We start from the raw sequence: 111,424 nt of genomic DNA, 5'->3' as shown, positions 1-111,424 counted from the left end.
AGCGCCCACATTGCACAGACAACCACGCCTATTCCGATGATGCCGAGAACCACCGGCAGCACGTTGCCGACGGCCGGCAGTCCGCCGGTTTCGTCCAACCATTCATGCTGTCTTTCAGGATGCTTCACTGAAGGAAGGTCCTCATCGAGAAGCTGGCTCATGCTTCCGATATCGAAGGACCCGGCTAAACTCTCAATGCGGAAATCCAGCCCGCCGCATAAAGAACACATAAAGACGTCGCCGATGGCGGGCACGATCAAGGTAAGCGGCGTCTTGGCTGAAGGGCAGAAATTATCGCGTACCGATTTCGGCGATCCGGTAACCAATGCCCGGCTCGGTAATGATGATGCGGGGGTCGCCGGGGTCTTTTTCGATTTTTTGCCTGATCTGGCCGATGTAGACCCGCAGATACTGGGTATCGGTTGCGTGGGCGGGACCCCATATGGCCGCCAATATTTGCCGATGCGTTACCACCTTGCCGGCATGTTTGGCGAGAAATGAAAGCAGTTCGAATTCTTTCGGGGTCAGCCTGACCTCCGCGCCGGCCCGGGTAACGCAATGGCGGACGTTGTCGATTTCAACGTCCGCGGTTCGCAGCACCGGCGTTTCGGCGACACGCTCCATTCGGTGTCGAAGCGCCGTCCTTATTCTTGCGAGAAGTTCGCCGACTCCGAATGGCTTGTTGACGAAATCGTCCGCACCGAGATCCAGCGCTTCAATCTTCTCGGCCTCACGGTCGCGCGCCGACAATATGATGATCGGCACATCGGACCACTGCCGCACTTGCCGGATCACGTCCTTGCCGTCGCCATCGGGCAGCCCGAGATCGAGCACAACGATATCAGGACTTTCAGTTGCAATGCTCTTGATCGACTCAGCGACCGTCCCGGCGCTGATGAACTGGTAATTGTTGGCTTCCAGCACCGGCTTCAGCAATCGAAGGATGGCCGGCTCGTCATCGACAATAAGTGCGCGGATACGGCCGGTCATGGCGGCGACCCAACGGGAAATGTCAGCGTCATCCGGGTTCCCCTGCCATCCTGCACCGGACTCTCGGCTGCAACCGTGCCGCCATGCGCCTCGACGATACCTTTAGCGATGGCCAGTCCAAGACCGGTTCCGCCACGACGCCCGCCAGCGCCGCCTCCCTGCACAAATTTATCGAACACGTGGGGCAGAATGTCCGCGGCGATGCCCGGTCCGCTATCGGTGACGCGGACCGAAATCGATTGTCGACCGACGATCGCATCGACAACGAGCCGCGTTCCTTGTGGGGCGTGTGACACCACATTATTCACCACATTTCCCACGGCCTGCTCAATCAAGCTCGCATCGGCGCGGATCAACGGAAGCGCTCGCGGTAACTCCACCTCGACAGTCAAGGCAGCCCCGCGCCGTTTTGCGAGGTTTATCACTCGTTCGACGACTTCCCGCAAGTCGATCCAGTCCCGCCGTATCTCCAGCGCGCCGGCATCGATCCGAGTCATGGCAAGCAGATTTCGGACCATCTCGTCGAGTTCCTCAGCTTCGGCTTTGATTTCCCGGAGCAGCCCGGTTTTGGCCGCGGCATCCAGCTTGTCACCAAAATCGAGCAGGCTTGTTGCCGATCCCAGGATCGATGCAAGGGGAGTACGAAAATCGTGGGAGACCGATGCAAGCAAGATGTTTCGTACGCGCTCCGTCTCGGCAGCGCCGCGTGCCGCCATCATCTCCTCGGCCAAAAAGATGCGATCGAACGCCGCGGCCGTTTGTTCGGCGAGCGTCGCGAGCAGCGCGCGGCCCTCGGCATCGAACTGGTCGCTGCTCGCGCTTCTTGCGATCCCGACGACGCCGAACGATCCCCGCTGAGTACGAAGCGGAATGAAGTGCCAACGGTTGTCGGGCAAGCTTCCGGTGTCAAAGCCGGCAGCTTCGTTGCGCGAGAATGCCAGCCGCGCGGCATCCCAGGTCGCCGGATCCAAACTATCTTCCGGCGGCCAGGCCGCGGCCAGCGAAAGCTCACCCTTCTGATTGAGGAGAATGACCGCGGGACGCCGCAGACTCACATGAATTTCACCAGCAGCTCCGTCAGCGACGGCATCGATGCTGGTGAGTCCGGACAGCTTCCAGGTAAATTCATAGAGTCGTCGCGTTGCAATCATCCGTTCGTTTGTTGCCCGGGCCTGATCGCGAATCCGTCCGGCAAGCGTGGCCGATACGACTGCAACAATCAGGAATATGATTAAGGACAACAGCTCCGAAGGCTCGGTGATCTGGAATGTATAGAGCGGCTCGATAAAGAAGAAATCGTAGGCCAGGAAGGAAAGGAGGGATGTATAGATTGCAAGCCACTTTCCGAAACTGACCGCAGAAAACAGAACGGCCAGCAGAAAGACCATCGAGATATTCGGCAGCGGCACCATCGCCGTAAATAGGCGGCCGACAAGCGTTACCATTGCAACCGCAATCGTCGACGCGAGGATTGCCACGGCAATATGTGTCCTCGGCGACGATGGTCGCCGGTCTCGCTCGATCCTTGGAGGCCGCAACAAGGCACACTCGCTTTCGGTTCGACTTGGCTGTCGCCAGGGTCGATACTAGATTTAGCAAGATCTGCTGTGAAGAAAAGCTCCTCCATCGCAAACGGCGGCATCGCCGGTGTCGTACTGCCGTTGCAAGTCCAATTCCGATCCGAACGAGCAAACCACTTCGGATTTACAGAACTCGTGTCAAGCGAATAATTGCTGAAAATCAGAAATATTCCGCTTCCATTTGACCCAAATCGGCGGCATAACTGCGCCCGGTCTCACCGCGAGATGAGGGGCGTTGGCCATCGTCACTGACGCGCGGCGGGATGCGATGGACGCGGAGGCCATGACAGACGAGTATGGCTGACGCGTACGGTCAAGTCGTGTGGTTCTGGCGCCGTGGTGCTGGCGTTAAGCCCAAGGGGAGCGAAAGCTTCGCGAGGGCGACGGAGGCAAAAGAGCCGTTCTCCGAGAAGAGTACGAAGTAAGCCGTAAAGCCATTGCGCAGGGAAGGCCGGGATGCTTCCGCCGAACCTGTATGCTCGTGTGCACCTCTTGCCATGCGCATAATGGCACACGAGACCGCGGGTGCGGCGCGCACCCGGTCTTCCCTGCGCCCTCTGATGGAGAGGGCAGAAAGTATCGAGCAAACCTCGGGCAAAGCATGTCGCGAGATCGCCGCCTCATATTCAGTCGTCGTCCTCCGCGAAGGCGGGGGACCCAGTAATCCGAGACGCCAGTGATAGAACCGAGAAGCCGCGGGGTACTGGATCCCCGCCTGCGCGGTGATGACAGCGGAGTGTGCTGCGCCGCCTCCGCATCATTGCGAGGGTAGCGAAGCAATCCATTGTCACCTCAAACGCGGAAAGATGGATTGCTTCGCTGCGCTCGCAATGACGGCGAGGCCGCAGTGTCCGTGCCGTTCTCCCCCCGCCGACCTACTCATGCTTCGGCGGATTCTCCTTCAAGAACCGCTCGACATCTGGCAGCACCGAATATGGCAGCGGGATCGGATCGCCCTGATGATCGATCGCGCGGTCGAGGCAGAGCCGCACCATGCGCGCCAACTCGGCCTTGCGGTAGGGCTTTGCGAGCAACAGCACGCCCTCGCCGAGCCGCCCGCTTCCGCTGAACGCATCGAAGGTGTTGCCGGAGGTATAGAGCACGCGGAGCGGCCGACGCAGTGTTGCCACCTCCTCCGCCAGTTGCCTTCCGTTCATGACGCCGGGCATCACGATGTCGGTGAAGAGCATGTCGAACGCCGTGCCGGCATGGACCACCTCCAGCGCCTGTGCCGCATTGGAAGCCGCAATCACGTTGTAGCCGAGGCTTTCGAGCCGGCCGATGACATGTGCGCGCACCACGTCGTCATCCTCAACGCAAAGGATGGTTTCCGTTCCGCCGCGCAACTCGCCCTCCGCCTCGGGCGGCGCATCGTTTTCGGCGGGCGTGTCCGAAGTGGCAGCGTCGGCCTTGGGCAGAAGAATTCGGAAGCAGGCGCCCTTGCCCTCCTCGCTCTCGACCATGACGCTGCCGCCGGACTGCTTTGCAAATCCGAACACCATGCTGAGCCCGAGCCCGGTGCCGACGCCGAACTGCTTGGTGGAAAAGAACGGCTCGAAAATTCGCTCGCGAACGTCGGATGGAAGGCCCGCCCCGGTATCGATCACCTCGATCACGACATAGTCGCCGGCGCCGAGCCCGCCCATCTCAGGCTCGTGCGCGCCACGCATAAGATTTCCCGTCCGGAACAGCAGACTGCCGCCATCGGGCATCGCGTCCCTGGCGTTGATTGCGAGGTTGACGAGCGCGGAAGAAAGCTGGCTGCGATCGACCAGGGCTGGCCAGACCTGCTCGCCAAGGGCGGTTGCGATCTGAATATGCCGCCCGAGCGTCGGCGACAGCAGTTCGACCACCTCATCGACCAGCGCATTGACATCCGTCTCGCGCGGACGCAGCGGCTGCCTGCGGGCAAAGGCGAGCAAGTTTGCCGTGAGCTGCGAGGCACGATCGGCGGCATCGCCGATCATCCGCGCGATGGAGGCGAGGCCCGGGTCGTGCTTGACGCCCTCGGTCAGGATTTCGATCGTGCCCGTTATCACAGTGAGCACGTTGTTGAAGTCATGGGCGATGCCGCCGGTGAGTTGCCCGACCGATTCCATCTTCTGCGCCTGGAACAGCTGTTCCTCCGCCGCACGCTTGGCGGTGATATCTCGGACGAACGCGTTGACTACGAAGCCCGCCCCGCGGCGAACCGCGGTCAGCGACACCTCGGCGAAGAACTCGCTCCCGTCTCTGTGCAGCAGCAGCGTCTCGTACCGTCCGCCGACGGCATCAGCCGCCGCCGCGCCAAGGAAGCGGTCGACCCATTGACGGTGCAGCGCACGCTGCGTCTCGGGAAAGACCAGTTCGTCCACGCTCCGGCCGACGGCCTCAAGGCGCGTCCATCCCATCAAGGCTTCGGCTTGCGGGCTCCAGTTCAGGATGACGCAGCGTTCGTCGGTCTGCACGAAGGCATCGGGCGTGCCCTCGATGATGGCCTGCGCCATCTCGCCGTCGATCAGCGGCTGTCGAGCGCGGGCCCGGCCGGGGACCTTGCCGGCATCCGCGGGAGCGGCGACGCCGGGCAACGGCCTCGGCCAGAGCCTCGCCAACGCAGCCACGGCCACAACTCCAAGTACCCCGGCTCCGGCGGCAAACGGCCCGCGCGGGGCAACCGATGTCGCCAAATAATAGGTCACCACGCTCACGACGCAGGACGTCACGACGACGAGCAAAATCATCGCCAGCACGAGACGTCTTGGGTGCGTCATGGCTTTACCAGTCTGGAGATGCAAAATGACTTAGCCGACTTCGCGGAACCGATCCCATGTTTTCGGCCCCGTAAAATTACGGATATTGTCGGCCCGGGGGCGCTCGCGCCCGGCGTGTGTCCAGTCAGTTCGCCCGCTTATGCGCCTTGAGCGCCGCCCCGAACGCCTCGAACAAGGCGCGGTTGATCGGGTTGCGCTGCGGGTCGTACTCGGCGTGCCACTGAACGCCGAGCGCAAAGCTCGTGGCGTCCGCGATCCGGATCGCCTCGATGGTGCCGTCCTCCGCGATGCCTTCGATGACGATGCGCTTGCCGGGCTCGAGGATGCCCTGCCCGTGCAGCGAGTTCACCCGGATGGTCTCGCAGCCGAGCAGGTTAGCAAATGTGCCACCTGGCGTCAGGTGGACGTCGTGACGGTCGGCGAACACGACGGTCGGGTCGGGATGGATCTCGCCGTTCTCCAGCCGCGGCATGCGATGGTTCATGCGGCCGGGAATCTCGCGGATTTCCGGATGCAGCGAACCGCCGAACGCGACGTTCATTTCCTGCAGGCCGCGGCAGATGCCGAAGATCGGCACGCCGCGTTCGACGCAGGCTTCCGCCAGCGCCAGCGCAACGTCGTCGCGGTGGATGTCGTAGGGCTCGTGCTTTTCGTGCGGCTCGGTCTTGAAGCGGGTCGGATGAACATTGGCGCGCGCGCCGGTCAGCACGATGCCATCGACGACGTCGAGCAGCGCGCCGATGTCGGTAATGTCGGGCGAGCCGGCGAACATCAGCGGCAGAGCGCCGGCAACGTCGACGACCGCGCGCAAATTGCGCTCGCCGACCATCTGGGTCTGAAAACGGTTCTCGACACGATGGGCGTTCCCGATCACCCCGACCACGGGCCGCTTCATCGCAAATCTTCCGCTGTCATCGTCCTGTGCAAGGATATTCTGGGTTGGGCCATATCTGCAGAAGATAATGCCTCCAGCCGGGCGGCGGATCAATATCCGCAGGGAAGCAGCGGGGCTGCCTTGCTATTTTCGCGTGAAGGCCTCGCGGGCGTCGATGCCCTCGCCGTCGGGCAGGCCTGCGGCCCGGAGCGCTGTGGCGGCACCGCCCTTCTCCCTGAGCCACGGCAATCTGGCCTCGATCCCGCGCGTTACCGGCTCGCCCAGCGCCCCGCCGAAATCGAGCGGCCAATAGCCGTTCGGCACCACCTCCGCCAATATCCCCTGAATGCGGGAGCCCGGGCCGAGCTCGGCCTCGGCATTGCCGGGCGCGACAAGCCGCGCGGTGCCCGGTCGGTCCGGATCGGCAAAGCTGATGAGCAGCGGAATCAGTTCACCCTTGACCGGGACCGTGCCAGTCTGCCGGCTCATCTCGCTGAACGGCACGCGCTTGCCGGTAGCCGCGCCATAGGCACGCAAGGCGACGTAGTTCATGTCGTCGAGCACGAGCTTGTTGTTGTCGAGATGGGCGAGCAGCGCGACGAGATTCCTGCCCTGCCCGAGATCGACGAAGACGGCATCGCCAAGGGTGCGGGTCTGGCCGCGGCGGGTATAGCTGCGATCGGGATGGATGGCGACAACGCCGGACGCCGATTTGCGCCCTTCCGGCGTCTCGACCTCGACCGTCAGGCGATATTTGTGGGCGGGCCGGTTGATTCTGATCTGGTCGCCGATCACCAGCGCCGCCAGCAGCGCCAGCGGGCCGAACCATTTGAAATACATCCTAACACTCGCCGCAGCGCCATAGCCGATGACATACCGATTGGCACAGGGGATGCCGCAGCGTCAAACCGGCGCGTGCGCGCCCGCTTGATCCCGGCGGCATTTTGGCGAATGACTGGCCGGCCACTATTTTGCGAGAAGGAATCAACGTGACAGGTCCCGCTGACAATCGCCTTCAGGCCCGCACCGATCTGGCGTGGGCGATTTCGGTCGGCGGCATCGGCGTCGTGCTGTTCGCCGCCCTGCTCGCCTTCACCTGGCACTTTGCCGCGACGTTGTTTCTGCTGTTTTCCGGCGCGCTGCTCGGCGTGGCGCTCAATGCCATGAGCAACCTGCTCGGACGGGTGATGCGGCTGCCGCATGCGCTGCGGCTGATGACGGTATGCTTGGTGGTCGCGGGGCTGTTGTCGGGCATCGTCTTCCTCGGCGGCACCACCATCGCCCAGCAGACCACGGCGCTGAGCAAGACGCTCAAGTCGCAGCTCGTCAACGTCAAGGGGTTCCTCGACCAGAACGGCATCGACACCAGCTTCTTCGATTTCGGCACGCTGTCATCGACATCGGATGACGGCGCGCCGGCGCCCGCCGCGACGTCGCACGCGCTGCCGAGCGCCGGCACGATCGCGGCGAGCGGCGGCGCCATCTTCAGCCAGAGCCTGAAGCTGATCCTCGGCACCGCCAGCGCGGTCGGAAACTTCTTCATCGTGCTGTTTCTGGGGATCGCCTTCGCGACCCAGCCCGGCATCTACCGTGACGGGCTGTTGTTCATGGCGCCGGCCAGGCATCGCACGCGGGCCATCATGATCGTCGACCGGATCGGCGAGACGCTGGAGCGGTGGCTGATCGCGCAGATCATCACCATGGTCGCGGTGTTCCTGGTGACCTGGATCGGGCTTTCGATCATCGGCATCCAGAGTTCGTTCATCCTGGGCATCCAGGCTGGGCTGCTCGCTTTCATCCCGACCGTCGGCGCTATCCTCGGCGGGCTGATCGTGGTGCTGGCCAGCCTCGCCTCGGGATGGGTCGCGGGCTTCTCCGCCTTCATCCTGTTCCTCGGCGTGCACGCGCTGGAGAGCTACGTGCTGACGCCGATCATCCAGCGCCAGGCACTGGACATTCCGCCGGCCACGCTATTCGCGTTCCAGATCTTGCTCGGCGTCGTTTTCGGCATCTGGGGGCTGGCGCTCGCGCTGCCCCTGATGGCGATTGCCAAGGTGATGATCGATCACTTCAAGGCGGAGGACACGCCCATCGCGATCACGGCGCCCTGATGGTTTCAGTCGGCCGTGGTCAGCACCGTCTCGGTATGCTCGACCTCCGGCGGCGAGGCAAAATACGGCCCGACCAGCGCGCGCCAGGCGGTAAAGTCCTCGGAGCCGCGGAAGTCCACGGTGTGGTTCTCCAGCGTCTCCCATTTCGCCACCAGCCGGTAGCGCTGCGGCTTCTCGATCGATTTGTGCAGCTCAAAGCCCTTGCCGCCCTTGGCGCGCAGGAACAGCGGCCGCGCCTTGGCGACGGCGGCCTCAAAATCCTTCTCGGTGCCCGGCTTGACGTCGATTTGTGCGATTTCAGTGATCATTGCTTGCGCCTTCCCAATTGCTTGCGCCTTCGGATGTGAATGGCCGTGTCTAACCCAGCCGCTCGAAAAGCAAAAGGCAGACCCATACCTCCGTTGCTGCGACGCACGCTGAACCGTCCGTGTGCGTCACGCATGAGGAAATCGCGCGCGTGACATGCTCCCGCCTCAACCCTCGTTTGATGTACGCTGCAACCAAACGAAGAGCGACAAGCTCGCGGTGACGGGGAGAGAGACGATGAATCTCGGTCGGACCCTATTCGCATTCACTATGGCTGCAGCGGCGGGCATCCTCGGCATGTCAGCCGGGCCAACGCAAGCGCAGCAGCCGGCGGTCGCCATCGACAATGACGATATCGGCGGCGTGGTATCCGGACCGAACGGGCCGGAGGCCGGGGTTTGGGTCATCGCGGAGACCACGGAGCTGCCGACGAAATTCGCCAAGATCGTCGTCACCGACGATCAGGGCCGCTACGTGATCCCGGACCTGCCGCTGAACGTGAATTATTCGATCTGGGTCCGTGGCTACGGCCTCGTGGATTCGCCGAAGCTACGGGCCAAGCCCGGCCAGCAAATCAACCTCACGGCAGTGCCGGCGCCGAGCGAAGCGGCCGCGGCGCATTATTACTCGGCGATCTACTGGTACACGATGATGAAGATTCCACCGGCAAAGGATTTCGGCGGCTCCACCGACATCCCGAAGGAGATCACGCAGGACATCTGGCGGCAGCGGATGAACAATGTCGACTGCATCGGCTGCCACCAGATCGGCCAGGAATCCACGCGCACGATCCCGGGCGCGTTCGGCGAATTCAATTCGCACGAGCAAGCCTGGATGCGCCGTGTTTCCTCAGGGCAGACAGGCGAATGGATGGTGAACCGCCTCGCCGGCCAGCTCGGCGGCGTGCCGTTCAAATATTTCGGCGACTGGACCGAGCGCGTCGCCAAGGGCGAGCTGCCGAGATCCAAGCCACCGCGGCCGGCCGGGATCGAGCGCAACGTCGTCATCACCTCCTGGGAATGGGCGACCGAAAAACACTTCGTCCACGATCTGATCTCGTCGGATCGGCGCTATCCGACCGTCAACGCCTACGGCCCGCTATACGGCGCGAACGAATATTCGTCCGACGACATGCCGATCCTCGATCCGAAGACGCACAGAGTGACGTTCTCGAAAATTCCGGTCGCCGATCCTAACGCGCCGGAATCCTTTGGCCCGCCGCTGCACGGCACGGCCCTGCTCAATCCGGTCAGCCCGTCCGCCTATTGGGGCGACGAGAAGATCTGGAGCAACCACGTCAACAATCACAATAGCATGCTCGACAAGAAGGGCCGCGTTTGGCTGGCGGCGGCGGTGCGCGGCATCGAAAATCCGGCCTACTGCCGCAAAGGCTCCGAGCATCCGTCGGCCAAGGCCTTCCCGCTTGAGCGTTCTGGCAGGCAGGTGACGGTGTATGATCCGAAGACCCAGAAATACAGTTTTGTCGATACCTGCTTCGGCACCCATCACCCGCAGTTCGGCTACGATGCCGACGATACGCTCTGGATGTCGGGCACCGGCCCGGTTGCCGGCTGGATCAACACCAGGCTGTGGGACGAGACTGGCGACGCAGTCAAAGCGCAGGGTTGGGCGCCGTTCGTGCTCGACACCAGCGGCAACGGCAAGCTCGACGAATACACCGAGCCGGGCAAGCCGGCCGAGGCCGGGAAGGATATGCGGGTGGCGGGCTCGGGTCCCTATGCCGTGATGCCGCATCCGACCGACGGCTCGGTCTGGTACACCGTCAACGTGTTCGTCGGCCAGCCCGGCTTCATGCGCTTCGATCCTAAGACCAAGCTGTCGGAATTTTATGCCATCCCCAAGGAAGGCATCGGCGTTCGCGGCGGCGACATCGACAAGAACGGCGTGCTCTGGGGCTCCGGCTCGAACGGCAGCCTGATCCGCTTCGACCGCACCAAGTGCAAGGCGCCGCTGAACGGTCCGGAGGCCACCGGCAATCACTGCCCGGAAGGATTCTCCTATTTCAAATATCCGGGACCCGGCTTCGAAGGTTTTGAAAACTCCAGCGCGGAGGCGAGCTATTACACGTGGGTCGACCACCACAATACAGTGGGACTTGGCGAGAACATTCCGATCTCCACCGCCAATCTCAATGACGGCTTCGTTGCGTTCAAGGACGGGCAGATGGTGATGCTGCGCATCCCCTATCCGCTCGGCTTTTTCGCAAAAGGCCTCGACGGCCGCATCGACGATCCGAACGCGGGCTGGAAGGGGCGCGGGCTGTGGAGCTCTAGCGGCGATCGCACGCCGTGGCTGATGGAAGGTGGAAAGGGCTCAAAGCCGCGCGCGGTGCACATCCAGGTGCGCCCCGATCCGCTGGCGAAATGAGAAGGTGAGTTAGCGGAACAGCAGGACGGTGCCGGCCACCATCAGCGTACAGCCGATGAACAGGATGGCAGGCCAGCGCGTTCTGCGCTGATCATAACGCCCCTGCGCACGACGCTCGGTGATGAGCGCCATCTCGAATTCTTCCGAGGTCGAGAACTGACAGCCGAACCCGCCACGGGCGGAAGCCGCGGCCGCTTCGAGCGACGTCAGGGCAGCCTGCGGGTTTCGTCTGCGATGTGAGTCCATGCGCAGATGATGGAATGGAATGGTAAACGGGAGGTTACCGCAGAGCATCGCTCTGGGGACAAGTTCGCAAGTATCGAACCAATCTCCGGAGCTATCGTCCTGTTTGCGCGCGATAATTCGGAAAGGACGCGCACCGCGCCCTAGTCCATCTTGATATTGGCGGACTCAACGACCTTTTGCCAGCGCAGCTCATCTATCAGCCCGACAAGGATCTGCAGCCGATCATGCAGATTAGCGTCGTGCCCAATGTGCTGGTGGTCAACCCCGACAAGATCAAGGCGCGCACCGTGCCGGATCTGGTCGCTTATCTGAAGGCCAATCCAGACAAGGTCTCGTTCGGTTCGGCCGGCGTCGGCACCCCGCAGCATCTGGCGGCACCAGGATGGTGCATGTGCCCTACAAGGGCTCGAGCACGATGCTGACCGACCTGATCAGCGGCCAGATCGACCTTGCTTTCGACAATGTGCCGCTGCTGCTGCCGCAGGCCAAGTACGGCAAGCTGGCGCTGATCGCCTCTGCAACGCCCAAGCGCGCGTCGTTCGACCCTAATCTCCCGACGGTCGCCGAATATCTTGCCCGGCTTCGAGGCGGTCGCCTGGCACGGCTTCTTTGTTCCGGCGGCGACGCCGAAGCCGATCATCGAGAAGCTCTCGGCGGAAATCGGTGCGTTCATGCAGCAGCCGGAAACGCTGCAGAAGATGGCCGAACTCGGCGCCGACGCCCTTGCGTTTCAGCCGAACCGTTCGCGGCCTATATCGCATCGGCAAACGACACGTCACCGGTGCAGAGCACGGCGACCAGCTTGGCGAGGCCCATCGCACTGCCGCCGCCGAAACCCATGACGACATCGGGCGCGGCCTCGCGCGCCATCGCCACCGCCCTGTCCAGATTAGGCAGGCTCGGGCTTGACGTCACTGAATACCCTTGGCGGCTCCAGGCAGCCCGAGCAGATCGACGCGCTGTGCGTTGAAGGAATCCGAAATCACCAGCGGCCGCCGCGCTCCGATCCGCTCCGCGAAGCGTGCCGCCGCGGCGATCGTTCCGCATCCGAACTCGACCGCGGTGGGGCGCAGGATTTCGATCGGCGTGAATGAATTGGTCATGGGACGTCTGCTCTCGTCACTGCGGAGCCAGGGAGGTGCCGGCGGCCAGACGTTCTGCGTAGTCGATGGCCTCGATCAGGCTGTGCTCGTTGGCGATGCCCTTGCCGGCAATGTCGAACGCGGTGCCGTGATCGACCGACGTGCGAATGATCGGCAGACCCAGCGTGATGTTGACGCCGGAAAGCTCCTGCCAGCGGCCGGTCGCGGGATCGACGTGGAATCCAAGCAGCTTCACCGGAATGTGCCCCTGGTCGTGGTACATTGCGACTACAGCGTCGAACTGGCCGGCGCGCAGCTTGACGAAGATGGTGTCGCCCGGCACCGGGCCAACAATATTGAGGCCATCGGCGACTGCCTTGGCAATGGTCGGCGCCGAGACGTCGATATCCTGCCGCCCGAACAGTCCGCCCTCGCCGGCATGCGGATTGAGCGCGGCAATGGCGATCTTGGGTCGCGCGATGCCAAGCCGGCGCAGCGCATCGTCGGTGAGATCGATCACCTGACGAAGCCGCTCCGGCGTGAGCCGCTTCGGCACGTCCTCCAGCGCCACATGGGTCGAGACATGGCTGACGCGCATGTTGCCATGGGCCAGCAGCATCACCGAGCCGCGCACGCCGGTCAGATGCGCCAGCATCTCGGTGTGGCCGGGATAGTGATAGCCGGCCTTGTTGAGCGCCTCCTTGTTCAGCGGCGCCGTCACGATGGCCGCGGTCCGGCCGGCCTGTGTCAGCCGCACGCCTTGCTCGATCGCCTTGTATGCGAAGCGTCCGCCATCGGCGCTCAGTATGCCCGGGCGGATCGGCGCACCCTCGGCGTCGGCCTGCAGATAACAGAGATTGGGCCAGTCATGGTCTTCGGCGCTCACCTCGGGGATCGCAATGCCCGAGCCGAGCCCGGCCTTTGCGCCTTTCAATGCGGCGCCGCTGCCGACGATCAAAAGCCGCAGATCGCCTTTCGCAATCCTGTCCTGCAAGCCAATGCAGGCCTTGACGATGATCTCGGGGCCGATCCCGGCCGGATCGCCCATGGTGATCGCGAGATGGCGAGAGGTCATGTCGGTCTCCCTGTGCTGAGCAAATCGTTGTCCTGGAGCAGATCGCGCCAGAGCTCCCTGGTACCAAATGCCCCGGATTTGGAAATCACCTCGACGCCGGCCCAGCGGCCGCCCTGAAGCATGGAACGCGGCAGCCCCGGCACGAGGCGGCCGGCGACCTGCAACGCCTGTGCGCCGAGCGCGACGCAGACCGCCTTCAAAGTCTCGCCACCGGCGACGATCAGCGTGCCGGGAGGATCAATCGCCGAGATCAGCGCCGTCATTTCACGCGCGATCCGCCGCGCCGCCTCGGCGCGCGACAATTTCTCGGGCAACGAAAACTTCACCAGCGCCACGCCCTCGCCGGCCAGCTTGCGCTGCACCCGGGCGGCGCCTTCGCCCTCGACAAGCGCGATGGTGGCATCGCCGCAAGCCTCAAGCTGCGACGCGGTGACGGCCTGATCGGAGCCGAATAACCCCAGCACCGGCCTCTTCAACTGGCGCGACGCGCCAGCGCGGCTGCCGCGTGTCAGGGCACCTGCCAGGCCGCCGCTCCCGCACCACAGAACCGGCGCGGGCAGGCGCCGGCCGATTTCGATCACGCGATCCAGATCGCCGTCGCTCTCGGCATCGAAGACCTGAACACCGCCATGCGACCACGTGTCGGGTCCACCCTGCCGGGCGTCAACGCCCTCCGCCTTGAGCTGCGCCAGCAGATTCTTGCCGACCGGATACCAGTTGCCCTCCGGCGTGCGCGCGAATTGCTGCGCCTCGCGCGTCCGCCGTCCCTGATAGGCAAAAGCCGGTGCGACGACGCAGGAGGCCCAATGGCCGCCGCGCAAGCACGCGCCAAGTTCGGCGGCCCACGCGCCGCGGAGCAGGCTGTCGATCTTCTTGTAGGCGATCGTGCCCTCGTTCAGTAGCGGCGCCAGCCGTCCGACGATTTCGATGCTGCCGGCCCTTGCAAGCTCGCGTGTGCCGCTGTCGATCGCAAGGCTCGGCGAGGTGGTGGCCGAGAGCGCCGCCGGCCAGGTCACATCGAACGGTCCGCACAGCCCGACGAACTCGGCCGCGGTGTCGAGCGCACCGGTGAGATCGTCAGCGAGAAGGCGGACACTCGTCATCCTCATGCGCTCCCGGATTGCCGGCCGCGAAGATCTTGCCGGGGTTCATCAGTCCGTTCGGGTCGAGCAGTTGCTTGATGCCGCGCATCAGGTCGATATCGAGCGGATCGGCGACGCGTGCGAGCCGGCCGTGATTGGCGCTTCCGATGCCGTGCTCGGCGCTGATCGCGCGAATGTCGTTTCGCTTCGGAAATCGGAATGCGAACATGTGTTATCTGATGTTGCGCTTCCGTAGAACCGTGTCGGCTTCCCGTCAAGGGAGACCGGCCTCGTTCCTTCCGGCAGGTATTGAAATGATGGCCAAGGCTCCCGGGCTCGCGTCGGATGACGGACCGAAGACCGCCAAGAAAAGCCACCAGAGCAGCTCAGCGGGCAATCCGAAGAACTATGTGGCGTCGGTCGGCAAGGCGTTCGCCGTGCTGCGGAGCTTTACCAGCGAAGCCTTCGAGCCAACGCTGAGCGAGATTGCCGCGCGCGCCAATCTCGATCGCGGCACCGCGTTCCGGCTGATCCAGACCCTGGTCGAGCTCGGCTATATCAAGGCCTTTCCGCGGAGCCGCCGGTTTCGGCTCGGCGTGGCCTGTCTCGATCTCGGCTACACGGTGCTTTCAGGGGAACACTGCGCGCGCTTGCCGAGCCGCTGCTGCGCGAACTGGCGTCTTCAGTTTCCGATGCGGCGCGCATGGACATGGCCGCCTTCCGCGACCGCGCCCTTCCGCAACTGAAACGCGCGCCGGCGCTCGTGCAGGATCTGGCGATCAAATCCGGTTGTTAGATCGTCGCCGTCGCCTGACGCCGCGACGCCGCGCTGCCGACCCGGTTGCGCCGCCAGTTCGCCACCGAGAGCGGCAGCTCTTCGGCGACCTCGACCCGGTTTCGGCCGCTGCGCTTGGCCTGATAGAGCGCGGTATCGGCGGCCGCCAGCAACACTTCGAGCTCAGTGCCCGCCGGCCCGCCGGCGACGCCGATGCTGACGGTGGTGACAACCGGCCCTTCCTCGCAAACGATGTTCGACGCCTCGAACGCCTCGCGCACCCGCTCGGCCACGATCACGCCCTCCTCCAGCGGACACGCCAGCAGCGCGGCGAACTCCTCGCCGCCGATGCGTCCTGAAAGGTCGCTGATGCGCAGATTGCTGATCACGACGGTGGAGAACAGTTTGAGGATCTCGTCGCCCGCGGGATGACCGAAGCGGTCGTTGATACCCTTGAAATGATCGATGTCGAAAATCAACACCGTCGCCGGCCGCCCCGCGGCGGCTTCGCGCTCTATCAGTTGGTTACAGGCTTCCGTAAACCCGCGGCGGTTCAACATGCCACTCAGGGGATCGACAGACGCCGCAGTCTTGTGCACGGTGACGGCGCGATCCGACACCAGCATGAAGATCACAAATACGGTGCCGATCGCGTAGAGGATCAGTTCGATCGAGAATGCCGTCACCCAGATACTGCTGGTGAAGGTCTCGTCGTGCGGACGAAGAAGACTGCCGAGCAGAATCGGCAACGCCAGCACGCAACCATGCATCACCGGCACGGCAATCGTCGGCCAGCGCTTCTGCATCGTCCGCCGCCGCTCGCTCCACAATTCGGACGCCGTCAGGGCGGCATAGACGGCGACGATCACGGCGCCGACGATCAGCCGCATGGCCGGATTGAGACCAGGCACGGCCAGCACCGTGCCGACCCAGACGATCGCGCCCAGCAACAGCCCCGGCAGATTGGGCTTGCGGCCGTGAAAGACGCGCGATGCGTTCCAGACCATGCCGCAGGCCGCGAACCCGATGGCATGCAGCGCCAGCAGCAGCGGCTCGCCGAGCCTGGCGCCGCCGATGGTCCAGACCGCAACCGAGGCCGAGCCAAGCAGATACGCCGTTCCCCACCACTTCAAAGCCGGGATGCTTTCCTGCTTGCCGAACAGCAGCAGCATGGCCCCCAGCATGCCTGCAACCATCGTGGCAAACAAATATAACGTTGAAGTATCGAACGACATGGGCTCACCCGAACGCGTGTGATGCAACTTGTTCGGCGCACACTGAAAATGCAATTCGCGCCATTCCACGATCGACACTAGGCGTGCCGTGTTCGAAATCCGTTTGCGCGGGTAAGCAAGTTTTCAGGAAAACCCGTGGTAAGCGATCACTAAATGGTAAGCAAAAAAGGGCGCCGTTCGGCGCCCTTTTCCGTTCGATTGACACAGCGGTATCGCTGCAATTTTAGCGAAGCGGTTAGCGCTTCGAGAACTGGAACGACTTGCGCGCTTTCGCCCGGCCGTACTTCTTGCGCTCGACGGTGCGGGAGTCGCGGGTCAGGAAGCCGCCCTTCTTGAGCACGCCGCGCAGATCCGGCTCGAAATTGGTCAGCGCCTTCGAGATGCCGTGACGCACGGCACCCGCCTGCCCCGACAGACCGCCGCCGGCGACCGTGCAGATGACGTCATACTGGCCGGCGCGCGCGGCAGCGACCAGCGGCTGCTGGATCAGCATGCGCAGCACGGGACGGGCGAAATAGACCTCGACCTCGCGGGTGTTGACCGTGATCTTGCCGGCGCCCGGCTTGATCCAGACGCGGGCAACCGCGTCCTTGCGCTTGCCGGTGGCATAGGCGCGGCCGTACTTGTCGACCTTCTTGACGTATTTCGGCGCTTCCGGAGCGGCCGTCTTCAACGACGCCAACTGGTCGAGCGACTGCATGGTATCCGACATCTTATGCGGCCCTCATGTTCTTGCGGTTCATCGAAGCGATATCAACCTTCTCGGGCTGCTGGGCTTCATGCGGATGTTCGGCGCCGGGATAGACGCGCAGATTGCCCATCTGCACGCGGCCGAGCGGACCGCGCGGGATCATGCGCTCGATGGCCTTCTCGACCACGCGCTCGGGGAAACGCCCCTCGAGGATCTGCTTGGCGGTGCGCTCCTTGATGCCACCGATGAAGCCGGTGTGCTTGTAGTAGACCTTGTTGTCGCGCTTGCGGCCGGTCAGCACGACATGCGCCGCGTTGATGATGATGACGTTGTCGCCGCAATCGACATGCGGGGTGTAGGTGGGCAGGTGCTTGCCGCGCAGGCGCATGGCGACCAGGGTGGCGAGACGGCCGACGACCAGACCCTTGGCGTCGATCACGACCCACTTCTTGTTCACCTCGGCGGGCTTTGCCGAATAGGTTTTCATGTGAGGAAATCCGTGAAAATGGAAATCGGCGCCAGATGCGCCGAACTGGCGGGTTTCTAGAGAACGACGCGCGATCCGTCAACGCCGATATACGTAAATTATGCTTGAAAAAACAGCAACTTATAAATATGGTGCAATACTACCACCAAAAACCCTACATATTTGGAATGGAATAGGTCGCCGTCACATGGGCGATCGGGTCGGGCGACGACCCCGACAGCAGATTGACCTCGCCGACCGCCAGCCGCTTGCCGAGCTTTAGGAGTTTCGCCGCAGCCAGCACGTCCTGCCCCGGTAGCCCCTTGCGCAGAAAATTGATGTTGAGGTTGGTCGTTACCGCCAGCCCCACCGGGCCGATTGCCGAAAGCAGCACCACATACATCGCGAAATCGGCCATCGCCATCAGCGTCGGCCCCGACACCGTGCCGCCCGGGCGCAGCATGCGCTCGTCGTAGCGCCGCCGCAGCAGGCACGTCTCGCCATCGGCGCTTTCGATAGTGATATCGCCCTCGCTGAAGGCTTGCGGAAATTCCTCGCGGAGGAACTTCTCCAGCTCAGCCACGCTCATTTTCGCTTCTGCCATGCCACCCCTGCCCTCGATTAACAGTGCCCATTACATTAGGTTGTCGGCAAATGAAAACCCTGGAGTGAAACGTCGGAAAATGTCCGCCCAGACCGCCCGCGCAGCCACGCCGCAACCGCCGATCCTGCTCCAGGAGAATGTCGGCAGCATCCGCGTGCTCACCCTCAACCGGCCGGCCGCGCGCAACAGCCTTTCCGAAGGGCTGATCGCCGGGCTGCACGGCGCATTGAAGGAAATCCACCACGACAACAGCGTTCGCGCGGTGGTCATCGCGGCCAACGGCCCGGCGTTCTCCGCCGGCCACGACATGAAGGAGCTGACGGCACGCCGCAGCGATCCCGACCGCGGCCGCGCCTATTTCGGGCAGATCATGAACGCCTGCAGCGCGATGATGCAGGCGGTCGTGCATCTGCCAAAACCCGTCGTCGCCGCCGTGCAGGGCATCGCGACCGCCGCCGGCTGCCAGCTGGTGGCAAGCTGCGACCTCGCGGTTGCCTCCGAGGCCGCAGGCTTTGCCACCCCCGGCGTCGACATCGGCCTGTTCTGCTCAACCCCGATGGTGGCGCTGTCGCGCAACATCCCGCGCAAGCAGGCCATGGAAATGCTGCTGACCGGCGAACCGATCTCGGCGACGACGGCCAAGGATATTGGCCTCGTCAACCGCGTGGTGGCCGCCGGCACCGAATGCGATGCGGCCATCGCACTGGCGCAGAAAGTCGCGCTGAAATCCGCCTATACGGTCAAGCTCGGCAAGGAGGCGTTTTATCGCCAGGCCGAAATGAGCCTTGCCGATGCGTATCGCTACGCGGCGAAAGTGATGACCGAGAACATGATGGCGCGCGACGCCGAGGAAGGCATCGGCGCCTTCATCGAGAAGCGCGAGCCGAAATGGGAAGACAAATGAGCCGTCATTGCGAGGAGCGATGCGACGAAGCAATCCATATCGCGGCATAACGGAAAGATGGATTGCTTCGCGGAGCCTGTCATCGGGCGCGCATTCGCGCGACCCGTTGGCTCGCAATGACGCAAGAGGATAGAATGAACCACGACAATTACGACGACAACTATATCCGCGGCATCCTCAACTCCGTGAAGTCAATCGCAATGGTCGGCGCCTCGCCGGTCAACGTGCGGCCGAGCTACTTCGCCTTCAAATATCTGGCGCAGCGCGGCTACGACATGATTCCGGTCAATCCCGGCCATGTCGGCAAGAGCCTGCTCGACAAGCCGTTCGTCGCCTCGCTGTCGGAGATCGGCCGCCCCGTCGACATGATCGACATCTTCCGCAGCTCCGCGCACATCATGCCCGTCGTCGACGAAGCCCTGACATTGTCTCCGCTGCCCAAGGTGATCTGGATGCAGCTCGGCGCGCGTGACGACGCGGCCGCCGCCAAGGCCGAGGCCGCCGGAATCAAGGTCGTGATGAACCGCTGCCCGAAGATCGAATATGGCCGGCTGTCATCGGAAATTTCGTGGATGGGAGTCAATTCGCGCACGCTGAGCTCGAAGCGCGCGCCGATTCCGACGCAGGGCATGCGCCTGTCGCTGAACCGGATGAGCGTCGGCGGCGGCGCAACGGCAGCATCGGATCGGGCGGCAAAGAACAAAAACGAGCTGACCTGAAGTCATGCGACACAATTATTTCGAAGATATGAGCTGACGAGCAGTCCCGTTTCAATCCGCCATCTATGAACGCCTCGCCTTGACGGCGGACGCGGCTCCGATCAGCATGCCGCGCATTTAAAGCAGAGCCAAACAACAGGACGCCAGAATGACCGACCGTCTCCCGGGATTTTCGACCCTTGCCGTGCATGCCGGCGCACAGCCCGATCCCACCACCGGCGCGCGGGTGACGCCGATCTATCAAACTACGTCCTTCGTGTTCAACGATGCCGACCATGCCGCCTCGCTGTTCGGCCTGCAGGCGTTCGGCAACATCTATACCCGCATTGGCAATCCCACGACGGCCGTGCTGGAAGAGCGCATCGCAGCGCTGGAAGGCGGCACGGCGGCGCTGGCGGTTGCCTCGGGACACGCGGCGCAGGTTGTCGTCCTTCAACAGTTATTGATGCCGGGCGACGAATTTATTGCCGCGCGAAAACTCTATGGCGGCTCGATCAACCAGTTCACGCATGCGTTCAAGAGCTTTGGCTGGAACGTAGCCTGGGCCGACCCTGATGATATCGGAAGCTTCGAGCGCGCGGTGACGCCGCGCACCAAGGCGATCTTCATCGAATCGATCGCCAACCCCGCCGGCAGTATCACCGACATCGAGGCGATTGCGGAGGTCGCCCGCAAGGCCGGCGTGCCCTTGATCGTCGACAACACGCTGGCGACGCCCTACCTGATCAAGCCGATCGACCATGGCGCCGACATCGTCGTGCACTCGCTGACGAAGTTCTTGGGCGGTCACGGCAACTCGCTCGGCGGCATCATTGTCGATGCCGGCACCTTCGACTGGTCGAAGGACAACAAATACCCGATGCTCAACGAGCCGCGCCCCGAATATCACGGCATCAAGATCCAGGAGACGTTTGGCAATTTCGCCTTCGCGATCGCCTGCCGCGTGCTGGGACTGCGCGACCTTGGCCCCGCGCTGTCGCCGTTCAATGCCTTCATGATCCTGACCGGCATCGAGACGCTGCCGCTGCGCATGCAAAAGCACTGCGAGAACGCCAAGGCGGTCGCCGAATTTCTCGCCGGCCATCCCGGGGTGGCGTCGGTCAACTACGCAGGCCTTGCCAGCGACAAGTACAACAAGCTCGCGCGCAAATACGCGCCGAAGGGCGCCGGCGCGGTGTTCACCTTCAGCCTGCGCGGCGGCTATGACGCCGGCGTCAGCCTGGTCTCGAACTTAAAACTGTTCTCGCATCTGGCCAATGTCGGCGACACCCGCTCGCTCGTTATTCATCCGGCCTCGACCACACACAGCCAGCTCGACGACGCCGCCAAGGTGAAATCCGGAGCCGCGCCCGACGTCGTCCGCCTGTCGATCGGCATCGAGGACAAGGAAGATCTGATCGCGGACCTGGAGCAGGCGCTGAGCGCGTAGTATCTCCGCCGTCATTGCGAGGAGCGAAGCGACGAAGCAATCCATTCTATCCCCAAGCCGAGAGATGGGATTGCTTCGCTGCGCTCGCAATGACGGTCCCTTTCCAGAGCGGGCGGTCCTCGGACACCTGCCACTGCCCGCCATCACAAGCCTCTCGTTAACTCCCATTCCGGCATAGAGTGGCGCTGAGCTGCCCTCGATGATTCGGAGCCAATGATGCTGCGCTGGATGACGCCATTTCTGGTCGCGATGTTCGCGGCCGGAACCGCTGCGGCCCAGAGCCCCGACGGCCCCGCCGCGGCGATGCCTGCCGGACCTCCGGCCGCCACCAAGCCGGCCGATGCTCCGGCAGCCGCCAAGCCGACCGATAGCCCGGCTGCCGCCAAGCCCGCCGACAGCCCGGCTACAGCAAAGCGTGCCGAGAAAGCTGCCGCCGGCAAACGTGCCGCGGCCAGGGCCGCGGGCCAATTGCCGCCCGGCCTGCCCCGCGCGCACTACAATTATCGCACCACCGTTACGCCGGCGGCAGCTCCTCGCTACGTGCGGCGCGGCCGCGCACTTGTGGTGGTCGAGGAAGACAGCCCCGAGGTGCTGTTGTCACCTACCGGCATCATCAAGGCCTATGCGCCGCGCTTCAACACGCCCCTACTGCCGGGATCATCGACATTGCCCGGCTATTACGGGACCAGCCATTCCTACAGCTATGATGGGCCGTACTATGGCGGCCCCTATGAACCTTATTGGAACCGGCTGCCCTATGCTTGCGGCGTGTACGGATATTGCTAAACGCGCATTAGCGACAACGGAGACGGATAAGCGACGTGGCAGGGGCACCGCGGAAAGCCTTAAAGAAAAACGCAGCCAATGCGATCACGGCGGATCTGGTCGCTGTGCTCGTCGCCGTCACCGACGGCCAACCCAAGATCATGACCATCGCAAACGACGGGGCGCTGCCGAGCGGACCGTTCGAATTCACCCACCGTTCGCTGCAGACGGGATTGCGGGCCTGGGTCGAGGCGCAGACCGGCCATCCGCTCGGCTATGTCGAGCAGCTCTATACGTTCGCCGATCGCGGGCGAGGCGAAGCCAAATCGCCGCACTCGATCTCGATCAGTTATCTCGGCTTGACTCGCGAAGACAAGGTCGGCCAGGGTTTTGAGGCGCATTGGTCCGGCTGGTACGACTACTTCCCGTGGGAAGATCAGCGCGCCGGCCTGCCTGCCGCGCTCGCGAAGACACTGACGTCCCGTCTCAAGGCCTGGGCAAAATCGGCGGCGACGACCAGCCTGCAGCGCGAACGCTGGCAGCGCGCCGCCATCACCTTCGGTTTCGACGATCGCGAGTGGAACGAAGAGCTGGTGCTGCAGCGCTATGAGCTGCTCTACGAGGCCGGCCTGATCCCCGAAGCCGTGCGTGACGGCGCAGCGGCCACATCAGTCGTTCCCGGCAGGCCGATGAAGGGCGACCATCGCCGCATTCTCGCCACTGGCATCGCGCGGCTGCGTGCCAAGATCAAATACCGTCCCGTCGTGTTCGAACTGATGCCGGCGGAATTCACCCTGCTGCAACTGCAACGCAGTGTTGAGGCGCTTGCAGGCCGCCTGGTGCACAAGCAGAACTTTCGCCGTCTGATTGAGCAGCAGCAACTCGTTGAAGAGACAGGCGCAATAGCCACGGAGGCCGTCGGCCGTCCGGCCAAACTATTCCGGTTCCGCCATGGCGTGCTGGCGGAACGAGCCGTCGCCGGAACCAAGCTCCCGCTATCGCGCACTTGACTTCGATTATGCTCAGGATAAGTATAAGCCATCTTATGCTCACGGAGAGTATAAATGGCCAGTCTCAGCTCCGCCGCGATTGCGCGCACCGCCCCGCTCTACGACAAGGTCAAACGGCTCATTCCGCCGCCTGAATGGGCTGTTTTCGCCGAGGATGTCGATGCCATTCTAACGCTCAAACGAGAGCGCAACGCCGTCGTCCTCGCGCACAACTACCAGACACCCGAAATCTTCCACGGCGTGGCCGACATCGTCGGCGACAGCCTTTTACTGGCGCGCGAAGCCACCAAGGTCGATGCCGATATCATTGTGCTGGCAGGCGTGCACTTCATGGCCGAGACGGCCAAGCTCCTGAACCCGGAAAAAACCGTGCTGATCCCCGACCTGGAGGCAGGCTGTTCGCTCGCCGAGTCCATCACCGCAGGCGACGTGCGGCTGATGCGGCAGCGCTATCCCGGCGTCCCCGTCGTCACCTATGTCAATACGTCGGCGGCGGTGAAGGCGGAATCCGATATCTGCTGCACCTCGGGCAATGCGCTCAAGGTCGTGGAATCGCTCGGCGCCGAGCGCGTCATCATGCTGCCGGACGAATATCTGGCGCAGAACATTGCCGCGCAGACCAGCGTGAAGGTCATCGCGTGGAAGGGCCACTGCGAAGTCCACGAGCTGTTCACGGCGTCCGACGTCCGGCAACTGCGCGAGAATCATCCCGACGTGACCATCCTAGCGCATCCGGAATGCCCGCCCGACGTGGTCGCGGAAGCCGACTTCTCCGGCTCGACGGCCGCGATGTCGGATTTCGTTGGCGAGAAGCGCCCGCCCCGGGTCGTGCTACTGACGGAATGTTCGATGAGCGACAACGTCGCGGTGCTGCATCCCGATGTCGAGTTCATCCGGCCCTGCAATCTCTGCCCGCACATGAAGCGGATCACGCTGAAAAATATCCGCGATGCGCTGGCGACGGGCCGGCACGAGGTGACGATCGATCCCGCCATCGCAGCGCCCGCACGGCGCGCCGTCGAAAGGATGCTGGCGATATGAGCATGGAGATTTCAGCGCTGGCGGACCGTCCCGTCATTATCGGCGGCGGCGCGGCCGGTTTGATGACGGCGCTTCAGATGGCGCCCGAGCCGGTCGTGCTGCTGTCGAAGGCGCCGCTCGGTGCGGAAGCCTCCAGCCTGTGGGCGCAAGGTGGGCTGGCCGCGGCGATGGGCAGGGATGATGACCCCGCCCTGCACGTAGCAGACACGCTTTCCGCAGGCGCTGGCCTCTGCGACGAAGCCATCGTTCGCCGGATCGTCCATGCGGCACCGGCGGCCGTCGAGCACCTCGCCAGACTTGGCGTTGCCTTCGACCGCCGAGCCGATGGCGGCTGGCGGCTTGGCCTCGAAGCCGCCCACAGCCGCAACCGTATCGTGCACGCCACCGGTGACGGCACCGGGCGCGAAATCATGCGTGCCCTGATCGCGGCCGTGCGCCGCTGTCCGTCGATCACGCTGCTTGAAGGAGTCGAGGCGCGAAGCCTGATCGTTGAAGACAATTCGATTCAAGGCGTGATCGCGGTGAACAAGCAAGGCCAGTTTGTGATCGAAACCGCCCGCGCCGTGCTGGCGACGGGCGGCATTGGCGGCCTGTTCCTCGAGAGCACTAATCCCGGCGGCTGCTATGGCCAGGGGCTGGCACTGGCCGCCCGTGCGGGCGCAAGACTTTCCGATCTCGAATTCGTGCAGTTTCACCCGACTGCTTTCGACGGCCCATCGCGCCCGATGCCGCTGGTGACGGAGGCCGTGCGCGGCGACGGCGCGATCCTGATCGACGACAGCGGTGAGCGCTTCATGGCGGACCAGCCGGGCGCCGAGCTGGCGCCCCGCGACATCGTCGCGCGCGCGGTCTGGCGCCGTCGCGCCGAAGGACAGCGCGTCTTCCTCGATGCGCGCAAACATCCCGGCGCGGATTTTGCCAAGCGCTATCCGGTGATCTCCGCCTTCTGCAAGATGGCCGGGATCGATCCTGCCACCGATCCGATTCCGGTGCGGCCGGCCGTGCACTACCACATGGGCGGCATCGCGGTTGATATCGAGGGACGCAGCACTGTGGAGGGCCTCTGGGCCTGCGGCGAAGTCAGCCGCACCGGACTGCATGGCGCCAACCGGCTCGCCAGCAACTCGCTGATGGAAGCCATTGTCTGCGCCCAATGGGTCGCCGGGAGCGTCAAGAGCGCGAGCCGCGCTTCGGTGAAGGCGCGCGCGGCCGGCGCGCCGATGCCCGCATCCGATCCTTCGGCCGTTCGGCCGATCCTGTCGCAGGGCCTTGGCGTGCTGCGCGAGCGGCACGGCATCGAACACGCGATCCGCAGCCTCTACCCGATCGCCAATGGCCGCACCGCGGCGGCTGACCCCGCACTGGTCGGGGTGATGATCGCGGTCGCCGCCTGGCGGCGCGAGGAAAGCCGCGGCGGGCACTACCGCAGCGACTTCCCCGACATTCTGCCCGCGGCTGAGTCCTCGTCCATCTCGCTGGTGGAAGCGCTCGGCACTGCCTGTGAAATTCTTGAGACCGAACCTCTGTCTTTCGGGAGCGTCCAGCCGTGACACTGACCCCGCTTCTCCCCCTCATGTATGAGCCGCTGGTTCGAACCGCCCTGCTCGAAGATCTCGGACGGGCCGGCGACATCACGGCGGATGCGATCGTGCCGGCCGACCGGCACGCCTCGCTGGTGCTGCGCGCGCGCCAGGCTGGCGTCGTGGCCGGGCTCGACATCGCCCGCTCGGCTTTTCAGCTCGTTAGCCCTGCGATCCGGCTCACCGCCGAGCGGCCCGACGGCAGCGCCGTGACGCCGGGAGACGTGATCGCCGCCATCGAAGGCCCGGCGCGCGGGCTATTGACCGGCGAGCGGACGGCGCTGAACTTCCTCTGTCATCTCAGCGGCGTCGCCACAGCGACGGCCTCGCTGGTATCGGCGGCGCAAGGCACCAAGGCGCGCATCGTCTGCACCCGCAAGACCACGCCCGGATTGCGCACACTGGAAAAATACGCGGTGCGCGCCGGCGGCGGCAGCAATCATCGCTTCGGCCTCGACGATGCCGTGCTGATCAAGGATAATCACATCGCGCTGGCGGGCGGGGTAAAAACCGCGATCGAGCGCGCCAAGGCGCATGCTGGCCATCTCGTCAAGATCGAGGTCGAGGTCGATACGCTGTTACAGCTCGAACAGGCGCTTGCAATCGGCGTCGACGCCGTGCTGCTCGACAACATGACGGTCGAGGAACTGCGGCAGGCGGTGGCCATGACGGGTGGCCGGGCGATCACGGAGGCTTCCGGCCGGATCACGGTCGAGACCGCCAGGGCGATTGCATCGACGGGCGTGGACCTGATTTCCGCCGGCTGGTTGACCCACAGCTCCGCTGCGCTCGATATCGGGCTCGACTATCTCGACCTCAATCGGCAGGCGGCTTAGCGTTAGATCAGATTCAGTCGATCGCCGGCCAGCCGGCCACTTTGCATGGGGTTGTTTTCGATATTTTGTTTTGGACGGTCTACGCAGCATCGGACCGAACCGGATCTCATCATGCTCTGGCGGCAGCCACTACTCGGCCGCGCGCATCGCGGCCCGGTCCTCGCGCATCAGGCGGTTGTTGCGCTGGACCACCGAATAGCCCGCGAGCACGAACAGAATCACCAGGCCCTGGATCGACAGCGCTTCCATGGACGGATTGAGGCCGATCGCGGTCAGGAACGCCGAGCCCTTGACCTCGGTGACCGTGATGATGGCCTGCTCCTGGAATTCCTGCACGGCTTCGCCGACGAACTTGATCGCCATGATGAACAGGAAGGCTGAGGTGATGATGAACAGCGGCCGCAGCGGCAACTTTCGCGCAATCAGGTTGATGAAATAGAACAGCACGGCAAGGCCGGCCGACGCGGCCACGAGGCCTGCGAACAGGCCGGCGCTCCAGCCGCCTTCGGCCGATGCCAGCGCGTTGATGAACAGCACGGTCTCGGCACCCTCGCGGAACACCGCAAGGAAGGCCAGCGCACCGACCGCCCACACCGTATCCTGCGTCAGCGCCTGATCCGCCTTCTGGGAGAGATATTCCTGCCAGCCGCGCGGATCCTGCTTCACCATCAGCCAGCCGCTGACATAGAGCATCAAGGCGGCGGCGAACAGGATGATGAAGCCCTCGAGGATATCGCTATGTTCGCCCGAGTTCAGCACCGCGAACAGCCAGGCGGCGACGATGCTGGCGCCGACGGCCGCGAGCGCGCCGCCATACAGCGCCTGAACGCGATGCGCTGCGCCGGCCTTGGTCAGATAGCCGGCCAAGGCGGCGATCACGAGCATGGCTTCGAGCCCCTCGCGGAGCAGGATCACGGCGGCCTGGACGAAAGCAGAGGACATGGGACGGGACCTGTTTCCGCCCGTTTTATCCGCCAACCGGTTCAAGTAAAGCGGCGCGAGACCACACAAGCGCGTCAATGCGATCGCGCAGTAGGAAAGCCCTGCAAACAAGGGGTTTTCGGCAAGCGCGCCAGATTAGAATTGCTCAATTTCAGCCGGGCTGCCCGAGCGGGGCACCCAACTTTTGCGGGTCGTGCTGCGTGCGCCGCGCAACCAGACGTTCGGTCTGCAGCACGGCCAGCGTCAGGACAACGATCGCGACGGCCTGATGCGCCAGCGCGAGCTCGATCGGCACCTGATATAGCAGCGTGAGGATGCCGAGCACGGCCTGCAGCACGATGGCCGCCACCAGCCACCATGCGCCTGATACGACCGCACCGGCGCGCGACCTCAGCGCGTCAATTGCGTGCAGGATCGCCAGCACCAAAAGGGCATAGGCGGTCATGCGGTGCTCAAACTGCACGGTCAGCGTATTGTCGAACAGGTTGCGCCACCACGGCGTCTCGAACCACAGCCGCGCCGCCGACGGAATCAGGGCGCCGTCGATCGCGGGCCAGGTGTTGTACACCCTGCCCGCCCGCAGGCCCGCGACCAGCGCGCCAAAGTAGATCTGGAGGAACGTCAAGGCCAGCAATGCCACCCCTGAGACCTTCAACCCGACAGGAACGAGCGGCTGCGGATGCGCGCGCATCCGCCGCAGCGTCCAAACGATCGAGGCAAAGATGACCAGAGCCAGCACCAGATGCGTCGCCAGCCGATACTGCGACACTTCGGTGCGCTGGGTGAGGCCTGACGCAACCATCCACCAGCCGACGGCGCCCTGCAGCGCGCCAAGGGCAAAGATCAGCCACAGCCGCTTCTTCAGCTCGGCCCCGAACGCGCCGCGCCACAGGAAATAGAGGAACGGCAGCAGGTAGGCGACGCCGATCACGCGTCCGAGCAGGCGGTGGCTCCATTCCCACCAGAAAATGGTCTTGAACTCCGAAAGGCTCATGCCGGAATTGAGCTCGCGGTATTGCGGGATGGCCTTGTAGCCCTCGAAGGCCTGCACCCATTGCGCCTCGCTGAGCGGCGGCAGCGTGCCGGTCACCGGCTTCCATTCCACGATCGACAGTCCGGACTCGGTCAACCGCGTAGCGCCCCCGACCAGCACCATGACCGCAATCAGCACGGCAACCGCGATCAGCCACCACCTGACCGCGGCGGCATGCGAGGTCTGTTGTGCGGAACTGGCGGTCATGAACCTGTCTGGGTCGCCCCAAGGCGTGCTTGATTGAAACGGCGCGCCCCTTATAGTCCGCCCCTTCCCGCGCGCAACCCGCCACGAGGCTGACATATCCGCCATGACGATCCGCACCCGCAAATTCTTCGGAACCCTCGCGCTGCTGGCGCTGGTCGCGGTTTGGTCGCTGCTCGGAATGACCATCGCCCAGACGCCATGGCTGGCCAATTCGGGGCTGCTGCAGGCGATCTTCTATGTCGTGGCCGGGCTTGGATGGGTGCTGCCGGCGATGCCGATCGTGAGCTGGATGTCGCGGCCGGACCGCGCGGCCTGATGCAATCCCCTAGACCCAATTGTCCCTGCTCGGCCTGACCGCCGGAAACATGATGCCGGACAGCAGCACACGCATCAGGCGCAGCGAGGTCTCGCGGCCGTCCCAGGCAATGCGCGGCAGTGTGTGCAGATTGGTGTAGCCCCTGGCCTGGACGACGCCCGGGATCGTCGATGCCGCGCTGGCGAATCCTGCCTCCTGCCCCATCATGACGTGCTCCCGGCGCCAGGACTGCCGGTCGCCGAACGGATAGGCGAAATGCGTGACCGCGCGGCGCAGCGCGGTCTCGGCGACCGCCTTGCCCATGGTCATTTCGCGCTGCGCGTCGGCCTCTTTCAGGTTGGACAGCGCATGATAGTTCACCGTCGCGCTGCCGATCGTGACCAGGGGATCGGCGGTGAGCCTGGCCAGATCGTCCCAATTCATCGATGCTTCGCGCGACAGCGCCGCGATATCGACGGAATAGCGTGTGCAGAGGTCATGGATCGCGAACGACAGATCCTGTGGCGGCAATGTCCGCATCCACTTCGCGAGAAATTCGAACGTGTCGTATTTGTCCGGCGCGTTGCCGGTGGCGAAACGCCGCTCCTTGCGGTCGATCACCAGGCTGATGCGTTCCTCCCGCGCGATGATCTCTTCCAGCGCCAGCCACCAGGCTTCACCGATCCCGTCCGGGAACGCCGTCGGCAGATAGACGGTGAAGGGCACACCGTGCTTCGACAGCACGGGATAGGCCTCCTTGATGACATCCTTGCAGCCACCGTCGAAGGTCAGGCAGGCAAAGCGAGTTTTCTTCGGCAGCGTGACCGCACGCCGGCACACTTCATCCATCGTGACCAGATCGAAGTTCCAGCGCTTCAGCGCAGGGATCAGCTGATCGAGAAATTGCGGCGTGACCTCGCGCCACCGGTTGGGCTGAAAGGCGCGGGAATCGCGCGGACGCACGCGCTCGAACCGCAGAATGGCGCCGGCGCCGGCGGTCTTGTGCTGCCTCAGCGCGAAGTAGCCGCTGAAATAGGCGAGCTCCATCCGAACTCGCCGCAAAATCCCGATATCCGACGCCAACGTCCGCCCTCACCCTGCGGTCGCGCTGCTGCGCGGCCGCATCGTATTACCCTTTGTTGACATTTCCCTGCGAAGGTCGCGCCAACGCCAAAATTGTAAACAATTTCATATAGCACGGGCTTTGCGATGACCATGGCTGCCGCGATTGAAGACCGCACCGCGGATCAAGATGCGCGGCCTGAGGCAGGCCGGATCGCCGGCGTCGATATCGTTCGTGATCTCGCCGCGGCCGAAGGCATCTGGCGCGGCCTGGAAGGAGCGCAAACCTCCTTCACGCCCTACCAGCGGTTCGACTTCCTCAGTTCCTGGCAGCGCCAGGTCGGAACGCGCGAAGGCCTCATCCCCTTCATCGTCATCGGCTATGACGCCGAGCGCCGTCCGCTATTGCTGCTTCCGTTCACGCTTCGCCACGCCTATGGCGCGCGCTGCGCCAGTTTCATGGGCGGCAAGCATTCAACCTTCAACATGGCGCTGTTCGACCGCGATTTCGCCGCAAGCGCGACCGAGGCCGACCTCGAAGCTTTGACATCGGCGATCTCGCAGCGAGGTGAAGCCGACGTGCTTGCGCTACATCAGCAGCCGCTGCGCTGGCGCGATTTACCCAATCCGCTCGCGTTGCTGCCGCACCAGCCGGCCGCCAATGATTGCCCAGTCCTCGTCATCGAGCCTGGCGCCGCACCCCCGGCTCTGATCAGCAACTCGTTCCGCCGCCGTCTCAAGGGCAAGGAACGCAAACTGGCCTCCCTGCCCGGCTATCGCAGCTACGTCGCCGCATCAGAGGCCGACATCGCGCGGCTGCTCGACTGGTTTTTCCGCATCAAGCCGCTACGGATGGCCGAACAGAAGCTGCCGAATGTGTTCGCCGATCCCGGCATCGAGGAATTCGTCCGCAGCGCGTGCACCGCAGAACTCGCCGGCGGCAGGCATGCCATCGACATCCACGCGCTGGAATGCGACGAGGAAGTGATCGCGATCTTTGCCGGCGTCGCCGACGGTCATCGGTTCTCGATGATGTTCAATACCTACACCATGTCGGCGAATTCGAAATACAGTCCCGGCCTGATCCTGATGCGCGACATCATCGATCACTATGCCGGACTGGGTTATCGCGCTCTCGATCTCGGGATCGGGTCCGACGACTACAAACGGTTGTTCTGCAAGGACGATGAGCCGATCTTCGACAGCTTCATTCCGCTCAACGCGCGCGGCAGGCTCACCGCCGGCGTGATGTCGGGCGTCAACCGCACGAAGCGGCTGGTGAAGCACAATCCGGCGCTGCTCGAGATGGCGCAGAAGCTGCGGAACGCGTTCGGTTAAAGCACACGATATCGATTCCGCGAAAACACGATTGCCCATTGCCGCCCGCAGAGCTCACGATTTACGAGCACGCGCCTTGCCCGTGACGGACCTCGATACCTCACGAATGCATTCGATGAATTTCTCGGCGACCGGGCTCAGCGTCCGATTCTTCAGCGTTACGACGGCCACCGACAGAACGGGTACTCGCGGGAGCTTCACCGGAAGTACCTTCAGACCCAGATCGCTACCGCTGAACTGCATAATCGAGCTTGGAAGGAAAGTGACGTAGTTCCCCGTCGCGGCCAGCCTGCAGCAGAGGTGAATTGAAAGCGTCGTAAGAGAGGCGGCAGGCACACCTAATCCGCTTTCGCGAAACAGATCCGCAGTCGTCGAGCCCAGAAAAGTATCCGGAGGAGGCAGGATCCAAGCCTCATCCGCAAGATCGGCCAGCCTCAGATTCGACGACCGCCCCCATTTGCTTTGTCTTCCCACGACCACGACCCGCGGATCACTCAAGATAGGCTCCGCTACCAAATCGTCCTCGGCAAATGGAGCCGGAATCCATCCCAGCAACAGATCTATCCTCCGTTCGCGAAGTTCGCTGTAGTGCGTGGTGCCGAGCACGGTTTGCGTTACGTTCAGGCGGATGCGCGGATGTCGTCGGGCGAATCGAGAGATCACAGCCGGCAGCAGGCCGGCCGCAACGCCCTCGGCGCTGCCGATACGCAGTTGTCCCGCAGACGGGTCCGCGAGAAATTCGAGCTCCTGCAGGCCCTGTGCCAATTCGTCGAAAATTACCAGGCCGCGCCTTACGAGCGCACGGCCGTAGGGCGTAGGCTCTATGCCGTTTCGGCTGCGGTCGAGAAGCCGAAGTCCGAGCTCATGTTCCAGGTCGGCTATGGCCCTGGATACCGCGGGCTGCGAGATCGCTAGCTCGGCGGCGGCCTTGGCCATGCTGCCCCGGAGCGCGACGGCAAGCAGGATATGCAGATCGCGCAATTTGATACGGCGTCGGGCTTGGTCGGTGTACTGCATATCCGATCCTTATCAAAACGGTTATGGAACCTTCAGATAGTAGCACTGGACCGATATCCCTGCCTCCATCATCCTGCTGCGGAACGACCAGGGAGGCACGTCATGATGACACGTCGTGATTTGTTGACTGCGTCAGCGGCCAGCGTCGCGCTCTCGGCTGCTTCCGTCGCACGGCCAGGCATCGCACATTCGCGGCTGAAAACCGCGCACATCCTAACGGGCTTCACGCCCGGCCTCCCCGACGCGGTGGCAAGGCTCATCACCAGCCAGATGAAAGATTACGCAGATTCGATCGTCGTCGAGACCCGGCCCGGTGCCACCGGTCGTGTTGCGGTGGAAGCCGTGAAAGGAGCTGCTGCCGACGGCTCCGTCATTCTGTTCGCACCGCTTGGCTTCATAGTGCTCTTTCCGCACGTCTACAAAACGCTCAGATACGAGCCGCAGGATTTCACGCCGGTGTCGACAGCCGCCTCATTCCCGACGCTGCTGACCGTGGGTCCGAAGGTGCCGGGTGAGGTAAGAACCCTCGCCGACTTCATCGCGTGGTGTCGTGCCAATCCAAAGGATGCGACCTACGGTACAGCGGGCGTTGGAAGCACGCTGCATTTTATCGGCGCGACGTTGGGACGCACCGCACGCTTCGAGTTTCTCCACGTGCCCTATCAAGGCGCGATCGCCATTCAGGACGTCCTGAAAGGTCAGATCGCATCGGCCATTTTGCCGCTCGGAAGCTCCTTGGGTCTTGTCCGGTCAGGCGAGCTCCGCGCGCTGGCAACCACCGGTCCCCGCCGGAGCTTGTATCTTCCCGACGTACCGACGATCGCGGAAGCCGGTTATCCCACGCTCGAGGATCTCACATGGTTCGGGTTTTTCGTTCCGGCGAAAACACCGACGAACGCAGTCAACAGGCTGAACAGTGCCATCCAGGAGGCCCTGCGTACCGATGAGGTAAGATCGGGCATGGCAAAATTATCGGTTGAGATCGACGCGATTCCCACGGACAACTTTGCGCAGCTGATTGCATCGGAATCCGAGCGGTGGAAAGCAATCGTGCGAGCATCGGGCTTCACTCCGATTGATTAAAGGTCCCGGCTCTCGCCGCTGTACCGTCACATGCCTGGCGGCGCCTGGCAGTCAAATATCCGCACGTTTTTACGCCGCCACCACCCGCGGGCCGGCCTCGACCGCATCCTCCGCGCCATACGGCTTGCTCAACATCGTGACATCAGAGAAGCCGACCGCGGTGAGTTGATCGCACATCAGCTTGCGCGCATTCGGTGCCATCGACGCTTCGGGCACGACGATCGCCCGCGCCTCCGACGTCAATAGTTCGGCCGGAAGCTCGGAAGCCGTCCCGGCATCCAGCAGCACGTGATCGTAGACGCGCAGCAGCGCATCGACTGCCAGCGTCAACCGCGGCGACTGGAGCTGGGCGCGGTCGAAACCCGGGCGTCCGGCGCTGACCAGATGAACCCGCGACAGCCGGTCCTTGGTGATGATTTGCGCAAACGACGCCTCGCCCTGCATCAGTTCGGCCAGTCCGGGCGCCGTCGGGTCGGCAGACGCCGCCGATAGTGTCAGCGAGGACGCCACGAGATCAACGACCACGACCTTGGCCTGCCGCGCCATCAGCCGGGCCAACGCCAGCGCGGTCAACGTAACGCCGTCGCCGGCGGCGTTGCCAAGCACGGTCACCTTGCGGGCCGCGGCGCCTGCATCGACCAGCGTGTCAGCCAGTTGCGCGACTTCACCGATCTCCGCTGTCGTATCCATGCGAGAGCCATCCACGCGCGGCTCGGGCAACACCGGCTCTGGTGCGTGATCCGCAACGACGAAGTCCGCCACAGGAAGTTCGGGCGCAATCGCCGGCGCGCGCATCCGTTCCGGCGCGGGAGCCATGACGATCTCGGGCTCAACCTCGCGCATGACATGCGGCGACACTGCCGCGCTGACCCGCGGCGCGGTCATGCGCAAGAGCTCGCCGGTCACGATCGCACCCGAGGTGAGCAGCAGGGTCGCCAGCGTCGCGATCAGCACGATCGGCAGCTTCTTCGGATAGGCCGGCGTATTGGAAACGCTGGCGCGCGAGATGATGCGGCCGTCGGTCGGCGTCGCCTCGAGGTTTTCGCGCGCGGTCGCATCGCGGTATTTGGCCAGGAAGGATTCCAGCTGATCGCGCTTCGCCTTGGCATCGCGCTCGAGCGCGCGGAGCTGGACGTCCTGGCTGTTGGTCGAGGACGCCTGCTTCTTCGATTGTTCGAGGCTTGCCATGGCGCTTTCGACCCGGCCGCCGGCAATGCGCGCGTCGTTCTCCAGCGAGCGCGACACCTTGCCCGCCTCCTCACGCAACTGCCGATCGAGATCGGCGAGCTGCGCCTTCAATTCCTTGATCCGTGGGTGGCCGCCGAGCAGCGTGGAAGACTGTTCGGCGAGCTGGGCGCGCAGCGTCACGCGCTGCTCAGATAGCCGGCGGATCAGCTCCGAATTGAGAACTTCGGACGCTTCGATCGGCTTGCCGCTATCCAGCATTTCCCTGATCAGCCGCGCCTTCGTTTCTGCATCCGACTTCAGCGCCCGCGCATTATTGAGCTGGGTGTTGAGCTCGCCCATCTGCTGGTTGGAGAGCGTTGTGTTGTTGGTGCCGACGAACAGGCTCGACTTGGACCGAAACTCCTCGACCCGCGATTCGGCGAGCGAAACCTCCTTGCGCAGTTCGTCGATCCTGCCGGAAAGCCACTGGCCCGCGGCCTTGGCCTGGTCCTGACGGGCATCCTGCTGCAGAACCAGATAGCCCTCGGCGATCGAGTTGGCGACGCGCGCGGCAAGCTCCGGATCGCGCGACTGGAATTCGACGACGATGACGCGGGACTTGTCGACCGCATAGGCCGTGAAGCGCTCGTAATAGGCTTCCAGCACGCGCTCTTCCGGCGTCTGCGAAAACGGGTCGCGCCCGATGCCGATCAGGGAGACCAGCGACTTGATCGGCGAAAAGCCGCGCAGCACCGGATCGAACTCGGGCAGCTCGGAAAGCTTGTTCTTCTTGACGATCTCGCGGGCCAGATCGCGCGACTGCACCAGCTGCACCTGGCTGGTGACGGCCTCAGGGTCGAGTGCGGTGCGCTCCTCGTTGCGGTCGCCGCTCGGCCGCAGGAAAACGTTCTCACGCCCGTCGATCAGGATGCGCGCTTCCGATTTGTAGCGCGGCGTGATCATGTTCACGACCGCGAGCGAGCCTATCAGCACCAGCACCGTCGGAACGATGATCAAGCTCCGCTTGTTCATCAACGCCTGGCCGAGCGTACGCAAATCGAGATCACCGGATTCGGATGCCGCGACGGGCTTCGGCGCCGCTGGCGCGGGCCTTGCCTTCGCCCGCTGCTCCACCGGCTTGTCATTGCCTGCACGCCAGAACGCCAAACGCATCGCACACTCCCGTGGACGCAACTACTGGTCCACTCGACATGGCCGATTACACTTCATTATGGTTGCCGCAGGGTTAATTCGCCTGGTTTGCGCCGGGGGACCAGCGGGGCGTGCGCGCTCGGTCATTTTTTGTTAACCATCAAAGCCCTTAATCGCGGCATAGTTTTTCAGGACTCCCGTCATGCGCGGCGTATTTTTCCGAACTCCATGTCTGGTTGCCGCGCCGGCGCTGGCTAGCTACCCGATGCCGGTGGCGCTTGCTTATGAAGGCGGTTGCGATGCCGCTCATTGACGGTCAGCCGCTTCGAATCCTGCATGCGACGCGCGCCCCGGTCGGCGGCATATTTCGTCACATCCTCGATCTCGCCAACGGCCAGGCCGAACGCGGCCACCACGTTGGCATCATTGCCGACAGCCTCACCGGCGGCGAACGCGCCGAGCAGGCGTTGGCGGAAATCGCGCCGCGGCTCAAGCTCGGCGTTCACCGCACGGCGATCCGCCGCGAGCCGCTGCCGAGCGACCTCCTGGTATGGGGACGGTTTCAGCGCATGATCGGCGAGCTGAAGCCGGACGTGCTGCACGGTCACGGTGCCAAGGCCGGCACGTTCATGCGCCTGCGGACCGCCTCCCGCGACCGTATCCGGGTCTACACGCCGCACGGCGGATCGCTGCATTACCCGCTGTCGACGCTGAAGGGCAACATCTACGCCCGCGTCGAACGCGCGTTGATGAACGACACCGACCTGTTCCTGTTCGAAAGCGCATTTGCGCGCGATACCTATCAACGCACCATCGGCACGCCGAAGGGGCTGGTGCGCTGCGTGTTCAACGGCGTCACCGCCGGCGAATTCGATCCCGTCGTGAAGGGCGACGACGCGACCGACCTGATCTATGTCGGCGAGTTCCGTCACATCAAGGGCGCCGACCTCCTGATCGACGCGGTGGCGCGGCTGCGCGCAAGCGGCCACCCGGTGACGCTGACGCTGGCCGGTGACGGCGAGGAAAGCGCCAGCCTGAAGGCGCTGGTGGAGCGTTTCGAGCTCGGCGAGGCCGTCCGCTTCATCGGTCACGTCAAGGCGCGCTTCGGTTTCTCCAAGGGTTCGCTGCTGGTGGTTCCCTCGCGCGGCGACTCCATGCCCTATGTCGTGATCGAGGCGGCAGCCGCCGGCATTCCAATGGTCGCCGCTAATGTCGGCGGCATCCCCGAGATTTTCGGCCCGCATGGCGATGCCCTGTTCAAGCCGAGCAACGCCGCTGCCATGGCCGATGCGATCGAAGCCGCACTGAAGGACCCCGCCGCGGCGCAGGAACGGGCCAGATCGCTGCGCGAACGGATCTTCATGCATTTTTCGCAGAAGGCGATGGTCGAGGGCGTCTTTGCCGGCTACCGCGAGGCATTTGCCAATCGTTAACCGTTCTTTACCAACGTAACTGTTTCTTCCGATTTGTCCCGTAAGCCGGTGGTGTGGGGAATTCCGCACCGGCGGGCGCATGCCTATGTGCCTGCCATAAGAACGGACGTGGACAGTGGAACAGATTAACGCACGCTCGATGCTCGAGGCCGCGGCGACTGCGACCGCCGCCCGCCCGCCCGTCGAACGGCGCCGAAGGCTTACGCCTGCCGCGCTCGCCGTTGCCAATGAGAAAGTCGGCCGCGCCCACTCCCCGATCGTGATCGCGGGCGTGGTTCGCCTGATCGATTTCGTGCTGCTGAGCGCGATCGGCAGCGCGCTCTATTTCGGATACATGGTCCCGCTTAGGGGATTTCATTGGGAATTCATCGCGGCGATCTTCGGCGTCGCCGTCATGGCGGTAATCTGCTTCCAGGCCGCCGATATCTACCAGGTGCAGCTCTTTCGCGGCCATCTCCGCCAGATGACGCGGATGGTTTCATCCTGGGCGTTCGTGTTCCTGCTGTTCATCGGCGCATCCTTCATCGTCAAGCTCGGCAGCGAAATCTCGCGGGTATGGCTGACCGAGTTTTTCGTGGGCGGGCTCGCGGCGCTGGTCATTAGTCGCCTTATCCTGCGCTCGCTGGTGCGCGGCTGGGCCCGCCAGGGCCGTCTCGACCGCCGCACCATCATCGTCGGCGCCGATCAGAGCGGCGAGCAGCTCGTCCAGGCGCTCAATGCGCAAGAGGATTCCGACATCAAGGTGCTCGGCGTGTTCGACGACCGCAACGACGACCGCGCGATGGACACATGCGCCGGCAGCCCAAAACTCGGCAAGGTCGACGACATTGTCGAGTTCGCCCGCCGCACCCGCATCGACCTCGTGCTGTTTGCACTACCGATCTCGGCCGAGACGCGGATCCTGGAAATGCTCAGGAAGCTCTGGGTGCTGCCGGTCGATATCCGCCTGTCGGCCCACACCAACAAGCTGCGCTTCCGCCCCCGCTCCTATTCCTATGTCGGCGAAGTACCTACTCTCGACGTGTTCGAGGCGCCGATCACCGACTGGGACCTGGTGATAAAGTGGCTGTTCGACCACGTCGTCGGCTTCGTGATCCTGGTTCTGGCGTTGCCGGTGATGGGTCTCGTCGCGCTGGCGGTGAAGCTCGACAGCCCCGGGCCGGTGCTGTTCCGGCAAAAGCGCTTCGGCTTCAACAATGAGCGAATCGACGTGTTCAAGTTCCGCTCGATGTACCACCACCAGGCCGATCCGACCGCCTCCAAGGTCGTGACCAAAAACGATCCCCGCGTCACCCGCGTCGGGCGCTTCATCCGCAAAACCAGCCTCGACGAATTGCCGCAGCTCTTCAACGTCGTGTTCAAGAGCAACCTCTCGCTGGTCGGCCCCCGCCCGCATGCGGTGCAGGGCAAATTGCAGAGCCGGCTGTTCGACGAAGCCGTCGATGGTTATTTCGCGCGCCACCGCGTCAAGCCCGGGATCACCGGCTGGGCGCAGATCAACGGCTGGCGCGGTGAGGTCGATACCGACGAGAAGATCCAGAAACGCGTCGAGTTCGATCTCTATTACATCGAGAACTGGTCGGTGCTATTCGATTTCTACATTCTGCTCAAGACGCCGATCGCGCTGATGACCAAGAGCGAGAACGCGTATTGATGTAAGGAGATATCCTCCGTCATTGCGAGGAGCACAGCGACGAAGCAGTCCATCTGTCCGCTTGCGGCGACATGGATTGCTTCGCGGAGCCTGTCATCCGGCGGCGCTTCGCGCCGACCGGTTGGCTCGCAATGACGGAGTGTGTTGTGCAAGTGTTCAGTAGCGTTTGCGTGAGTAGTCGATGAGCTATGCGGCGACAGCCGGGAATTCTCTCTCGCCGGTGACGGCTGCGCCTGGCGTGCTCGCCTTGCAGCGCGCGCTGGTGTGGCTCGCCGGCGCATCGGTTGCCATCGTCTTCATCGAGCCTTCGCCCTATGAAATCGCCACGCTGGCGGCCACGGTGGTGTTTTTCGCCACGGGCTTGCGGATGCGGCTGGTGTTCATGCCGCTGCTGCTGCTGCTGTTCCTGGTCAATGTCGGCTACACCATCAGCGCGATCGCCGTGTTCGACCGGCCCAACGTGCCGAACTGGATCTTGACCTCCTGGTACATGGCGGTCACCGTCGTGCTGTTCGCGATGGTGATCTCGGAGGATACCACCGCCCGGCTCGACATGCTCCGCCGCGGCCTCGTTGTCGGCGCACTGATTGCCTCGCTCGCCGGGATCGCCGGCTATTTCAACCTCATTCCGGGCGGGCGCGACCTCTTGACGCTCTACGACCGCGCCCGCGGCACCTTCAAGGATCCGAACGTGCTCGGCGCGTTTCTGATCCTTCCCGCGCTGTTCGCGCTGCAAAGCGTGGTCTCCGACAAATTCGGCAAAGCGCTGCGCAGCGCCATCGCGTTCGCCGTGATATCGCTGGCGATCCTGCTGTCATTCTCTCGCGCCGCATGGGGGCAACTGATCGTTACAGCCGGCTTCATGCTCATCATGATGGTGCTGACCGGCCGCTCGCAGGCGCAGCGTTCGCGCATCATCGTGATGGCGCTGGTTGCCGCCGTCATAGCGGCGGCGCTGGTTGCGGTGCTGCTGTCGCTCGACTCGGTAGCGGAGTTGTTCAAGCAGCGCGCCAGCTTCGACCAGAGTTACGACACCGGCCGCTTCGGGCGTTTCGGCCGGCATGTCCTCGGCGCCGAAATGGCGCTCGGCCTCCCGTTCGGCATCGGGCCGTTGCAGTTCCACCGTTTCTTTCCGGAAGACACCCACAATTCCTATCTGAACGCCTTCATGTCAGGCGGCTGGCTCTCCGGCGTCTGCTATCCGGCGCTGGTTTTCGTCACGGTGTGGACCGGCTTCCGCTACATCTTCGTCCGCGTGCCCTGGCAGCCGACCTATCTCGCGGTCTTCGCGGCCTTGCTCGGCACGGTCGGCGAGAGCTTCATCATCGACACCGACCACTGGCGGCACTTCTGGCTGATGCTGGGCGTGATGTGGGGTATGTTCGTCGCCGCCGAACGCTGGAAGGCGGACAGCCATTCCGCAGCCATCGTCCCCGCGAAGCCGTTCTAGGACCGCTTCTTCGCGGGTTTCGGCTTCGGCGCTTCCACCATCGACTTCAATTCCTCGGTCGCGGCCAGCATCGTCTCGTAGCCTTTCGTCGCGAACTCCAGCAGCAATCGCAGTTCGGCGTCCGAATAGGACTCCCAGAGTTTGACCATGGCGCGCTGCATGTGCTCGTAGTAGCGTCCGATCCTGGCGACGTTCTCCGGAACGATCGCGATGAACACCTTGCGACGATCTGCCGGATCGCGCTCGCGGCGAACCAGGCCTGCTTTCTCGAGCCGATCGATGACGCCGGTGATGGCGCCGGTGGTCAGCCCGGTCACTTCCGCCAGCCGCCCTGCAGTCACGCGGCCTTCCAGGTTGAGGAAATCGAGACATTCGAGGTCGGAGCCCGAAATGCCGACCGTGTTCGCTACCGTCTGCCCAAAAATCACGCCCTGCGCCGACGACCGCCGCAGCGCGTTCTCGAGTTCCTGCATCAGCGCAGCCCGCGCCTTCGCTCTTGACAAAGTCGGCCTCGTCTCTTACTCGATATACATCTTAGCTGCTAAGATATTTAGCAACTGTACATTATTATCACCCGACACAGGCATGGAGCAAGGCATGAGCAAACGACCCCGCGCGCTTGTCATCGGTGGCGGCATCGCAGGTCCGGTAACGGCAATCTTCCTGAAGAAAGCCGGCATCGACGTCGAGATGTTCGAGGCATGGCCCTACTCCACCGGGATAGGCGGCGGCCTGCAGATCGCGCCGAACGGCATGCATGTGCTGGCCGAAATCGGATTGGCGGAAGAGATGATCCGGCGCGGATCGGTCGCGGAGTCCTTCGATTTCCATTCGCAATCCGGCGCCCGTCTCGGTTCGATGAACCGGAACATGCAGCAGCGTTTCGGCCAGCCGGCGGTGAACATGTGCCGCGCCACGCTGAACGAAGCGCTGATCAACAAGGCGTGGTGCGAGAGCGTCGAACTGAAGTTCGAGAAGCGGCTTGTCGCTATCGAGGATCGCGCCGACAGGCCCGTCGTCGCGCATTTCGCCGACGGTTCCATGGCCGAAGGCGATTTCATCATCGGGGCCGACGGCGTTCACTCCGCGGTGCGCACGCATGTGGTTCCCGGTGGGCCCAAGCCGTTCGACACCGGGCTGATCGGCTTTGGCGGTTTCGTTCCGCGATCGGTGCTTTCAGATGCGCCGGTCGGCCAGCGCGTCGTCACCACCTTCGGACAAAGCGGTTTCTTCGGGTACGGGCTTTGCAGCACCGACGAAAACGACGGCGTGATGTGGTGGAGCACGCAGCCAGCGCATGGCGTCGATGCCGCGACCTATCGCGCCATGAGCCAGGCCGCGATCAGGCGGCATTTGCTCGACTTCCATAGCGGTTGGCACGATCCGATCCCGCGCATTCTTGAGGCGGCCGAGAATATCGTGGTGACGGCGACGCTCGATGTGGCGACGCTGCCGACCTGGTCGCGGCAACGTACGCTTCTGATCGGCGATGCCGCGCACGCCACCAGCCCGCATGCCGGCCAGGGCGCCTCGCTGGCGCTCGAAGATGCCTTGCGGCTCGGTCGCCTGATACAGGAACGCCAGGAGCTTGGCGTGACGTTCCAGAAGTTCGAGGCCGAACGGCGTCCCCGCACTGAGCGCATCGTTGCGCTGGCCCGCCGCAACGGCAACAGCAAGCGCGAATTCAGCGCCACTGGCGCTTGGATCCGTGACCGCATGCTGAAGCTGGTGCTGCCGCTGTCGGCCAAGGGGATGGACTGGATGTACGCGTATGATCCGCGGGCGGCGTGACGCGGTGCCGTAGGGTGAGCAAAGGAGCGCGAGCGACCTGCCCAACCCGATGACGACGGAATGGTGGGCACGCTGCGCTTTGCCCACGATCTGTGGCTACTTCTCTACCTCAAACCTCAATCCGGCATGATCGACCAGCCGCTTGATCAGCTTGTGCTGCATCGCTGCGCCCGGCGTCCAGAAGCCGGGCGGCACATCAGGCGTATCGTGGAGCAGGCAGATCGCGCATTCGGAAATCATCTTCGAGGTCGAGCCGTAGCCGGGATCGCGATCGCCTTTCACGGCGGCGCGGACCTGACGGCCGTCGGGCGCGATCGCGACGTAGAGCAGATCATAGAGCCCGTTCTCGCGCTCTTCCTTTGACGGGCCCTCGCCCGGCTTCGGCGCGCTCGGTCCGGTCTTTTCGGCGTTTGCGGCCATCACCAGCTTGGCGTTGGCCTCGCCCTTCTCACCGGCGCCGGTCAGCACCATCTCGTCGTAGATGAATTCGCGGCCATAGGGGAATCCCATCAGCATGTTGGAGCGGTGGACGTTGCGCGTGTTGATCAAGGCCATCATGAACGGTGCGGCCCAGGACTGCATGTCCTCCTCATAGGTGGGTTTGTTGCCGCGCGGCTGCTTCGGCCCCTTGAACTCCGGTGTCAGCGCAAAGGGGTCGTTGAGAATGGCGACAAGGCTGAGGTCTTTTGCGACCGCATCAAAGGTTGCCTTGGCACTCGCCGCCGTGCCGCCGGAGAGCGTGCCGCGCATGTCGCGCACGCGGCCCTTGACGCGGGATGCCGGCGCGCCGAACACGCGCCTGGCTTCCTCCTGCACGAAGAATGCGCCGAGCTCGAACGGCACGGAATCGAAGCCGCAGGAGAACACGATGCGCGCCCCGCTCGCCTTTGCAGCGGCTTCGTGCTTGTCGATCATCTGCCGCATCCAGATCGGCTCACCGCAGAGATCGACATAGTCGGTGCCGGCCTCTACGCAGGCCGCGATCAGCTCATTGCCGTAGAGCTGGTACGGGCCGACGGTGCTAATCACGCATTTCGCTTGCCCAACCATCGCCTCCAGCGACGCCACGTCACTTGAATCGGCGACGATCAGCAGCGTATCCGCCGGTGCTCCCACCGCATCACGCACGGAAGCGAGCTTGTCCTTGTTGCGGCCGGCCATCGCCCATTTCAGATTGGCGTCGTCCTTGTAATGCTCGGCGAGATACTCGGCGACGAGCTGGCCGGTGAAACCGGTGGCGCCGTAGACGATGATGTCGAATTTCGACGATGACATAAGCGAGGTTTCCTGGAGAAACGAACTTGGCCTCTTTTGTCATTGCGAGCGAGGCGAAGCAATCCACAATCTCTGCGCAGAAAATGGATTGCTTCGCTTCGCTCGCAATGACGGCTGCGGCTATTTCTTCGGATAGGACACGCCCATCCCGGCGCGAACGTCGGCCTGGATGCCATAGGGCGCGATCGGATAGCGCAGGCCGTTCTTGGCGAGCTGCTTCATGCCGACGATGGCCTTGGCGAGGTGCTCGGGCCTCAGCGCCATCAGCATCTCCTCATCCGGCACGCCGCCATAGCGCCGCTCGGCAAAGCACGGCAGCGAGAGCGACGGCTCGCCGGTCTTGATCGCCCTGCCCCAGGAATCCGCGCAGGCGGTCTCGCCGACCACGCCCCATTCGAACTTCTTGTAGCCGGTATATTGCAGGCCGTTGATCAGGATGATCATCTGGCCAGGGGTCGCGTAGACGAGGCAAATGTCCGGCGGATTGAGCCGGCCGCTGGTGAGCGGGCTCACGGCCATTGCCTGAAATTGGCCGAACGGCACGACGTCCAGCGCCTCCTGGCGCTTGCGCGCATCCTCGGCCGTGCCGTGCCAGACGCCGACATAGTTTTCGCCGGCGAGCCATTTTTCGTCCTGCGGCGCCAGCCCAATCACGGCGCGGCATTGCGCGCCGACGAGATCCTCGCCGGTGATGCCGACCGTCCAGCCGAGCCGCGAGGCCATGCTGACGATCTGGTCGGTGGTATGCACCGCCGAGGGACGCCGGATTTTCGGGATCGCCATCATGTCTTCGGCGCGCGCGAACATCTTGATGCCGACGACCGTCGTTTTCAGCCTGAGCAACGTGTTCAGATCGGCCACGATGGCGGCCAAATCGAACGCTTCCGGCGGCGTCTGTTGTTGCATGACGATAACTCCCAAATCGTGCGCTGCAGGCGCATCTGTTCGTTCGATTGTAGCCCGGCCGGCAGCCCGCGGCTACTTCGCAGGTCCTGGCAACAGTTCGCCGATCTTGCCGGTGGCGCGGTAGGCAATCAGGCCCATCCATTCGCGCACGCCAAGATCAGTCCGGCCCAGCCCATCGATCGCGATATTGGTGAAATTGAGTATGTCGCCGCGGCCGCCGACCCGCCAGTCGACCGGATAGGGCTCGACCGCAAATCCCGCCTTCCGGAACAGGCCGACGGAGCGGGGCATATGGAACGCCGAGGTCACCAGCAGCCAGCGTTCGCCTTCCTTGGGCGCGAGCAAGGCCTTGGAGAACTCGGCGTTCTCCAGCGTGTTGCGCGAGGCCCGTTCCATGATCAGCCGCGATTTGTCGATGCCAAGGCTCTCGAAGATGGCGCCGGCGAAATCGGCTTCCCTGGCGTCGTTCGAAATCAGGTTCGCACTGCCTCCGGAGAAGACGACGCGCGCCTTGGGATAGCGGTGCGCCAGCGCCGCAGCCGCGATCAGACGATCGGGGGAACTGCGGACCACCGGCGTGCCGTGCGCGGTGGAAAGGTCGGCTTCGATCGACGCGCCGAGCACGATGATCCCGTCAGGCGCGCCGCTCGAAGCGTCCCACGGCGGAAAGCGCTGCTCCAGCGGATAGAGCAGCAGGTTTCCGAGCGGCGACAGCCCGCAGATCACGAGCAGCAGCACCGCTGCAATCACCAGCTTGCGGCCAAGCGACGCAAAGCGCGTGAACATCAGGACCGCGCCGACAAAGCCGATGCCGATCAGAAAATTTGTCGGCAGTAGTAGCGCGCCGAGCGTCTTGGAGAGGACGAAAAACAACGGGAGCCTCGCGGATAGACACCCTCGTCATACGCGGGCTTGCGGCCGGTATCCATCCTTCTTCGCACAGGCCTCATTCGAAAATGATCGATTGCCGGATCGGGTCCGGCGATGACAGATTGTGCCGGACAATTCCGGCAAGAAAGTCGCGCAATGACCCATCATCACCTGCACTCCAGCCCCGAAACCTGCCACTGGGGCTATTTCGATGCGGCATTGAAGCCGGCCCTGACCATCGCCAGCGGCGATCAGGTGGCCATCGATACGATCAGTGGCGGCCCGGAGGTGGTGCCGGACCGCAAGCAGTTTCACGTTCCGCCCGAACTCGACGAGGTGCATGCCCGGTGCGAGCGGCAGCTGCAGGGCCATATCCTGACGGGTCCGGTGGCCATCGAGGGCGCCGAGCCTGGCGACGTGCTGGAGGTCGACATTCTCGACGTCCAGCTTCGGCAGGACTGGGGCTGGAATTTGATCCGCCCGCTGGCGGGCACCCTGCCCGACGACTTCCACCAGACGCGGATCCTGAACATTCCGCTCGACCGCGAACGGATGGTGGGCCGGATGCCGTGGGGACTCGACCTGCCACTTGCACCGTTCTTCGGCGTGATGGGCGTGGCGCCGCCGCCGGCCTGGGGCCGCATCACCTCGCTGATTCCGCGCGCAATGGGCGGAAATCTCGACAACAAGGAATTGGGCGCCGGCGCCAAGCTATACCTGCCGGTGTTCGTGCCGGGCGCGCTGTTCTCCTGCGGCGATGGGCACGGCGTGCAGGGCGATGGCGAAGTGTGCGTCACCGCGATCGAAACCGCGCTACAGGGCCGCTTCCGCCTGACGCTGCGCAAGGATCTGCGGTTCACCTATCCGCGCGCGGAAACATCTGATCATTACGTGACGATGGCGATGGATCCCGATCTCGATCAATGCGCAATCCGCGCGCTGCGCGATATGATCGTGCTGCTCGGCGAGAAGCGCAATCTGTCGCGCGAGGACGCCTACACGCTATGCAGCCTCGCCGCCGATCTGCGGGTGACGCAGACCGTCAACGGCTCCAAAGGAATTCACTGTATGATTGCAAAGAAGATCGTGCACGGCTGAGGCCGGCTTCAAAATTCTGACAGAAACTGCAGCCTGGCATGAAACAGCACGCTGGTCTTTCCGACCAGCGCGGTGCCCTGCACCTGTGCGCCATCGGGCGAGTAGGAACCGCTGAAGCCGCAAGTCACCTCGCGCCCGCCGAACAGCGGCAACGCACCCGATGATTTCGTATGCTCATGGGTGATAAGCTCGCCGCGCCATTTGCCGCGCTCGGCGGTGTAGGAGCCGGTGTAATAGAAATACGAATCGCCGCCCGCGAGCCTGCCGTCGCGCAGCACGATGATGCCGTGGGCGCGACCGTGCCCGCCATCCGACATCTCGATCTGGATCGTGTAGAGCCCGTTCGTGACCGTCATTGCGCCCGCCGCCGCCTGCCCTAGGCATTTCGTCATCGCGCGCGGTGCGAGGCAATCGAGAAAATCGTCGCGAGTCTGGATCGTTTTGCCGCGGCCTCGGGCGCCCCTCAGGCCGGTTACACGCGCCGGGTAACACGGCCGCAGCCGGTTCACAGATCGAGATCCCGATTTTAATATTATTTTTCAATTGGATAGAAAGCTATCCACAAGCTATTTGACTCATATGTGCAAAACTAAATAGAGTCGAAATAGTAACTTTTCAGTACAGCGTTTAAAAGTTAGCGTTCCACATGGCTACAGAAAAAGCCGAAACCGACCGCGTTCCCGTGACCTTGGCGCTCTCGACCATCGCGTACATGGAAAGATTGGTGAGACAGGGCACCCACGGCACTAGCGTTCCAGGCGTTGCAAGGACCCTCATCGAGGAAGGCATTCGGCTCGCCATCAAGGACGGGCTGCTTGCAATCCGCGACAACGGCCGGCCGTCCTGACGGGAGCCCGCGGCGGTTTTCACAGAATGTGGAACCGAGAAAATGCTTACGAATCTGCCGACCTGGACCACCGATCGCGTCGAACTGCTGAAGAGTCATTTTGAAGCCGGCCTCACCTGTCGCGAGATCGCGGCCAGCATCGGCGTCAGCCGCAACGCGGTGATCGGGAAACTTGCGCGCCTGCAATTGACGCGCGGACCTGCCCGGGCCGAACCGCGCCCCACCAAGGCTGCCCGAGAACGTTCCAGGAAATCCATTCCAAGGCTGCAGTATCAAATCCTGCAGGCCGTCTACGAAAACCCGCCGCCGATCCAGGAAGAGCCGATCATCAGCGAGCGCCGCTGCTCGCTGCTCGAGCTCAGCAACGAACGATGCCGCTGGCCAATCAGCACACCAGGCGCGGAGGATTTCTGTTTCTGCGGCAACACGCCGGTGGAAGGCATGCCCTACTGCTCCGGGCACACCCGCCTCGCCTATCGTCCGGGCACGCGCGCCCGCGTCTCGCGCGCGTAAACGACGCATACGGTTTAGTGCTCCTGAAACGCGACACAGGAGAAAGCGAGGGCGTCGGTTCTGATCACGGTCAGAACCGACTGCCCGCTAGCCAAGCCGCCAGCCGACCTCCTCGGCAAAGCTCTTGAAGAATTCCGGCGTATAGGCCTTTTCCGGGGCCTGCCGCACCCGCTCATCGAGCTTGTGCGCATCGTCACCGACGAGTATCCGCCAGCGCTCCGCCTTGACGCCGTCGAGGATGATCTTTGCCGCAGCCGCTGCGGTGGTCGGCGCCTCGTCGCGGAAGGAACGTGCACGGTCGAGCGCGATCTTCTGGATGTCGTCGTCAGACATTGGCGCGGTATCGATGCCCATGCCATTCAGGCGCAGCCGCGTCGCCGCGATTTCATTTGGGCTCAGTTCATCGGATTCCGTGCCGCTCTGGATCTTGCGCGAATTGGAAACGATCGAAGTGCCGATATGCCCGGGCATCACGACCGAGCACTTGATGTGGGGCGCATTGAGCCGCAGATCGGTCATCAGCGCTTCGGTGAATCCCTTCACGGCAAATTTGGCGGCGCTGTAGGCGGTGTGCGGCACCCCAAGACCGACCGACGCCCAGAATCCGTTGACGCTCGACGTGTTGACGATGTGGGCCTCGTCCGCCTTCATCATCAGCGGCAGGAAGGTGCGCACGCCGAGATAGACGCCGCCCCAGCAGATGTTGAAAGTGCGTTCCCATTGCTCGCGCGTGTTGGTGAACAGGCTGCCGCCGCCACCGATGCCGGCGTTGTTGAACAGCAAATGGATCTTGTCGGTCGCCTGCTGCTCGACCAGCTCATCGCGAAAACGCTGCAAGTGGGCTTCGATCGAGACGTCGGCGATGTGGGTGGTGACACGCAGCCCCTGCGGCAGCCCTTCCGCCTCGCACAGCCGCTTGGTCTCCGCCATCGCCTCTACCGAGACGTCGCACATCGCGACGTTGCAGCCCTCGGCGACGAGTTGGCGCGCGAGTTCGCGGCCCATGCCCGTGCCGCCACCGGTGATCACCGCAAACTTTCCGGCAAAATCCTTCATTGAGATCGTTACCTCGATTTTTCAGTTCTTGAGTGGGGGCTCGCATGACAATGCAGCCCATGCGGGCAGGACAGTAACAGGTGGGAATGGCCGGTAAAGCCGCCCGGTGATACGAACAGCTCGATTGTCCTGCGGCCGTTTTCGTGCGGCGGAATTATTCCGCTGCCTGGCGAGAGCCGCCGAGCGCGCCCAAACCATCGAGCGCCTTTCGGATGACCGCCTGTTGCGATTGTGACGCTTCCGGCATCGGCGCGCGCGAGAACGTCGCCGGCAACCCCTGCAGCGACTGCGCGTAGCGCGTGCAAGCCGGCAGATTGTCCGAGACGATCGCGTTCCACAATGTCAGCAGCTTCTTGTGCAGCTCGAGCGCGCGGGCGTGGTCGCCGGCCTTGACCGCATTCCAGAGCTCGACGGACGCATGCGGCGCGGCGCTGAGGATCGCGGCGATCGATCCATGCGCGCCGAGCGTATAGGACGGATACATCAGCGCGTCGACCGCGCTGTAGATCAATTTGTCCGGTGCCATCATCATCAGATCGGCAAACAGCTTCAGATCGCCCGCGCTCTGCTTGACGCCGACGACCAGCGGCACCTCGTTCATGATCCGCGTCAGCAGCGCCGGCGAAAGATAGGACCACGGCACGACGTTATAGATGATGATCGGCATGCCGGTTTCATCGGCCATGCGGCGGAAGTGGTCGACCATCGCCTGCTCGTCCGGCTTGAACAGATAGTGCACCGGCGTCACCTGCAAGGCCGCCACGTTCATGTCGCGCACCAGCCTGCCGCGCTGGATCGCATCGCGCGTGGAATCGACGATGATGCCGGCGATGACGGGCGCGCGCCCGTTCGCGGCTTCCACCGTCGCCGCCACCAGGTCGCGGTATTCCTCATGGTCGAGCGTATGTCCCTCGCCGGTCGAGCCGCCGGCCGCCATGCCGTGGCTGCCGGCACCGATCAGCCATTCGACCTGGGGCGCAACGAGCTTGTAATCGATTTCGCCGTCTTTCCGGAACGGCGTCGTCATCGGCGGTATCACGCCTGTGGGGCGCACTTGCATGGGCCTGCCTCGCTGTTTCCATCCGCTGCCGGTGAGGTGTTTCCCTCACTCGCGCCCGAGCCTAGCGAAGCACGGCGCGACGTTCCAGTTGCGGAATCGGCATGGCAGGTCACATGATCCGGCTACGCCGGACCTCATTTGGACACACCGAACGCATCAGCCGCGTTTGCCGCCCGCGACGTAGCCGGCGGTAACCTCGTCCTTGTGCGCGGCAAATGCGGCCAGCACTTCGGCCTTCTCACGCTTCGGCACTTTCGCGAAATCCAGCGTCCGCCCGAGCTCGGCGGCGACTTCATCGAATTCCGCGGGCGAGATCTTGAGGTTGCGATGCGCCTCTTCGAGACCCAGCGGTGTCGCGCCGGGTCGGGTCGCCGTAAACTGAAATGGTCCGCCTGAAACGTTGCAGACCCACAGCGTGCGCATGAACTTGAGGCCGGGCAGCCGTTGCAAATTCTTGGTGTGCCATTCCCGCAATTGCGGATTTTTGGATTTCTGGCCGACGATGGGATTCTTCACGACCGCATCGCTGAAGTGGTCGATCACCGCAGCGATCGCGAACACGCCACCGAGCCGATCATAGAGGCTCTTCTCGGACTTGGCCTGGTTCTCAGGTTTCGTATTCTGATCGGCCTGCGCGCAAGCGCTATTCGTGCCCGTCAAAACCCCTGGCGTTGCGGCCACTGCCAACCCGGCTACCATGCGCCGTCGCGTGATCGAATTCGTGGTATTCCGTGCCATTGGATTCCTCCATCCTGGATCCGTCGCGTCACTGCTCGATGCGCTTGCGCGATCCACATATCCTCCGTCAGCCGACCCACACGGCTGCGGCTGGGCGTGCCGTCACGCCGGCGCGCCCTTGCACCATTGGATGGTGTTGAAAGGAAAAGGTCCCGAAAACGCCGCGGGATTCGGATCAAACCAGCGCCACCTGCGCACGACTGCAATGTCCGATGACGGACAAAGCATTCTCGGCTTCGTCCGTTCCAGGTTCGCGTCTGCAGTCCGCTCCGCTGTTTGAACCTGAGGTCGTCAGACGCGACTTATCTGGAGGCAAGACCCTATCGGAAGACCAGACTTGGAGAGGTCGTCATGAGCCAATGGCGCGATACCATGGTCGATCAACCACAGACCGATGGCGCGACCTATCTGACCGGATGGACAGTCAGCGGACTGGCGGTGCTAGCCACCATCGTTGTCGTCTGGGCCCTCGGTATCTAGGCGGCAGCTGAATTCGGTGATGGAGCGGTGGCGCTCTCGCGCGGGCTGGATGCGACCTGCGGCAGGGCCAGGGTGAAGGCATCGACCAGCCGACGTCGCCAGGGCTGCGTCAGCATCGACAGCTTTCCTTCGAGCAGAGCGGCCTTTTCCCGGGCTCCCATGGTGTCGGTGGTTGCCTTGAGCAGCTCAGCCAGCAGCTTGTTGGTCCGCTCGCATTCCCGCTCGAAGTCGGCCCGATAGCCACTGGCGATGACCTTCATCTCCGCCAGTTCGGTCTGCAGGGTCTCGATTTGCTGCTTTAAGGCGCTGACCAGTTGTTGGCCGGCCTGCGCTTGCGGCTGGCGGTTGATCGGGGAATGGTTGATTTCGGTGAGATCGACGTGAACGAGCGTCTTGCCATCGTTGGCGCGCGAGCGCGGCCAGCGATGTCGTTTCACCAGGGCCCGCGCGGCCTCCGGGGAAATTTTGAGCCTTTCACCCAACTCGGCGTACGACAGCATCTCGACGGGCATAAGATTCGCTCCGCTTGGCCAGGCGGTCACCACCCGGATACAGCAAATAGTAACAATCTTAAGGTTAAGGGGTGGTTTACTCGGGTTGAGTCAGACGAGGCATCGCGGCGATCGATGGCCGCCGGGGAAAAGGCACCTCGGGCGCCCTTCCGTCTTCTTAATTTTATGAACTAAATGGTCGGAGCGAGAGGATTTGAACCTCCGACCCCTAGTCTCCCAGACTAGTGCGCTAACCGGGCTGCGCCACGCTCCGATGCCGTTCCAATAGCTGCGATCAGGGCCCGGCGCAAGGCGCGAGAGCGGCCTCATTGAGGCGCCGGCCGGTGGCCGGTTCCGGCCTGCTCGTTCAGCTATCCTTCAGCACGGTATCCAGCAATTCCCGGCAGGCGACGAGGTCCTGCAGGACCCGCTCGAGGCGCTCGCGGTCGGCATCCGACGAGCCCGGCTTGCCCTTGACGAAGGGCAGCAAAATGCCGTCGTCGTCGGTATCCACAAAGCGGTAATCGATTTCCTTGTCTTCGCTCTCGTAATCAGCGTCCCCATCCTCGTCCTCAGCTTCGGCTGCAACCGGCATCTCGCCCTCATCGGGCTCCTGCAGGCTGAGACCGATCGCCTCCTCGACCGCACCGAACGTGACGGCGGAAGTCTGGTCGGCGAGTCCCTGAACGGACTTGATGCCGTGCTCTTTCAGGATCCGCTGCACGCCGCGGATGGTGTAGCCCTCGCCGTACAAAAGGCGGCGGATACCCTTGAGCAGGTCGACGTCGTCCGGGCGGTAATAGCGCCGCCCGCCGCTTCGCTTCATCGGCTTGATCTGCGCGAAGCGCGTCTCCCAGAATCGCAGCACGTGCTGGGGGATATCGAGTTCTTCAGCGACTTCGCTGATGGTGCGGAACGCATCCGGCGCTTTATCCAAAGGCCAGCTCCTCTCAACTCAGCTCGTTGGGGAAGACGCGGTACTCGCCTTGCTACGCAGCCGTCTTTACTCGATGTCGGTCTTGCTCTCGCCATTGCCGGGCGCGTGCCCGTTGATCCGCTGTTTCAGGATAGCTGATGGCTTGAACACCATCACGCGGCGTGGCGAGATCGGCACTTCGGTACCGGTCTTCGGGTTACGTCCGATACGCTGACCCTTCTTGCGCACCATGAACGAGCCGAACGACGACAGTTTGACCGTCTCGCCCTTCTCAAGGCAATCGGTGATCTCTTTCAGAACGAGTTCGACAAACGCTGAAGATTCCGTCCGCGACAGTCCCACCTTCTGGTAGACGGCCTCGCACAAATCGACGCGTGTGACTGTTTTTCCGGTCCCGGTCATCGCCTGCCCCGCACTCTCGGCGAACAAAATTTATTGCCTGAAATTAAGCGGTTAGCTCGCAATGGTCAACAGCGAGCATCATGCAGACGCATGGAACATGGCGGCAATTTTAGTCGATCCTGCTGTGTGACGTTCACCAGCGCACGAGCGCGGAACCCCAGGTGAAGCCGCCGCCCATGGCCTCGAACAGCACCAGATCGCCCTTCCTCACCCGCCCGTCCTGGACCGCCACATCGAGCGCCAGCGGAATCGAGGCCGCCGAGGTGTTGCCGTGGAGATCGACGGTCAGCACCACCTTCTGCGGTGCAATATGAAGCTTGTGCGCCGAAGCATCGATGATTCGCTTGTTGGCTTGGTGCGGGATGAACCAGTCGATGTCTTCGGCGGTCGCACCGGTCGCATTGAAGGCATCCACAATCACGTCCGTGATCATGCCGACCGCGTGCTTGAACACTTCACGGCCTTCCATCCGAAGATGGCCGACGGTCTGCGTCGTGGACGGGCCGCCATCGACGAACAGCTTCGCCTTGTGCCTTCCATCGGAGCGCAGATGGGTCGTGAGCACGCCTCGGTCGGCAGACGTTCCGGGCTGGTCCTGCGCCTCGAGCACGATTGCGCCCGCACCGTCGCCGAACAGCACGCAGGTGCCGCGGTCGTTCCAGTCGAGGATACGGGAAAACGTCTCGGCACCGATTACCAGTGCGCGCTTGTGGGCGCCGGAGCGCAGGAATTTGTCAGCGGTAGCAAGCGCGAAGACAAAGCCGGAGCACACCGCCTGCAAATCGAAGGCAACGCCGTGATGAATGCCGAGCTCATTCTGGACGGCGACCGCCGTTGCCGGAAAGGTATTATCGGGCGTCGAGGTCGCCAGCACGATCAGGTCGATCGCCTGCGCGTCGATACCGGCATGTTCAAGCGCCGCGCGCGCAGCGTTGATTGCGAGATGCGATGTGAACTCGCCTTCGGCCGCGATGTGGCGCTCCCGGATACCGGTGCGCTGCACGATCCACTCGTCCGACGTATCGATCCGGGCGGCGAGTTCCGCATTGGTCAGCACTTTCTGCGGCAGATAGGAGCCGCAGCCCAGCACGACCGAACGTTTCGCAGTCACGAGACAGCCTCCTGCGCGGTCTGTGCCAGCGCACCGCCGTCGCTGTTTATCATCTGATTAATCTTGGTGAGGAGATCGCAGCGGACCATCTCATAGCCAACGTTGACTGCGGAGGCAAAGCCCTCCGCGTTGATTCCGCCGTGGCTCTTGACCACCACGCCCTTCAGCCCGAGCAGAACACCGCCATTGGATTTGTTCGGATCGAGCTTGTCGCGAAGCGCCTGGAAGGCCTTGCGGGCGAACAGATAGCCGATCTTGGACTGCCAGCTGCTTGCCATCGCGCCGCGCAGGAAGTCCGCCATCTGGCGCGCGGTACCTTCGGCAGCCTTGAGGGCGATGTTGCCGCTAAATCCTTCCGCCACGATGACGTCGGCCGCGCCGCTGCCGATGCCATCGCCCTCGACGAAACCGATATAGTTGAGTTGCGGCAGGTTCATCGCCCGCAGCTTTTCGGCCGCCTCGCGGATTTCCTCGTGGCCCTTGATTTCCTCGACACCGATGTTGAGCAGGCCGACCGTCGGCCGCTCGATGTTGAAGAGCACGCTGGCCATCGCGCTGCCCATCACCGACAGCGTCACCAGATGGTTCGCATCGCCGCCGATGCTGGCGCCGAGGTCGAGCACGACGGACTCACCGCGGGCCGTCGGCCACACGGCGGCGATGGCGGGCCGATCGATTCCTGGCATGGTGTGCAGATGGAAGCGCGCCATCGCCATCAGCGCGCCGGTGTTGCCGGCGGAGATGGCAACGTCGGCCTCACCCTTCTTCACCGCATCGATCGCAAGCCACATCGACGATGTCTTGCGGCCGCGCCGCAGCGCCTGGCTCGGCTTGTCGTGCATGCTCACGGTAACATCGGTATGAACGACGCGCGACGCCTTCTTCAGCGCCGGGTGCGCGGCGAGTTGCTCATCGATCTGCTTGCTGTCGCCATAAAGCAGGAATTCGCTGTCGGGATGCTTCTTCAAAGCGATCGCCGCGCCGGGAATGACGACCGATGCGCCGACATCGCCGCCCATGGCGTCAAGCGCGATTCGAACCTTTTGCGGCATGAACGTCCCGGAAACCTGATCTCTTGCGGCCCTCGTCGAGCCCGGCCGCACCTGGAAGGGCACCGTTCAGCGATGCCTGGCGAAACGCAACTCGCGCCCCCGTCGGGCCGCGACAATAGCGTGTCCCCGTCCTGACACAACCTCTTGACCACGGTCTTTTGGCGAAAGCGGCGTGCTGTGGCCCGAAATCAAGGATATGTAATATCCAATTTAAAATCAATATCTTAGGCAAGATTCTTGGCGAGACAATACAATGATGTCGAAGCGACCGCAGCTTCATCGGTTGCTTTAGCTCCCTGCTACTTGCCCTTGGGCTTTCTGGCTCCCGGCATTTTCGGTGCCACCTTCAGTGCCCTGAGTGCCGCGAACGGATGATCCTCGGGATCAGCGGCTTCGACCACCGGTTCAAATACGGCGCCGGGCTTGCGCGGATAGGGATCGACCGCGAGGAACAGGGCATCGGCGGCGACCTTGCCGAGATCGATCATGCCGTCGTCGATCGGCTCCAGCGGATCGGGCGTCTCTTCGTCGCTCTCCTCGGCCTCATCGACCAGCGCGGCCATCTGCGGCACCTGTTCCGGCGGCGCGAAGATCAGGTCGACCGGCTCGTCGATGTCGTTTTCGATCTCCTCCAGCGTCACCACGCAGGTCTGTCCGATTCGTGCCCGGACGTTGCCGGCGACGTGGAGGCGGCCGCCGCTCCTGGGCGTCACGTCGAACGACGCGTGCGCTGACAGCACCTCGCGCAAGCCGCCCATTTCGGCCAGTGCATGCCGAACGGCCTGGTCGGCCGCGATATCGCGATGCAGGCCGGTCTCGGGGATCTGCGCGACCACGACTGGGACGCGCCATGGGTCTGGCCTTTCTGTCACGCCGGTCTTGCTCATGGCTGCACCTTCTCGGGCACGGGAAATCTGGCCGAACCGCTAATCAGCGTCGCCTCGTCGATATCGTCCAGGGCGGTCATCGCCGCCTCGGCATAGGCCGCCAGCCGGCGGGCCTTTTCGATGTTCTCGCCGTTCAGGATATTCTTGCAGATCGCCTGCGCCAGGGCCTCGCGGCCCTCCGTCAGCGCCATGTCATAGGCCGCCGTCCGGCCATAAAAGGCCTCGCCGAAGGCCTGCATGCGCTTGGGCACCTTGAGATCGCTGACCCCCATTTCGCGCAGATTGTCGTCCATATCGTTGCAAAAATGGTCGAACAGCCCCTGCGAAAGGGCCGCGCCGCCCTCCACCGACTTCAGGCGCCGCAGAACCAGCCACAAATGCAGCAGAAGCAGGTCAAAACGGCCATTAACCGTGTCCGGAACCGCGAAGTCCCGGTAAAACAACGGTTCTCGCGCCTGCGTCACGATCATGCCATAGATGGCCTCGATGGTGCCGCGCAACGGCGTCCGGGGTTTCCTGAAGTGATTGAACGGCCAAAGCATTGTGGGTTCCGCATGCGAGCCCTCCAGATCCTTTGTCCAGAGGCCGCGCGTGTTGCAATCCAGTGTGGTGCCCGGTACGTCAACGCACCGCGCGATGCAAGAGGACGGGCTGATTCCTGATATGACCGAAATGAGCCAGCTGAGCACCTGCGTGCCCTCGACGAGCTGCACGACCGCACCCAGGCGCGGGCTTCGCGCGGCCATGGCCGTGGCACTGGTCTGCGCGGCGCTCACGGGATGCACCGGCGAGCAGTTCCAGAAAGGCTACATCCTGCCGCCCAACGCGCTGGAGCAGATTCCGATCGGCGCCAGCCAGGACCAGGTGCTGATCGTGATGGGAACGCCGTCAACGGTCGCGACCCTGAACGGCGAGGTGTTCTATTACATCTCGCAGCGCTCGGAGCGCAAAGTCGCGTTCATGAATCAGCAGGTCGTCGACCAGCGCGTGATTGCGATCTATTTCGACAAGAACCGTCAGGTGACGCGGCTCGCCAATTACGGATTGCAGGACGGCAAGATCTTCGATTTCATCAGCCGCACCACGCCGACATCAGGCCAGGAGCTCAGCTATCTGACGCCGCTCTTCAAGCTGCTCAGCTTCAATTAGAGCCCGTTAGTTCACAGTCACCGGTTCCGCGGCGCGGAAATCCTGCGCCAAGTCGCCGCTTGCCCCCAGCGCCCGCGCTGCCTACGGTCCCTGCCAACAAGAATCCAAAGCAGGGAGTGAACTTGTGACGATTAAAGCCTTTTCTCGACGCCGCGTTTTGACCGGCGCTGCCGGTATTGCTGCCGCAGCGATTTTGCCGCGCGCGAGCTTCGGCTCCGACTGGCGGCCAACCGAGACCGTGCGGCTCATCGTGCCGGCGGCGGCCGGCGGCAGCACCGACGTGATGGGGCGGCTGCTCGCCGCGCATCTGCAGACCGCGTGGGGCCAGTCGGCTGTCGTGGAGAACCGCTCCGGCGGCGGCGGCACGATCGGCACCGCCGAAGTCGTGCGCGGCAAAGCCGACGGTCATGTCATCCTCGTCGGCAATCCCGGCCCGAACGCGATCGCCTACAGCATCTTCCGCAACATGACCTACAAGGCCGAGCAGCTGCAGCCGGTCAGTAACATGATCCGGATTCCGAACATCGTGTCGGCGCATCCATCGACCGGCATCAAGTCGATTCCCGAGTTGATCGCCTACATCAAGGCCAATCCGGACAAGCTCACCTACGCCTCGTCCGGGGTCGGGCAGAGCCCTCACCTCACCGGCGCCTGGTTCCTGCAGCTCACCGGCTTGAAGATGGTGCACGTGCCATTCCGTGGCGCGGGACCTGCGCTGCAGGCGGCGCTTGCGGGCGATATCCAGATCCTGTTCGACAATCTCTATCCATCGCTGCCGCAGACGCAGGACGGCAAGCTGACCGCGCTCTGCGTCACCACGCCCGAACGCAGCCCGGCGGCACCGAACATCCCAAGCATACGCGAGGGCGTGCCTGAGCTGGCAAAGTTCGATGTCTCGTCGTGGTTCGGCATATTCCTGCCGAAGGCAACGCCCGCTCCCGCTGTCGAAGCCCTCAACAAGGAAATCAAGGCGATGCTGGCGCGCGAGGACGTCAAGAAGACTCTCGCCAACATGGGCGCCACCGCCGACTGGGGCACGCCGCAACAGTTTTCCGATTTCGTGCAGGCCGAGACGACGAAATTCGCCGAGATCATCAAGCGCGAAGGCCTGCAGATGGATGTGAATTGAGATGCCGGTGTATTGCGAGCGAAGCGAAGCAATCCACATCTCCGCGCGGGGATAGATGGATTGCTTCGTCGCGTCGAGGGTCGGTCTCTTAACGCCGATCCCAACTCGCAATGACGCGGTGAGAATTTCCACTGTCCAACAAAAAACCCCGCGGTTCGCACCGCGGGGTTTTTCTTTTTCGATCAGCTTCTCGCCGGCTCAGTGCGCCAGGATCGCCAGCAGCAACAGCGCCACGATGTTGGTGATCTTGATCATCGGGTTCACCGCCGGACCCGCCGTATCCTTGTAGGGGTCGCCGACGGTGTCGCCAGTGACGGCCGCCTTGTGAGCGTCGGAGCCCTTGCCACCGTAGTGGCCGTCCTCGATGTACTTCTTGGCGTTGTCCCAGGCGCCGCCGCCCGAGGTCATCGAGATCGCGACGAACAGGCCGGTGACGATCACGCCGAGCAGCATCGCGCCGACGGCGGAGAACGCCGCCGACTTGCCGGCCGCGCCGCCGCCCGCGATCGCATAGATCGCGAAGTAGACGACGATCGGCGACAGCACCGGCAGCAACGACGGAATGATCATTTCCTTGATCGCCGCCTTGGTCAGCAGGTCGACCGCCTTGCCGTAATCCGGCTTATCGGTGCCCTGCATGATGCCGGGCTTCTCGCGAAACTGGCGCCGCACTTCTTCGACGATCGCCCCGGCCGCACGGCCGACCGCGGTCATGCCCATCGCGCCGAACAGGTACGGCAGCAGGCCGCCGAACAGGAGGCCAACCACGACGTAGGGGTTGTTGAGCGAGAAGTCCGGCGCGACGCCCTGGAAGTAGGGGTTCTTGGCCGAGTTGGCGATGAAGAACTTGAGATCTTCATTGTAGGCCGCGAACAGCACCAGCGCGCCGAGACCGGCGGAGCCGATCGCATAGCCCTTGGTAACGGCCTTGGTGGTATTGCCGACGGCGTCGAGCGCGTCGGTCGACTTGCGGACCTCCTTCGGCAGGCCGGCCATTTCGGCGATGCCGCCGGCGTTGTCGGTGACCGGGCCGAAAGCGTCGAGCGCCACGATCATGCCGGCCAGCGCCAGCATCGTCGTGGTCGCGATCGCGATGCCGAACAGGCCGGCAAGACTGTAGGTGATGAGGATGCCGGCGATGATGACGATCGCGGGCAGCGCGGTCGCTTCCATCGAGATCGCAAGGCCCTGGATCACGTTGGTGCCGTGGCCGGTGACCGACGACGAGGCGATCGATTTCACCGGGCGATAGTCGGTGCCGGTGTAGTATTCGGTGATCCAGATGATCAGGCCGGTGACGGCAAGACCGACGATGCCGCACCAGAACAGCGCCATGCCGGTGAACTTCACGCCCTCCAGCGGGCCGAAACCGATCAGCCAGTTGATGACGGCGGCAACGCCGAGCAGCGACAGCACGCCGGTTGCGATGAGGCCCTTGTACAGCGCGCCCATGATGGACTGGCTGGCGCCGAGCTTGACGAAGAAGGTGCCGATGATCGAGGTGATGATGCAGATGCCGCCGATCGCGAGCGGCAGGGTCATCATGTTCACCAAGAGCGGCGAGTTCGCGAAGAAGATCGCGGCGAGCACCATGGTGGCGACCGCGGTCACCGCATAGGTCTCGAACAGGTCGGCCGCCATGCCGGCGCAGTCACCGACGTTGTCACCGACGTTGTCGGCGATGGTTGCCGGGTTGCGCGGATCGTCCTCGGGAATGCCGGCCTCGACCTTGCCGACGAGGTCGCCGCCGACGTCCGCGCCCTTGGTGAAGATGCCGCCGCCGAGACGGGCGAAGATCGAGATCAGCGAAGCACCGAAGCCGAGCGCCACCAGCGCGTCGACGACGACGCGGTCATTGGCCTTCAGCCCCGCGAGCTGGGTGAGATAGGCGAAATAGATGGTGACGCCGAGCAGCGCGAGGCCGGCAACCAGAAGGCCGGTGATGGCGCCTGCCTTGAAGGCGAGCTCGAGACCGCCGGCCAGCGAGGTCGTCGCCGCCTGCGCGGTGCGCACGTTGGCGCGAACCGAGACGTTCATGCCGATGAAGCCGGCAGCGCCCGACAGCACGGCGCCGATCAGGAAGCCGACCGCAACCAGCATGCCGAGGAAATAGGCGAGCAGTGCGAAGATCACCACGCCGACCATGGCGATGGTCATGTACTGGCGGCGCAGATAGGCCTGCGCGCCTTCGGCGACCGCCGCCGCGATTTCCTGCATGCGCGGGTTGCCGGCGTCCGACTTCAGGACGGACGACGTCGCCCAGATGGCGTAGAGAACCGAAAGTGCTCCGCAGAGCACAATCACCCATAATGCTGTCATTGAAGTTGCCTCAGATGCTCGTTTCCGCCCCACGCCATCCCGCGAGCGCGGCCGGCGCATTTATTGAAGGAGGCCTACCCTCCCCAAAAGGGCGGCCTCAAATCGGCGGGGACCTTGCCAAAATCGCTTTCCGGGCGCAACGCCACCGAGGGCAAAAACTGTCTATTTTTGAAAGGAATCACCGCTAATCGGTCTAAATAATTTGCCGCTCGGCGGGACCGTGGCAGACGGTGCATCCAGACCCAGTCAGAAGTGGCTGTAGGATAGCCGCTCCAGCACGATCTCCCTGCCTTGGCCGTCGACGAACTTCGGCGCGGCGCTTCCCGCAACCACCGCACCGAGGGAACTGACGGCAACGCCGGCGTGCCGCGCCGCCTGCGTGAACGGCCCGACCCTCTCCTCGGCCATCGTGCACAGGATCTCGTAATCGTCACCGCCGGTGATCAGCGTCTCCCGCCCGACAACCCCGCGCGATACCAGATCCTGCGCTGCGCCGGACAGCGGAACCTGCTCCAGCTCGATCACGGCCGAGACGCCGGAGACGCCGCAGAGTTTTGTGAGGTCGCCAGCGAGCCCATCCGACACGTCCATCGACGCACTGGCATGGTCTCTGATGATCTCGGCCAGCGCCACGCGCGGCTGCGGAACGCGATAGCGCCCGACCAGCGCGTCGCGCGCCGCCTTGTCTGTCGTGGCGGCATGAACCTTGCCGCCCTTGAGGACCGCCAGTCCCAACGCGGCGTCGCCGATCGTGCCGGTGACCATCACGCGCTCGCCTACCCTGGCGCCGCTGCGATGGACCATCCTGCCCGGCGGCGCCCGCCCGAACGCGGTGACCGAGACCATCAACGGACCCGGCGTCGATACAGTATCGCCTCCCAAAAGCGGACAGCCGAATTGCGACGCGTCCTCGCCGAGTGCCATCGCGAACGGCTTTAGCCAGGCCTCGTCCGCGCTACGCAGCGCCAGCGTCAGCACGAAGCCGGCAGGCGTCGCCCCCTTCGCCGCGAGATCGCTCAGATTCACCCGCAGCGCCTTCCGCGCCACGGTATCGGGGGGATCGTCGGGCAGGAAGTGCACGCCCTCGACGATGGCGTCCGTCGTCACCACGATATCGTCGCCCGAGGGTTTTAATGCCCCGGCGTCGTCGTCGAGGCCGTACGCACCGGGGTCGGTCGCAAGCGGCCGGAAATAGCGCGCGATCAGCGAGTCCTCGCCGGACGCGGGCTTGCCGCTAGCCACGTGCGAACTCATCGGCGCGGAACTGGCGCGCGATCTGGTCGAGCACCGCGTTCACCATGCCGGTCTCGTCCTTTTCGACGAAGGCATGCGCGACGTCGACATATTCCGACACCACGACACGGCCCGGCACGTCCTTGCGATGCTCCAGCTCATAGGAGCCGGCCCGCAGCACCGCACGCAGAATCGCGTCGATCCGCTTCAGCGGCCAGCCTTTCGAGAGCGCATCGTCAATCAGGGGATCGAGCCTTGCCTGATCACGGACCACGCCCGACACCACGTCGCGGAAAAACGCGGCTTCCGCCGGCAGATATTTGTCGCCCTCGACCTCGTTGCCGAGCCAGTGGCTCTCGAACTCGGCGAAGATGTCGTTGATCCCGGCGCCAGCGATGTCCATCTGGTAGAGCGCCTGCACGGCAGCTAACCGCGCCGCGCCGCGACGGTTGGCTTTCCGTTCGGGGCCTTTGACCGGCTTCTTCTGATCCGCCATCGCCTTAAGCCTTCGTCAGCCGCCGCTTGATCCGCAGCATCGCCAGCGCGGCACGCGCGGCGTCGCCGCCCTTGTTGAGTTCACTGGCGCGCGCCCTCGCCCAGGCCTGCGCGTCAGTATTGACGGTGATGATTCCGTTGCCGAGCGGAACCTTTCGGATGACCGAAAGATCCATCAGCGCGCGCGAGGATTCGATCGAGACGATCTCGAAATGGATGGTGTCGCCGCGCACCACGCAGCCGAGCGCGATTGCCGCATCATAAGGCTTGCCATTCTTTTCGGCAGCATCAAGCGCGATCGCAATCGCGGCCGGAATTTCCAGCGCGCCGGGCACCGTGATGACGTCGTGGGTCACGCCGGCAGCGTTCAGCTCGGCGACCGCGCCCTCCAGCAGCGCGTCCTGGATATCGTCATAAAATCGCGCCTCGACGATCAGGGCGCGCGCGCCTGAAATGTCGGTCTGGTCCTTCAGCGGTGCGCGCCGTGCGTCTGCCATTCTTCAATCCGTTTCACTCATGTACCGGTGCGTTATGTAGTCGCCGCGGGTGGTTAAGCCAAGCATGAACAGGCAGTGTCATTCCGGGGCGATGCGCTAGCATCGGGCCCGAAATCTCGAGATCCCGGGTTCGCGCTAAGGCGCGCCCCGGGATGACGGGCTTTCGCCCGTCACTTCATTTCCGACAGCCGCGCGGCGTAGCGGGCCATCAGATCGACCTCGATATTGACCTCGCTCCCCGCAGCCCATCCGCTGAGCGTCGTGACACTAAGCGTATGGGGAATGATCAGCACCGAAAATGTGACATCCTCGACCGTGTTGACAGTCAACGACACGCCATCGAGCGTCACCGAGCCCTTGGCGGCGATGAAACGCGCCAATTCCCGCGTGGTGCGCAGCTCGAACCGCGCCATGTCGGGCAGATCATCGCGCCTGACAATAGTCGCAATGCCGTCGGCGTGCCCCGCGACGATATGGCCGCCGAGCTCATCGCCGATCTTGAGCGCGCGCTCGAGGTTAAGCCTTGTGCCCTTGATCCAGTGCTTCGCCGTCGTCATGCCGAGCGTTTCGGCGGCCGCATCGACGTCGAACCAGGTCTTGCCGCCTTCCACACCTGAAGCCACCACCGTCAGGCAGACGCCGTTGCAGGCGATCGAGGCGCCATCGGCAATCGTCGTCTGGTCGTAGCGGCAGGCGATCCGCATGCGATGCAGCTGCCCCTGCGCGGTTGGCGTGAAGCCAATGATCTCACCGATATCGGTGACAATTCCGGTAAACATTACGCACGCTCGTAGATCGTAAGGGTGTCCTTCTCCAGGCTTTCGCTAGCACGGGTCTTGAACGCGGGCGAGCCGGTGATTGACGAGAGCGGCAATGCGTCCAGCGCGGGAATACCATCCGATCCGATCGCTTCAGGCCCGCGCAGCAGCCAGATTTCATCGACGAGGCAGCTCGCGATGAAGGACGAGGCGACCCGCGAGCCGCCCTCCACCATCAGCCTTGTGATGCCCTTCTCGGACAGCGCGTGCAGGACGGCCGGCAGATCGAACCCCGGCGGCTTGGTCGTCGCCGCAACCCGTAGCACCTGTGCGCCGGCCGCGCCGAGCTTCATGGCCGCCGGCGCATCGGCGAGGTCCGACGTCATCACCCAGAGCGGCGTTTCGCGCGCGGAATGGACCAGCCGGCTCGCTCCTGGCAGACGCAGAGCGCGATCCAGCACCACCCGCACCGGCGAACGCGGTTCCATTCCGGGCAGGCGGCAGGTCAGCAGCGGATCATCCGCCAGCACGGTGCCGATGCCGACCAGGATGGCGTCGCATTGCGCGCGCAACAGGTGCACTCGCGTCCGCGCCGCTTCGCCCGTGATCGCGACCGGCTTGCCACCTTCGGCAGCGATCTTGTCGTCGGCCGATACCGCGAGCTTGAGGATCACATGCGGGCGCTTGTCGCGGATGCGGCGGAAATGTCCGGCGTGATCGCGCGCGGCTTCCGCCGCGCCAAGCCCGACATCGACCGCAATTCCGGCCGCGCGAAGTTTGGCATGTCCCTGCCCCGCCACTTCCGGATTGGGGTCCTCGATTGCCGACACCACGCGCGCAATGCCGGAGGCGATCACGGCATCGACGCAGGGCGGCGACTTGCCGAAATGCGAGCACGGCTCGAGCGTCACATAGAGCGTCGCGCCCCGTGCTGCTCCCCCGGCCCGCTTCAGCGCCTCCGGCTCGGCATGCGGCCGGCCGCCCGCTTGCGTCCAGCCGCGGCCGACGATGACGCCGTCCTTGACCACCACCGCGCCGACGGCCGGATTGGGCCAGGTCCGCCCCAGCCCGCGACGGCCGAGCGATAGCGCAAGCTGCATAAAGCGCTGGTCCGCCGCTTTCGCTTCCTTGAGCTTCTGCCCGTACTGGTCTTCCAGGATGCGGAAGATCATTTGCGCAACGTGGCGACCCGCGCTTCGTCCTCGCCCGAGAGCTCGCCGAGCACAGCTTCGAAGTCCTTGGCTTCGCGAAAGTTGCGGTAGACGGAGGCAAAGCGCACATAGGCGACGTCGTCGAGCTGACGCAGATGCTCCATCACGATCTCGCCGATCGCCTCTGAGGAGACTTCCGCCTCGCCGCCGCTTTCGAGCTCGCGCACGATCGCCGAGACCATCTTCTCGACCCTTTCAGGATCGACCGGACGCTTGCGCAAGGAGATCTGCACCGAGCGCATCAGCTTGTCGCGGTCGAACGGCACGCGGCGGCCGTTGCGTTTGATGACCGTCAATTCGCGGAGCTGCACCCGCTCGAAGGTGGTGAAGCGGAAGTTGCAGGCGATGCATACCCGCCGTCGCCGGATCACGGCCGAGTCCTCGGTCGGCCGCGAATCCTTCACCTGCGTATCGAGACTGTTGCAACTCGGACAGCGCATCCACTCGCGTCCTTTTGCTACTGATAGATCGGGAAGCGGTCGGTCAGGGCCTTCACGCGTTCCTTGATCGCGGCTTCCACCAGCGGCGCCTTGCCGTCTTCCGACTGCGCCAGCGCGTTGAGCACCTCGGCGATCATGCCGCCGACCTGCTTGAATTCGGCAACGCCGAAGCCGCGCGTGGTCGCCGCCGGCGTGCCGAGACGCAGGCCGGAGGTGACGAACGGCTTTTCGGGATCGAACGGGATGCCGTTCTTGTTGCAGGTGATGGCGGCGCGCACCAGCGCCTTCTCCGACACGTTGCCCTTCAGGCCCTTCGGCCGGAGGTCGACCAGCATCAGATGGTTGTCGGTGCCGCCGGAGACGATGTCGAGGCCGTGGCCACGCAGCGTTTCCGCCAGCGCCTTGGCGTTCTCGACGACGTTCTTGGCGTAGACCTTGAAGTCCGGCCGCAGCGCCTCGCCGAACGCCACCGCCTTGGCGGCAATGACGTGCATCAGCGGACCGCCCTGCAGGCCAGGGAAGATCGCCGAATTCAGCTTCTTGGCGAGCGCTTCGTCGTTGGTCAGGATCAGGCCGCCGCGCGGCCCGCGCAGCGATTTGTGCGTCGTGGTGGTCGTGACGTGGGCATGCGGGACCGGCGAGGCATGCACGCCGCCGGCGACGAGGCCCGCGAAATGCGCCATGTCGACCAACAGATACGCACCGACGCTGTCGGCGATCTCGCGGAAGCGCTTGAAGTCCCAGGCGCGCGAATAGGCCGAGCCGCCGGCGATGATCAGTTTGGGCTTGACCTGCTCGGCCTGCCTGGCGACCTCGTCCATGTCGATGATCTGGTCCTCGCGCCGTACCGTGTAGTGCGAGGCCTTGAACCACTTGCCGGACATGTTGACCGGTGAGCCGTGGGTGAGATGGCCGCCGGCGGCAAGGTCGAGGCCCATGAAGGTGTCGCCGGGCTGCAGCAGCGCCAGAAACGCCGCCTGGTTCATCTGGCTGCCGGAGTTCGGCTGAACGTTGGCGAACCCTGCGCCAAACAGCTTCTTGGCCCGCTCGATCGCCAGCGTCTCGGCGACGTCGACCCATTCGCAGCCGCCATAGTAACGGGCGCCCGGATAGCCCTCCGCATATTTGTTGGTCATCACCGAACCCTGCGCTTCCAGCACGGCCCGGCTGACGATGTTTTCCGACGCAATCAGCTCGATCTCGTGTCGCTGGCGGCCGAGTTCGCCCTTGATCGCGGCGGCGATTTCCGGGTCGGCTTCGGCAAGCGTGGCCGTGAACAACGAGTCGGGCGCGGAGGCGGTCTTGGCGCTGGAGGTCATTGGGCGAAATATCTCCACCGCCGCAGGCCCTTAAGGGCGAAGCGGACGGGTTTGGTGTGGCGGTCGAAAGAAGCCTGCGAGATACCACATCCGGGCCGGAATGGCCAAGGGTTTGCGGTATCCCGCTGGTATTTATGCAAGATATGGTGGGGAGGAAGGGGGTATCGCCCCGAGCTCGCCGTGTCCCGGACGCGGTGCAGCGCCCCCTTGGCGGTGCACCGCTGAGCCGGGACCCAGATGCGGCAACCTGGGAACGGTGGGTCCCGGGTCAGCAACGCACCATTCGCTTCGCTCATGCCGCGCCGCGCCCGGGACACGAGCCTGCCCTCACACAAACCGGTACGGCCCTCCCTTGGCGATCGAGCGCTGGAACGCCGGCCGGGCGTGCATGCGCTCCAGCCAGGCGGCAAGGTTCGGGTAAGGTTCCAGCTTGCCGAACACCTTGGCCATCTCGCCGACGAAGCTCATCTGGATATCGGCCCCAGATAGCGACGGCCCGACGAAGAAGTCGCGGCCCTTCAGCGCGGCGTCGACATAGCCGAGATGGTTGGCCAGCTCGCTGTCGATCCGCGGATGCAGCGGCGCGCCCGCCTCCTTCAGCCTCCCGACATACAGGTTGAGCATCAACGGCAGCATCGCCGAGCCTTCCGAATAATGCAGCCACTCGTTGTAGGCCTCGTAGTCGGCGCTGCCGGCTTCCGGCATCATCGCACCTTTGCCATAGCGGCGGATGATGTAGTCGACGATCGCCCCGGACTCGGCGATCGTCCTGTCGCCGTCGGTGATAACCGGCGACTTGCCGAGCGGATGCACCGCCTTCAATTCCGGCGGCGCCAGCCGGGTCTCGGCGTTGCGCTGGTAGCGCTTCATCTCATAAGGCGTGCCGAGCTCCTCGAGCAGCCAGAGAATTCGTTGCGAGCGGGAGTCGTTGAGGTGATGAAGCGTGAGAATGGGGTTTCCTTTTTGCTTATCGTCAACCGGCCGTGATGCGCGAGAAAGTGTCATTGGGGGCAAGGTGAAGCAATCCATCCATCCGCGTATGAGGTGACAATGGATTGCTTCGCTGCGCTCGCAATGACGGCGAAATGGCCCGGCGCGCACCGCTGTCATCCCCGCGAAGGCAGGGATCCAGTACGCCGCGGCTTAACGGTTCAATCATTGACGTGTCGGATTACTGGTCCCCCGCCTTCGCGGAGGACGACGACTGAGTATGAGGCTGCGTTCTCGCGACATGTTTTGCCCGAGGTTTTGCCAGACAACTTCCGCCCTCTCCGATCAGAGGGCGCAGGGAAGACCGGGTGCGCGCCGCACCCGCGGTCTCGTGTGCCATTATGCGCATAGCAAGAGGTGCACACGAGCATACAGGTTCGGCGGGAGCATCCCGGCCTTCCCTGCGCAATGGCTTTACGGCTTACTTCGTGCTCTCCCCGGAGAACGGCTCTTTTGCCTCCGTCGCCCTTTGGGGCGCTTTCGCACCTGAAGGACTTAACGCCAGCACCACGGCGCCAGAACCACACGACTTCACCGTACGCGTCAGCCACACTCGTCAGTCACGGCATCCGCGTCCATCGCATCTTACCGCGCGTCAGTGACGATGGCCAACGCCCCTCATCTCGCGGTGAGACGAACGGAGTTATGCCGCTGATTTGGGGAAAAACGGAAGCTGAATATTTCTGATTTTCAGCAATTCTTAGCTTGACCTGATTTCTGAAAATCAGAGGTGATTTGCCCGTCCGGGCTGATTTGTCACGGGCCGCAATGCGCAATCGCGCTTGCATGCGAGGCAAGTCAGTTCGCACTCCGCAGGTACGGCGGGTGTACCTCGACTGCAGCAGCGTGAAATGGTCATCCGTATGGATCGTATCCGCTTACATCGAACGGGCTCCTGCAATTTCTGACACGAATCCTGTCCTTCATTTAGTTGGATCAACATTGAACCGCCTCGCCGTTCCGCTGACCTACATCAAGGGCTGGGGAACGGAGGTTTCCCATGACGAAGCATCGGACGATCATCAGTTTCGTAGCCGTCGCTGTCTTTGTCGTGGCTGCGACAGCCGTCACCTCGCGACATTACCGTCGAAGCACCATCCAGCTGCACCCGTCGGCACCATTTTGGTCAGCGAATTGAGCCGCGACGTGAACAGGCTTGCAACTGAAGATTATGACGATCAATCGGTGGTCTATTCGGCCAAACGAAACTAGCCGCAGGTCAGCTCTACGTGATCCAGTTCACAGCGTAACGCCTCGGGCGGGTTCATAAATGCCTGGGGCTGAGAGATGGATTTCCCGATATGGAAAGCTCATTGCCACAGCAGAAACGCCGAGCCATTACACGGCGCTGGCTGATAACGTCGTTCCTGATTTACGGCATGATGGTCGCCGGTCTCCTGGGATATTTTGCAGTTTATTCCCACCGCGTCACCCATGAGGCCGCAGTCGACACGACCGGCGCCATGGCGGCCGCCAAGCCAGGCAGATACGAAGCCGTCATCGCCAACTGGAGCCGCTACCGGGGTAAGGTTGCCAGGGCCGACGCGCGGTAATGCGAAGCTGATCTAATCGAGCAGCAGGCGGCCAACCGGCGCGGCGCGATCGCTGCCACCTTTGACCACGACGATCTCGCCGCTCGCCGGCGAGACGCCGGTCAGCGCAAAAATGTTCGCGCCATGCGTTACGACGAGGAGGTTTCCGCGTCCCGTCCACGCGGCGATGAGCGCACGAGCGCCTGCTGTAAGCGCCTCTCTTTGATCGCGCAGCACGACGACGTTGCCGAATGTCGGCACGGTCTCGACTGCTCCGAGATCGAGCAATCTGGCGGTGTCCACACATCGGCACCACGGCGAGCTCACGATCTTTTCGAACACAATCCCTTCCTGCTTGAGCTGCGATCCGATCTTCTCCGCATCCGCCCTTCCCTTCGGGCTGAGGTTGCGCTGGGTGGCGCAGTTCTCGAGGCGGAAGCCGGGTGGATCTCCGGCGCCACCCGGCGCGTCGGCATGACGCATCAGCGCGACGTGAGCGCCGGCGCGTAGGGCGGTTCGGGCATCGGCCGCCTGATTGGCGGCGGCAGTCCCAGCCGTGCCAAACAGGAGCAATGCAACGATTGCAACATGCATGAGGCCCATGGCGGCGGCCCTCGTCAGAAATCAGGCGGCCCGCGCAGACGGCATAGAGCCACAGCAGGATCGAGATCAGCGCTGTCGCCTTCGCAGCGCCGCGGCTGAGCGGCCTTTCCGTTACAAGCCGGTATACCCCGCCTTCACAGGATCGTTGCTGCCGTCGAGCTGGCGTAGATAGGTCAGGCCGCACACCGTCAGCCGGTGCGGATCCTTCTCGCCGGCCTCGACCAGCGTGGTGAGATAGGCGGTAACCTTGGCGCGCGCCTCGTCGCTTGCCGCGGCGCTGCAATTCAGCAGCAGATCATAGGTCTGCATGATCCGGTCGATCGCGGCTTCCATGGAATTTCTCCTGATGCAGGGGTGATGCTGATAGACGGTCAGGCCGCTATGCGCGCTTCGAATTCGGCGATCGCCTTGTTGGCGAGCTTGAGCCTGTTATATTCGCCGTGCTGAAACATCCTGATGATGATCCTAAGCAACCGCTCGTCGGTGACCATGGTGTGGGGGATGGCGCCGGTCGTGCGAAGGTAGTTTGAGGCTATTGCATAGGCATCGCCCACCACCTCAAAGTTCATCACTTGAATCCCGCGTTCGACGAGCATGCCCCTCACCCGTTTTATGGCCGGGCCGACAATGCGCGAGCGCGCGGATGGTTCCATCATTTTTGGAACCCGGTCCTGAGATCGTGAAAAGCGATCGTATTCGCTGATTTTACTTGCAAATTTTCGGAAGCAGCACGAAGCGCTGTTGCTCGCCGAACATGGGATGCAGTGATGCCGACAAGCCCGTTCCGCCATTGAGCGCAAGACGCTACGATCCTTGCGGCCCGATACGTGCGTGAAGCCTCTGTTTCGGGGATTATGGGCGGGGCCACCGAAGGCTCGTCAATCCGGATTTCCCAAACCGGCAAGCGCCGTTGCCCATGCACGCGTCTTTCCGCGCCCAAAAAAGCAAAACGCACCGGTGCCGGAGGACCGGCGCCGATGCGCTTTGGGCAGGGCTTACTGCCTTGCCAGTTCATGGGTCCGCTCTTCTGCTGCCGGTCTTGTCGATATGGCCGGCTTGGCCGAAAGGCGGACTGAAGTCTTCTCCCGACACGCTTGATGGCGCGCCCCCACGCGCCACGACGCCCGTCGGAAAATTCTCAGAGCCGGTACAGGATCTGGTCGGTCCAGAACCGCTCGAGGCGATGCAGCGACTTGTTCAGCGTCGCGAACTCCTCGTTCGAGATGCCGCCGACCTGCTCGACCGTCTTGACGTGCTTCTGGTAGAGCGCATCGACGATCTTGCGGATCTCCTGGCCCTGCGCGGTCAGGCGAATGCGGACCGAACGGCGATCGACCCGCGAGCGCTGATGATCGAGGAAGCCGAGTTCGACGAGCTTCTTCAGGTTATAGGAGACGTTGGAGCCGAGATAGTAACCGCGCGTGCGCAGTTCGCCCGCAGTTAGCTCCTTGTCGCCGATGTTATAGAGTAGCAAGGCCTGCACCGAATTGATGTCGGCGCGACCGCGGCGATCGAATTCGTCCTTGATGACATCGAGCAGCCGGCGATGCAGACGCTCCACCAACGTCAATGCTTCGAGATAGAGCGGCTGCACGGCAGTTTGACCGGCAGAACGTTCAGCGGTTTCCACCGCCGTCGCAACGGCTTTGATCATGACACTTCCCCTGTCGTCGTTTTTCGACTTATTTCGACGAAACTTCTGTCCCGCCTGATAGGTTCAACTTAAGGGGGCGGATTGAACATCCGCTTAAATAAGACAATAAAGAGATCATGAATTTAACAGAGTGAATTGTGGATTAAGCCCGGCGGATCAACGCCTTTTGCAATGTTTCATTGACGCTGGAAGGGCGATGTTCACGCTTCGTCTGTGGCGGTTGTCGCATCCCGAAACAGGTAGGCCTGAAATCGAAACGCTCGCCTAACAGGTGTGGTGGAACCTTTACGGGCCTTAACGGTGAGCGAAACGTTAACGGGCGGAATCCTTGAAAATTGTAAGGGATGCCGTCGCGATTTCTGCACGCGGATGGATTATGGCGGAAAACTGACGCGTTGCTGCTCTCCTTCTCCCCGCGCTTGCGGGGAGAAGGTCGGGATGAGGGGCTCTATCGAGCATTCCACTCGCGGTGAGACCCCTCACTCCCGCCCTCTGAGAGCAAGCTTCGCCTGTCTCGACAAGAGCGGGGCGAAAGGAGCGCATCAAGCATCCTACGGCGGCCGTTCGCGCGCGGCCATCCAGGCGAGCGCGAGATAGGCGCCGAGCATCACGGCTTCCAGCGCGACGATCGTCAGACTGCCGCCATAGATCCCCGGAAACATCAGCTCGATCACTGCCATCGAAACCACGGTGGTCAGCCACACCACCGCGCCCCAGGGCGTGGCAAGCCAGAGCCCGACGGCAGCGACGAGTTCGATGACGGCGAAATAGACCGTGGCGGTCTGCCAGGCCATCGACTGGTTCTCGAACGCCTCTTCCTCGCCGCCGATGAAGCCGGTGACCTGCGCCCAGTGGTACAGGCCCTTCATGATCGAGATCACGGCCATGACGCGCAGGAACGTCACCAGACGCCGCGTCCAGACATTCTCGTCGGAATCGATCCGCTCCGACGACATGCCAGCCATGGACATTGCGCCGTCCCGGTCCCTGGCCTTGTCCCGCGCGGAATCCCGCGCCGACATGTCAGACATGCCGGCTCTCCTGGCTGCCGACCTCGGAATCGGGGCTGAACGCGTGCTGGAATCGCCTCATGGCCTGATGTCTTGGCCTGCCGGACCGGCAAAATCAATTGCCGATGAGACGGATCAAGCCGCGGTGACGGGGCCGGCGCAAGATGCTAGAATTGGAACAAATCAAAGCTTTCTTGCGCCTTCAGGAGTACCCATCACATGGCGATCAAATTCGGCCGTCCGATCGAGATGCGCGACGCGCCGCGGCGGCCCGCCCTCGCCTCCACCTCGCTCGACCTGACGATCCGCCCCCGCCGCAACCGCAAGGCGGAATGGGCGCGGCGGCTGGTACGGGAAAACGTGCTGACGACGGACGATTTGATTTGGCCGCTGTTCGTGGTCGGCGGGCAGAACACGCGCACGCCGGTGGCCTCGATGCCGGGCGTCGACCGCCTCACCGTTGACCAGGTGGTGCGCGATGCCGAGCGCGCGGCGAAGCTGAACATCCCCTGCATCGCGCTGTTCCCCTATACCGAGCCGTCGCTGCGCGACGAGACCGGCTCGGAGGCGCTCAACCCGAACAACCTGGTCTGCCAGGCGGTGCGCGCGATCAAGAAGGAATTCCCCGACATCGGCGTGCTCTGCGACGTCGCGCTCGATCCCTTCACCAGCCACGGCCATGACGGGCTGATCGCGGACGGCAGGATCCTCAACGACGAGACGGTCGCGGTGCTGGTGCAACAGGCGCTGGTGCAGGCCGAGGCCGGCTGCGACGTCATCGCTCCGTCAGACATGATGGACGGCCGCGTCGGCGCGATCCGCGAGGCGCTCGACGACAATGGTTTCGGCGACGTGCAGATCATGTCCTATGCGGCGAAATACGCTTCCGCCTTCTACGGCCCGTTCCGCGACGCCATCGGCTCCGCCAAGACGCTCACCGGCGACAAGCGCACCTACCAGATGGACTGCGCCAACACCGACGAGGCCCTGCGCGAGGTCGAACTCGACATTGCCGAAGGCGCCGACATGGTGATGGTGAAGCCGGGCATGCCCTATCTCGACGTGGTACGGCGAGTAAAGGACACGTTCTCGATGCCGACCTTCGTGTATCAAGTGTCGGGCGAATACGCGATGATCGCGGGCGCAGCGAATAGCGGCTGGATCGACGGCGACCGCGCGATGATGGAAAGCCTCGTCGGTTTCAAGCGCGCCGGCGCGGATGGCATTTTGACGTATTTTGCGCCGCAGGCGGCGGAGAAGCTGAAGGCGGAAGGGTAAGCCGCTCCGTCGTCGTCCCTGCAAACGCATTGCGTTCGCAGGGACGATGAAAAGCTTGTGACCGCGTCTTCGAACAATTGGAATATTGCACACTGTGAACGTCGCAGGCCCTTGGCGGCGGCATAGCCCGTTACCATGTCATGCAGGGAATATCGGCCTGGAGGACGAACCATGTCTTATAGCGGCTCTGGCAATACCGGCGGCTCTCCATATGCCGGCGGCGCTTGGCGGAACAACGGCGGGGTGCCGCCGCATGCGTTCGATTCGGACCTGCAGCCGGAATTGTTTCGCGGCGTGCTGACGCGGCGGGTTTTTGCGTTCCTGATCGACCTCGTCGTGCTCTCGGTGCCGGTCATTCTCGGCTACATCTTCATCTTCCTGTTCGGCATCATCACGCTGACCTTGGGCTGGATGCTGTTCTGGCTGGCATGGCCGGCCACCATCGTCTGGGCGATCGTCTATTACGGCGCCTCGATCGGCGGCCCGCATTCGGCCACCATGGGCATGCGCGCGATGGACCTGGAGCTGCGCACCTGGTACGGCGCGCCGGGCTATTTCGTGCTCGGCGCCTGCCACGCCGTGCTGTACTGGATCTCGATATCGTTCCTGACGCCGCTGGTGCTTCTGGTCGGCCTGTTCAACGGCCGCCGCCGGCTGCTGCACGACATGATCCTCGGAACTGTGATCGTTAACAGCTCGGTCCGTACTCAAGTAGCGCCCGCGCCGCGCAGCAGCTATTGAGCGAACCGCAAACCGATTGACCATTCGCCCTCGGGGCGCAATGCTAGAGCTGGTCCGTCTCCGGGATGAAATAAACCGGGGCCGGGCTGGCGTTTTTACTTTTTGACGCGTTTTCTTAACGGGAACCGGTGTCTACTGGCCTCGAAAGCGCTATGGTTGATTTGTTTCGGAGGCGTGACGACCCGACGTGACCCAGCACTCGCGTGATACTCCGCAGTTCTATCTGACGGCGCCCTCGCCCTGCCCCTATCTGCCGGGCCGGCACGAGCGCAAGGTGTTCACGCATCTGGTCGGTGACAAGGCCGGCGACCTCAACGACCTCCTGACCCATGGCGGCTTCCGCCGCAGCCAGTCGATCGCCTACCGTCCGGCCTGCGACCAGTGCCGCGCCTGCGTGTCAGTACGCGTCATCGCCAACGAATTCCGCCCCTCGCGCAACTTCAAGAAGGTTTTGGCGCGCAACGCCGACATCGTTGGGGAGCAGCGCAGCGCGGTGCCGACCTCAGAGCAATATTCGATATTCCGCGCCTATCTCGACAAGCGGCACCGCCACGGCGGCATGGCCGACATGACCGTCCTCGATTACGCGATGATGGTTGAAGACAGCCATGTCGAGACCCGCATCATCGAATACCGCAAGCGCGGCGTCGACACCGGCATCACCGGCCGCGGCGAGGAGCTGATCGCGGTGGCGCTCACTGACGTGCTCAGCGATGGCCTGTCGATGGTGTACTCGTTCTTCGAGCCGTCGCAGGCGAGCCGCTCGCTCGGCACATTCATGATCCTCGACCACATCACCCGCGCCCGCCGGCTGGGGCTGCCTTACGTCTATCTCGGCTACTGGATCGAGGGCTCCAAGAAGATGGACTACAAGGGCCGCTTCCTGCCGCAGCAGCGGCTGGCACCGTCAGGCTGGCTGCGGATCGACGCCTCGGGCGAAATGCTGTCCGAGCCGCAGGACTAACGGACTCCTGCTTCTCGTGGCCCGGATTTCGCTACGCGCCATCCGAGCCACGAGACTTATCGATTTGCCTAACGCCGCGCTTCCAGGATCATGTTGAAGGGCGTCTCCGCAGCCCGGCGTACCTTCGAAAAGCCAGCGCTTTGGATGGTCTCGCGCAATTTCGCCTCGCCTGCTTGTGCACCGAGGGCTGCCCCGACTTCCTGCGACCGTGAAGTTGGCAGGCAAATCATTGTGGAACCTGCATAATACAGGCGTCCGACCGGGTTAAGGTTCTGTTGCAGCGTATCGCCTGCCATTGGCTCCACGATCATCCAGGTACCATCGGGTTTCAAGGACTGCCGGATGTGCGCTGCCGCACCTGTGGGATCGCCCATGTCATGCAGACAATCAAGCAGGTGACGAGATCGAAATCCCTGCCGGAATAATCCTTGGCAAGCCCAACGGCGAAGTGCGCATTCGCGGCGACGCCATGGTCCCTGGCGTGTGCCGTGGCGTCTCGGATCGAGTCGGGATGAAAATCGTAGCCGAAGAACTGAGACCTTGGGAACGCCTTGGCCATCAGGACGGTAGACCAGCCGTGTCCACAGCCGACGTCGGCAACGCGTGCGCCAGCCTCAAGCTTCTTCACGACCCCGTCGAGAGCGGGCAGCCAGGACGAGACCAGGTTGTTGTGGTAGCCCGGCCGGAAGAAACGAGCGACCGCGCAGAACATGCAACCGGCCTGGTCGCCCCAGGCAACGCCGCCGCCGGATTTGAATGCCGCCTGGACCTTGGGCTGATTGTCGAGCATGGCCGCCATGAGATCGAAGCCGCCCACATATAGACCGGGCTCTCCTCGTTGGCGAACACCATGGCCTGCTCAGCCGGCATGGCGAATTTGGCGCTAGCGGGATCGTAGGACAAATAGTTCGACGCCGCCTGACGATAGCCATTCGCGCAAATAGCGTTCATCGACCTTTGCAGCCTTGGCCAGCTCCATCGACGTCATCGGCCCATTGGCATGGATGGCCTTATAGAGACCCAGTGTATCACCGAGACGGACCATGGCGATACTGGATGCGCCGCCAAGGTCCGACAGCATCTGGCCAATGAACGTGTTGAGCTTGCCTTCGTCGATGTTCGTAGCGGACATGGCTGTACTCCCTCGATGGTCACTCACTGAATCAGAGAATTTCTGCGAGCATTCGCGCAGCCCGCAGGGCGCCGTCGCTCTCGACCGGCCGGAAACTCACCTGCTGCTTCAATGCTGCGACCATGGCCTCGGCTATCGTTTCCGGCGTAGAAGTCGCGTAATCCATTCGCCTTCCGGCGTTGTAGCGGTCGAGGCGGTAGGCAACGTGAAAATTCTGCTCGAAATGGTTTCTCAGCGGGAAGTAGAGAAACGGCGTGCCACCCGCAGTCAGCTCCATGCAGGTCGTCAGGCCGCCCTGAACAAGCGCCAGATCGCAAACAGCCAGATGCCGATCGAGATCGGGCACGAAGGCATGGACCTCGACACCGCGCGGCGCATCCAGCGAACGGGGATCGATACGTGGGCCTGCGACGAGGATCATCCGCAGTTCCGGCAGCTTGGAGTGGGCCAACGGAAAAGCCTGCAGAATGCGCCGGATGAGATGCGCACCAACACCTGATCCGCCGACAGTAACAATGCAAACGCACTCGCCGGGTCGATAGCCCAGGCTGCGGCGCAGGTCATCGCGATAGCGGAAAACCTGCGGATGCTCACCTATGATGTAGCCGGCGAAGTCGAAGTGCTTCGGCACCCAGTCCCGCATGGATGCAGTCGACTTGCAGTTCGGGGTGAAGCTTGCGCAGCTCGCGCGTAATGGCGATATCGCGCCGACCGTGGCCAAGCCCGATTGGAGACGATAAATAGAGCGCTCTCTTTGTCCTTGAAGGCTTCGCTGCTTTCCTGGGAGCGGGAGTGCCAAGCTTGCGATGGATGAAATTCAGGATCAACGCGTTGCACTTGGCCGGGAAACGCCCCATCGGACTATGGCCGCCGCCGGGAATGGTTACCAGTTCAGCTCCGGTGACCTTCGCTACGGCCTCGGCACGGGTGTGGGGCTGCAGCTGATCGTTATCACCGTGGATCATCAGCAGTGGACAGTGGATCTTGCGATACATCGCCTCGCTGACATCGAACTTCGATGCAATCGACCGCGCCTCAACGATCCTGGCGAGCACAGCTCCGGTGGTTTCGCCGGCCCATTCGATGCCGTCCTCGATCTGTTTGGTCGAGTGTGGATCGCTGAAAATGTTGCGTACGAAAAATTGCGCGAAGTCGGGATAGTCGGCCAGCCAATACTCTCGATTGTATCTGTTCCAACCCTCGAAGCTCTCGTGCTTGGCCTGAAAATGCCCCGGCGCCATATAGGGATAGGAAGGTCCGATGCTCGCGGACGTCCCGACCAGAACAGCCGCCGTGACGCGTTCCGCGTGATGCGCCGCGATCACGCTGGCAATCATGCCGCCAAAGGAAAGCCCCACAAGGACCGCCCTTTCGGTGTCGGTCGCATCCATGACTGAGACCAGATCGGCGACGTAATTGTCCAGGCTGTAGGCCGCCACGTCAGCCGGCCGGTCGGACTTTCCATTGCCGCGACCATCGTAAGTGACGCAACGAAACCGCTCACTGAAATAAGGCAGCTGCGCCTTGTACACACGGGAATGAACGATACTCCATGGCGGCACAAAGACTATCGTCTGCGGCCCGTTGCCGTAGACCTCGTAGTAAATCTTCACGCCATCGCGCTCGACAAACCCATCCTGAACGGGCAGCGCTGCACGCATGATGTCACCCGTTTGCTGAACGACTTTCCGCGATGCGAATGATGTCAAGTGCGAGCTTTAGACTAATTGTCGGCCATCGCCCCTCTCGCCACCATTCGAGAAAGCGATTGATCCCGTATTTCAGAGACATCAGGGATTGAATCGAGAGCCGCAGCCTACCGGGTCGCCCGAACCGGACGATGCCAGCAAGTATGCGTCTTAGCCGAAGAACGTCTCGAACAGCAGCTTCACGTTCAGCGCGACGATGATTCCGGCGACGATCCAGGCGATCACCGCGACGCTCCGCGAGATGACGAACTCGCCCATCTTCCGCTTGTCGGACACGAACTTGACCAGCGGGATGACCGCGAATGGCAATTGCATCGACAGGATGACCTGGCTGAACACCAGGAGCTGGCTGGTGCCGCGCTCGCCATAGAGCGCGGTGACGATCACGACCGGCACGATGGCGATGCCGCGGGTCAAGAGCCGCCGCGCCCAGCTCGGTAGCCGCAGGTCGAGGAAGCCTTCCATCACGATCTGGCCGGCCAGCGTCGCGGTTACCGTCGAGTTGAGGCCGGAGGCGAGCAGCGCCACGGCGAACAACGTCGAGGCGATGCCGAGCCCGAGCAGCGGCGAGAGCAATTCATAGGCCTGGCCGATCTCGGCGACCTCGGTCCGCCCGCTCGAATAGAAGGTGGCTGCGGCGACGATCAGGATCGCGGCGTTGATGAAGAGCGCCAGCATCAGGGCAATCGTCGAGTCCGTCGTCGCCCATTTGATCGCCTCGCGGCGGCCCTCGTCGTTGCGCTCGTAGGCGCGCGTCTGCACGATCGAGGAATGCAGATAGAGGTTATGCGGCATCACGGTCGCGCCGATGATACCGATCGCGATGTAGAGCATTTCCGGATTGGTGACGATCTCACTCGAGGGCACAAAGCCCTTCAGCACCGCGGCGATCGGCGGGGCCGCGGCTGCAATCTGAATCCCAAAACAGACGGCGATGACGATCAGCAGCGAGATGACGAAGGCTTCGAGGAAGCGGAAGCCCTTGTTCATCAAGAGAAGCAGCAGGAAGGCATCAAGCGCAGTGATCAGCGCGCCGCCGATCAGGGGAATGCCGAACAGAAGCTTTAGCGCGATCGCAGTGCCGATCACCTCGGCGAGATCGCAGGCGATGATCGCGGCCTCGCAGGCAACCCAGAGCAGGAAGTTCACGGGCCGCGAGAAGCTGGCGCGGCAGGCCTGCGCGAGGTCGCGGTCTGTGACGATGCCGAGCCGCGCGGCGAGCGCCTGCAGCAGGATCGCCATGAGGTTCGACAGCAAGATGACCGCGAGCAGCGTGTAGCCGAACTTCGAACCGCCCGCGAGGTCGGTCGCCCAGTTGCCGGGGTCCATGTAGCCGACCGAGACCAAATAGCCGGGGCCGAGGAAAGCCAGAAGTCGCCGCGACCAATGCCCGCCAAAGGGCACTCTGATGGTCGAATTTACTTCGGGCAGGCTGCGCTGGGCGCCAGCGGCCGCATCCGCGCGCCATCCGGCGGCAGTCGTGTCAGTCATCGGCAAACTCTCGGCCGTGGTCTTTGGGCCTAATCCGGGCGTTCGGGCGTCCATTGCAACAAGATGGCTGATATTCGTTCTTATTGCAACTCATTTGCAACTGCATCTAGCGATCACGAAAATGCGGCACCTCGACGCGGGGTTCCCACGACTAAAACGGTAAGCGCCGACCGGGCGATGGCAGCGATTGCACGCGTAACGGGTGTGCCTGCTTCCAGCGTGTTCGGCGACAAGGAGCTCGACGAACTCGACCGCCTGCATCGCGAAAAGGAAATCGCAGCCAGGCTTGAAAGGATCAAATCGCAGCAATGAGTGCCGTATCCGACCTGCTGCTGGCGCCCGATGTACGACCCTTCGCAATTGCCGCCGGGATCATGCTGGCGCTCGGTGGCATCGAATTACTGACCACGCTAGTCGGATTTTCGATCAGCGAACTCCTCGGCAAGGATTTCGCGGTCGAGGCCGACAGCGACAGCGACAGCGGCCTCGGTGGCATGTTTCTATGGATCAATGCAGGGCGACTACCGCTGTTGATCCTGATCATCCTCGCGCTCGGCGTATTCTCGATCGGGGGCTTCTTCCTGCAGGGCATCGCGCATGGGGCGGGGCTGTCCGTCCCAACCCCGATCGCGGCGCTCGCCGCCGGGGCCGTCAGCCTTCCGGCCATCCGCGTCACCAGCCGCGGTATCGCCCGCATCATCCCGCGCGACGAGACCTATGCGGTTGATGATGCCGACTTCGTCGGCAAGGTCGCCGAGGTCTCGGTTGGGCCGCTCGACCAGGGATTGCCCGGCCGCGTCCGTCTCAAGGATGTCTTCGGCAACTGGCATTCTCTGGTGGCACGCGCCAGCCCTGATTCCGCACCGCTCCCGGTCGGCGCCAGCGTGCTGCTGGTCGACCGTGACGCCAAGAGCTTTATCGCCATTACCGCCCCCGCAGACCTCATTGCGCAACAACGTTCAGACAGGGCCTAACACATGTGGGAACTTGCAATACCCGTCACCATTGGCGTCATCGTCGTTCTTGTTATCGGCCTTTTGCTTGCCAAACTCTATCGCCGCTCCACCCGTGACGAAGCCTATGTCCGCACCGGTCTCGGCGGCCAGAAGGTCGTGCTCGACGGCGGCTCGATCGTGCTTCCCGTGTTCCACTCCGTCGCCGCGGTCAATCTGAAGACGCTGCGGCTCGAGGTCGCCCGCGGCGGCCCGGATTCGATGATCACCAAGGACCGCATGCGCGTCGATATCGGCGCCGAGTTCTATCTGCGCGTCAAACCCGATACCTCCTCGATCGCGCTCGCCGCGCAGACGCTCGGCAGCCGCACCCAGAATGGCGGCGAACTGCGCGAGCTGATCGAGGCCAAATTCGTCGACGGCCTGCGCTCGGTCGCCGCCACCATGAACCTCGAGGAGCTGCAGGAGCAGCGCGCCACGTTCGTGAAGTCCGTGCAGGACGCGGTCGGCGCCGACATCCAGAACAACGGCCTCGAGCTTGAATCGGTGTCGCTGACGCGGCTCGACCAGAGTGACATCAAGCATTTCAACCCGAGCAATTTCTTCGACGCCCACGGCCTGACGACGCTGACCAAGATCACCAGGGAGCGCGAACAGGAGCGCAACCAGATCGTCCGCACCACCGAGGTCAACATAGCGCAGCAGGATCTCGTGGCGCGCCAGACCACGCTGACGATCGAAGCGACCAAGCGCGAGGCGGAATTGGCGCAGCAGCGCGACATCGCCAACAAGACGGCGGCGATGCGCGCGCAGACCGCGCAGGTCGAGCAGACCGCCCTGCAGAACGAGGCGGAGTACCGCATCCAGCAGGAGCTGGCGGTCGCCAACATACAGACCGAGGCCAACCAGGCCCGCGATACCAGGAAGATCGAGGCCGACCTCGCGGTGAAGCGCCGCAACACCGAAATGGAGCGCGACCTGCAGATCGTCGCGCAGGAAAGCGCCATCGCAATCGCCAACAAGAGCAAGGAACAATCCGAGGCGCAGACGATTGCCGAAACCGCGCGAGCGCTGGCGATTGCGGCGGAGGAAAAGGTCACCACCGCCAAGGCCGTCGAAATCGCCGAACGCGACAAGATCATCAACGTGATCGCGGCGCGCAAGGCGGCCGAGACCGAGGCGATGCCGATCACCGTGATGGCGGAAGCCGAGAACCAGGCCGCGACCAACAAGGCGGAAGCCATCACCATGCTGGCCAAGGCCGATGCTGAAGCTGCGACCACCCGCGCCGCCGGCGTCAAGTCGCTCGGCCAGGCGGAAGCCGAAGTCGCCGCGCTGAAGGCGGAAGCGCGCAACAAGCTCTCTCAGGCGTTGGTCGACTACGACCTCACCATGGCGCGCATCAACGTGATCCCGAGCGCACTCGCCGAAGCGGTCAAGCCGATCGAGAAGATTTCGGACATCCGCATCTTCGACACCGGCGGCATGCTCGGCCGCGGCGGCGGCAACGGCGCCATGAACGGCCACAGCAACGGCCTTGGCCTCGGCGATGGCCTCGCCGCGCAGCTGTTGTCGGTCTCGGCCTTCAAGCCGATCATCGACAAGATTTTGGCCGAAGGCGGCTTTGCCGCCGGGCCGGATGCGCTGACCAGCCTGACGAATGCGCTGGCCGCGCAGCAACTGGCCAATCCGGCCGAACCGCCTGCAATCGAAGCGGATATGGATGATGACGTGACGCCGCCACCCGCCACCATCTCGGGCACAGGCAAGGCGACGCTCGGCCCGAAGTCGTAGCTCACGACCGAAAGTTGGCGCGGTAGTTCTACTGTCATTCCGGGGCGCGCGAAGCGCGAACCCGGAATCCAGCGGTTACCTTGCTCGCTCGAGAGTCTCAGCGATTGCGCACCATAGTTCGATGCTTCGCATCGCTCCGGAATGACGGGCAAACCGAGGCCTGCGCAACTTTGCGGCAGGCCTTTTTTCTTGCGTTGGCGCGCCTGCGCCTTGTCGGGAAACGGGTGGGTTCGACCACCCTGAGTTCGGACAATGCGGACAAGTCGAATCCTCGGGGAATGATGCCATGTCTACCGTCGACACGCCGAGCCTGCCCGCGACCTTCAACCGCCTGGCCTGGTCCAACCTCGCCGCTCAATCGGCCGAGCAAATCGCGCTCGCCGCAGCTCCGATCGTCGCGGTGCTGCTGCTTGGGGTCGGCGAAGGCCAGACCGGCCTGTTGCAGACCGCGTTGACGCTGCCCTTCATCCTGTTCGCGATTCCCGCGGGCCTGCTCGCCGACCGCATCTCGCGGCGCTTTGTCATGGTCGCCTCCGAGGCCCTGCGCGCCGCCGCCCTTGCCGCGATCCTGCTCGCGCTCTGGCTCCGCCTGATGACGCTGCCGCTGTTGTCGGTGCTTGGTTTTATCGCGGTCTGCGGCACGGTCGCCTACAGCGTCGCCGCGCCGGCACTGGTGCCCTCGCTGGTGACCTCGGAACAATTGCCGGCGGCGAATGCCCGGATCGAGCTGGCGCGCACCGTAGCGTTCGCCAGCGGCCCGGCGCTCGGCGGCGTGCTGGTCGGCTGGGTCGGGGCCGCGCCGGCCTTCGGCGCTGCCGCCGCGCTATCGGTGATTGCCGTCGTGCTGTTGTCCGGCATCCATGAGCCGGCGCGCGCGCCGGCCCCGCGCCGCCATCCGCTGCAGGAGGTCAGGGAAGGCGCGGCTTTCGTGCTGCACCACGCGCTGCTGCGGCCGGTGTTCATCACGCAGTTCATTTTCAACACCGCGTCGTTCCTGCTGCTCGCGGTGTTCGTGCCCTATGCTGTGCGCCATCTCGGACTGTCCGCCGCCGGCGTCGGCGTGACGCTCGGGATGTACGGCGTCGGCATGGTGGTCGGCGCGCTGGCGGCGACGCGAGTCATGGCGCGGCTCGCCTTCGGCACCGTGATCGGGCTTGGACCGATCGCCGGTTTCCTCGCTTCCGCCGTGATGGCGCTGACCACGCTTCTGCCTACCCCGTGGCTTGCGGGCCTGAGCTTCTTCCTGCTCGGCGCCGGTCCCATCCTGTGGGTGATCTCGACCACGACGCTGCGACAATCGGTGACGCCGCCATCGCTGCTCGGCCGCGTCTCCGCCATCAACATCATGAGCTACGGCGCCCGCCCTCTCGGCTCGGCGCTCGGGGCCATCGTCGGCGGTCTCTATGGCGCGGAAGCCTGCCTCTATCTGGCCGCCGCGATCTTCGCCGCGCAGGCGCTGGTGATCTGGGTTTCGCCCGCGGTGTCGCTCGCGCAGCAGCCGAAGATGGTGGGCGAACCGGCACGGTGCTAGCCGAAGCAATGCGCTCATGTCCCGGACGCGGTGCAGCGCTTCTGCAGCGATGCACCGCAGAGCCGGGACTCAGAGCCCGTTAAAATGGGCCCCGGCTCTGCAGCGCACCGATAGAGAAGCAATCCATTCTCTCAGCGGTGGGATCACTTGCTTCGCTTGGTTCGCAATGGTGGCGAACCCGAGCAATTTATTCCGAAAGCCATTCCTCCACCGGCGCTTTCCTGACCCGCTTTATATTATGATAACAATCTCATCAAAGCGAGATATGTTGCGACCAGCAGACCGAGCAGCGCCGGCAGATACCGTCGGCGGACTGCCCGGCGCTCTCGGCCTCAGCCATGACTGCCGAAAAGTGACGTTGCGCGATTTCGGTTGCGGACATGCCGGCCTCTCTTGCTGGCGACAGACCGGAACGGGACTGTGCTCCCGGTCAAAACCTTCAGCGTTTCACCGCAGAGGATCGCTAATATCGGGTGCCGAATGGAGACGGCAAAATGGGCTCTCACGCATGACGTGAATCAAGCCTGACCGCCCCGCATTGCAGAGCGGGTGCTGGCGTCTCGAAACTCCTCTAGCAAGGGCCATTGGTAGTCGGGAAGCTTCAGGGTCGGCGATGTCCCTGCCGACCGCAAGCCGGGCCAGGCCGGGAATTGCAAACGCCCTTATCACCTGGTTGCGAAACCACAGGCCGCCCGCGGTTCTCGGCGCAAAAGCCGAAGCGAAGCGCGCCGCGCCCTGCTGTTTGGCGCTGATATAACTCCGCAGCCGGGCTTCATAGTTGGCGAAGGCTTCTTCGTGACGTCCGCCGGCACTGGCGAGTTCGCCGGCCAGCACATAGGCCGAAATCATCGCAAGCGCCGAGCCCTGTCCGGCTAACAGCGAAACGCAAAACGCGGCGTCGCCGGCGAGCGCGACGCGGCCTTGCGACCAGCTCGCCATCCGGATCTGACTGACGCGGTCGAAATAGAGGTCGTTCGTTTCCTTCAGCCGCTCCAAGACCTGCGGACATTCCCATTTACCCTCGCCATAGATCTTCCGCAGCATGGCTTTTTGCAGGTCCGGTGTGCCGGGGAGCGAATCGCCTTCCGCCGCGAAGACGAACAGGAACAGCGTCCGATCGTCATGCAGGGTGAAGCGGCCGAGCATGCGCCCCGGTTGTCCGTACATCAGACACACATCCTCGTCGCGGGGCCGATAACCGGATAGCTCGAACGCGGCGACGACATAGCCAAGATGCTTCTCGAACTCGCGCTGTGGCCCAAATGCGAGGCCGCGAACGGCCGAATGCAGCCCATCGGTGCCGACAACCAGATCGAAACGACGTTCGTTTCCATGCTTCAATCGAACCCGAACGCCATCCGCCTGTTGCTGAAGGCCGACGATCTCGCTGTCGAAAATGACCTCAGCGCTTCGGTCGATCTTCCCGAACAGCAGTCGCGACAGGTCGCTGCGCCGGAGCGTCACATAACGGTCGCCCGTTAATTCGGAAAACACCCTGGTTCCAAATCCGGTTACGCGCCGTCCTTTGTCGTCGACGATCCGCACCTCCCGCACATGGTAGCCGACGCGGTTGATCTCCGCGATCAGTCCCATGCGCTCGGCAATGTCGTATCCGAGCCCCCAGAAGTCGATGACATAGCCGCCGGTGCGCAGATGGGGCGAGCGCTCGATCAGCGTCGGCTAAAAGCCGGCGGCCCTGAGCCAGAACGCAAGCGTCGGCCCGGCGATTCCTGCTCCCGAGATCAATACGGTTTTGGGTTTCATGTCCGCAAACTGCCGAGCGCGGCGACGCGTTCCGCCGCGGATGGCATGTGCCGTTCACATCTCAGTTTGCCAAATATCTCTCGTACTTCCCCGCCACCACTTCATCCGCCGTAATATCCGGATCAAGGGTGTAAAGATCCTGCGCGCGGCCGATGCCGCGCAGCGCGTAGCGGCCGGTGGAGACGAGGTAGTTTCGCCCGGCGGCGTCGAGCCCGTTGCGGAACGCCGACGACATCAGGAGCTCGCGGTCGACCGAGCGGCACATCGAGGCGATGCGGCTGACCTCGTTCACCGCCGGCCCCACGACGGTGAAGTCGAGCCGGTCGTCGCTGCCGATATTGCCGTAGAAGACCTCGCCGACATGCAGCCCGACATGGGCAGACGTCGCCGGGCGGCCCTCTGCGGTCCGGCGGGCGTTCAGCGTCCGCATGTTGCGGCGAAAGCGGTGCTCGGCGCGCAGCGCGGCGCGCTTGGCCTTGGCCATGTTCTCATGGGTGAACATCGCCAGCACGCCGTCGCCGATCAGTTTCAGTACTTCGCCGCCGGCCTCATGGATGGCATCGATCGAGGCCTGGGCGTAATCGTTGAGGAACGGAATGATCTCGCCGGGATCAATGCTCTCGCTGATCGCGGTCGACCCGCGCAGGTCGGAGAACCACAGCACCGTGTTGATCTGTTCGGTGACGCCGCGCGTCATGCGGCCGCGCAGCACCTGCTCGGCGGTGTCGCGCCCGAGATAAACGCGCCCCAGCGTCTTGGTGATGTCGGCCTGTGCTGCGGATTTGATCGCCAGCCCCAGCACCGGCACGAGCTCGCGCAACGCCGCCAGCCCCTGCGCACCAAAACCCTCGTCGCGCCGTGTCACCCAATAGGAATAGACGCAGTCCATCTGCCCCATGGTGCCGGCCTCGCCGAACTGGTGCACATAGGCGACGAGATGCTTGTGGCCCTTGTCGGCGAGTTCGTTGACGAACTTGAAGCGCCGGGCCGCGCCGTCGGCGAGGTCCATCGGCAGTTCCGAAAAGCCCTGTTCGAGCATGTGATAGAAGATCGAGCTGCGCCAGGCTTCCGCGGCTTCGCCCTCATTGGTCGAGCCATATTCGAAGACGTCGCTCTCGTTGGTCTCGGCGTCGTTCCAGCGGAAGCCGCGGCCCTCGAAGATCGGGTGCAGCGTGTCGATGAAGACCATGCCACGCGAGACATGCAGGCCTTCGGCGCAGCAGCGCTCGCAGAAGCCGCGGATCAGATCGTTTTCGGGCAAGCCGGTGAGGCCCTGGCTGACCAGCCAGTTCGTCAGGCGTAGACGGGGCGTGAGTTCCATGCGGCCATTATGCCGCGCAATCGTGACGGGTGGAAGGCTCGCGCCACTGCCGTTCCCCGGATGCTGCGCAGTACGAAGTAATGCGCTGCTGATCCGGGCTCGACTGAGCGATGGGTCCCGGCTCTGCGGAGCAGCGCTACGCGCTGCACCGCGTCCGGGACACGGATGCTAACCCTTCGCGCGCGTCACCGCCTCGCCGTCTTCCTTGACGAACGATTCGACCGGCTTATCGAGCAGGTCGAGCACCAGCTCCGATGGCCGGCATAGCCGCACGCCCTTGCCCGTCACCACGATCGGCCGCTGGATCAGGATCGGATGCGCCAGCATGAAATCGATCAGCTCGTCGTCGCTCCATTTGGGATCGGCCAGGCCGAGCTCGGCATACGGCGTGCCCTTCTCGCGGAGCAGCTCGCGCGGCGAAATGCCGAGCGCTGCTTTCAGCTCGACCAGCCGCGCGCGGCTCGGCGGCGTCTTCAGATACTCGATCACCTCGGGCTCCTCGCCGCTCTGCCGGATCATGGCGAGCGTGTTGCGCGAGGTGCCGCAGGCGGGGTTGTGATAGATCGTGACGGTCATGGCTGCGCCTCCTTGATTGCTGCCCTACCGAGCAGCCAGCCCATGACCGCCAACGCAACAAGCGCCCCACAGGTTTCGGCCACGATGAAACCGGGAAGGTCCACGGGACGAATGCCCGAGAACGTGTTGGTCAAGGAGCGGGCGATTGCCACGGCCGGATTGGCGAACGAGGTGGACGCCGTGAACCAGTAGGCGGCGGTGATATAGAGACCAACTAGCCAGGGCACAGCCGCGAGGTTGAACCTGATGCCGCCCAAAATCGTCACGATCAAGCCGAATGCAGCGATGGCTTCGGCGAACCATTGCGCACCGCCGGTTCGCGTCTTCAGCGAGATGTCGATCAAAGGCAGCGCGAACATCCCATGCGCGATCATGGTCCCGGCAATGCCGCCGGCAATCTGCGCAAGGATGTAAAGCGGCGTCTCGCGCGGGGTCAGCTCGCCCTTCAAGGCAAAGACCAGCGATACGGCCGGATTGAAATGCGCGCCCGAAACAGGTCCGAGAATGGTGATGAGCACGACAAGGATCGCGCCGGTCGGCAGCGTGTTGCCGAGCAGCGCCAGCGCAACGTCCTTGGTCAAGGTCTCGGCCATGATGCCGGAGCCGACCACGGTTGCGACCAAAATCGCGGTCCCAAGTGCTTCGGCTGCGAGCCGACGTGGCAGATCGAATTCCTGCATCAGGATGCCCTGTTCCGACCAGAGGTAGCGCCCTCGCCGCGGCCAATGTCGTGCAGCTTGGCGCCAAGCGACAATTTCTCGATGCTTTGCAGCGGCAGGCTGGTGAAGGCGGCAATTCGATTCTTGAGATAGCGGAACGCCGCGACGAAGGCCGCTTCCTTCTCGATATCCGTTCCCTCGACCGCCGCCGGATCTTCGATGCCCCAATGCGCGGTCATCGGCTGTCCGGGCCATATCGGACAGGATTCGCTTGCGGCATTGTCGCAAACCGTGAAGACGAAATCCATCACGGGCGCATCGCTCCGCGCGAACTCCTCCCAGCTCTTCGAGCGCAAATCGTTTGTGGGGTAATCGAGGCGGTTGAGCACCTTGATCGCGAACGGATTGACCACGCCCTTCGGCTGGCTGCCGGCGGAGAATGCACGGAAGTTGCGGCGACCCTCCTTGCGCAGGATCGATTCTGCCAGGATCGAACGAGCGGTGTTTCCGGTACACAGGAAGAGCACGTTGTAGATGCGTTCAGACATGGGCTTTCCTCCTTGTCTTCGGCGGACAACAAGGCGTGAGGTCTTCAATCAATGGCCCGCAGATTTCGGGGCGTCCGTCACAGCAATCCCGCAGCATGAACACGACCACGGCCTGAAAGGCCTTGAGATCGGCACGATAGACGATCGAGCGGCTGACGCGGCGCGCTGTCACGAGTCCCGCGCGGGACAGGATCGACAGATGCGAAGACATGGTGTTTTGCGGGACCGCCAGCTTCCTGGCGATGTCGCCGGCAGCCAGCCCCTCGGGCTCATGCTTCGCCAGCAGCCGAAAAACGTCGAGGCGCGTCGACTGGGCCAGCGCGGCCAGCGCAAGAATGGTTCGTTCAGAATCCATATATCGAGATTTATCGATATATCGGTCGCTGTCAATCTTTGTGTCGCATATTTCCATAATTCTAGAAATATGGTTGACAGACTTGCCGCGTGCTGTCATCCTGCCGTCATGAAAATAGATGACGCAGCTGCTCATCTCGAAGCACTGGGCAATCCGACCCGGCTCAAGATCTACCGCGCGCTGATCCGCGCCGGCGGCGCCGGCCTCGCCGTCGGCCGCCTGCAGGAGAAGCTGAAGATCGCGCCATCCACCCTGTCCCACCACATCAAGGCGCTGATGGTGGTGGGGCTGATCAACCAAGTGCGCGAGGGGACGACGCTGGTTTGCCATGCCAACTACGAAGTGATGCGGGAGCTTGTGGGGTTTCTGGTTGCCGAATGCTGCACGGAGAGCGCCGAAAGCCCTGATGCCAAGACCGCTGATACCAAGACCGCGGCCTAGCAGCCGCTTCTTTCTCGACCTCTATTTCGGTATTTCTTGTTACATGGGAGGACTTATGAGCGAAGCCAAGACTGTCGCGATCATCGGAGCTGGGCCGGTCGGCCTTGCCGCCGCCGCCCATGTGCTGGAGCGGGGCTTGCAACCGATCGTGCTGGAAGCCGGCGAGCATGTCGGCCACGCCATGCGGCAATGGGGCCATGTCCAGCTGTTCTCGCCATGGGAGTACAACATCGACAAGTCCGCGGCGCGGCTTCTGGCAACAGCCGGCTGGAATTCTCCCGAACCGCAGCAGTACCCGACCGGCGCCGAACTGGTCGAACGCTATCTCGAGCCGCTTGCGGCCCACGCCGCGCTCGCCCCTCACATCCAGACCTCGAGCCGCGTCACGGGCATCAGCCGCACCGGCTTCGACAAGATGAAGACCAGGGGCCGCGAAGCGGCGCCGTTCGAGATCAGGTACCAGAACGGACTGGGCCCCAAGGTCATCAAGGCCGATGCGGTGATCGATGCATCCGGCACCTGGCATTCGCCGAACCCCGCAGGGGCCAATGGCCTTCCCGCGATCGGTGAGCAGGATGTCGCTGATAGGATCGCCTACGGCATGCCTGACGTGCTCGGCAAGGAACGCGCGCGCTATGCCGGCAAGGCGGTCGCAGTGCTCGGCGCGGGACATTCCGCTGTGGGCACGCTGATCGATCTGGCGAAACTCGCCGAGCAGGCACCCGGTACCCGGCCGATCTGGCTATTGCGCGGCAGCGATCCCGCCAAGGCGTTCGGTGGCGGTGCCAACGACAAATTGGTGGCGCGCGGCCAGCTTGGCACGGCGTTTGCTGAGCTGGTAGCCGCCGGCAAGGTCGAACTGCAAAGCGAATTCCGCGTTTCGCATCTCATCGCCGACGGCCCTCGCCTCATCATCGCAGCCATGTCGAACTGCAGCGCCCGGCGAATCATGGCCGATGAATTGATCGTGGCGACGGGTTTCCGTCCCGATCTCGACTTCGTGCGCGAGCTGCGCATCCGGCTCGACCCGGCGATCGAATGCCCGGTTGCGCTGGCGCCGCTGATCGATCCGAACGAGCATAGCTGCGGCACCGTGCGCCCGCATGGCGCGCGCGAACTGGCGCAGGATGAACCCGGCTTCTATTTCGCCGGCATCAAATCCTACGGCCGTGCGCCGACTTTCCTGATGTTGACCGGCTACGAACAGGTGCGTTCGATCGCCGCCGACATCGCCGGCGACCGTGCGGCGGCGGAACGGGTCGAGCTGGTGCTGCCCGAGACCGGCGTCTGCAGCCGCTCGCTCGCGCCAGAGGTCAGCGATTGTTGCGGCGGCCCTGCATTATCGGATGTTGACGCGTGTTGCGTCGCGGATGAAAAAGCAAAGCAACAAGGCAAAGCAGGCTGCGGCTGCGCGGCCTGATCGATCGGGAGTGAGCAGAATCTATCTGGAGGGCCGATCCGTTATTATCGCAATGTGCGTGGGGCAGCTCGGCAGCCTGCTCCCGCATGTCGTCGTGCCTTCCATTCTCGCGGCGTTCCTGATTCCGGAGTGGCATTTGAGCGGCGCGCAGGCCGGCCTGCTGGCGGGCTCGGGCGCCGCCGGATACATGGTGACCGTGCCGGTGCTGGCAACGCTCACGGATCGTATCGACGCGCGGAAAATCCTGATCGCGGGCTCGGCGCTGAGCGCGCTCGGCACGCTGCTGTTCGGCCTGCTCGCAACCGGCCTGTGGTCCGGCGCCCTCTTTAACGCGATGGCCGGCGTCGGTTTTGCCGGCGCCTATATGCCGGGCCTGAAGGCGCTGACAGACCGTCTCGCGCCCGGCGACTCTTCCCGCGCGATCACGCTCTACACGTCGAGCTTCTCGTTCGGAGTCGGCGTGTCGTTTCTGGTTTCGCAGCTTGTGGCCGAAGCCTGGGGCTGGCGCAGCGCGTTTTTCGTCACCGCCGCCGGGCCACTGGTGATGCTCGGCGTGTGCCTGCTGCTGCGACCGGTCAAGCCGGCGCCCGCGTCGGGCAAGCTCTTGGATTTCGCGCCGGTGTTCCGGAACCGGAGCGCCGTGGGATTTGTGCTCGGCTACGGCGCGCATTGCTTCGAGCTGTACGGCATCAGGACCTGGATCGTGGCGTTCTGGACGTTCGTGGCCGCAAGGAGTTCGGACGCTTCGCTCCTGACGCCGATCGTGGTCAGCGTGGTGTTCTCCGTGCTGGCCATGCCCGCCAGCATCCTCGGCAATGAACTCGCGCTGCGGTTCGGCCGCCATCGCGCCATCTCCACCGTGATGTTTGCCTCCGCCGCCGTGGCGATCCTGATCGGCTTCTTCGCCGACAAGTCACCGTGGCTGCTGCTGCCCCTGATCCTGACCTATGCCCTGACCGTTCCCGCCGATTCCGGCGCGCTCACCTCGGGCATGTCGATGTCTGCCGACCCGAACTACCGCGGCGCGACCATGGCGATGCATTCCACCGTCGGCTTCAGCCTTTCCGCGCTCGGTGCCTGGGCGGTCGGCGTGGCGTTGGACGCTGCTGGAGGAGTGCAGAGTTCATCGGCCTGGATGGCCGCATTTTCGGTACTGGCGGCCGGCATCCTGCTAGGGCCGCTGGCGCTCTATTGGTCGAGGCAAGAGACAACGTGAACCGCAGCCAGATTTCCATCATCATCGCGCTCGGCACGACACAGACGCTGGCCTGGGCATCGAGCTACTATCTGCCGGCGATCCTTGCCGATTCCATCGCGCGCGATCTCGGCGTCTCCTCGAACTGGATCTTTGCGGCGTTCTCCGCATCGCAGGTGATTTCCGCGGTGCTGGCGCCGCGGATCGGACGGCAGATTGACCTGGTCGGCGGCCGCTCGGTGCTGTCGATGTCCAACCTGCTGCTCGCGGCCGGACTCGTGCTGCTCGGCTTCACGACATCGATCCCGATGCTCGTGATCGCATGGCTTGTGCTCGGCGTCGGCATGGGCGCCGGGCTCTACGATGCCGCCTTTGCCGCGCTCGGACGCATCTATGGCGACGCTGCGCGCCGCTCGATCACAGGGATCACGCTGATCGCAGGCTTTGCCTCGACGGTCGGATGGCCGCTATCGGCGTGGGGGCTGGAGACGATCGGCTGGCGCAATACCTGCTTTGCCTGGGCTGCGGCGCACATTCTGCTCGGGCTGCCGCTGAACCTGCTCTTGCTGCCGGCGGTGAAGGGCGCGAAGGCGGCGGTGGCCGCGGCCGTCAAGCCGAACATCCCGATCGACCGCACCATGATCATCCTCGCCTTCGTCTTTGCTGCGGCCTGGACCGTCACCGGGGCGATGGCAGCGCACCTGCCGCGCCTGATGGAGGCGGCCGGCGCGACGAGCGCGCAGGCGGTGTTCGCCGGCGCGCTAATCGGCCCCTCGCAGGTCATTGCACGGATTTTCGAGGCGAGCTTTCTCAGCCGCTATCATCCGCTGGTGTCGACCAGGCTGGCATGCCTGACGCACCCGATCGGCGCGGCTATCCTCGGCCTTGCCGGCGGCGGTGCGGCCAGCGTGTTCGCGGTGTTCCACGGCTCCGGCAACGGCATCCTGACGATCGCGCGCGGCACGCTGCCGCTCGCGATCTTCGGGCCTGAGAATTACGGCTACCGGCTCGGCATCATCGGTGCGCCGGCGCGGATGGCGCAGGCCGCCGCGCCGCTGTTGTTCGGCCTCCTGATCGATGCGATGGGCGCGCGCGTCCTGTACGTTTCCTCGGCGCTCAGCATCGCAGCACTGCTGGCGCTGTTCCTGCTACGCAAGCAATCGCCGGCGGCAAAGCCCTGAGCGGAATGCGAACAGGTCGGCCCGCTAGCGCGGGCTTCACATTCAGTCGTAATACTCCGGCGACATCTTCAGGCCATCGCGTTGCGCCTTGTCGTGGTTGATCCACAATTGCGCTTTTTCTTTCGTCAGCGTGTCCGAGATTTTCTGCATCGAGGCGAGGGTCGCATCCTTGTTGACGTTCATGGCAGGGACGCCACGATTGTCCCAATTGGCCTTGAAATGCACGGCATCGCCGGACAGGACAATCGCGCCGGTCTTGGGCAGCTTTACCAGCAACGACTGATGCCCGGGCGTATGCCCAGGCGTGGAAAATATGGTCACGCTACCGTCGCCGAACACATCGCGATCGCCTTCCAGTTTCGTCACGGGGTGTTCGGGCTTGAACCGAGGCTGGTTGTTGGCGGCGGGCCACTCATATTCGGCTTTCTGGACATACAGCATTGTCGTCGGGAACAACTCGACATTGCCGACGTGATCGGGATGCGTATGAGAAATCGCCATCCCCTTGAGATCGGAGGGCTTTACGCCGAGCTGATCGAGCTGCGCCACGAGCGTCTTGGGCCGCCGCCAGTGAACTGCCCTCGGATCGGCCGGCGCCAAGCCGTCGGGCATTGCCGCAACCGCATCGGTGACGCCGGTATCCCAGAGGAACCAGCCCTGCGCATGCTTGATCAAATAGCAATTGTCGACGAAGTCCATTGGCTTGCCTTCGTTGACACCGGGCGACCAACGGGAGATGTCGCCGGCGACGCCCTCACCGCAATTCAGGATGTAGAGCTTCTCGACGCCCGGACTGCCCGACTGCGCATAGCCGCTGCCGATCGACAGCGCACCCGTCAACAGTGCCAGGGCAAAACCCATTGTTCTCTTCATGTTGCTTCCTCCACCATCGACAGGTCCGGTCCCCGGTCCGGGGCCTGAGCCTACCTCAGAGGTGTGGCAAATCACGACGGCTTACGAATTTTTGATCGACACCATCGCCGCTGCGTGAACTTCGTGAACCTATGGCTTCCCGACCTCCGACGTCGCGATCCATATGCCTGCAAACACCGCGACGAGCCCTACGATCAAGTTCGGCGTTATCGGCTCGCCGACGAGCTGGGTGGCGAGCAGCGCCGCCGCAACGGGATTGACGGTCATGGTATTGGCCACCCGCGTCGGCGACGCCCGCTGCAGCGCCAGCACCCACAGGATGAACGCCAGTGCACCGCCGGCAATGCCGAGGTAGACACCGGCGATCCATTGCGGCGCTTCGAACTGACTTAACACGGCAACACTGCCAGTCAGCGATCCCACCAGGATCAGCGCCATGGCGCCTGTCCCCATGCCGACAGCGAGGAAGCCGAGCGCGCTGGAGCGCTGGATGAACGGGCGGGACCAGACGTTGTAGAACGCCATGCAGAGCACGGCACCGGTCATGATCAATTCGCCACGCCACGCGCCCGGCGGCGCGGTCGACAGTCCGGTCGCGAGCGCGGCGAAGACTCCGAACACGGCAATACAGACCCCGATCGATTTCCGTTTCGTCAGTGGTTCGATACCGAGCAGCGCGCCGACCACCATGGTGTGCAGCGGCAGCGTCGCCAGCGCGAGCGAGGCGCGCGCCGCCGTCGTGTAGGACATCGCGATGTTGTAGAGAACGAAGAACACACCGAAAAAAGCGAAGCCGAGGGCGGCGACGGCAGGCCAATCCTGCCGCTTCGGCCATCGCGCCTTCAGCAGTAGCGCTGCCGGCAACACGCAAGCAAAGCCGATTCCCCAGCGCAGGATCGCCAGCGTGATCGGATCGGTGTTGCCGGCAAGATAGCGCGTGATCGCCGCCGCGGTCCCGCCCAGACAGCTCGATAGCAATGCGATCGCGACGCCAACCCATTCGCCCAACGCCGCCCCCTGTTCTATCGCGCCGTCGATCGCGGCGTATGCCGCACATATGGTCGCGTCCCCTCACATGCACGAGTCAAAGCGACCGCCGTGTGATTCTTTTTGAGCGTTGGCAGCATGTGTCAGCAGCTCCAGCGTGTTTCAGCCGGTCGTCATTCGCTTGTGCGAACGAGCGCAGCGCGCGTAACATTGAGGCTCGGGGACATCGCAGCCTCCCCATGAAATGGCGATACCATTCAAGCGCTGTTCGCTTTGGCATGGAGCGGACACATGGATGGATCGACATTCGAATTTCTGGCGTTTCTTGTTGCGACCTTTGCCAGGGCGCTGGTCGGCGCCTTTCCGGCTTTGCCTTCGGCCTCGTCGTTTCGGCCATCTGGCTGTACATTCTCACGCCGCTGCAAACGGCGACGCTGATCATTGCGTTCGGCCTTATCGTGCAGGGCTATTCAGTCTGGAAGCTGCGCTCTGCGCTGGATTGGCGAAGGCTATGGCCAATCATGGCGGGCGCTGCGCTTGGCGTTCCCGTCGGCGTTGGCATCCTGACCTGGGCGAACCCGGCCCATGTGCGCATGGGTATCGGCGCCTTCCTGCTGCTTTATAGCCTCTACGCGTTGCTGCGGCCGGCCATTCCAGCCGTGCAAGCAGGCGGCGCCGCGGCCGACGCCGGCATCGGCTTCCTCAACGGCGTGCTCGGCGGCATCACCGGGCTTGCCGGAATTTTGGTGACGATCTGGTGTGGCCTGCGCGGCTGGCCGAAGGACGCACAGCGCGCGGTGTTTCAGCCGGTGGCGGTTGCAATCTTCGTGATGGGCGGCCTGTGGATCGGCGTCCGCGGCGCACTGACGCTTGAGGTGATCAAGCTGTTCCTGATCGGGTTGCCGGCTTTGCTCGGCGGTACCTGGCTCGGGATGAAATTATATGGGCGGTTGGAAGAAGCCACTTTCCGGAAGATCGTGCTGGCACTGCTTCTGGTCTCGGGCGCGGTTTTGATCGTGTAATGCAACCTTTTTGAACGATTTGGCTTCGATTGGCGCAGGCATCCGCCACATCCAGCTAATTACGCGTCAATCCATTGGTAAATTTCAATCAATTGTCCCAATCCGGCCTAGGATGCCGTCAAGAAGTTTTTGCCATGAGGAACTGCCGGAACCCGCGTTCCGGTGGTTGCGGGGCTCCGGGTTGGAGCCTCCAGGCTCTGGAATTGGGCGATGAAGGAAGCGATCCGCTTACGTGAACTGGAAGCCGAGTGCCGGCAACGCGCGCTGAGCGAACCGGACAAGAAATGGTATTGGCTGGCACAAGCCGCCAAGTACCAGGTGCAGGCAAGCCAGAAGCTCGCCTTTCATTCGGAAGAGGCTGGCGCGCCCCGCACGCCGGAAATCAAGCTGGCGCAATGGTCGCACGTCCGCGACGAGCGGCGCGTGATGGACCCCCTCCCCGACGGACGGAAATCGCCCTGGTAGTCGTGCGAGCCGCGGTTGACGGTGATCTGCCCCTCGAAACCGGAGAACGGATGATCCAACCTCCATGGATCAATTGAAAGTGAGCGCGCGGTCAGCTTCTGGGAAAGTCATGAAGTAACACGCTCGAAATAAAGACTTTCGCGCCGTTCTCGTCGCACCCATCGCAACCGCCGTCGCGTGACTGCGTTGACAGCCCGCTTTAGTGTGGCTGAATACAGCCATGGGGATTTGCGATCTCCCCACGAGGCGTCATGCCCAAGTATCGCGTCCCGGTTTCCCGGAGGCGCATGCGCATGCCCGAACACCTTCCCCTCACATACGAAAATCAACGCTTGGCCGCGCTGCGTCATGCCTCGCTGGAACTCTGTGAGGCGCGACCGAATAGGGGGCGCAAGAAGGAGAACACCATGAAACAGTCCCTCACACTACTGGCGCTCGGCGCCGCGCTGCTGCTGTCACAGGCCGCCCGCGCCGTTGCTATTGATTGGAAGAAGGTAGACGCTGCTCTCGGCAAGACCGCCACTGTAAGCGGCGAAGTACATCGTTACGGGCTGCCGCGATCCGACCTGCACGTCACGCTGGACGGCGTTACGATCAAGCCGGCGCTGGCGCTCGGAGGGTGGATCGCTTTCGCGCCCATGCAGGGACAGGCCATGCTGATGGGCGACCTGGTGCTGCTGGATACGGAAATTACGCCGGTCATGACCAAATTGCTGGACAGCGGGCTGGACGTCAGCGCGATCCACAATCACATTCTCCGCGCCTCGCCCGCGACCTTTTACATGCATGTTGCGGGACACGGCGACCCCGAAAAAATGGCGACCGCAATCCGCGCAGCGCTTTCGTCGGCGAGCAAGACGCCCTTCGACCCATCGGCCACCACCGCCACCGCAGCACCGGCAATTGATCTCGACACCGCCGGCATCGACGCTGCACTGGGCGCCAAGGGTACCGCGAATGGTGGTGTCTACCAGTATGGCATTCCAAGGCGTGATCCGGCCAAGGAAAGCGGAATGCAGGTCAATGCCGCTCTCGGCGGCGCAAACGCCATCAACTTTCAACCGACCGGCGGCGGCAAGGCCGCCATAACAGGCGATTTTCTTGTGACCGGCGACGAGGTCAATCCCTTGATCCGGGCGCTACGTGCCGGAGATATCGAGGTCACCGCGATCCACAGCCACATGCTTGCAGAAGAGCCGCGCATGTTCTTCGTGCACTTCTGGGCCAATGATGATGCTCTGAAACTGGCGCGCAACGTTCGCACCGCGCTCGACAAGACAGACGTCGCGCATCATTGAAGCTTTCGATCGACCGCTAGCGCTTTTCCTCCGGCGGCTTGATATGGCGGAACGAGAACAAGAGCGCCAGGTCGTAGGCGATCTTGAGGGTGCCGCAGACCACCAGCGGCAGTCCGGTAAACGATGTCATCAACAGCGCGCCGGAGATCGCCGGGCTGATCGCTGATGCCAGGCTGCGCGGCACGGCGGTGAGGCTCGCCGCCGCCGGCCGTTCGGCCGGCGTCACCACCGCCATGACATAGGACGTGCGGGTCGGCACGTCCATCTGCGACAGCGCGGCGCGCAGCAGCAATAGTCCGAGCGCGACATAGAGATTCGGCGCGAACGCCGCCAGGATCAAAAAGATGCTGGAGGGAATGTGTGTGAACACCATGGTGTTGACGAGGCCAATGCGTTTGGCGATCCAGGCGGCGACCGGATAGGAGAACGCGCTCAGCGTGCTCGACCAGAAGAAGAACAGCCCGGCCGCCGACAGCGACAGGTCGAAGCGCTCGAACAGCCAGAGCACCAAAAGCGATTGCGCGACAAAGCCGCCGGCAAAGGAATCGATGCTGAACAGCGCCGCGAGCTTGTAGACTGTGCCGCGCGACGGCCCGAGCGGGGTTTGTGGCGCCCTCTCCTCGCCCTGCGTATGCGGTACACAGCGATAGAGCGCGGCGCAGATAACGCCAAGTGCGGCATAGACGTGGAACATCAGGCGGAACGCGGCGAGCTGCGTGCTGCCGCCCGCAACGAGGAAATCAGGCAGCGAGGCCGCGAGCGACCCGGCCGCGGTGCAGAGCGCACCGATCAGGCTGTAGCGCGCAAACACGGTCGTGCGGCGCTCGTCGCTCGCGCTATGGGCCAGCACCGCATGCTCGAGCGGCACCAGCATACCCAGATCGCCGCCGGAGGCATTGATGGTGCCGATGAAGGCCACCAGCGCGATCAGCACAAAGTGCTCGACGGCGGGAAAGGCGATTCCGGTCACTGCCATCAGGCTGGCGCCTGCGATCAAGAGTGGTCTCAGGTCGTGGCGCGGTGCGATCCAGCCGGTGATCAGCGTCAGCAGCGCCGTGCCTGATAGCGAGGCAGTCGCGACGACGCCGACCGCGACGGCGTCGTACCCCAGCGCGGTCATGTAGGCAGGCAGGATGATGACGGCAAACCCATCCCCGAAGCCGCGCAGGCCACGCGCGACATAGAGCAGCCGGATCAGCGCGCTGGCGGTCGAAGCCTTCGATTCAGTCGCGATATCGGTCATTCCGGCAATTCCGTTAGGGCAACACGGTCATCTTCACCTGATCGAAGCGCGTCACGCTGTCGGACTTGGTCCACAGCGCCACGCCGCCGGCCCTGGCAAATGTCTTGTCCGTTGCACTGAACAATTTCCTGCCGTCAAAGGAAACAGTGAAGCAGTCGCCCTCCGCGCGCAGGCCCAGCGTGTGCCATTCATTGGGCGTGACCTTCAGATTGGCACCGGCCAGTTGTTCGCGCCGGCCTTTGACGACGCGATAGAAGCGGACGTTATCTTCCAGCGCATTGGCGCGGGCGACGTAGTAATTGTCGGCGTCCTGCAGCCGCACCGCGATGCCGCCGGCCTGGTCCGTCTTGCCGGCCACGGCCTTAAAACGCACTTCGACGTCGATATCAGTGGCCGACAGGCTCTCGTGGATCGCCAGCGGAAACCGGTAATCGGTGCGATCGGTGCTGGTCTGCTCAATCGCCTTTCCCGTTGGCGACGTAGTGTCTGATGTGACGATCCATTCACCCGCGCGGCCCTGGCCGGTCCGCGCGAAGGAAAATCCCGCCGGAGGCGATCCCGGCGTCATGCGATCGATGGCGATCATGGTGTCTCCCGTCTCGGCGGTCGCGGACAATGGCGCGAGCGCAAGCATCGGCGCGAGAAGGATGACGCCAGGATATCTGATGATTTGAAAAAGGTTCGGCTTGTTTACGTCCATGCGCCATCCTCGACACGTCGAGTGTGCGCAGAGCTTGGACGGTGACCGTCTGACGGGGAGCCTGCTTTGTCCCCGATACGTGTGAAGCTAGGACCGAACGTCAGGTTTCGCAAGCGCTCTTGCGTGTGATGGCGGAACCGTGACGCCCGTTGACAGCGGGAGCAGCCGGCGGCTAATAGAAGGCCATGGGGGCTTTGCGATCCCCCCACGAGGCGACAAGCCCAAGTATCGCGTCCCGTTTTTCACGAGGGCGCAGCCATGTCAGCCTACACCACTATATCCCCAGACAAGCTTTCCAAATTGATCGGTACGGCGAACACGCCTGTCCTGATCGATGTCCGCACCGACCAGGATTTCGCCGCCGACCCACGGCTGATTCCCGGCGCCATCAGGCGCAGCCATCAGGACGCCGGCGAGTGGAGCGACAATTTCTCCGGCAACTCCGCGATCGTTGTTTGCCTGCGCGGCGCCAAACTCGCGCAAGGTACCGCGGCCTGGCTGCGACATGCCAACGTTAGGGCCGAAACGCTCGAAGGCGGCTTCGAGGGCTGGAAGGAAGCCAAGCTTCCGCTGCTCAATACGTCCAAATTGCCGCCCCGTGATGCCAAGGGTCGCACCGTGTGGGTGACGCGCGCGCGGCCGAAGATCGACCGCATCGCCTGCCCCTGGCTGATCCGCCGCTTCGTCGATCCAAATGCGGTGCTCCTTTATGTCGCTCCTTCCGAGGTGATCGAGGTCGGCAAGCGCTTCAACGCCGCTCCCTTTGACATCGAGAACGTGTTCTGGAGCCACCGCGGCGAGCTCTGCACCTTCGACGTCATGATCGAGGAGTTTGGCCTCGCGACGCCACCCTTGCTGAGGTTGGCGGCGATGGTACGCGGCGCCGATACCGGACGGCTTGACCTGTCGCCGGAGGCACCGGGGCTGCTCGCCGCTTCGCTCGGCCTGTCGCGCATGTTCGACGACGATCTCGAACAGCTCGAGGCCGGCATGATACTCTATGACGCGTTCTATCGCTGGTGCCGCGACGCGTCAGGCGAGACGCACAATTGGCCGACCAACAAGGTGAAGCCGTGATGGACGCCGCAATGGAAAAGACGATCGATGCCGGCGCAAGCCGGCATCTCGATCACGGCATCAGCTTCGGCGAGGCTGTCCGGGTCTGGCTCCGGGTTGCCATACTGAGCTTCGGCGGCCCGGCGGGGCAGATCGCGGTGATGCACCGCATTCTGGTCGAGGAGAAGAACTGGATCTCCGAGAGCCGGTTCCTGCATGCGCTGAACTACTGCATGCTGTTGCCGGGGCCGGAGGCGCAGCAGCTTGCGACCTATATCGGCTGGCTGCTGCACCGGACGGCTGGCGGCATCGTGGCCGGCGGGCTGTTCATCCTGCCCGGCATCATCGCCATTATGGGCCTGAGCTATATCTATGCCGCCTACGGCAATGTCAGCTTCGTCGAAGCGGTGTTCTTTGGGCTTAAGGCGGCCGTTCTCGCCATTGTGATCCAGGCGGTGGTCCGCGTCGGCAAGCGCGCACTGCGCAACTGGATGATGATTGCGCTGGCGGCCATCGCGTTCGTCGCGATCTTCTTTTTCGGGGTGCCGTTTCCATTGATCATCGCCGCTGCCGCCTTCATCGGCTTCGTCGGTGCCCGGTTTGGCAGGCCGGAATTCGCGGCTCTGGAACATGGCGGAAAGAATTCTGCCATCATCGACAGCATGCTTGGCGAAGGGATTCCCGAACATGTCCGACCGAATACGCCGCGCATGCTGCGGTTCTTGGCGGTCTGGCTCGCCATCTGGCTCGTTCCCGTCTTTGCGCTCCTCATTGCGCTGGGATCGAACGATGTCTTCAGCCAAATCGCGATCTTCTTCAGCAAAATGGCGATGGTGACATTCGGCGGAGCCTACGCCGTGCTGGCCTATGTCGCGCAGCAGGCCGCCGAATACTACCACTGGGTCACACCACGGGAGATGCTCGACGGCCTCGGCATGGCGGAGACCACGCCCGGACCTCTCATCATGGTCGTCCAGTTCGTCGGCTTCATGGCTGCATTCCGCGAGGCGAGCGGGCTGTCGCCCATGATCGCCGGCACTCTCGGCGGGTTGCTGGCGACCTGGGTGACCTTCGCGCCCTGCTTCCTCTGGATTTTCGTCGGGGCGCCCTACATCGAGGCGCTGCGAGGCAACAAGGCGCTGGCCGGCGCGCTCTCGGCGATCACCGCGGCGGTCGTCGGCGTGATCCTCAATCTGTCGATCTGGTTCGCGCTACACACCGTGTTCCGGCAGACCTTTCCGGTTCAAGGATTCAGCCTATCGTTCGACGCGCCGGTGCTGGCCAGCATCGACCTGCCGGCGCTCGTCCTGTCGATCGCGGCGGCAACCGCAATCTTCCGCTTCAACATCGGGATGCTCGTCGTTCTGGCCGCTTCATGCGTCACGGGCATCCTGCTGCGGTCGGTCGGCATCATTTAGGGGAGGACTAACGGACTGGACCGGATTTCACCTGGGCAGGGTATTACCAGGAGCAAGAGCATGCGCAAACGGACGATCTTCTACGCAACCATCTGGCTGGCGATCGCGGCGGGACTATCACCCGTTTATGCCCTGACGCAGGAGGAACTCATCGCCAAGATTCAGGCGGCCGGTTATTCGCAGGTCAGCGACATCAAGTCGACTGCCGAAGGTACGACCGCCAAGGCGATGAAGGACGGCAAGGAAGTGCGGCTCGTCATCGACAGCAGCGGCCAGATCAAGGAGCGAAAGTAGGCATTCCCCAATGCATGTCGATGCACCGACGGCACTACACCCGCTCGGCCGGTGCTAACTTGCAGACCTCGGCGGCAGCTTCGATCTGCAACGTGGAATGATGGATGTTGAAACGGTGCAACAGCTCCTCGCAGACGCCATGCAGGAAGGCATCGTCCGTTCCGCCCGGCCGCACCAGATGCGCGGTCAGCGCGGTCTCGTTGGTGCTCATCGCCCAGACGTGGAGGTCATGCACCTCGGCAACGCCGTCGAGGCCGGCGAGATAATCCCGCACCTCGACCAGTTCGATGCCGCGCGGCACGCCGTCGAGCGCAAGGTTGACGCTGTCGCGCGCCAGGCCCCACCCGCTCCAGAATACCACTGCGGCGATGACGAGGCTGATGGCGGGATCGAGCCACAGCCATCCCGTCAGCATGATGACGAGCGCGGCCACTACCACGCCGAGCGAGACGCCGGCGTCTGCCGCCATGTGCAGATAGGCGCCGCGAATGTTGAGGTCGCCGTGGCGGCCGCGCATGAACAACAGTGCCGTAAAACCGTTGATGGCGACGCCGAGCGCCGCGACCACTACGACCGTCCAACCCGCGACCGGCGCGGGTGTGTAGAGCCGATTGACCGCCTCGACCGCAATGCCGCCGACCGCCACCAGCAGCAGGCCGGCATTGAACAGCGCCGCCAGGATCGAGGCGCGACGATAGCCGTAAGTGTGCCGCTGCGTCGGCTGCTTCTGCGCCAGCCAAGCCGCCGCCCATGCTAGCAGCAGCGCGACCACATCGGAGAGATTGTGGACGGCATCCGAAATCAGCGCCAGCGAATTGGCGGCATAACCGAAGATCAGTTCGGCAATGACGAAGCCGGTATTGAGCGAGGCGCCGATCGCAAACGCCCAGCCGAAACTGTCGGGCGCATGGCTGTGGCCGGCATGACCCTGGGAATGGTCATGGGCGTGGGAGTGATCGTGGTGAGCGTGATCGTGCGCCATTCCACGGTATATAGCGCGACAACGCCTGAATACTATCACAGTGAGTAGATGCGATGGGCGGCCATCTCCGCTGTCGTCCCGGCCTTGAGCCCGGCCCCATAATCACCGCCCTCAATCGCTAAAGCGAGATGGAGGTTCAGCGAATGCTGACCACGGATGATTGTGGTTATGGGTCCCTGCTTTCGCATGCTTTCGCAGGGACGACAGCAATCACCTCCCGTCACTCCACGCCGCGCAAGAACTTGTTCGACTTCGGCAGGCCGTGGGCGAGACGGCCGGCATCGGCGCGGTTGCCGCGCCAGTCGGCCAAATCCTTGGCGCTCATGCTCTGCTCGCGGCCGGCGGAATCCTTCCAGGTCAGGCCCGCCTTGAGCTCGAACACGGCGACGTCGGAGAGCTTGGCGCTGGAATATTTCTGCAGGCGGACGCCACGGCCCCGCGCCATTTCCGGCACCTGCTCCAGCGGGAATAGCACCATCTTGTGGTTGGTACCGATCGCGGCCACCGTGTCGCCCTGCACGGTGGCGATCGCACAGGCTTCCGCCGGCATGGTGACGTTGAGCACCTGCTTGCCCTTGCGGGTATTGCTGACGCAGTCCTCTTCCTTGACCACAAACCCCTGCCCCTCGCTGCTTGCGATCAGGAACTTGCGCTCGCCCTTGTTGACGAACAGCGACACGATCGCCGCGTCCTGCTCGAGATCGATGAACATGCGGATCGGCTCGCCATGGCCGCGGCCGCCCGGCAATTTGGCGACATCGAGCGAATAGAATTTGCCATTGGTGGCGAACAGCAAGAGCTTCGAGGTGGTCTCGGCGAAGAAGGCGTGGTCGAGCTTGTCGTCGGTCTTGAAGGCCAGGCCCGAGATATCCTCGACATGGCCCTTCAGCGTGCGCACCCAGCCCTTTTCGGAGATCACGACCGTGACCGGCTCGCGCTCGACAAAGGCTTCCTCGATCGCCGCGAGATCATGCTCGGGCGCATCGGCGAACTGGGTGCGGCGCTTGCCGAGCGGCGTCTTCGGCCCAAAGATGTCGCGGACCTTGCGGACCTGTTCGCCGACCTTGGACCATTGCTCGGCTTCCGAGCCGAGCAGCGACTTGATGCCCTTCAGTTCGTTGCGGAGGTTCTTGTCCTCGGTGCGTATCTCGAACTCTTCCAGCTTGCGCAAGGAGCGCAGGCGCATGTTGAGGATGGCGTCGGCCTGGACTTCCGTCAGCTTGAACGCCTTGATCAACGCCGGCTTCGGCTCGTCCTCGGTGCGGATGATCTTGATCACCTTGTCGATGTTCAGATAGGCGATCAAATAGCCGCCGAGGATTTCGAGGCGGTTCTCGATCTGGGTCTTGCGGTAGTTCGAGCGGCGTACCAGCACGTCGCGGAGATGGTCGAGCCATTCGCGCAGGCATTCCGCAAGCCCCACCACCTTGGGGATCTTGCCCTTGATCAGGACGTTGAGGTTCAGCGAAATCTTGCTCTCCAGCTCGGTAAGCCGGAACAAGGATTCCATCATCAGCGCCGGATCGACCGCACGGGATTTCGGCTCGATGATGAGCCGGATGTCTTCGGCGGACTCGTCCCTGACGTCGCCGACCAGCGGCAGTTTCTTCTCGTTCAGCAGCTCGGCGATCTTCTCGACCAGCCGGGACTTCTGCACCAGCCACGGAATCTCCGTGACGACGACGACCCAGGTGCGCCGCGCGCCCTCCTCCTGGACCCACTTGGCGCGGGTACGGAACGAGCCGCGCCCGGTCATGTAGGCTTCGGCGATGCTTTCCTTGGAATCGACGATGATGCCGCCGGTCGGGAAATCCGGGCCCTTGACCCATTTCAGCAGCGACTTGGATTTCGCCTCGGGCTTGTCGATCAGGTGCAGCGCGGCGTCACAGAGCTCGGCGACGTTGTGCGGCGGGATCGAGGTCGCCATGCCGACGGCGATTCCCTGCGCGCCATTGGCGAGCAGGTTCGGGAAGCCGCCGGGCAGAACCACCGGCTCCTTGCTCTGGCCGTCGTAATTGGGGCGGAATTCGACGCCGTCCTCGTCGATGCCCTCGAGCAGGAGCCGCGCGACCTCGGTCATGCGGGCTTCGGTGTAGCGGTACGCGGCCGGGTTATCGCCGTCGATATTGCCGAAATTGCCCTGGCCGTCGACCAGCGGGTAACGCGAGGCGAAATCCTGGGCGAGGCGCACCATGGCGTCGTAGATCGCCTGGTCGCCATGCGGATGGAACGAGCCCATCACGTCGCCGACGATCTTCGCCGACTTCTTGAACGCCGTGCCGGGGTCGAGCCTGAGCAGGCGCATGCCGTAGAGGATGCGCCGGTGCACCGGCTTCAGCCCGTCGCGGGCGTCCGGCAAGGCGCGATGCATGATGGTCGAGAGGGCGTAGGCGAGATAGCGCTCTTCCAGCGCGTCGCGCAGCATCACCTCATGGATTTCGGCCGGCTCTTCCGGCGGCAGCTGTCGTTTTCCCATGGGCAGGGGTTAAACGCTGCTGGCAAATCCGGCAAGATGCGAATAAGGGCCCGTCGCCCCTGCGAACGCAGGGGCCCATAACCACAAGTGTTTGTGGCGAAAAATGGCTAGCGCCACAGCTTCATCGATGGGCCGCGGCGCATGGGTCCCGGCTCCGCCGGGACGACAGGGTGAGGGAGTGGGGTCAACCCAACGAGCTGATTCGCGCCCGCTGCCGCGCCACCGCATTGATGAACCCGCCCCGCGCATCCGAATGGCCCTGTCCGCGCGGTTCCAGCACGTGGCGTAGCAGGAAAAGACCGGTCAGCCGAAAACCGTCCTGAAGGTCCTGGTCCGACCAGCTGTTCGCGCCGCCCTCGCCTTCGCGCAGGAACGGCGGCAGCCGCAGCAGCCGGTCGCGATAGGGCTCGCCGGCCTGCCGCGACACGGCGCCGCCGGATTTCGGCGAGACGTAGATCAAATCCGTGGTCTCGCCGGTGGCCGCGCAGTTTTCCAGGTCGAGGCCGAAGCCGAGCTCGGCCAGCATCGCGAGCTCGAAGCGGATGAGGCGGGCCGCCGCGCCGCCGGCATCGTCGAAATCGTCGAGCGTGCGGTCAAGCATTTCGTAGATGTCTTCATGCGGATCGCGCTCCGGCAATAGCCGCGCCAGCGAGGCCAGATGGGTGACGCCATAGACGGCGTGGGAGGACGCCAGCAGCGTTGCCGCACGCAGCCGCGTGCCTTCGATGGCGTAGGTGCCGAGATGCTCGTCGAGCCGCGCCCGCCACACCGCGGTGACGCTGTTGCCGGGCTGTAGCAGCGGCCGCATCCGTGACGAGGCCCCGCCCCGAACCAGGCCCAGATGTCGGCCATGCTCGCGCGTCAAAAGCTCGACGATGGCGGAGGATTCGCCATGCCGCCGCACCCCCAGCACGATGCCTTCATCGGTCCATTCCATGGGGGGAGTTTAGCGGATTTGGGTGGAGAGCGCAGCTTTTGCCCGAGCGTTCCCCGGACGCGATGCGGCACGCAGTGCTGCTTCGCAGAGCCGGGGTCCATGTCGGCCATATCGCAGCCTCTTGGGTCCCGGCTCTGCAGCGCATCACTTGCGTGATGCGCTGCGTCCGTGACACGAGAGGGCGTCACGCGTTGAACCATCCCACCGCGTCGCCGGTGAACGAAAAATACAGCCCCATCGCCGTCAGCGCACAGGAAATGATCTCGATGCCGCTGTCGAACTGCAGGCCCTTCTCGCCGATGATCTGCACCAGCGAAATAACCGACAGCACGAGGGCTGCAGCCAGCACCCAGCGCGGCCAGTTCTTGCGGTGCTGGGCGGCGAGCCGGACGAAGTAGACCAGCAGCAGGATCAGGCCGGCCGCCATCAGCGTTCCGGTGTTGATCATCTGCTCCGTCATCTTCGCCGTCGGTGTGCGGTCCTGAAACGCCACCGACACGGCATCCAGCGTCAGCGACAAATACAGCAGGACCTCAAACCAGACCACATTGCGGGGTACGTTCATCGTGCCTGTTCTTCTTGTTGCCTGTTTGGCCTGATCATTCCCTGGGGAATTCCAGTCCCATTTCCCGGTAGCGGTCGGGGTCGTCGCCCCAGTTCTCGCGCACCTTGACGAACAGGAAGAGGTGCACGGGCACGCCCAGGATTTCCGCGATCTCCTTGCGCGAATCGGCGCCGATCGACTTGATGGTGGCGCCGCCCTTGCCGAGCACGATCTTGCGCTGGCTTTCGCGCTCGACAAAGATCGTCTGCTCGATCCGCACCGACTTGTCCTTGCGTTCGGTCCAGGTGTCGGTCTCGACGGTTGATTGATACGGCAGTTCCTGATGGAGCTGGCGGTAGATCTTCTCCCGGGTGATTTCCGCCGCCAGATGCCGCAGCGGCGCGTCCGACATCTGATCCTCGGGATAGTGGAACGGGCCCGGCGGCACGCTCTCCGCCAGCGTCTTGCGCAAATCGTCGACGCCGTCGCCCGACAGCGCCGAGATCATGAAGGTGTGCTCGAACTTCATGCGCTCGTTGGCGGCCTGCGCCAGCGCCAGAAGCTTTTCGCGCGGGATCAGGTCGATCTTGTTCAGCACCAGGATCTTTGGATGCGCCACCGTCGCGAGCTTGTTCAGGATCGCCTCGGCCTCTTCGTCGATCCCGGCCTTGGCGTCGAGCAGCACGCAGACGAGGTCGGCGTCATGGGCGCCGCTCCAGGCGGTGGACACCATGGCACGGTCGAGCCGTCGCTTCGGCGAGAAGATGCCGGGCGTATCGACCAGAATGATTTGAGCCTTGTCCTCGATCACGATGCCGCGGATCAGCGCCCGCGTGGTCTGCACCTTGCGCGAGACGATGGTGACCTTGGAGCCGACCAGCGCGTTGACCAGGGTCGACTTGCCGACATTGGGGGCGCCGATCAGCGCGACGAAACCGCAGCGGGTCTCGGCGGGCGACGCGGGTGAAGCTTCAACTGTCATTGCTGCCGCCGGCAACGCCTTCGCGTTCGATCATCACGGATGCCGCCACCTTCTCGGCCGCGCGCTTGGAGCCGCCGACACCCTCGGCGGGCACGAGGCCCGGCAGGTCGACGGCGACGCGGAATTGCGGGTCGTGATGCGGCCCGGTGCGCTCGATCTCGCGATAGACCGGCGTCGGCAGGCCCTTGCTCTGGGCCCATTCCTGCAGCACCGTCTTGGGATCGCGCAGCGGCCGGCGCGGCTTGCGCATCCGCTCAAGCCAGTTGCGCTCGACGAATTGCGAGGCAGCGGCATAGCCGCCGTCGAGATAGATCGCTCCGATCACCGCCTCGCAGATGTCACCGAGCACGGATTTGCGCAGCCGCGCGCTCGCCCCCGCGCCGACCGCGCCCAGCTTGATGTCCTCGAGCAGCCCGAGCGACTTGGCAACGTCGGCGCAGCTTTCCTTGCGCACGAGATCGGCCAGCCGTTTCGACAATTCGCCCTCGTCGGCCCGCGGATAGGCGCGGTACAGCATGTCGGAGATGATCAGTCCAAGCACGTGATCGCCAAGAAATTCCAGGCGCTGGTAGCTGTCGGCCCGATGGCGGGTCGCGGGCTTCAAGGCCGAGACGTGGGTAAAGGCCGTCGTCAGCAGCGCGGGGTCGGAAAAGGTATAGCCGATGCGGCCCTCGATCGCGGCGGTGGCGGCCTTGGCTGCCGCCTTGCCGCGCTTCTTCTTTTTCGGCGCAGCCGCACCGGCGGCGACATCGGTCTGCTGTCCCGCCTCGTCTGGGGTCGCCGTATCGGGAATGATCGAGGTCTCGTCGTTCATCGCACGATGGAGAATAGGCGATTCCAGCGCACCGCGGTCGGCCAGCGCCAGAACATCCAGGCGTGTTCGCCCTCGGCAATCGAGAAGAAGATCATCTGCGCCCGGCCGACGATATTCTCGAAGGGCACGTAACCCACCGCCGACAGCACCCGGCTGTCGGTCGAGTTGTCGCGGTTGTCGCCCATCATGAAGAAGTGGCCGGGGGGCACGGTATAGACGTTGGTGTTGTCGTAGAAGCCGTTGTCGACGCAATCGAGCGTCTCATAGCTGACGCCGTTCGGCAGCGTTTCCTTCCAGCGCTTGACCCGTGCGGTGGCGTCGGAGCCGCAGGGGTCCTCGCCGATGAAGTCGGAAAGCCGCTCGCGCTTGACCGGCTTGTCATTGATGTGGAGCAGGCCTTCCCGCATCTGGATGCGGTCGCCCGGCAGGCCGATCACGCGCTTGATGTAGTCGGTGGAGTCGTCCTTCGGCAGGCGGAACACGACGATGTCGCCCCGGTTCGGTTCCGAGCCGAAAATGCGGCCCGAGAACAAAGGCGGCGACAGCGGAATCGAATAGTGGCTGTATCCGTAGGAATATTTCGAGACGAACAGGTAGTCGCCCACCAGCAGCGTCGCCTTCATCGATCCCGATGGGATGTTGAACGGCTGGAACAGGAAGGTGCGGATGACGAGCGCGATCAGGAGAGCATGGATGACGACGCGGATGGTTTCACCCAAGCCGCTTTCAGATTTTGTGCCAGATGTCACGCTCATCGCTTTCCCAATTCCCGCGGACGCTGACCCGCGCGGTGGCAGAACGTTTTTCGCGCGCGAATCGCCTGCAGGCTTCGCGTCAGGAAAACGATCTTAATACCTGATGTTGAGGGCCAATCCTGGCGCAAACCAGAATCGGCCCTGGCTCGAATATATCGTTGGCGGCGTTTTAGACGGTTGTTGGTGGGCGCGCAATCAAGCGCGTCGTCAAAACTTTATAACCATTTGAACAGTCAATGATTTTTAGTTTTGTTCCCGCTCCCGCGGAAACGCCCGCGCGGCTCACGATTTGCTGGGGCTCACCGCCGAAATTATGACGAAGGCCTGCGCCAGGGGCCAATCGTCGGTGATCGACAGATCGATCCGCGCCTCGAGCCCCTCCGGCGTCAGCGCTTCCAGCCGGGCCAGCGCGCCGCCGGTGAGTTTCATGGTCGGTCGGCCGCCCGGCAGGTTCACCACCCCCATATCCTTCCACCAGACCCCGCGCCGGATCCCGGTGCCGAGCGCCTTGGAACAGGCCTCCTTGGCGGCGAATCGCTTGGCATAGGTCGCGACCACCAGCTTTTCGCTGTTGGCGCGGCGCGCCGCCTTGGCGCGCTCGGCGTCGGTGAAAATGCGGTCCAGGAAGCGGTCGCCGTGGCGCTCGATCACCTTGGCCACCCGCGTGATGTCGATCAGGTCGGAGCCGATGCCGATGATCATGTGTGTCCTGCGAGTTTCCCGCGGCCGCGGTCCATCGCGGCACGCATCTGCCGCACCGTCTCCGGGAGGCCGACGAACAGCGCCTCCCCCATCATGAAATAGCCGATATTGAGCTCGGCGATCTCGGGCAGCGCAGAAATCGTCTCGGCCGTCTGGTAGTCGAGGCCGTGGCCGGCATGGACCTCCAGCCCGGCCGCGCGCGCCAAGGCGGCGCCCTCCACGATTCGCTGCCATTCCGCCGCGGCCTTCGCCGCATGGCCGTCGACCACGGCATCGCACCAGCCGCCGGTATGGATCTCGATCACGGGTGCGCGCAGCTTTGCCGCCATCTCGATCTGGCTGGGGTCGGCGGCGATGAACAGCGACACCCTGATGCCGGCATCGTTAAGCCGCGCGATGAACGGCGCCAGCGCATTGTGCTGGCCGACAACGTCCAGCCCACCCTCCGTGGTGAGTTCTTCGCGGCGCTCCGGCACCAGGCATACGGCGTGCGGTTTGGTCACCAGCGAGATCCGGAGCATGTCCTCTGTCGCCGCCATCTCGAAATTCAGCGGCTTGGAGATCTCGGCCTTCAGACGGGCCATGTCGGCGTCGCGGA

The 111,424-nt window shown here is 63.5% G+C and carries 115 protein-coding genes, 1 tRNA gene and 2 pseudogenes (2 of these 118 only partly in view); 43 read left to right on the top strand and 75 right to left on the bottom strand.

Annotated features, from left to right (window positions below; genetic code table 11):
* The 6 genes from RX331_RS17430 to RX331_RS17405 all read right to left on the bottom strand — a co-directional run.
* A protein-coding gene (locus tag RX331_RS17430) for a hypothetical protein (protein ID WP_317257688.1) crosses the window boundary here: on the bottom strand, positions 1-260 show its 5' portion. The gene continues 163 nt to the left of window position 1, outside the view; only the first 260 of its 423 coding nucleotides appear in the window; it begins with the start codon at positions 258-260; its stop codon lies beyond the left edge, outside the window.
* A gap of 31 nt (positions 261-291) precedes the next feature.
* Positions 292-990, bottom strand: a complete 699-nt coding sequence (locus RX331_RS17425; RefSeq protein WP_317257687.1) for a response regulator — start codon at positions 988-990, stop codon at positions 292-294.
* The gene (locus RX331_RS17420) at positions 987-2,468 is read right to left on the bottom strand and encodes a DUF4118 domain-containing protein (protein WP_317257686.1); all 1,482 of its coding nucleotides are present in this window, start codon (positions 2,466-2,468) and stop codon (positions 987-989) included. The genes RX331_RS17425 and RX331_RS17420 overlap by 4 nt, the downstream gene beginning before the upstream one ends.
* Before the next feature lie 977 nt (positions 2,469-3,445).
* Positions 3,446-5,320 carry a PAS domain S-box protein gene (locus RX331_RS17415; RefSeq protein WP_317257685.1) on the bottom strand — a complete coding sequence of 625 codons (1,875 nt, stop codon included), beginning with the start codon at positions 5,318-5,320 and terminating at the stop codon, positions 3,446-3,448.
* 124 nt (positions 5,321-5,444) lie between these two features.
* A complete protein-coding gene (locus RX331_RS17410; RefSeq protein WP_317257684.1) occupies positions 5,445-6,215 on the bottom strand; it encodes a gamma-glutamyl-gamma-aminobutyrate hydrolase family protein in 771 nt (256 codons plus the stop codon).
* Between the two features lie 123 nt (positions 6,216-6,338).
* The gene (locus RX331_RS17405; RefSeq protein ID WP_317257683.1) at positions 6,339-7,034 is read right to left on the bottom strand and encodes a hypothetical protein; all 696 of its coding nucleotides are present in this window, start codon (positions 7,032-7,034) and stop codon (positions 6,339-6,341) included.
* 149 nt (positions 7,035-7,183) lie between these two features.
* On the opposite strand from RX331_RS17405, the gene RX331_RS17400 reads away from it, so the two are divergent.
* Positions 7,184-8,305 (top strand): AI-2E family transporter, encoded by a 1,122-nt coding sequence (locus RX331_RS17400; RefSeq protein ID WP_317257682.1) that lies wholly within the window; start codon positions 7,184-7,186, stop codon positions 8,303-8,305.
* A gap of 5 nt (positions 8,306-8,310) precedes the next feature.
* On the opposite strand, the gene RX331_RS17395 is transcribed toward RX331_RS17400, so the two are convergent.
* Entirely contained in the window at positions 8,311-8,613 is a 303-nt protein-coding gene (locus RX331_RS17395) for an antibiotic biosynthesis monooxygenase family protein (RefSeq protein ID WP_057839131.1), read from the bottom strand.
* Between the two features lie 235 nt (positions 8,614-8,848).
* On the opposite strand from RX331_RS17395, the gene RX331_RS17390 reads away from it, so the two are divergent.
* The gene (locus RX331_RS17390) at positions 8,849-10,999 is read left to right on the top strand and encodes a carboxypeptidase regulatory-like domain-containing protein (protein WP_317257681.1); all 2,151 of its coding nucleotides are present in this window, start codon (positions 8,849-8,851) and stop codon (positions 10,997-10,999) included.
* A 9-nt stretch (positions 11,000-11,008) separates the two neighbouring features.
* Here the strand turns inward: RX331_RS17390 and RX331_RS17385 are convergent, their stop codons facing one another.
* Positions 11,009-11,245, bottom strand: a complete 237-nt coding sequence (locus RX331_RS17385) for a hypothetical protein (RefSeq protein ID WP_317257680.1) — start codon at positions 11,243-11,245, stop codon at positions 11,009-11,011.
* Positions 11,246-11,469: 224 nt separating this feature from the next.
* Between RX331_RS17385 and RX331_RS17380 the strand changes: the two are divergent.
* Positions 11,470-11,756, top strand: a pseudogene (locus RX331_RS17380) (tripartite tricarboxylate transporter substrate-binding protein); the annotation flags it as partial.
* A gap of 239 nt (positions 11,757-11,995) precedes the next feature.
* Here RX331_RS17380 and RX331_RS17370 read toward each other — a convergent pair.
* Genes RX331_RS17370 through RX331_RS17350 form a run of 5 tightly spaced genes read right to left on the bottom strand, consistent with a single transcriptional unit; the run spans position 11,996 to position 14,713 of the window.
* Positions 11,996-12,160 (bottom strand): iron-containing alcohol dehydrogenase, encoded by a 165-nt coding sequence (locus RX331_RS17370; RefSeq protein ID WP_317257679.1) that lies wholly within the window; start codon positions 12,158-12,160, stop codon positions 11,996-11,998.
* Entirely contained in the window at positions 12,157-12,348 is a 192-nt protein-coding gene (locus tag RX331_RS17365) for a hypothetical protein (RefSeq protein WP_317257678.1), read from the bottom strand. Before RX331_RS17365 ends, RX331_RS17370 begins: the two co-directional genes overlap by 4 nt.
* Before the next feature lie 16 nt (positions 12,349-12,364).
* Positions 12,365-13,402 carry a 4-hydroxythreonine-4-phosphate dehydrogenase PdxA gene (gene pdxA / locus RX331_RS17360; protein ID WP_317257677.1) on the bottom strand — a complete coding sequence of 346 codons (1,038 nt, stop codon included), beginning with the start codon at positions 13,400-13,402 and terminating at the stop codon, positions 12,365-12,367.
* Positions 13,399-14,505, bottom strand: coding sequence for a four-carbon acid sugar kinase family protein (locus RX331_RS17355; RefSeq protein WP_317257676.1), 1,107 nt, complete (start codon positions 14,503-14,505; stop codon positions 13,399-13,401). Before RX331_RS17355 ends, pdxA begins: the two co-directional genes overlap by 4 nt.
* Positions 14,480-14,713: an FAD-binding oxidoreductase gene (locus tag RX331_RS17350; protein WP_317257675.1), complete on the bottom strand. Its 234-nt coding sequence runs from the start codon at positions 14,711-14,713 to the stop codon at positions 14,480-14,482. The genes RX331_RS17355 and RX331_RS17350 overlap by 26 nt, the downstream gene beginning before the upstream one ends.
* An 88-nt stretch (positions 14,714-14,801) precedes the next feature.
* Between RX331_RS17350 and RX331_RS17345 the strand changes: the two genes are divergently transcribed.
* Complete coding sequence (locus tag RX331_RS17345; protein ID WP_317257674.1) at positions 14,802-15,230, top strand: helix-turn-helix domain-containing protein; 429 nt, start codon at positions 14,802-14,804, stop codon at positions 15,228-15,230.
* 46 nt (positions 15,231-15,276) lie between these two features.
* On the opposite strand, the gene RX331_RS17340 is transcribed toward RX331_RS17345, so the two are convergent.
* The 4 genes from RX331_RS17340 to RX331_RS17325 form a co-directional block, all read right to left on the bottom strand.
* The gene (locus RX331_RS17340) at positions 15,277-16,494 is read right to left on the bottom strand and encodes a GGDEF domain-containing protein (protein ID WP_317257673.1); all 1,218 of its coding nucleotides are present in this window, start codon (positions 16,492-16,494) and stop codon (positions 15,277-15,279) included.
* A 235-nt stretch (positions 16,495-16,729) separates the two neighbouring features.
* Positions 16,730-17,206 (bottom strand): 30S ribosomal protein S9, encoded by a 477-nt coding sequence (gene rpsI, locus RX331_RS17335; RefSeq protein WP_283034519.1) that lies wholly within the window; start codon positions 17,204-17,206, stop codon positions 16,730-16,732.
* 1 nt (position 17,207) lies between these two features.
* On the bottom strand, positions 17,208-17,672 hold the full coding sequence (gene rplM, locus RX331_RS17330) for a 50S ribosomal protein L13 (protein ID WP_283034518.1): 465 nt from the start codon (positions 17,670-17,672) through the stop codon (positions 17,208-17,210).
* Between the two features lie 154 nt (positions 17,673-17,826).
* A complete protein-coding gene (locus RX331_RS17325; protein WP_317257672.1) occupies positions 17,827-18,255 on the bottom strand; it encodes a PaaI family thioesterase in 429 nt (142 codons plus the stop codon).
* Positions 18,256-18,334: 79 nt separating this feature from the next.
* On the opposite strand from RX331_RS17325, the gene RX331_RS17320 reads away from it, so the two are divergent.
* The 8 genes from RX331_RS17320 (at position 18,335) to nadC (ending at position 26,539) form a co-directional block, all read left to right on the top strand.
* Positions 18,335-19,159, top strand: coding sequence for an enoyl-CoA hydratase (locus tag RX331_RS17320; protein ID WP_317257671.1), 825 nt, complete (start codon positions 18,335-18,337; stop codon positions 19,157-19,159).
* A 134-nt stretch (positions 19,160-19,293) separates the two neighbouring features.
* Positions 19,294-19,878: a CoA-binding protein gene (locus tag RX331_RS17315; protein WP_317257670.1), complete on the top strand. Its 585-nt coding sequence runs from the start codon at positions 19,294-19,296 to the stop codon at positions 19,876-19,878.
* 148 nt (positions 19,879-20,026) lie between these two features.
* Positions 20,027-21,307 (top strand): O-acetylhomoserine aminocarboxypropyltransferase, encoded by a 1,281-nt coding sequence (locus RX331_RS17310; RefSeq protein ID WP_317257669.1) that lies wholly within the window; start codon positions 20,027-20,029, stop codon positions 21,305-21,307.
* A gap of 216 nt (positions 21,308-21,523) precedes the next feature.
* Positions 21,524-22,093 carry a hypothetical protein gene (locus RX331_RS17305; protein WP_317257668.1) on the top strand — a complete coding sequence of 190 codons (570 nt, stop codon included), beginning with the start codon at positions 21,524-21,526 and terminating at the stop codon, positions 22,091-22,093.
* 26 nt (positions 22,094-22,119) lie between these two features.
* On the top strand, positions 22,120-23,082 hold the full coding sequence (locus RX331_RS17300) for an NrtR DNA-binding winged helix domain-containing protein (protein ID WP_317258162.1): 963 nt from the start codon (positions 22,120-22,122) through the stop codon (positions 23,080-23,082).
* A gap of 54 nt (positions 23,083-23,136) precedes the next feature.
* Positions 23,137-24,123, top strand: coding sequence for a quinolinate synthase NadA (gene nadA / locus RX331_RS17295; protein WP_317257667.1), 987 nt, complete (start codon positions 23,137-23,139; stop codon positions 24,121-24,123).
* Positions 24,120-25,673 carry an L-aspartate oxidase gene (locus RX331_RS17290; RefSeq protein WP_317257666.1) on the top strand — a complete coding sequence of 518 codons (1,554 nt, stop codon included), beginning with the start codon at positions 24,120-24,122 and terminating at the stop codon, positions 25,671-25,673. Before nadA ends, RX331_RS17290 begins: the two co-directional genes overlap by 4 nt.
* A complete protein-coding gene (nadC, locus tag RX331_RS17285; protein ID WP_317257665.1) occupies positions 25,670-26,539 on the top strand; it encodes a carboxylating nicotinate-nucleotide diphosphorylase in 870 nt (289 codons plus the stop codon). The genes RX331_RS17290 and nadC overlap by 4 nt, the downstream gene beginning before the upstream one ends.
* 129 nt (positions 26,540-26,668) lie before the next feature.
* On the opposite strand, the gene RX331_RS17280 is transcribed toward nadC, so the two are convergent.
* Positions 26,669-27,481: an FTR1 family protein gene (locus RX331_RS17280; protein WP_317257664.1), complete on the bottom strand. Its 813-nt coding sequence runs from the start codon at positions 27,479-27,481 to the stop codon at positions 26,669-26,671.
* A gap of 151 nt (positions 27,482-27,632) precedes the next feature.
* The gene (locus tag RX331_RS17275; RefSeq protein WP_317257663.1) at positions 27,633-28,721 is read right to left on the bottom strand and encodes a COX15/CtaA family protein; all 1,089 of its coding nucleotides are present in this window, start codon (positions 28,719-28,721) and stop codon (positions 27,633-27,635) included.
* 103 nt (positions 28,722-28,824) lie between these two features.
* Between RX331_RS17275 and RX331_RS17270 the strand changes: the two genes are divergently transcribed.
* On the top strand, positions 28,825-29,037 hold the full coding sequence (locus tag RX331_RS17270; protein WP_317257662.1) for a DUF2842 domain-containing protein: 213 nt from the start codon (positions 28,825-28,827) through the stop codon (positions 29,035-29,037).
* 9 nt (positions 29,038-29,046) lie between these two features.
* Here the strand turns inward: RX331_RS17270 and RX331_RS17265 are convergent, their stop codons facing one another.
* Complete coding sequence (locus RX331_RS17265) at positions 29,047-30,099, bottom strand: polysaccharide deacetylase family protein (protein ID WP_317257661.1); 1,053 nt, start codon at positions 30,097-30,099, stop codon at positions 29,047-29,049.
* Positions 30,100-30,225: 126 nt separating this feature from the next.
* Between RX331_RS17265 and RX331_RS17260 the strand changes: the two genes are divergently transcribed.
* On the top strand, positions 30,226-31,416 hold the full coding sequence (locus RX331_RS17260) for a GNAT family N-acetyltransferase (RefSeq protein ID WP_317257660.1): 1,191 nt from the start codon (positions 30,226-30,228) through the stop codon (positions 31,414-31,416).
* Between the two features lie 54 nt (positions 31,417-31,470).
* On the opposite strand, the gene RX331_RS17255 is transcribed toward RX331_RS17260, so the two are convergent.
* The gene (locus RX331_RS17255; RefSeq protein WP_317257659.1) at positions 31,471-32,433 is read right to left on the bottom strand and encodes a LysR family transcriptional regulator; all 963 of its coding nucleotides are present in this window, start codon (positions 32,431-32,433) and stop codon (positions 31,471-31,473) included.
* Positions 32,434-32,535: 102 nt separating this feature from the next.
* Here RX331_RS17255 and RX331_RS17250 point away from each other — a divergent pair, with 102 nt between their 5' ends.
* Positions 32,536-33,516 carry a tripartite tricarboxylate transporter substrate-binding protein gene (locus RX331_RS17250; RefSeq protein ID WP_317257658.1) on the top strand — a complete coding sequence of 327 codons (981 nt, stop codon included), beginning with the start codon at positions 32,536-32,538 and terminating at the stop codon, positions 33,514-33,516.
* A gap of 69 nt (positions 33,517-33,585) precedes the next feature.
* Here the strand turns inward: RX331_RS17250 and RX331_RS17245 are convergent, their stop codons facing one another.
* The gene (locus RX331_RS17245; protein ID WP_317257657.1) at positions 33,586-35,856 is read right to left on the bottom strand and encodes an exopolysaccharide transport family protein; all 2,271 of its coding nucleotides are present in this window, start codon (positions 35,854-35,856) and stop codon (positions 33,586-33,588) included.
* Positions 35,857-36,134: 278 nt separating this feature from the next.
* Between RX331_RS17245 and RX331_RS17240 the strand changes: the two genes are divergently transcribed.
* From RX331_RS17240 to RX331_RS17230, 3 genes are all read left to right on the top strand, one after another.
* On the top strand, positions 36,135-37,268 hold the full coding sequence (locus RX331_RS17240) for a glycosyltransferase family 4 protein (RefSeq protein WP_317257656.1): 1,134 nt from the start codon (positions 36,135-36,137) through the stop codon (positions 37,266-37,268).
* Between the two features lie 139 nt (positions 37,269-37,407).
* The gene (locus RX331_RS17235) at positions 37,408-38,922 is read left to right on the top strand and encodes an undecaprenyl-phosphate glucose phosphotransferase (RefSeq protein WP_317258161.1); all 1,515 of its coding nucleotides are present in this window, start codon (positions 37,408-37,410) and stop codon (positions 38,920-38,922) included.
* Positions 38,923-39,103: 181 nt separating this feature from the next.
* Entirely contained in the window at positions 39,104-40,372 is a 1,269-nt protein-coding gene (locus RX331_RS17230; protein WP_317257655.1) for an O-antigen ligase domain-containing protein, read from the top strand.
* On the opposite strand, the gene RX331_RS17225 is transcribed toward RX331_RS17230, so the two are convergent.
* The gene (locus RX331_RS17225; protein WP_410708234.1) at positions 40,369-40,875 is read right to left on the bottom strand and encodes a MarR family winged helix-turn-helix transcriptional regulator; all 507 of its coding nucleotides are present in this window, start codon (positions 40,873-40,875) and stop codon (positions 40,369-40,371) included. The two genes, RX331_RS17230 and RX331_RS17225, sit on opposite strands and share 4 nt — an antisense overlap.
* 94 nt (positions 40,876-40,969) lie before the next feature.
* On the opposite strand from RX331_RS17225, the gene RX331_RS17220 reads away from it, so the two are divergent.
* The gene (locus RX331_RS17220; RefSeq protein ID WP_317257654.1) at positions 40,970-42,163 is read left to right on the top strand and encodes an FAD-dependent oxidoreductase; all 1,194 of its coding nucleotides are present in this window, start codon (positions 40,970-40,972) and stop codon (positions 42,161-42,163) included.
* 96 nt (positions 42,164-42,259) lie between these two features.
* Here RX331_RS17220 and RX331_RS17215 read toward each other — a convergent pair whose 3' ends face one another.
* From RX331_RS17215 to RX331_RS17205, 3 genes are all read right to left on the bottom strand, one after another.
* Positions 42,260-43,438 carry a saccharopine dehydrogenase family protein gene (locus tag RX331_RS17215; RefSeq protein WP_317257653.1) on the bottom strand — a complete coding sequence of 393 codons (1,179 nt, stop codon included), beginning with the start codon at positions 43,436-43,438 and terminating at the stop codon, positions 42,260-42,262.
* A 120-nt stretch (positions 43,439-43,558) separates the two neighbouring features.
* Positions 43,559-44,344 carry a DUF169 domain-containing protein gene (locus RX331_RS17210; RefSeq protein WP_317257652.1) on the bottom strand — a complete coding sequence of 262 codons (786 nt, stop codon included), beginning with the start codon at positions 44,342-44,344 and terminating at the stop codon, positions 43,559-43,561.
* Positions 44,345-44,416: 72 nt separating this feature from the next.
* Positions 44,417-45,217 (bottom strand): YdcF family protein, encoded by an 801-nt coding sequence (locus RX331_RS17205; protein WP_317257651.1) that lies wholly within the window; start codon positions 45,215-45,217, stop codon positions 44,417-44,419.
* A 153-nt stretch (positions 45,218-45,370) separates the two neighbouring features.
* On the opposite strand from RX331_RS17205, the gene RX331_RS17200 reads away from it, so the two are divergent.
* Positions 45,371-46,312: an acetamidase/formamidase family protein gene (locus RX331_RS17200; RefSeq protein ID WP_317257650.1), complete on the top strand. Its 942-nt coding sequence runs from the start codon at positions 45,371-45,373 to the stop codon at positions 46,310-46,312.
* An 8-nt stretch (positions 46,313-46,320) separates the two neighbouring features.
* On the opposite strand, the gene RX331_RS17195 is transcribed toward RX331_RS17200, so the two are convergent.
* Entirely contained in the window at positions 46,321-46,668 is a 348-nt protein-coding gene (locus tag RX331_RS17195; protein ID WP_317257649.1) for a GrlR family regulatory protein, read from the bottom strand.
* A 290-nt stretch (positions 46,669-46,958) separates the two neighbouring features.
* Here RX331_RS17195 and RX331_RS17190 point away from each other — a divergent pair, with 290 nt between their 5' ends.
* Together RX331_RS17190 and RX331_RS17185 are read left to right on the top strand one after the other, a co-directional pair.
* The gene (locus tag RX331_RS17190) at positions 46,959-47,159 is read left to right on the top strand and encodes a hypothetical protein (protein WP_225669173.1); all 201 of its coding nucleotides are present in this window, start codon (positions 46,959-46,961) and stop codon (positions 47,157-47,159) included.
* Positions 47,160-47,201: 42 nt separating this feature from the next.
* A complete protein-coding gene (locus tag RX331_RS17185; protein ID WP_317257648.1) occupies positions 47,202-47,672 on the top strand; it encodes a GcrA family cell cycle regulator in 471 nt (156 codons plus the stop codon).
* Positions 47,673-47,759: 87 nt separating this feature from the next.
* Here RX331_RS17185 and RX331_RS17180 read toward each other — a convergent pair whose 3' ends face one another.
* The 11 genes from RX331_RS17180 to RX331_RS17130 form a co-directional block, all read right to left on the bottom strand.
* Positions 47,760-48,728 carry an SDR family oxidoreductase gene (locus RX331_RS17180; protein ID WP_317257647.1) on the bottom strand — a complete coding sequence of 323 codons (969 nt, stop codon included), beginning with the start codon at positions 48,726-48,728 and terminating at the stop codon, positions 47,760-47,762.
* 154 nt (positions 48,729-48,882) lie between these two features.
* On the bottom strand, positions 48,883-49,788 hold the full coding sequence (locus RX331_RS17175) for a dihydrodipicolinate synthase family protein (protein WP_317257646.1): 906 nt from the start codon (positions 49,786-49,788) through the stop codon (positions 48,883-48,885).
* 156 nt (positions 49,789-49,944) lie between these two features.
* Positions 49,945-50,526, bottom strand: coding sequence for a group 1 truncated hemoglobin (locus RX331_RS17170; RefSeq protein WP_317257645.1), 582 nt, complete (start codon positions 50,524-50,526; stop codon positions 49,945-49,947).
* Between the two features lie 476 nt (positions 50,527-51,002).
* Positions 51,003-51,518 (bottom strand): hypothetical protein, encoded by a 516-nt coding sequence (locus tag RX331_RS17165; RefSeq protein WP_317257644.1) that lies wholly within the window; start codon positions 51,516-51,518, stop codon positions 51,003-51,005.
* 175 nt (positions 51,519-51,693) lie between these two features.
* Positions 51,694-51,771, bottom strand: a tRNA-Pro gene (locus tag RX331_RS17160).
* A gap of 93 nt (positions 51,772-51,864) precedes the next feature.
* Positions 51,865-52,434 (bottom strand): MerR family transcriptional regulator, encoded by a 570-nt coding sequence (locus RX331_RS17155; RefSeq protein ID WP_317257643.1) that lies wholly within the window; start codon positions 52,432-52,434, stop codon positions 51,865-51,867.
* A 66-nt stretch (positions 52,435-52,500) separates the two neighbouring features.
* Entirely contained in the window at positions 52,501-52,836 is a 336-nt protein-coding gene (locus tag RX331_RS17150; protein ID WP_283034487.1) for an integration host factor subunit alpha, read from the bottom strand.
* 133 nt (positions 52,837-52,969) lie between these two features.
* Positions 52,970-53,947 (bottom strand): beta-ketoacyl-ACP synthase III, encoded by a 978-nt coding sequence (locus RX331_RS17145; protein WP_317257642.1) that lies wholly within the window; start codon positions 53,945-53,947, stop codon positions 52,970-52,972.
* Positions 53,944-54,999 carry a phosphate acyltransferase PlsX gene (plsX, locus tag RX331_RS17140; protein ID WP_317257641.1) on the bottom strand — a complete coding sequence of 352 codons (1,056 nt, stop codon included), beginning with the start codon at positions 54,997-54,999 and terminating at the stop codon, positions 53,944-53,946. Before plsX ends, RX331_RS17145 begins: the two co-directional genes overlap by 4 nt.
* A gap of 299 nt (positions 55,000-55,298) precedes the next feature.
* Entirely contained in the window at positions 55,299-55,886 is a 588-nt protein-coding gene (locus tag RX331_RS17135; protein WP_317257640.1) for a DUF177 domain-containing protein, read from the bottom strand.
* Positions 55,883-56,428 carry a ubiquinol-cytochrome C chaperone family protein gene (locus tag RX331_RS17130; protein ID WP_317257639.1) on the bottom strand — a complete coding sequence of 182 codons (546 nt, stop codon included), beginning with the start codon at positions 56,426-56,428 and terminating at the stop codon, positions 55,883-55,885. Before RX331_RS17130 ends, RX331_RS17135 begins: the two co-directional genes overlap by 4 nt.
* A gap of 130 nt (positions 56,429-56,558) precedes the next feature.
* On the opposite strand from RX331_RS17130, the gene RX331_RS17125 reads away from it, so the two are divergent.
* Together RX331_RS17125 and RX331_RS17120 are read left to right on the top strand one after the other, a co-directional pair.
* Entirely contained in the window at positions 56,559-57,035 is a 477-nt protein-coding gene (locus RX331_RS17125) for an outer membrane protein assembly factor BamE (RefSeq protein WP_317257638.1), read from the top strand.
* Between the two features lie 124 nt (positions 57,036-57,159).
* Positions 57,160-58,164: a tripartite tricarboxylate transporter substrate binding protein gene (locus tag RX331_RS17120; protein ID WP_317257637.1), complete on the top strand. Its 1,005-nt coding sequence runs from the start codon at positions 57,160-57,162 to the stop codon at positions 58,162-58,164.
* A gap of 198 nt (positions 58,165-58,362) precedes the next feature.
* Here the strand turns inward: RX331_RS17120 and RX331_RS17115 are convergent, their stop codons facing one another.
* From RX331_RS17115 to RX331_RS17075, 9 genes are all read right to left on the bottom strand, one after another.
* Positions 58,363-60,483, bottom strand: coding sequence for a sodium-translocating pyrophosphatase (locus tag RX331_RS17115; protein WP_317257636.1), 2,121 nt, complete (start codon positions 60,481-60,483; stop codon positions 58,363-58,365).
* Positions 60,484-60,729: 246 nt separating this feature from the next.
* Complete coding sequence (gene thiL, locus RX331_RS17110; RefSeq protein ID WP_410708233.1) at positions 60,730-61,737, bottom strand: thiamine-phosphate kinase; 1,008 nt, start codon at positions 61,735-61,737, stop codon at positions 60,730-60,732.
* Positions 61,718-62,212 carry a transcription antitermination factor NusB gene (gene nusB / locus RX331_RS17105; RefSeq protein ID WP_317257634.1) on the bottom strand — a complete coding sequence of 165 codons (495 nt, stop codon included), beginning with the start codon at positions 62,210-62,212 and terminating at the stop codon, positions 61,718-61,720. The genes thiL and nusB overlap by 20 nt, the downstream gene beginning before the upstream one ends.
* A gap of 4 nt (positions 62,213-62,216) precedes the next feature.
* Complete coding sequence (gene ribH, locus RX331_RS17100) at positions 62,217-62,708, bottom strand: 6,7-dimethyl-8-ribityllumazine synthase (RefSeq protein WP_317257633.1); 492 nt, start codon at positions 62,706-62,708, stop codon at positions 62,217-62,219.
* 170 nt (positions 62,709-62,878) lie between these two features.
* A complete protein-coding gene (locus RX331_RS17095) occupies positions 62,879-63,487 on the bottom strand; it encodes a riboflavin synthase (protein WP_317257632.1) in 609 nt (202 codons plus the stop codon).
* Positions 63,487-64,638: a bifunctional diaminohydroxyphosphoribosylaminopyrimidine deaminase/5-amino-6-(5-phosphoribosylamino)uracil reductase RibD gene (ribD, locus tag RX331_RS17090; RefSeq protein ID WP_317257631.1), complete on the bottom strand. Its 1,152-nt coding sequence runs from the start codon at positions 64,636-64,638 to the stop codon at positions 63,487-63,489. The genes RX331_RS17095 and ribD overlap by 1 nt, the downstream gene beginning before the upstream one ends.
* Positions 64,635-65,117: a transcriptional regulator NrdR gene (gene nrdR / locus RX331_RS17085; protein ID WP_317257630.1), complete on the bottom strand. Its 483-nt coding sequence runs from the start codon at positions 65,115-65,117 to the stop codon at positions 64,635-64,637. The genes ribD and nrdR overlap by 4 nt, the downstream gene beginning before the upstream one ends.
* A 17-nt stretch (positions 65,118-65,134) precedes the next feature.
* Positions 65,135-66,436 carry a serine hydroxymethyltransferase gene (glyA, locus tag RX331_RS17080; protein WP_317257629.1) on the bottom strand — a complete coding sequence of 434 codons (1,302 nt, stop codon included), beginning with the start codon at positions 66,434-66,436 and terminating at the stop codon, positions 65,135-65,137.
* Positions 66,437-66,763: 327 nt separating this feature from the next.
* Positions 66,764-67,387: a glutathione S-transferase gene (locus tag RX331_RS17075; protein WP_317258159.1), complete on the bottom strand. Its 624-nt coding sequence runs from the start codon at positions 67,385-67,387 to the stop codon at positions 66,764-66,766.
* Positions 67,388-68,368: 981 nt separating this feature from the next.
* Between RX331_RS17075 and RX331_RS17070 the strand changes: the two genes are divergently transcribed.
* Both RX331_RS17070 and RX331_RS17065 read left to right on the top strand, forming a co-directional pair.
* Entirely contained in the window at positions 68,369-68,638 is a 270-nt protein-coding gene (locus tag RX331_RS17070) for a hypothetical protein (protein WP_317257628.1), read from the top strand.
* Between the two features lie 101 nt (positions 68,639-68,739).
* On the top strand, positions 68,740-68,979 hold the full coding sequence (locus tag RX331_RS17065; protein ID WP_317257627.1) for a hypothetical protein: 240 nt from the start codon (positions 68,740-68,742) through the stop codon (positions 68,977-68,979).
* 12 nt (positions 68,980-68,991) lie between these two features.
* On the opposite strand, the gene RX331_RS17060 is transcribed toward RX331_RS17065, so the two are convergent.
* The 5 genes from RX331_RS17060 to RX331_RS17040 form a co-directional block, all read right to left on the bottom strand.
* On the bottom strand, positions 68,992-69,561 hold the full coding sequence (locus RX331_RS17060) for a histidine phosphatase family protein (RefSeq protein WP_317257626.1): 570 nt from the start codon (positions 69,559-69,561) through the stop codon (positions 68,992-68,994).
* Positions 69,562-69,672: 111 nt separating this feature from the next.
* Complete coding sequence (locus RX331_RS17055; protein ID WP_171581983.1) at positions 69,673-69,894, bottom strand: hypothetical protein; 222 nt, start codon at positions 69,892-69,894, stop codon at positions 69,673-69,675.
* A gap of 38 nt (positions 69,895-69,932) precedes the next feature.
* A complete protein-coding gene (locus RX331_RS17050) occupies positions 69,933-70,157 on the bottom strand; it encodes a hypothetical protein (RefSeq protein ID WP_317257625.1) in 225 nt (74 codons plus the stop codon).
* A gap of 542 nt (positions 70,158-70,699) precedes the next feature.
* Positions 70,700-71,215 carry a transcriptional regulator LdtR gene (ldtR, locus tag RX331_RS17045; protein ID WP_317257624.1) on the bottom strand — a complete coding sequence of 172 codons (516 nt, stop codon included), beginning with the start codon at positions 71,213-71,215 and terminating at the stop codon, positions 70,700-70,702.
* Between the two features lie 551 nt (positions 71,216-71,766).
* The gene (locus RX331_RS17040) at positions 71,767-72,246 is read right to left on the bottom strand and encodes a DUF6163 family protein (protein WP_317257623.1); all 480 of its coding nucleotides are present in this window, start codon (positions 72,244-72,246) and stop codon (positions 71,767-71,769) included.
* Between the two features lie 198 nt (positions 72,247-72,444).
* On the opposite strand from RX331_RS17040, the gene hemB reads away from it, so the two are divergent.
* The 3 genes from hemB to RX331_RS17025 all read left to right on the top strand — a co-directional run bounded on the left by hemB (position 72,445) and on the right by RX331_RS17025 (position 75,208).
* The gene (hemB, locus tag RX331_RS17035; RefSeq protein WP_317257622.1) at positions 72,445-73,503 is read left to right on the top strand and encodes a porphobilinogen synthase; all 1,059 of its coding nucleotides are present in this window, start codon (positions 72,445-72,447) and stop codon (positions 73,501-73,503) included.
* 171 nt (positions 73,504-73,674) lie between these two features.
* Entirely contained in the window at positions 73,675-74,244 is a 570-nt protein-coding gene (locus RX331_RS17030; protein WP_317257621.1) for an RDD family protein, read from the top strand.
* Positions 74,245-74,431: 187 nt separating this feature from the next.
* Complete coding sequence (locus RX331_RS17025) at positions 74,432-75,208, top strand: arginyltransferase (protein ID WP_317257620.1); 777 nt, start codon at positions 74,432-74,434, stop codon at positions 75,206-75,208.
* A 68-nt stretch (positions 75,209-75,276) separates the two neighbouring features.
* On the opposite strand, the pseudogene RX331_RS17020 reads toward RX331_RS17025, so the two are convergent.
* The 4 genes and pseudogenes from RX331_RS17020 to RX331_RS17005 all read right to left on the bottom strand — a co-directional run bounded on the left by RX331_RS17020 (position 75,277) and on the right by RX331_RS17005 (position 79,594).
* A pseudogene (locus RX331_RS17020) lies at positions 75,277-76,340 on the bottom strand (class I SAM-dependent methyltransferase).
* 31 nt (positions 76,341-76,371) lie between these two features.
* Positions 76,372-76,983 (bottom strand): glycosyltransferase, encoded by a 612-nt coding sequence (locus RX331_RS17015; protein ID WP_317257619.1) that lies wholly within the window; start codon positions 76,981-76,983, stop codon positions 76,372-76,374.
* The gene (locus tag RX331_RS17010) at positions 76,931-78,001 is read right to left on the bottom strand and encodes an alpha/beta hydrolase (protein ID WP_317257618.1); all 1,071 of its coding nucleotides are present in this window, start codon (positions 77,999-78,001) and stop codon (positions 76,931-76,933) included. The genes RX331_RS17015 and RX331_RS17010 overlap by 53 nt, the downstream gene beginning before the upstream one ends.
* Before the next feature lie 198 nt (positions 78,002-78,199).
* Positions 78,200-79,594, bottom strand: coding sequence for an Nramp family divalent metal transporter (locus RX331_RS17005; RefSeq protein ID WP_410708232.1), 1,395 nt, complete (start codon positions 79,592-79,594; stop codon positions 78,200-78,202).
* A gap of 9 nt (positions 79,595-79,603) precedes the next feature.
* On the opposite strand from RX331_RS17005, the gene RX331_RS17000 reads away from it, so the two are divergent.
* From RX331_RS17000 to RX331_RS16985, 4 genes are all read left to right on the top strand, one after another.
* On the top strand, positions 79,604-79,852 hold the full coding sequence (locus RX331_RS17000) for a hypothetical protein (RefSeq protein WP_317257616.1): 249 nt from the start codon (positions 79,604-79,606) through the stop codon (positions 79,850-79,852).
* Complete coding sequence (locus tag RX331_RS16995) at positions 79,849-80,514, top strand: OB-fold-containig protein (protein WP_317257615.1); 666 nt, start codon at positions 79,849-79,851, stop codon at positions 80,512-80,514. The genes RX331_RS17000 and RX331_RS16995 overlap by 4 nt, the downstream gene beginning before the upstream one ends.
* A 3-nt stretch (positions 80,515-80,517) precedes the next feature.
* Positions 80,518-82,287: a flotillin family protein gene (locus RX331_RS16990; protein ID WP_317257614.1), complete on the top strand. Its 1,770-nt coding sequence runs from the start codon at positions 80,518-80,520 to the stop codon at positions 82,285-82,287.
* 286 nt (positions 82,288-82,573) lie between these two features.
* Positions 82,574-83,818 (top strand): MFS transporter, encoded by a 1,245-nt coding sequence (locus tag RX331_RS16985; RefSeq protein WP_317257613.1) that lies wholly within the window; start codon positions 82,574-82,576, stop codon positions 83,816-83,818.
* A gap of 447 nt (positions 83,819-84,265) precedes the next feature.
* On the opposite strand, the gene RX331_RS16980 is transcribed toward RX331_RS16985, so the two are convergent.
* From RX331_RS16980 to RX331_RS16955, 6 genes are all read right to left on the bottom strand, one after another.
* Complete coding sequence (locus RX331_RS16980; protein ID WP_317257612.1) at positions 84,266-85,411, bottom strand: FAD-dependent monooxygenase; 1,146 nt, start codon at positions 85,409-85,411, stop codon at positions 84,266-84,268.
* A gap of 232 nt (positions 85,412-85,643) precedes the next feature.
* Entirely contained in the window at positions 85,644-86,903 is a 1,260-nt protein-coding gene (locus RX331_RS16975; protein WP_317257611.1) for an adenylate/guanylate cyclase domain-containing protein, read from the bottom strand.
* A gap of 168 nt (positions 86,904-87,071) precedes the next feature.
* On the bottom strand, positions 87,072-87,479 hold the full coding sequence (gene arsC, locus RX331_RS16970) for an arsenate reductase (glutaredoxin) (RefSeq protein ID WP_317257610.1): 408 nt from the start codon (positions 87,477-87,479) through the stop codon (positions 87,072-87,074).
* The gene (locus RX331_RS16965) at positions 87,476-88,159 is read right to left on the bottom strand and encodes an MIP/aquaporin family protein (RefSeq protein WP_317257609.1); all 684 of its coding nucleotides are present in this window, start codon (positions 88,157-88,159) and stop codon (positions 87,476-87,478) included. The genes arsC and RX331_RS16965 overlap by 4 nt, the downstream gene beginning before the upstream one ends.
* A complete protein-coding gene (locus RX331_RS16960) occupies positions 88,159-88,686 on the bottom strand; it encodes an arsenate reductase ArsC (protein ID WP_317257608.1) in 528 nt (175 codons plus the stop codon). Before RX331_RS16960 ends, RX331_RS16965 begins: the two co-directional genes overlap by 1 nt.
* Positions 88,679-89,041 (bottom strand): metalloregulator ArsR/SmtB family transcription factor, encoded by a 363-nt coding sequence (locus RX331_RS16955; protein WP_317258158.1) that lies wholly within the window; start codon positions 89,039-89,041, stop codon positions 88,679-88,681. Before RX331_RS16955 ends, RX331_RS16960 begins: the two co-directional genes overlap by 8 nt.
* Positions 89,042-89,149: 108 nt before the next feature.
* Between RX331_RS16955 and RX331_RS16950 the strand changes: the two genes are divergently transcribed.
* The 4 genes from RX331_RS16950 to RX331_RS16935 are packed head-to-tail and all read left to right on the top strand — an operon-like array spanning position 89,150 to position 93,278.
* Positions 89,150-89,482, top strand: a complete 333-nt coding sequence (locus RX331_RS16950) for a metalloregulator ArsR/SmtB family transcription factor (RefSeq protein ID WP_317257607.1) — start codon at positions 89,150-89,152, stop codon at positions 89,480-89,482.
* Between the two features lie 55 nt (positions 89,483-89,537).
* Entirely contained in the window at positions 89,538-90,902 is a 1,365-nt protein-coding gene (locus RX331_RS16945) for an NAD(P)-binding domain-containing protein (RefSeq protein ID WP_317257606.1), read from the top strand.
* 52 nt (positions 90,903-90,954) lie between these two features.
* A complete protein-coding gene (locus RX331_RS16940; protein WP_317258157.1) occupies positions 90,955-92,118 on the top strand; it encodes an MFS transporter in 1,164 nt (387 codons plus the stop codon).
* A complete protein-coding gene (locus RX331_RS16935; RefSeq protein WP_317257605.1) occupies positions 92,115-93,278 on the top strand; it encodes an MFS transporter in 1,164 nt (387 codons plus the stop codon). Before RX331_RS16940 ends, RX331_RS16935 begins: the two co-directional genes overlap by 4 nt.
* 42 nt (positions 93,279-93,320) lie before the next feature.
* On the opposite strand, the gene RX331_RS16930 is transcribed toward RX331_RS16935, so the two are convergent.
* Together RX331_RS16930 and RX331_RS16925 are read right to left on the bottom strand one after the other, a co-directional pair.
* A complete protein-coding gene (locus tag RX331_RS16930) occupies positions 93,321-94,139 on the bottom strand; it encodes an N-acyl homoserine lactonase family protein (RefSeq protein WP_410708285.1) in 819 nt (272 codons plus the stop codon).
* 141 nt (positions 94,140-94,280) lie between these two features.
* Positions 94,281-95,159, bottom strand: coding sequence for a DMT family transporter (locus tag RX331_RS16925; protein WP_317257603.1), 879 nt, complete (start codon positions 95,157-95,159; stop codon positions 94,281-94,283).
* Between the two features lie 257 nt (positions 95,160-95,416).
* Here RX331_RS16925 and RX331_RS16920 point away from each other — a divergent pair, with 257 nt between their 5' ends.
* The 3 genes from RX331_RS16920 (at position 95,417) to RX331_RS16910 (ending at position 97,923) form a co-directional block, all read left to right on the top strand.
* Complete coding sequence (locus RX331_RS16920) at positions 95,417-96,160, top strand: sulfite exporter TauE/SafE family protein (protein ID WP_317257602.1); 744 nt, start codon at positions 95,417-95,419, stop codon at positions 96,158-96,160.
* A gap of 210 nt (positions 96,161-96,370) precedes the next feature.
* Entirely contained in the window at positions 96,371-96,625 is a 255-nt protein-coding gene (locus RX331_RS16915; RefSeq protein ID WP_317257601.1) for a hypothetical protein, read from the top strand.
* Between the two features lie 407 nt (positions 96,626-97,032).
* Positions 97,033-97,923: a DUF1259 domain-containing protein gene (locus RX331_RS16910; protein ID WP_317258156.1), complete on the top strand. Its 891-nt coding sequence runs from the start codon at positions 97,033-97,035 to the stop codon at positions 97,921-97,923.
* Positions 97,924-97,939: 16 nt separating this feature from the next.
* On the opposite strand, the gene RX331_RS16905 is transcribed toward RX331_RS16910, so the two are convergent.
* Both RX331_RS16905 and RX331_RS16900 read right to left on the bottom strand, forming a co-directional pair.
* Complete coding sequence (locus RX331_RS16905) at positions 97,940-99,166, bottom strand: MFS transporter (protein WP_317257600.1); 1,227 nt, start codon at positions 99,164-99,166, stop codon at positions 97,940-97,942.
* A gap of 13 nt (positions 99,167-99,179) precedes the next feature.
* Positions 99,180-99,866 (bottom strand): hypothetical protein, encoded by a 687-nt coding sequence (locus RX331_RS16900; RefSeq protein ID WP_317257599.1) that lies wholly within the window; start codon positions 99,864-99,866, stop codon positions 99,180-99,182.
* Positions 99,867-100,124: 258 nt separating this feature from the next.
* Here RX331_RS16900 and RX331_RS16895 point away from each other — a divergent pair, with 258 nt between their 5' ends.
* From RX331_RS16895 to RX331_RS16885, 3 genes are read left to right on the top strand one after another with little or no spacing between them, the layout of a single operon-like run.
* Positions 100,125-100,943: a chromate resistance protein ChrB domain-containing protein gene (locus tag RX331_RS16895; RefSeq protein WP_317257598.1), complete on the top strand. Its 819-nt coding sequence runs from the start codon at positions 100,125-100,127 to the stop codon at positions 100,941-100,943.
* A gap of 11 nt (positions 100,944-100,954) precedes the next feature.
* The gene (gene chrA, locus RX331_RS16890) at positions 100,955-102,340 is read left to right on the top strand and encodes a chromate efflux transporter (RefSeq protein WP_317258155.1); all 1,386 of its coding nucleotides are present in this window, start codon (positions 100,955-100,957) and stop codon (positions 102,338-102,340) included.
* 60 nt (positions 102,341-102,400) lie between these two features.
* On the top strand, positions 102,401-102,634 hold the full coding sequence (locus RX331_RS16885; RefSeq protein WP_317257597.1) for a hypothetical protein: 234 nt from the start codon (positions 102,401-102,403) through the stop codon (positions 102,632-102,634).
* Positions 102,635-102,668: 34 nt separating this feature from the next.
* On the opposite strand, the gene RX331_RS16880 is transcribed toward RX331_RS16885, so the two are convergent.
* The 9 genes from RX331_RS16880 to RX331_RS16840 form a co-directional block, all read right to left on the bottom strand.
* Positions 102,669-103,616 (bottom strand): cation diffusion facilitator family transporter, encoded by a 948-nt coding sequence (locus RX331_RS16880; RefSeq protein ID WP_317257596.1) that lies wholly within the window; start codon positions 103,614-103,616, stop codon positions 102,669-102,671.
* A gap of 220 nt (positions 103,617-103,836) precedes the next feature.
* Positions 103,837-106,092, bottom strand: coding sequence for a DNA topoisomerase IV subunit A (parC, locus tag RX331_RS16875; RefSeq protein ID WP_317257595.1), 2,256 nt, complete (start codon positions 106,090-106,092; stop codon positions 103,837-103,839).
* Between the two features lie 184 nt (positions 106,093-106,276).
* Positions 106,277-107,029, bottom strand: a complete 753-nt coding sequence (gene recO / locus RX331_RS16870; RefSeq protein ID WP_317257594.1) for a DNA repair protein RecO — start codon at positions 107,027-107,029, stop codon at positions 106,277-106,279.
* Between the two features lie 184 nt (positions 107,030-107,213).
* Positions 107,214-107,594 carry a hypothetical protein gene (locus tag RX331_RS16865; RefSeq protein ID WP_317257593.1) on the bottom strand — a complete coding sequence of 127 codons (381 nt, stop codon included), beginning with the start codon at positions 107,592-107,594 and terminating at the stop codon, positions 107,214-107,216.
* A 34-nt stretch (positions 107,595-107,628) separates the two neighbouring features.
* Complete coding sequence (gene era / locus RX331_RS16860; protein ID WP_317257592.1) at positions 107,629-108,555, bottom strand: GTPase Era; 927 nt, start codon at positions 108,553-108,555, stop codon at positions 107,629-107,631.
* The gene (gene rnc, locus RX331_RS16855; RefSeq protein WP_317257591.1) at positions 108,545-109,369 is read right to left on the bottom strand and encodes a ribonuclease III; all 825 of its coding nucleotides are present in this window, start codon (positions 109,367-109,369) and stop codon (positions 108,545-108,547) included. The genes era and rnc overlap by 11 nt, the downstream gene beginning before the upstream one ends.
* Complete coding sequence (lepB, locus tag RX331_RS16850) at positions 109,366-110,124, bottom strand: signal peptidase I (RefSeq protein ID WP_317257590.1); 759 nt, start codon at positions 110,122-110,124, stop codon at positions 109,366-109,368. Before lepB ends, rnc begins: the two co-directional genes overlap by 4 nt.
* 282 nt (positions 110,125-110,406) lie before the next feature.
* Entirely contained in the window at positions 110,407-110,826 is a 420-nt protein-coding gene (gene acpS, locus RX331_RS16845) for a holo-ACP synthase (protein WP_317257589.1), read from the bottom strand.
* A protein-coding gene (locus tag RX331_RS16840) for a pyridoxine 5'-phosphate synthase (protein WP_317257588.1) crosses the window boundary here: on the bottom strand, positions 110,823-111,424 show its 3' portion. Its footprint extends 163 nt past the window's final position; 602 of the gene's 765 nt are visible here — the last part of the coding sequence; its start codon lies off the right edge, out of view; the stop codon is at positions 110,823-110,825. The genes acpS and RX331_RS16840 overlap by 4 nt, the downstream gene beginning before the upstream one ends.

Origin of the sequence: Bradyrhizobium sp. BWA-3-5, assembly GCF_032917985.1 — a bacterium.
Lineage (GTDB): Bacteria > Pseudomonadota > Alphaproteobacteria > Rhizobiales > Xanthobacteraceae > Bradyrhizobium.
The sequence above is the reverse complement of the archived record's forward strand: the minus strand, read 5'-3'. Positions and strand labels throughout refer to the sequence as shown.

What these genes read in the sequence shown, in the direction of transcription:
- RX331_RS17170 (WP_317257645.1), bottom strand. Translation starts at nt 50,526, where the DNA reads ATGGCACGGAATACCACGAATTCGATCACGCGACGGCGCATGGTAGCC.
- RX331_RS17240 (WP_317257656.1), top strand. Translation starts at nt 36,135, where the DNA reads ATGCCGCTCATTGACGGTCAGCCGCTTCGAATCCTGCATGCGACGCGC.
- RX331_RS17050 (WP_317257625.1), bottom strand. Translation starts at nt 70,157, where the DNA reads ATGCTCGTCGAACGCGGGATTCAAGTGATGAACTTTGAGGTGGTGGGC.
- RX331_RS17305 (WP_317257668.1), top strand. Translation starts at nt 21,524, where the DNA reads ATGCTGCGCTGGATGACGCCATTTCTGGTCGCGATGTTCGCGGCCGGA.
- RX331_RS17310 (WP_317257669.1), top strand. Translation starts at nt 20,027, where the DNA reads ATGACCGACCGTCTCCCGGGATTTTCGACCCTTGCCGTGCATGCCGGC.
- RX331_RS17415 (WP_317257685.1), bottom strand. Translation starts at nt 5,320, where the DNA reads ATGACGCACCCAAGACGTCTCGTGCTGGCGATGATTTTGCTCGTCGTC.
- RX331_RS16965 (WP_317257609.1), bottom strand. Translation starts at nt 88,159, where the DNA reads ATGCAGGAATTCGATCTGCCACGTCGGCTCGCAGCCGAAGCACTTGGG.
- recO (WP_317257594.1), bottom strand. Translation starts at nt 107,029, where the DNA reads ATGGAATGGACCGATGAAGGCATCGTGCTGGGGGTGCGGCGGCATGGC.
- RX331_RS16880 (WP_317257596.1), bottom strand. Translation starts at nt 103,616, where the DNA reads ATGGCGCACGATCACGCTCACCACGATCACTCCCACGCCCATGACCAT.
- rnc (WP_317257591.1), bottom strand. Translation starts at nt 109,369, where the DNA reads ATGAACGACGAGACCTCGATCATTCCCGATACGGCGACCCCAGACGAG.
- RX331_RS16905 (WP_317257600.1), bottom strand. Translation starts at nt 99,166, where the DNA reads ATGACCGATATCGCGACTGAATCGAAGGCTTCGACCGCCAGCGCGCTG.
- RX331_RS17195 (WP_317257649.1), bottom strand. Translation starts at nt 46,668, where the DNA reads ATGACGGTCACGAACGGGCTCTACACGATCCAGATCGAGATGTCGGAT.
- RX331_RS17175 (WP_317257646.1), bottom strand. Translation starts at nt 49,788, where the DNA reads ATGCAAGTGCGCCCCACAGGCGTGATACCGCCGATGACGACGCCGTTC.
- RX331_RS17115 (WP_317257636.1), bottom strand. Translation starts at nt 60,483, where the DNA reads ATGACAGCATTATGGGTGATTGTGCTCTGCGGAGCACTTTCGGTTCTC.
- RX331_RS17060 (WP_317257626.1), bottom strand. Translation starts at nt 69,561, where the DNA reads ATGGGCCTCATGCATGTTGCAATCGTTGCATTGCTCCTGTTTGGCACG.
- nadA (WP_317257667.1), top strand. Translation starts at nt 23,137, where the DNA reads ATGGCCAGTCTCAGCTCCGCCGCGATTGCGCGCACCGCCCCGCTCTAC.
- RX331_RS16915 (WP_317257601.1), top strand. Translation starts at nt 96,371, where the DNA reads ATGAAGGAAGCGATCCGCTTACGTGAACTGGAAGCCGAGTGCCGGCAA.
- parC (WP_317257595.1), bottom strand. Translation starts at nt 106,092, where the DNA reads ATGGGAAAACGACAGCTGCCGCCGGAAGAGCCGGCCGAAATCCATGAG.
- RX331_RS16990 (WP_317257614.1), top strand. Translation starts at nt 80,518, where the DNA reads ATGTGGGAACTTGCAATACCCGTCACCATTGGCGTCATCGTCGTTCTT.
- glyA (WP_317257629.1), bottom strand. Translation starts at nt 66,436, where the DNA reads ATGACCTCCAGCGCCAAGACCGCCTCCGCGCCCGACTCGTTGTTCACG.
- RX331_RS17210 (WP_317257652.1), bottom strand. Translation starts at nt 44,344, where the DNA reads ATGCAACAACAGACGCCGCCGGAAGCGTTCGATTTGGCCGCCATCGTG.
- lepB (WP_317257590.1), bottom strand. Translation starts at nt 110,124, where the DNA reads ATGAGCGTGACATCTGGCACAAAATCTGAAAGCGGCTTGGGTGAAACC.
- RX331_RS16945 (WP_317257606.1), top strand. Translation starts at nt 89,538, where the DNA reads ATGAGCGAAGCCAAGACTGTCGCGATCATCGGAGCTGGGCCGGTCGGC.
- RX331_RS16895 (WP_317257598.1), top strand. Translation starts at nt 100,125, where the DNA reads ATGTCAGCCTACACCACTATATCCCCAGACAAGCTTTCCAAATTGATC.
- RX331_RS17150 (WP_283034487.1), bottom strand. Translation starts at nt 52,836, where the DNA reads ATGACCGGGACCGGAAAAACAGTCACACGCGTCGATTTGTGCGAGGCC.
- RX331_RS17320 (WP_317257671.1), top strand. Translation starts at nt 18,335, where the DNA reads ATGTCCGCCCAGACCGCCCGCGCAGCCACGCCGCAACCGCCGATCCTG.
- RX331_RS16975 (WP_317257611.1), bottom strand. Translation starts at nt 86,903, where the DNA reads ATGGAACTCACGCCCCGTCTACGCCTGACGAACTGGCTGGTCAGCCAG.
- RX331_RS17350 (WP_317257675.1), bottom strand. Translation starts at nt 14,713, where the DNA reads ATGTTCGCATTCCGATTTCCGAAGCGAAACGACATTCGCGCGATCAGC.
- RX331_RS17125 (WP_317257638.1), top strand. Translation starts at nt 56,559, where the DNA reads ATGAGCCAGCTGAGCACCTGCGTGCCCTCGACGAGCTGCACGACCGCA.
- RX331_RS17040 (WP_317257623.1), bottom strand. Translation starts at nt 72,246, where the DNA reads ATGTCTGACATGTCGGCGCGGGATTCCGCGCGGGACAAGGCCAGGGAC.
- RX331_RS17260 (WP_317257660.1), top strand. Translation starts at nt 30,226, where the DNA reads ATGACCATGGCTGCCGCGATTGAAGACCGCACCGCGGATCAAGATGCG.
- nrdR (WP_317257630.1), bottom strand. Translation starts at nt 65,117, where the DNA reads ATGCGCTGTCCGAGTTGCAACAGTCTCGATACGCAGGTGAAGGATTCG.
- era (WP_317257592.1), bottom strand. Translation starts at nt 108,555, where the DNA reads ATGACAGTTGAAGCTTCACCCGCGTCGCCCGCCGAGACCCGCTGCGGT.
- RX331_RS17190 (WP_225669173.1), top strand. Translation starts at nt 46,959, where the DNA reads ATGGCTACAGAAAAAGCCGAAACCGACCGCGTTCCCGTGACCTTGGCG.
- chrA (WP_317258155.1), top strand. Translation starts at nt 100,955, where the DNA reads ATGGAAAAGACGATCGATGCCGGCGCAAGCCGGCATCTCGATCACGGC.
- RX331_RS16955 (WP_317258158.1), bottom strand. Translation starts at nt 89,041, where the DNA reads ATGGATTCTGAACGAACCATTCTTGCGCTGGCCGCGCTGGCCCAGTCG.
- RX331_RS16960 (WP_317257608.1), bottom strand. Translation starts at nt 88,686, where the DNA reads ATGTCTGAACGCATCTACAACGTGCTCTTCCTGTGTACCGGAAACACC.
- RX331_RS16940 (WP_317258157.1), top strand. Translation starts at nt 90,955, where the DNA reads ATGTGCGTGGGGCAGCTCGGCAGCCTGCTCCCGCATGTCGTCGTGCCT.
- RX331_RS16980 (WP_317257612.1), bottom strand. Translation starts at nt 85,411, where the DNA reads ATGGGACTGATCGCGGAGATCAACCGCGTCGGCTACCATGTGCGGGAG.
- ribD (WP_317257631.1), bottom strand. Translation starts at nt 64,638, where the DNA reads ATGATCTTCCGCATCCTGGAAGACCAGTACGGGCAGAAGCTCAAGGAA.
- RX331_RS17340 (WP_317257673.1), bottom strand. Translation starts at nt 16,494, where the DNA reads ATGTCGTTCGATACTTCAACGTTATATTTGTTTGCCACGATGGTTGCA.
- RX331_RS17355 (WP_317257676.1), bottom strand. Translation starts at nt 14,505, where the DNA reads ATGACGAGTGTCCGCCTTCTCGCTGACGATCTCACCGGTGCGCTCGAC.
- RX331_RS17405 (WP_317257683.1), bottom strand. Translation starts at nt 7,034, where the DNA reads ATGTATTTCAAATGGTTCGGCCCGCTGGCGCTGCTGGCGGCGCTGGTG.
- arsC (WP_317257610.1), bottom strand. Translation starts at nt 87,479, where the DNA reads ATGACCGTCACGATCTATCACAACCCCGCCTGCGGCACCTCGCGCAAC.
- RX331_RS17135 (WP_317257640.1), bottom strand. Translation starts at nt 55,886, where the DNA reads ATGAGCAAGACCGGCGTGACAGAAAGGCCAGACCCATGGCGCGTCCCA.
- RX331_RS17410 (WP_317257684.1), bottom strand. Translation starts at nt 6,215, where the DNA reads ATGAAGCGGCCCGTGGTCGGGGTGATCGGGAACGCCCATCGTGTCGAG.
- RX331_RS17030 (WP_317257621.1), top strand. Translation starts at nt 73,675, where the DNA reads ATGTCTTATAGCGGCTCTGGCAATACCGGCGGCTCTCCATATGCCGGC.
- RX331_RS17255 (WP_317257659.1), bottom strand. Translation starts at nt 32,433, where the DNA reads ATGCAGTACACCGACCAAGCCCGACGCCGTATCAAATTGCGCGATCTG.
- RX331_RS17180 (WP_317257647.1), bottom strand. Translation starts at nt 48,728, where the DNA reads ATGAAGGATTTTGCCGGAAAGTTTGCGGTGATCACCGGTGGCGGCACG.
- RX331_RS16885 (WP_317257597.1), top strand. Translation starts at nt 102,401, where the DNA reads ATGCGCAAACGGACGATCTTCTACGCAACCATCTGGCTGGCGATCGCG.
- RX331_RS17275 (WP_317257663.1), bottom strand. Translation starts at nt 28,721, where the DNA reads ATGACCGCCAGTTCCGCACAACAGACCTCGCATGCCGCCGCGGTCAGG.
- RX331_RS16930 (WP_410708285.1), bottom strand. Translation starts at nt 94,139, where the DNA reads ATGGGTTTTGCCCTGGCACTGTTGACGGGTGCGCTGTCGATCGGCAGC.
- RX331_RS17325 (WP_317257672.1), bottom strand. Translation starts at nt 18,255, where the DNA reads ATGGCAGAAGCGAAAATGAGCGTGGCTGAGCTGGAGAAGTTCCTCCGC.
- RX331_RS17235 (WP_317258161.1), top strand. Translation starts at nt 37,408, where the DNA reads ATGCTCGAGGCCGCGGCGACTGCGACCGCCGCCCGCCCGCCCGTCGAA.
- RX331_RS17200 (WP_317257650.1), top strand. Translation starts at nt 45,371, where the DNA reads ATGACCCATCATCACCTGCACTCCAGCCCCGAAACCTGCCACTGGGGC.
- RX331_RS17165 (WP_317257644.1), bottom strand. Translation starts at nt 51,518, where the DNA reads ATGCCCGTCGAGATGCTGTCGTACGCCGAGTTGGGTGAAAGGCTCAAA.
- RX331_RS17390 (WP_317257681.1), top strand. Translation starts at nt 8,849, where the DNA reads ATGAATCTCGGTCGGACCCTATTCGCATTCACTATGGCTGCAGCGGCG.
- RX331_RS17250 (WP_317257658.1), top strand. Translation starts at nt 32,536, where the DNA reads ATGATGACACGTCGTGATTTGTTGACTGCGTCAGCGGCCAGCGTCGCG.
- RX331_RS16900 (WP_317257599.1), bottom strand. Translation starts at nt 99,866, where the DNA reads ATGGACGTAAACAAGCCGAACCTTTTTCAAATCATCAGATATCCTGGC.
- nusB (WP_317257634.1), bottom strand. Translation starts at nt 62,212, where the DNA reads ATGGCGGATCAGAAGAAGCCGGTCAAAGGCCCCGAACGGAAAGCCAAC.
- RX331_RS16985 (WP_317257613.1), top strand. Translation starts at nt 82,574, where the DNA reads ATGTCTACCGTCGACACGCCGAGCCTGCCCGCGACCTTCAACCGCCTG.
- RX331_RS17315 (WP_317257670.1), top strand. Translation starts at nt 19,294, where the DNA reads ATGAACCACGACAATTACGACGACAACTATATCCGCGGCATCCTCAAC.
- RX331_RS17245 (WP_317257657.1), bottom strand. Translation starts at nt 35,856, where the DNA reads ATGCGTTTGGCGTTCTGGCGTGCAGGCAATGACAAGCCGGTGGAGCAG.
- RX331_RS17230 (WP_317257655.1), top strand. Translation starts at nt 39,104, where the DNA reads ATGAGCTATGCGGCGACAGCCGGGAATTCTCTCTCGCCGGTGACGGCT.
- RX331_RS17385 (WP_317257680.1), bottom strand. Translation starts at nt 11,245, where the DNA reads ATGGACTCACATCGCAGACGAAACCCGCAGGCTGCCCTGACGTCGCTC.
- ribH (WP_317257633.1), bottom strand. Translation starts at nt 62,708, where the DNA reads ATGGCAGACGCACGGCGCGCACCGCTGAAGGACCAGACCGACATTTCA.
- RX331_RS17185 (WP_317257648.1), top strand. Translation starts at nt 47,202, where the DNA reads ATGCTTACGAATCTGCCGACCTGGACCACCGATCGCGTCGAACTGCTG.
- RX331_RS16910 (WP_317258156.1), top strand. Translation starts at nt 97,033, where the DNA reads ATGAAACAGTCCCTCACACTACTGGCGCTCGGCGCCGCGCTGCTGCTG.
- rpsI (WP_283034519.1), bottom strand. Translation starts at nt 17,206, where the DNA reads ATGTCGGATACCATGCAGTCGCTCGACCAGTTGGCGTCGTTGAAGACG.
- RX331_RS17000 (WP_317257616.1), top strand. Translation starts at nt 79,604, where the DNA reads ATGGCTGATATTCGTTCTTATTGCAACTCATTTGCAACTGCATCTAGC.
- RX331_RS17365 (WP_317257678.1), bottom strand. Translation starts at nt 12,348, where the DNA reads ATGACCAATTCATTCACGCCGATCGAAATCCTGCGCCCCACCGCGGTC.
- RX331_RS17220 (WP_317257654.1), top strand. Translation starts at nt 40,970, where the DNA reads ATGAGCAAACGACCCCGCGCGCTTGTCATCGGTGGCGGCATCGCAGGT.
- plsX (WP_317257641.1), bottom strand. Translation starts at nt 54,999, where the DNA reads ATGCCGCAAAAGGTTCGAATCGCGCTTGACGCCATGGGCGGCGATGTC.
- RX331_RS17005 (WP_410708232.1), bottom strand. Translation starts at nt 79,594, where the DNA reads ATGGACGCCCGAACGCCCGGATTAGGCCCAAAGACCACGGCCGAGAGT.
- RX331_RS17345 (WP_317257674.1), top strand. Translation starts at nt 14,802, where the DNA reads ATGGCCAAGGCTCCCGGGCTCGCGTCGGATGACGGACCGAAGACCGCC.
- acpS (WP_317257589.1), bottom strand. Translation starts at nt 110,826, where the DNA reads ATGATCATCGGCATCGGCTCCGACCTGATCGACATCACGCGGGTGGCC.
- RX331_RS16865 (WP_317257593.1), bottom strand. Translation starts at nt 107,594, where the DNA reads ATGAACGTACCCCGCAATGTGGTCTGGTTTGAGGTCCTGCTGTATTTG.
- pdxA (WP_317257677.1), bottom strand. Translation starts at nt 13,402, where the DNA reads ATGACCTCTCGCCATCTCGCGATCACCATGGGCGATCCGGCCGGGATC.
- RX331_RS16950 (WP_317257607.1), top strand. Translation starts at nt 89,150, where the DNA reads ATGAAAATAGATGACGCAGCTGCTCATCTCGAAGCACTGGGCAATCCG.
- RX331_RS16920 (WP_317257602.1), top strand. Translation starts at nt 95,417, where the DNA reads ATGGAGCGGACACATGGATGGATCGACATTCGAATTTCTGGCGTTTCT.
- rplM (WP_283034518.1), bottom strand. Translation starts at nt 17,672, where the DNA reads ATGAAAACCTATTCGGCAAAGCCCGCCGAGGTGAACAAGAAGTGGGTC.
- ldtR (WP_317257624.1), bottom strand. Translation starts at nt 71,215, where the DNA reads ATGATCAAAGCCGTTGCGACGGCGGTGGAAACCGCTGAACGTTCTGCC.
- RX331_RS17095 (WP_317257632.1), bottom strand. Translation starts at nt 63,487, where the DNA reads ATGTTTACCGGAATTGTCACCGATATCGGTGAGATCATTGGCTTCACG.
- hemB (WP_317257622.1), top strand. Translation starts at nt 72,445, where the DNA reads ATGGCGATCAAATTCGGCCGTCCGATCGAGATGCGCGACGCGCCGCGG.
- RX331_RS16995 (WP_317257615.1), top strand. Translation starts at nt 79,849, where the DNA reads ATGAGTGCCGTATCCGACCTGCTGCTGGCGCCCGATGTACGACCCTTC.
- RX331_RS17290 (WP_317257666.1), top strand. Translation starts at nt 24,120, where the DNA reads ATGAGCATGGAGATTTCAGCGCTGGCGGACCGTCCCGTCATTATCGGC.
- RX331_RS17010 (WP_317257618.1), bottom strand. Translation starts at nt 78,001, where the DNA reads ATGCGTGCAGCGCTGCCCGTTCAGGATGGGTTTGTCGAGCGCGATGGC.
- RX331_RS17130 (WP_317257639.1), bottom strand. Translation starts at nt 56,428, where the DNA reads ATGCTTTGGCCGTTCAATCACTTCAGGAAACCCCGGACGCCGTTGCGC.
- thiL (WP_410708233.1), bottom strand. Translation starts at nt 61,737, where the DNA reads ATGAGTTCGCACGTGGCTAGCGGCAAGCCCGCGTCCGGCGAGGACTCG.
- RX331_RS17395 (WP_057839131.1), bottom strand. Translation starts at nt 8,613, where the DNA reads ATGATCACTGAAATCGCACAAATCGACGTCAAGCCGGGCACCGAGAAG.
- RX331_RS17055 (WP_171581983.1), bottom strand. Translation starts at nt 69,894, where the DNA reads ATGGAAGCCGCGATCGACCGGATCATGCAGACCTATGATCTGCTGCTG.
- RX331_RS17270 (WP_317257662.1), top strand. Translation starts at nt 28,825, where the DNA reads ATGACGATCCGCACCCGCAAATTCTTCGGAACCCTCGCGCTGCTGGCG.
- RX331_RS17280 (WP_317257664.1), bottom strand. Translation starts at nt 27,481, where the DNA reads ATGTCCTCTGCTTTCGTCCAGGCCGCCGTGATCCTGCTCCGCGAGGGG.
- RX331_RS17015 (WP_317257619.1), bottom strand. Translation starts at nt 76,983, where the DNA reads ATGCGGGACTGGGTGCCGAAGCACTTCGACTTCGCCGGCTACATCATA.
- RX331_RS17215 (WP_317257653.1), bottom strand. Translation starts at nt 43,438, where the DNA reads ATGTCATCGTCGAAATTCGACATCATCGTCTACGGCGCCACCGGTTTC.
- RX331_RS17425 (WP_317257687.1), bottom strand. Translation starts at nt 990, where the DNA reads ATGACCGGCCGTATCCGCGCACTTATTGTCGATGACGAGCCGGCCATC.